At 66.8% G+C, this 115,343-nt stretch carries 105 protein-coding genes, 1 tRNA gene and 2 rRNA genes (2 of these 108 only partly in view); 51 read left to right on the top strand and 57 right to left on the bottom strand.

Annotated elements, in window-relative coordinates:
- Positions 1-722, top strand: the 3' end of a protein-coding gene (locus J0A91_RS08020) for a thiamine pyrophosphate-binding protein (protein ID WP_069204466.1). It extends 937 nt beyond the left edge of the window; 722 of the gene's 1,659 nt are visible here — the last part of the coding sequence; its start codon lies beyond the left edge, outside the window; the stop codon is at positions 720-722.
- Positions 723-779: 57 nt separating this feature from the next.
- Here J0A91_RS08020 and J0A91_RS08015 read toward each other — a convergent pair whose 3' ends face one another.
- On the bottom strand, positions 780-950 hold the full coding sequence (locus tag J0A91_RS08015) for a CsbD family protein (RefSeq protein WP_069204465.1): 171 nt from the start codon (positions 948-950) through the stop codon (positions 780-782).
- A gap of 121 nt (positions 951-1,071) precedes the next feature.
- A complete protein-coding gene (gene thiS / locus J0A91_RS08010) occupies positions 1,072-2,076 on the bottom strand; it encodes a sulfur carrier protein ThiS (RefSeq protein ID WP_083224567.1) in 1,005 nt (334 codons plus the stop codon).
- A 160-nt stretch (positions 2,077-2,236) separates the two neighbouring features.
- Here thiS and aroQ point away from each other — a divergent pair, with 160 nt between their 5' ends.
- The 8 genes from aroQ (at position 2,237) to J0A91_RS07970 (ending at position 9,365) form a co-directional block, all read left to right on the top strand.
- Positions 2,237-2,671: a type II 3-dehydroquinate dehydratase gene (gene aroQ, locus J0A91_RS08005; protein WP_069204464.1), complete on the top strand. Its 435-nt coding sequence runs from the start codon at positions 2,237-2,239 to the stop codon at positions 2,669-2,671.
- A 48-nt stretch (positions 2,672-2,719) separates the two neighbouring features.
- Complete coding sequence (accB, locus tag J0A91_RS08000; protein ID WP_069204463.1) at positions 2,720-3,199, top strand: acetyl-CoA carboxylase biotin carboxyl carrier protein; 480 nt, start codon at positions 2,720-2,722, stop codon at positions 3,197-3,199.
- A 2-nt stretch (positions 3,200-3,201) separates the two neighbouring features.
- Positions 3,202-4,560 (top strand): acetyl-CoA carboxylase biotin carboxylase subunit, encoded by a 1,359-nt coding sequence (gene accC / locus J0A91_RS07995; RefSeq protein ID WP_069204462.1) that lies wholly within the window; start codon positions 3,202-3,204, stop codon positions 4,558-4,560.
- A gap of 113 nt (positions 4,561-4,673) precedes the next feature.
- On the top strand, positions 4,674-5,291 hold the full coding sequence (locus tag J0A91_RS07990) for a glutathione S-transferase family protein (RefSeq protein WP_069204461.1): 618 nt from the start codon (positions 4,674-4,676) through the stop codon (positions 5,289-5,291).
- Between the two features lie 84 nt (positions 5,292-5,375).
- Entirely contained in the window at positions 5,376-6,290 is a 915-nt protein-coding gene (locus tag J0A91_RS07985; protein WP_069204460.1) for a UDP-2,3-diacylglucosamine diphosphatase, read from the top strand.
- A 5-nt stretch (positions 6,291-6,295) separates the two neighbouring features.
- On the top strand, positions 6,296-7,336 hold the full coding sequence (locus tag J0A91_RS07980; RefSeq protein WP_069204459.1) for a glycosyltransferase family 4 protein: 1,041 nt from the start codon (positions 6,296-6,298) through the stop codon (positions 7,334-7,336).
- 112 nt (positions 7,337-7,448) lie between these two features.
- Entirely contained in the window at positions 7,449-8,123 is a 675-nt protein-coding gene (locus J0A91_RS07975) for a DUF1013 domain-containing protein (RefSeq protein WP_069204458.1), read from the top strand.
- Positions 8,124-8,357: 234 nt separating this feature from the next.
- On the top strand, positions 8,358-9,365 hold the full coding sequence (locus J0A91_RS07970) for an LLM class flavin-dependent oxidoreductase (protein ID WP_069204457.1): 1,008 nt from the start codon (positions 8,358-8,360) through the stop codon (positions 9,363-9,365).
- Positions 9,366-9,445: 80 nt separating this feature from the next.
- On the opposite strand, the gene J0A91_RS07965 is transcribed toward J0A91_RS07970, so the two are convergent.
- The 3 genes from J0A91_RS07965 to J0A91_RS07955 are packed head-to-tail and all read right to left on the bottom strand — an operon-like array spanning position 9,446 to position 11,876.
- The gene (locus J0A91_RS07965; RefSeq protein ID WP_069204456.1) at positions 9,446-10,828 is read right to left on the bottom strand and encodes a sensor histidine kinase; all 1,383 of its coding nucleotides are present in this window, start codon (positions 10,826-10,828) and stop codon (positions 9,446-9,448) included.
- A 45-nt stretch (positions 10,829-10,873) separates the two neighbouring features.
- The gene (locus tag J0A91_RS07960; protein WP_069204455.1) at positions 10,874-11,539 is read right to left on the bottom strand and encodes a response regulator transcription factor; all 666 of its coding nucleotides are present in this window, start codon (positions 11,537-11,539) and stop codon (positions 10,874-10,876) included.
- Between the two features lie 31 nt (positions 11,540-11,570).
- Entirely contained in the window at positions 11,571-11,876 is a 306-nt protein-coding gene (locus J0A91_RS07955; RefSeq protein ID WP_069204454.1) for a hypothetical protein, read from the bottom strand.
- A gap of 433 nt (positions 11,877-12,309) precedes the next feature.
- Here J0A91_RS07955 and J0A91_RS07950 point away from each other — a divergent pair, with 433 nt between their 5' ends.
- Both J0A91_RS07950 and J0A91_RS07945 read left to right on the top strand, forming a co-directional pair.
- Positions 12,310-14,091: an ABC-F family ATP-binding cassette domain-containing protein gene (locus J0A91_RS07950; RefSeq protein WP_069204453.1), complete on the top strand. Its 1,782-nt coding sequence runs from the start codon at positions 12,310-12,312 to the stop codon at positions 14,089-14,091.
- A gap of 99 nt (positions 14,092-14,190) precedes the next feature.
- Complete coding sequence (locus J0A91_RS07945) at positions 14,191-15,537, top strand: aminotransferase class V-fold PLP-dependent enzyme (RefSeq protein ID WP_240502237.1); 1,347 nt, start codon at positions 14,191-14,193, stop codon at positions 15,535-15,537.
- A gap of 117 nt (positions 15,538-15,654) precedes the next feature.
- Here the strand turns inward: J0A91_RS07945 and J0A91_RS07940 are convergent, their stop codons facing one another.
- The 4 genes from J0A91_RS07940 to J0A91_RS07925 form a co-directional block, all read right to left on the bottom strand.
- Positions 15,655-18,144, bottom strand: a complete 2,490-nt coding sequence (locus tag J0A91_RS07940) for a glycoside hydrolase family 9 protein (protein WP_069204452.1) — start codon at positions 18,142-18,144, stop codon at positions 15,655-15,657.
- A gap of 163 nt (positions 18,145-18,307) precedes the next feature.
- The gene (locus J0A91_RS07935) at positions 18,308-19,324 is read right to left on the bottom strand and encodes a sensor histidine kinase (RefSeq protein WP_069204451.1); all 1,017 of its coding nucleotides are present in this window, start codon (positions 19,322-19,324) and stop codon (positions 18,308-18,310) included.
- Positions 19,325-19,530: 206 nt separating this feature from the next.
- Positions 19,531-20,127, bottom strand: coding sequence for a hypothetical protein (locus J0A91_RS07930; protein ID WP_069204450.1), 597 nt, complete (start codon positions 20,125-20,127; stop codon positions 19,531-19,533).
- 3 nt (positions 20,128-20,130) lie between these two features.
- The gene (locus J0A91_RS07925; RefSeq protein WP_206365001.1) at positions 20,131-21,135 is read right to left on the bottom strand and encodes an NAD(P)H-quinone oxidoreductase; all 1,005 of its coding nucleotides are present in this window, start codon (positions 21,133-21,135) and stop codon (positions 20,131-20,133) included.
- An 83-nt stretch (positions 21,136-21,218) separates the two neighbouring features.
- On the opposite strand from J0A91_RS07925, the gene J0A91_RS07920 reads away from it, so the two are divergent.
- Positions 21,219-21,416 carry a DUF1192 domain-containing protein gene (locus J0A91_RS07920; RefSeq protein ID WP_069204449.1) on the top strand — a complete coding sequence of 66 codons (198 nt, stop codon included), beginning with the start codon at positions 21,219-21,221 and terminating at the stop codon, positions 21,414-21,416.
- Positions 21,417-21,552: 136 nt separating this feature from the next.
- Positions 21,553-23,871 carry an ATP-dependent Clp protease ATP-binding subunit ClpA gene (gene clpA, locus J0A91_RS07915; protein ID WP_069204448.1) on the top strand — a complete coding sequence of 773 codons (2,319 nt, stop codon included), beginning with the start codon at positions 21,553-21,555 and terminating at the stop codon, positions 23,869-23,871.
- 171 nt (positions 23,872-24,042) lie between these two features.
- Here clpA and J0A91_RS07910 read toward each other — a convergent pair whose 3' ends face one another.
- The 22 genes from J0A91_RS07910 to J0A91_RS07805 all read right to left on the bottom strand — a co-directional run bounded on the left by J0A91_RS07910 (position 24,043) and on the right by J0A91_RS07805 (position 45,489).
- Positions 24,043-25,113 (bottom strand): nucleoside hydrolase, encoded by a 1,071-nt coding sequence (locus J0A91_RS07910; RefSeq protein ID WP_240502236.1) that lies wholly within the window; start codon positions 25,111-25,113, stop codon positions 24,043-24,045.
- A 104-nt stretch (positions 25,114-25,217) separates the two neighbouring features.
- The gene (locus J0A91_RS07905; RefSeq protein ID WP_069204447.1) at positions 25,218-26,231 is read right to left on the bottom strand and encodes an adenosine deaminase; all 1,014 of its coding nucleotides are present in this window, start codon (positions 26,229-26,231) and stop codon (positions 25,218-25,220) included.
- Positions 26,232-26,327: 96 nt separating this feature from the next.
- Positions 26,328-27,614, bottom strand: coding sequence for a guanine deaminase (guaD, locus tag J0A91_RS07900; RefSeq protein ID WP_069204446.1), 1,287 nt, complete (start codon positions 27,612-27,614; stop codon positions 26,328-26,330).
- 1 nt (position 27,615) lies between these two features.
- A complete protein-coding gene (uraH, locus tag J0A91_RS07895; RefSeq protein WP_069207147.1) occupies positions 27,616-27,942 on the bottom strand; it encodes a hydroxyisourate hydrolase in 327 nt (108 codons plus the stop codon).
- On the bottom strand, positions 27,939-29,354 hold the full coding sequence (locus tag J0A91_RS07890) for an FAD/NAD(P)-binding protein (RefSeq protein ID WP_069204445.1): 1,416 nt from the start codon (positions 29,352-29,354) through the stop codon (positions 27,939-27,941). Before J0A91_RS07890 ends, uraH begins: the two co-directional genes overlap by 4 nt.
- Positions 29,351-29,791, bottom strand: a complete 441-nt coding sequence (uraD, locus tag J0A91_RS07885; RefSeq protein ID WP_069204444.1) for a 2-oxo-4-hydroxy-4-carboxy-5-ureidoimidazoline decarboxylase — start codon at positions 29,789-29,791, stop codon at positions 29,351-29,353. The genes J0A91_RS07890 and uraD overlap by 4 nt, the downstream gene beginning before the upstream one ends.
- A complete protein-coding gene (gene hpxZ, locus J0A91_RS07880) occupies positions 29,788-30,168 on the bottom strand; it encodes an oxalurate catabolism protein HpxZ (protein WP_069204443.1) in 381 nt (126 codons plus the stop codon). The genes uraD and hpxZ overlap by 4 nt, the downstream gene beginning before the upstream one ends.
- Positions 30,155-31,045, bottom strand: a complete 891-nt coding sequence (gene puuE, locus J0A91_RS07875) for an allantoinase PuuE (protein WP_069207146.1) — start codon at positions 31,043-31,045, stop codon at positions 30,155-30,157. Before puuE ends, hpxZ begins: the two co-directional genes overlap by 14 nt.
- 103 nt (positions 31,046-31,148) lie before the next feature.
- Positions 31,149-32,330, bottom strand: coding sequence for a pyridoxal-phosphate-dependent aminotransferase family protein (locus J0A91_RS07870; RefSeq protein ID WP_083224923.1), 1,182 nt, complete (start codon positions 32,328-32,330; stop codon positions 31,149-31,151).
- Between the two features lie 50 nt (positions 32,331-32,380).
- Positions 32,381-33,787, bottom strand: a complete 1,407-nt coding sequence (locus J0A91_RS07865; protein WP_083224565.1) for a Zn-dependent hydrolase — start codon at positions 33,785-33,787, stop codon at positions 32,381-32,383.
- On the bottom strand, positions 33,781-35,361 hold the full coding sequence (locus J0A91_RS07860) for a gamma-glutamyltransferase family protein (protein WP_069207145.1): 1,581 nt from the start codon (positions 35,359-35,361) through the stop codon (positions 33,781-33,783). Before J0A91_RS07860 ends, J0A91_RS07865 begins: the two co-directional genes overlap by 7 nt.
- 5 nt (positions 35,362-35,366) lie before the next feature.
- A complete protein-coding gene (locus J0A91_RS07855; RefSeq protein WP_069204441.1) occupies positions 35,367-36,302 on the bottom strand; it encodes a 5'-methylthioadenosine/S-adenosylhomocysteine nucleosidase in 936 nt (311 codons plus the stop codon).
- Positions 36,299-37,636, bottom strand: coding sequence for an NCS2 family permease (locus tag J0A91_RS07850; protein WP_069204440.1), 1,338 nt, complete (start codon positions 37,634-37,636; stop codon positions 36,299-36,301). The genes J0A91_RS07855 and J0A91_RS07850 overlap by 4 nt, the downstream gene beginning before the upstream one ends.
- Positions 37,633-38,964, bottom strand: a complete 1,332-nt coding sequence (locus J0A91_RS07845; protein WP_069204439.1) for an AtzE family amidohydrolase — start codon at positions 38,962-38,964, stop codon at positions 37,633-37,635. Before J0A91_RS07845 ends, J0A91_RS07850 begins: the two co-directional genes overlap by 4 nt.
- Complete coding sequence (locus J0A91_RS07840; RefSeq protein ID WP_069207144.1) at positions 38,961-40,097, bottom strand: bile acid:sodium symporter family protein; 1,137 nt, start codon at positions 40,095-40,097, stop codon at positions 38,961-38,963. The genes J0A91_RS07845 and J0A91_RS07840 overlap by 4 nt, the downstream gene beginning before the upstream one ends.
- Positions 40,098-40,282: 185 nt before the next feature.
- Positions 40,283-40,480 carry a hypothetical protein gene (locus J0A91_RS07835; RefSeq protein WP_069204438.1) on the bottom strand — a complete coding sequence of 66 codons (198 nt, stop codon included), beginning with the start codon at positions 40,478-40,480 and terminating at the stop codon, positions 40,283-40,285.
- A gap of 53 nt (positions 40,481-40,533) precedes the next feature.
- Positions 40,534-42,180, bottom strand: a complete 1,647-nt coding sequence (locus J0A91_RS07830) for a GGDEF domain-containing protein (RefSeq protein ID WP_240502235.1) — start codon at positions 42,178-42,180, stop codon at positions 40,534-40,536.
- Between the two features lie 122 nt (positions 42,181-42,302).
- Positions 42,303-43,190: an alpha/beta fold hydrolase gene (locus J0A91_RS07825; RefSeq protein WP_069204436.1), complete on the bottom strand. Its 888-nt coding sequence runs from the start codon at positions 43,188-43,190 to the stop codon at positions 42,303-42,305.
- On the bottom strand, positions 43,145-44,044 hold the full coding sequence (locus J0A91_RS07820) for a pirin family protein (RefSeq protein WP_069204435.1): 900 nt from the start codon (positions 44,042-44,044) through the stop codon (positions 43,145-43,147). The genes J0A91_RS07825 and J0A91_RS07820 overlap by 46 nt, the downstream gene beginning before the upstream one ends.
- Positions 44,041-44,496: an NUDIX hydrolase gene (locus tag J0A91_RS07815; protein WP_069204434.1), complete on the bottom strand. Its 456-nt coding sequence runs from the start codon at positions 44,494-44,496 to the stop codon at positions 44,041-44,043. Before J0A91_RS07815 ends, J0A91_RS07820 begins: the two co-directional genes overlap by 4 nt.
- Entirely contained in the window at positions 44,493-45,203 is a 711-nt protein-coding gene (locus tag J0A91_RS07810) for a glutathione S-transferase (protein WP_069204433.1), read from the bottom strand. Before J0A91_RS07810 ends, J0A91_RS07815 begins: the two co-directional genes overlap by 4 nt.
- Position 45,204: 1 nt before the next feature.
- Positions 45,205-45,489 carry a BolA family protein gene (locus J0A91_RS07805; RefSeq protein WP_069204432.1) on the bottom strand — a complete coding sequence of 95 codons (285 nt, stop codon included), beginning with the start codon at positions 45,487-45,489 and terminating at the stop codon, positions 45,205-45,207.
- 40 nt (positions 45,490-45,529) lie between these two features.
- On the opposite strand from J0A91_RS07805, the gene J0A91_RS07800 reads away from it, so the two are divergent.
- Positions 45,530-46,144, top strand: coding sequence for a J domain-containing protein (locus J0A91_RS07800; protein WP_069204431.1), 615 nt, complete (start codon positions 45,530-45,532; stop codon positions 46,142-46,144).
- A gap of 37 nt (positions 46,145-46,181) precedes the next feature.
- On the opposite strand, the gene J0A91_RS07795 is transcribed toward J0A91_RS07800, so the two are convergent.
- From J0A91_RS07795 to J0A91_RS07780, 4 genes are all read right to left on the bottom strand, one after another.
- A complete protein-coding gene (locus J0A91_RS07795) occupies positions 46,182-46,628 on the bottom strand; it encodes an SRPBCC family protein (RefSeq protein WP_069204430.1) in 447 nt (148 codons plus the stop codon).
- A complete protein-coding gene (locus tag J0A91_RS07790) occupies positions 46,625-47,113 on the bottom strand; it encodes a VOC family protein (protein WP_069204429.1) in 489 nt (162 codons plus the stop codon). The genes J0A91_RS07795 and J0A91_RS07790 overlap by 4 nt, the downstream gene beginning before the upstream one ends.
- Positions 47,110-47,889 (bottom strand): VOC family protein, encoded by a 780-nt coding sequence (locus J0A91_RS07785; protein WP_069204428.1) that lies wholly within the window; start codon positions 47,887-47,889, stop codon positions 47,110-47,112. Before J0A91_RS07785 ends, J0A91_RS07790 begins: the two co-directional genes overlap by 4 nt.
- A gap of 90 nt (positions 47,890-47,979) precedes the next feature.
- Positions 47,980-48,387 (bottom strand): VOC family protein, encoded by a 408-nt coding sequence (locus tag J0A91_RS07780; protein WP_069207143.1) that lies wholly within the window; start codon positions 48,385-48,387, stop codon positions 47,980-47,982.
- A 65-nt stretch (positions 48,388-48,452) separates the two neighbouring features.
- Between J0A91_RS07780 and J0A91_RS07775 the strand changes: the two genes are divergently transcribed.
- The 9 genes from J0A91_RS07775 (at position 48,453) to J0A91_RS07735 (ending at position 56,668) form a co-directional block, all read left to right on the top strand.
- A complete protein-coding gene (locus J0A91_RS07775) occupies positions 48,453-49,124 on the top strand; it encodes a winged helix-turn-helix transcriptional regulator (RefSeq protein ID WP_069204427.1) in 672 nt (223 codons plus the stop codon).
- A 134-nt stretch (positions 49,125-49,258) separates the two neighbouring features.
- The gene (cobS, locus tag J0A91_RS07770) at positions 49,259-50,263 is read left to right on the top strand and encodes a cobaltochelatase subunit CobS (protein ID WP_069204426.1); all 1,005 of its coding nucleotides are present in this window, start codon (positions 49,259-49,261) and stop codon (positions 50,261-50,263) included.
- A 42-nt stretch (positions 50,264-50,305) separates the two neighbouring features.
- On the top strand, positions 50,306-50,593 hold the full coding sequence (locus J0A91_RS07765; RefSeq protein ID WP_069204425.1) for a type II toxin-antitoxin system Phd/YefM family antitoxin: 288 nt from the start codon (positions 50,306-50,308) through the stop codon (positions 50,591-50,593).
- Positions 50,593-50,979, top strand: a complete 387-nt coding sequence (locus tag J0A91_RS07760) for a type II toxin-antitoxin system VapC family toxin (RefSeq protein WP_069207142.1) — start codon at positions 50,593-50,595, stop codon at positions 50,977-50,979. The genes J0A91_RS07765 and J0A91_RS07760 overlap by 1 nt, the downstream gene beginning before the upstream one ends.
- Complete coding sequence (cobT, locus tag J0A91_RS07755) at positions 50,979-52,811, top strand: cobaltochelatase subunit CobT (RefSeq protein ID WP_069204424.1); 1,833 nt, start codon at positions 50,979-50,981, stop codon at positions 52,809-52,811. The genes J0A91_RS07760 and cobT overlap by 1 nt, the downstream gene beginning before the upstream one ends.
- Before the next feature lie 4 nt (positions 52,812-52,815).
- Complete coding sequence (locus J0A91_RS07750) at positions 52,816-53,070, top strand: ribbon-helix-helix domain-containing protein (RefSeq protein ID WP_069204423.1); 255 nt, start codon at positions 52,816-52,818, stop codon at positions 53,068-53,070.
- A gap of 74 nt (positions 53,071-53,144) precedes the next feature.
- Positions 53,145-55,694 carry a TonB-dependent receptor gene (locus tag J0A91_RS07745; RefSeq protein ID WP_476749572.1) on the top strand — a complete coding sequence of 850 codons (2,550 nt, stop codon included), beginning with the start codon at positions 53,145-53,147 and terminating at the stop codon, positions 55,692-55,694.
- A gap of 7 nt (positions 55,695-55,701) precedes the next feature.
- Positions 55,702-56,457, top strand: a complete 756-nt coding sequence (locus tag J0A91_RS07740) for a tetratricopeptide repeat protein (RefSeq protein ID WP_069204421.1) — start codon at positions 55,702-55,704, stop codon at positions 56,455-56,457.
- Between the two features lie 61 nt (positions 56,458-56,518).
- Complete coding sequence (locus J0A91_RS07735) at positions 56,519-56,668, top strand: hypothetical protein (RefSeq protein WP_169833103.1); 150 nt, start codon at positions 56,519-56,521, stop codon at positions 56,666-56,668.
- Positions 56,669-56,679: 11 nt separating this feature from the next.
- On the opposite strand, the gene J0A91_RS07730 is transcribed toward J0A91_RS07735, so the two are convergent.
- On the bottom strand, positions 56,680-56,964 hold the full coding sequence (locus tag J0A91_RS07730) for a chorismate mutase (protein WP_069204420.1): 285 nt from the start codon (positions 56,962-56,964) through the stop codon (positions 56,680-56,682).
- Positions 56,965-57,071: 107 nt separating this feature from the next.
- Here J0A91_RS07730 and J0A91_RS07725 point away from each other — a divergent pair, with 107 nt between their 5' ends.
- On the top strand, positions 57,072-58,085 hold the full coding sequence (locus J0A91_RS07725; protein WP_069204419.1) for a polyprenyl synthetase family protein: 1,014 nt from the start codon (positions 57,072-57,074) through the stop codon (positions 58,083-58,085).
- Positions 58,086-58,207: 122 nt separating this feature from the next.
- On the opposite strand, the gene J0A91_RS07720 is transcribed toward J0A91_RS07725, so the two are convergent.
- The 6 genes from J0A91_RS07720 to J0A91_RS07695 form a co-directional block, all read right to left on the bottom strand.
- On the bottom strand, positions 58,208-59,650 hold the full coding sequence (locus tag J0A91_RS07720) for an efflux transporter outer membrane subunit (RefSeq protein ID WP_069204418.1): 1,443 nt from the start codon (positions 59,648-59,650) through the stop codon (positions 58,208-58,210).
- A 12-nt stretch (positions 59,651-59,662) separates the two neighbouring features.
- Entirely contained in the window at positions 59,663-62,842 is a 3,180-nt protein-coding gene (locus J0A91_RS07715; RefSeq protein WP_069204417.1) for an efflux RND transporter permease subunit, read from the bottom strand.
- Positions 62,843-62,991: 149 nt separating this feature from the next.
- The gene (locus J0A91_RS07710; protein WP_069204416.1) at positions 62,992-64,254 is read right to left on the bottom strand and encodes an efflux RND transporter periplasmic adaptor subunit; all 1,263 of its coding nucleotides are present in this window, start codon (positions 64,252-64,254) and stop codon (positions 62,992-62,994) included.
- Positions 64,251-64,646 (bottom strand): hypothetical protein, encoded by a 396-nt coding sequence (locus tag J0A91_RS07705; RefSeq protein ID WP_069207141.1) that lies wholly within the window; start codon positions 64,644-64,646, stop codon positions 64,251-64,253. The genes J0A91_RS07710 and J0A91_RS07705 overlap by 4 nt, the downstream gene beginning before the upstream one ends.
- Before the next feature lie 311 nt (positions 64,647-64,957).
- A complete protein-coding gene (locus J0A91_RS07700; RefSeq protein ID WP_240502234.1) occupies positions 64,958-65,557 on the bottom strand; it encodes a TetR/AcrR family transcriptional regulator in 600 nt (199 codons plus the stop codon).
- Between the two features lie 86 nt (positions 65,558-65,643).
- Positions 65,644-66,303: a helix-turn-helix domain-containing protein gene (locus tag J0A91_RS07695; RefSeq protein WP_240502233.1), complete on the bottom strand. Its 660-nt coding sequence runs from the start codon at positions 66,301-66,303 to the stop codon at positions 65,644-65,646.
- Positions 66,304-66,578: 275 nt separating this feature from the next.
- Here J0A91_RS07695 and J0A91_RS07690 point away from each other — a divergent pair, with 275 nt between their 5' ends.
- Positions 66,579-67,046, top strand: a complete 468-nt coding sequence (locus J0A91_RS07690) for a DUF3606 domain-containing protein (protein ID WP_069204413.1) — start codon at positions 66,579-66,581, stop codon at positions 67,044-67,046.
- Between the two features lie 48 nt (positions 67,047-67,094).
- On the opposite strand, the gene J0A91_RS07685 is transcribed toward J0A91_RS07690, so the two are convergent.
- Entirely contained in the window at positions 67,095-67,682 is a 588-nt protein-coding gene (locus J0A91_RS07685; RefSeq protein ID WP_069204412.1) for a DUF4142 domain-containing protein, read from the bottom strand.
- 152 nt (positions 67,683-67,834) lie between these two features.
- On the opposite strand from J0A91_RS07685, the gene J0A91_RS07680 reads away from it, so the two are divergent.
- The gene (locus J0A91_RS07680) at positions 67,835-68,236 is read left to right on the top strand and encodes a DUF3597 domain-containing protein (RefSeq protein ID WP_069204411.1); all 402 of its coding nucleotides are present in this window, start codon (positions 67,835-67,837) and stop codon (positions 68,234-68,236) included.
- A gap of 54 nt (positions 68,237-68,290) precedes the next feature.
- On the opposite strand, the gene J0A91_RS07675 is transcribed toward J0A91_RS07680, so the two are convergent.
- On the bottom strand, positions 68,291-68,563 hold the full coding sequence (locus J0A91_RS07675) for a helix-turn-helix domain-containing protein (RefSeq protein ID WP_069207140.1): 273 nt from the start codon (positions 68,561-68,563) through the stop codon (positions 68,291-68,293).
- Positions 68,564-68,851: 288 nt separating this feature from the next.
- On the opposite strand from J0A91_RS07675, the gene J0A91_RS07670 reads away from it, so the two are divergent.
- Complete coding sequence (locus J0A91_RS07670) at positions 68,852-69,529, top strand: FadR/GntR family transcriptional regulator (protein ID WP_069207139.1); 678 nt, start codon at positions 68,852-68,854, stop codon at positions 69,527-69,529.
- A 1-nt stretch (position 69,530) separates the two neighbouring features.
- Here J0A91_RS07670 and J0A91_RS07665 read toward each other — a convergent pair whose 3' ends face one another.
- Both J0A91_RS07665 and J0A91_RS07660 read right to left on the bottom strand, forming a co-directional pair.
- Positions 69,531-70,418: an alpha/beta hydrolase gene (locus J0A91_RS07665; RefSeq protein WP_069204410.1), complete on the bottom strand. Its 888-nt coding sequence runs from the start codon at positions 70,416-70,418 to the stop codon at positions 69,531-69,533.
- Positions 70,415-70,957, bottom strand: coding sequence for a gluconokinase (locus J0A91_RS07660; RefSeq protein ID WP_069207138.1), 543 nt, complete (start codon positions 70,955-70,957; stop codon positions 70,415-70,417). Before J0A91_RS07660 ends, J0A91_RS07665 begins: the two co-directional genes overlap by 4 nt.
- Positions 70,958-71,162: 205 nt before the next feature.
- Here J0A91_RS07660 and J0A91_RS07655 point away from each other — a divergent pair, with 205 nt between their 5' ends.
- The 5 genes from J0A91_RS07655 (at position 71,163) to J0A91_RS07635 (ending at position 81,311) form a co-directional block, all read left to right on the top strand.
- Complete coding sequence (locus J0A91_RS07655) at positions 71,163-74,207, top strand: glycosyl hydrolase family 28-related protein (RefSeq protein WP_420852819.1); 3,045 nt, start codon at positions 71,163-71,165, stop codon at positions 74,205-74,207.
- Positions 74,208-74,247: 40 nt separating this feature from the next.
- Entirely contained in the window at positions 74,248-77,271 is a 3,024-nt protein-coding gene (locus J0A91_RS07650; RefSeq protein WP_083224919.1) for a TonB-dependent receptor plug domain-containing protein, read from the top strand.
- Between the two features lie 87 nt (positions 77,272-77,358).
- Entirely contained in the window at positions 77,359-80,433 is a 3,075-nt protein-coding gene (locus tag J0A91_RS07645) for a glycosyl hydrolase family 28-related protein (protein ID WP_069204408.1), read from the top strand.
- 113 nt (positions 80,434-80,546) lie between these two features.
- The gene (locus J0A91_RS07640; RefSeq protein ID WP_069204407.1) at positions 80,547-80,924 is read left to right on the top strand and encodes a lysozyme inhibitor LprI family protein; all 378 of its coding nucleotides are present in this window, start codon (positions 80,547-80,549) and stop codon (positions 80,922-80,924) included.
- Positions 80,925-80,975: 51 nt separating this feature from the next.
- On the top strand, positions 80,976-81,311 hold the full coding sequence (locus tag J0A91_RS07635; protein WP_069204406.1) for a hypothetical protein: 336 nt from the start codon (positions 80,976-80,978) through the stop codon (positions 81,309-81,311).
- Between the two features lie 61 nt (positions 81,312-81,372).
- On the opposite strand, the gene J0A91_RS07630 is transcribed toward J0A91_RS07635, so the two are convergent.
- Together J0A91_RS07630 and J0A91_RS07625 are read right to left on the bottom strand one after the other, a co-directional pair.
- Complete coding sequence (locus J0A91_RS07630) at positions 81,373-82,737, bottom strand: hypothetical protein (RefSeq protein ID WP_150126857.1); 1,365 nt, start codon at positions 82,735-82,737, stop codon at positions 81,373-81,375.
- A gap of 127 nt (positions 82,738-82,864) precedes the next feature.
- Positions 82,865-84,934, bottom strand: coding sequence for a catalase (locus J0A91_RS07625; protein WP_069204404.1), 2,070 nt, complete (start codon positions 84,932-84,934; stop codon positions 82,865-82,867).
- A 138-nt stretch (positions 84,935-85,072) separates the two neighbouring features.
- On the opposite strand from J0A91_RS07625, the gene J0A91_RS07620 reads away from it, so the two are divergent.
- From J0A91_RS07620 to J0A91_RS07610, 3 genes are all read left to right on the top strand, one after another.
- Positions 85,073-85,951 (top strand): exonuclease domain-containing protein, encoded by an 879-nt coding sequence (locus J0A91_RS07620; RefSeq protein ID WP_240502232.1) that lies wholly within the window; start codon positions 85,073-85,075, stop codon positions 85,949-85,951.
- Between the two features lie 137 nt (positions 85,952-86,088).
- A complete protein-coding gene (locus tag J0A91_RS07615) occupies positions 86,089-86,859 on the top strand; it encodes a histidine phosphatase family protein (RefSeq protein WP_069204403.1) in 771 nt (256 codons plus the stop codon).
- Complete coding sequence (locus tag J0A91_RS07610) at positions 86,856-87,740, top strand: NAD(P)H-hydrate dehydratase (protein WP_069204402.1); 885 nt, start codon at positions 86,856-86,858, stop codon at positions 87,738-87,740. The genes J0A91_RS07615 and J0A91_RS07610 overlap by 4 nt, the downstream gene beginning before the upstream one ends.
- Positions 87,741-87,752: 12 nt before the next feature.
- Here J0A91_RS07610 and J0A91_RS07605 read toward each other — a convergent pair whose 3' ends face one another.
- A complete protein-coding gene (locus J0A91_RS07605) occupies positions 87,753-89,531 on the bottom strand; it encodes a chloride channel protein (protein ID WP_069207135.1) in 1,779 nt (592 codons plus the stop codon).
- Between the two features lie 70 nt (positions 89,532-89,601).
- Between J0A91_RS07605 and J0A91_RS07600 the strand changes: the two genes are divergently transcribed.
- The 9 genes from J0A91_RS07600 (at position 89,602) to J0A91_RS07560 (ending at position 101,896) form a co-directional block, all read left to right on the top strand.
- Positions 89,602-90,015 carry a MarR family winged helix-turn-helix transcriptional regulator gene (locus J0A91_RS07600; protein ID WP_069204401.1) on the top strand — a complete coding sequence of 138 codons (414 nt, stop codon included), beginning with the start codon at positions 89,602-89,604 and terminating at the stop codon, positions 90,013-90,015.
- A gap of 111 nt (positions 90,016-90,126) precedes the next feature.
- Complete coding sequence (locus J0A91_RS07595) at positions 90,127-90,705, top strand: ANTAR domain-containing response regulator (RefSeq protein ID WP_069204400.1); 579 nt, start codon at positions 90,127-90,129, stop codon at positions 90,703-90,705.
- Positions 90,702-91,910 carry a CmpA/NrtA family ABC transporter substrate-binding protein gene (locus J0A91_RS07590; RefSeq protein WP_069204399.1) on the top strand — a complete coding sequence of 403 codons (1,209 nt, stop codon included), beginning with the start codon at positions 90,702-90,704 and terminating at the stop codon, positions 91,908-91,910. Before J0A91_RS07595 ends, J0A91_RS07590 begins: the two co-directional genes overlap by 4 nt.
- Positions 91,911-92,129: 219 nt before the next feature.
- Positions 92,130-93,410 (top strand): nitrate/nitrite transporter, encoded by a 1,281-nt coding sequence (locus J0A91_RS07585; RefSeq protein ID WP_069204398.1) that lies wholly within the window; start codon positions 92,130-92,132, stop codon positions 93,408-93,410.
- Positions 93,411-93,448: 38 nt separating this feature from the next.
- Positions 93,449-95,932: a nitrite reductase large subunit NirB gene (gene nirB, locus J0A91_RS07580; RefSeq protein WP_240502231.1), complete on the top strand. Its 2,484-nt coding sequence runs from the start codon at positions 93,449-93,451 to the stop codon at positions 95,930-95,932.
- Positions 95,932-96,273, top strand: coding sequence for a nitrite reductase small subunit NirD (gene nirD, locus J0A91_RS07575; RefSeq protein WP_069207134.1), 342 nt, complete (start codon positions 95,932-95,934; stop codon positions 96,271-96,273). The genes nirB and nirD overlap by 1 nt, the downstream gene beginning before the upstream one ends.
- The gene (locus J0A91_RS07570) at positions 96,270-98,879 is read left to right on the top strand and encodes a nitrate reductase (protein WP_240502230.1); all 2,610 of its coding nucleotides are present in this window, start codon (positions 96,270-96,272) and stop codon (positions 98,877-98,879) included. The genes nirD and J0A91_RS07570 overlap by 4 nt, the downstream gene beginning before the upstream one ends.
- A complete protein-coding gene (gene cobA / locus J0A91_RS07565; RefSeq protein WP_150126856.1) occupies positions 98,866-99,654 on the top strand; it encodes a uroporphyrinogen-III C-methyltransferase in 789 nt (262 codons plus the stop codon). Before J0A91_RS07570 ends, cobA begins: the two co-directional genes overlap by 14 nt.
- Positions 99,655-99,763: 109 nt before the next feature.
- Positions 99,764-101,896 (top strand): M3 family metallopeptidase, encoded by a 2,133-nt coding sequence (locus J0A91_RS07560; RefSeq protein WP_069204395.1) that lies wholly within the window; start codon positions 99,764-99,766, stop codon positions 101,894-101,896.
- A gap of 1 nt (position 101,897) precedes the next feature.
- Here the strand turns inward: J0A91_RS07560 and cyoD are convergent, their stop codons facing one another.
- The 4 genes from cyoD to cyoA are packed head-to-tail and all read right to left on the bottom strand — an operon-like array spanning position 101,898 to position 105,867.
- Complete coding sequence (gene cyoD, locus J0A91_RS07555; protein WP_069204394.1) at positions 101,898-102,284, bottom strand: cytochrome o ubiquinol oxidase subunit IV; 387 nt, start codon at positions 102,282-102,284, stop codon at positions 101,898-101,900.
- The gene (gene cyoC / locus J0A91_RS07550; RefSeq protein ID WP_069204393.1) at positions 102,281-102,970 is read right to left on the bottom strand and encodes a cytochrome o ubiquinol oxidase subunit III; all 690 of its coding nucleotides are present in this window, start codon (positions 102,968-102,970) and stop codon (positions 102,281-102,283) included. The genes cyoD and cyoC overlap by 4 nt, the downstream gene beginning before the upstream one ends.
- A complete protein-coding gene (gene cyoB, locus J0A91_RS07545; RefSeq protein WP_069204392.1) occupies positions 102,967-104,973 on the bottom strand; it encodes a cytochrome o ubiquinol oxidase subunit I in 2,007 nt (668 codons plus the stop codon). Before cyoB ends, cyoC begins: the two co-directional genes overlap by 4 nt.
- A 3-nt stretch (positions 104,974-104,976) precedes the next feature.
- Complete coding sequence (gene cyoA / locus J0A91_RS07540; protein WP_240502229.1) at positions 104,977-105,867, bottom strand: ubiquinol oxidase subunit II; 891 nt, start codon at positions 105,865-105,867, stop codon at positions 104,977-104,979.
- Between the two features lie 455 nt (positions 105,868-106,322).
- Between cyoA and J0A91_RS07535 the strand changes: the two genes are divergently transcribed.
- Together J0A91_RS07535 and J0A91_RS07530 are read left to right on the top strand one after the other, a co-directional pair.
- Positions 106,323-106,985 (top strand): sensor histidine kinase, encoded by a 663-nt coding sequence (locus tag J0A91_RS07535; protein WP_169833102.1) that lies wholly within the window; start codon positions 106,323-106,325, stop codon positions 106,983-106,985.
- A 160-nt stretch (positions 106,986-107,145) separates the two neighbouring features.
- Complete coding sequence (locus J0A91_RS07530; RefSeq protein WP_069204389.1) at positions 107,146-107,514, top strand: response regulator transcription factor; 369 nt, start codon at positions 107,146-107,148, stop codon at positions 107,512-107,514.
- A 44-nt stretch (positions 107,515-107,558) separates the two neighbouring features.
- Here the strand turns inward: J0A91_RS07530 and J0A91_RS07525 are convergent, their stop codons facing one another.
- Positions 107,559-108,140 (bottom strand): TetR/AcrR family transcriptional regulator, encoded by a 582-nt coding sequence (locus tag J0A91_RS07525; protein ID WP_169833101.1) that lies wholly within the window; start codon positions 108,138-108,140, stop codon positions 107,559-107,561.
- A gap of 37 nt (positions 108,141-108,177) precedes the next feature.
- Between J0A91_RS07525 and J0A91_RS07520 the strand changes: the two genes are divergently transcribed.
- From J0A91_RS07520 to tnpC, 5 genes are all read left to right on the top strand, one after another.
- Positions 108,178-109,335 (top strand): cytochrome P450, encoded by a 1,158-nt coding sequence (locus tag J0A91_RS07520; RefSeq protein WP_069204387.1) that lies wholly within the window; start codon positions 108,178-108,180, stop codon positions 109,333-109,335.
- A complete protein-coding gene (locus J0A91_RS07515; RefSeq protein WP_069204386.1) occupies positions 109,332-109,757 on the top strand; it encodes a DUF2147 domain-containing protein in 426 nt (141 codons plus the stop codon). The genes J0A91_RS07520 and J0A91_RS07515 overlap by 4 nt, the downstream gene beginning before the upstream one ends.
- Positions 109,758-110,134: 377 nt before the next feature.
- The gene (locus tag J0A91_RS07510; RefSeq protein WP_206365000.1) at positions 110,135-110,425 is read left to right on the top strand and encodes a transposase; all 291 of its coding nucleotides are present in this window, start codon (positions 110,135-110,137) and stop codon (positions 110,423-110,425) included.
- A complete protein-coding gene (tnpB, locus tag J0A91_RS07505; protein ID WP_069204385.1) occupies positions 110,422-110,775 on the top strand; it encodes an IS66 family insertion sequence element accessory protein TnpB in 354 nt (117 codons plus the stop codon). The genes J0A91_RS07510 and tnpB overlap by 4 nt, the downstream gene beginning before the upstream one ends.
- Positions 110,776-110,843: 68 nt before the next feature.
- The gene (tnpC, locus tag J0A91_RS07500; RefSeq protein ID WP_069204384.1) at positions 110,844-112,418 is read left to right on the top strand and encodes an IS66 family transposase; all 1,575 of its coding nucleotides are present in this window, start codon (positions 110,844-110,846) and stop codon (positions 112,416-112,418) included.
- 113 nt (positions 112,419-112,531) lie between these two features.
- Here the strand turns inward: tnpC and J0A91_RS07495 are convergent.
- The 3 genes from J0A91_RS07495 to J0A91_RS07485 all read right to left on the bottom strand — a co-directional run.
- A tRNA-Met gene (locus J0A91_RS07495) sits at positions 112,532-112,608 on the bottom strand.
- Positions 112,609-112,691: 83 nt separating this feature from the next.
- Positions 112,692-112,806: ribosomal RNA gene (rrf, locus tag J0A91_RS07490) — 5S ribosomal RNA — on the bottom strand.
- 180 nt (positions 112,807-112,986) lie between these two features.
- A 23S ribosomal RNA gene (locus tag J0A91_RS07485) occupies positions 112,987-115,343 on the bottom strand (it continues 435 nt past the right edge of the window).

Below are 115,343 nucleotides of genomic sequence, written 5' to 3'. Positions count from 1 at the left end.
ATGAACTCGGCAGCGTCTACCGCGCCGATCTCGCGATCTGCGCGGACATGGCGTCGTTCGCGGATGGCCTGCTGTCGATCGACATACCGCCGCGCACGACCGGCGCCGAAGCCCATGCCGAGTATCTCGCCTGGTCCACCCCCGCCCCACGCCCCGGCCTCGCGCTCGATCTCGGGCCGTGCGTCGCGGCGATGCGCGAGCGGTTGCCGGCGGACACGATCATCTGCAACGGCGCGGGCAATTACTCGGGCTGGTGGCACCGCTACTGGCGCTATGACCTTCACAGCCAGCTTGCCCCGACCTGTGGCGCGATGGGCTATGGCGTCCCCGCCGCCACCGCCGCCGCCTTGCGCCACCCCGACCGCCAGGTCGTCGCGCTCGCTGGCGACGGCTGCTTCCTGATGAACGGGCAGGAACTCGCGACCGCCGTGGCGCAGGACGCGGACATGCTGGTGCTGGTGATCGACAACAGCGGCTACGGCACGATCCGAATGCATCAGGAGCGCGACTATCCGGGGCGGGTGAGCGGCACGCGGCTGCACAACCCCGATTTCGCCGCGCTCGGCCGCGCTTATGGCTGCTGGGCCGAGACGGTCGAGACCACCGAAGCGTTCGCGCCCGCGCTCGACCGTGCGCTCGCGCAAGGCGGCGTCAAGCTGCTCCACCTCAAGACCGAGATGCGCGCGATCAGCGCAGGCGCGATGCTGGCGGGCGAGGCATAACGAAAAGCCGCCCCGGTTTCCCGGAGCGGCTCGTTTTAGGCAAAGGCTGTCGCGACGTCAGATGTCGTCGCCGAGCGCGCCCTTGATCTTGCCCTTGACCTGCTCGCCCTTGCCCTTCAGCTCCTGAGCGGCGCCTTCGTCACGGGTCGCCGGATCGTCGCTGTGCTGCTTGACCTTGCCAATAGCTTCGTTGACGTTGCCTTTGATTTTGTCGCCGAGTTCGCCCATGATTCAATCTCCTACGTGAGTTTGTTCGCGTCTTAGGCCGACGCTACCACTCCCGGATATAGAACCCGCGAAGCCCTGCCCGGTTCCCACGAGCATAATCTGGATCAGGACTACGCCAGCCTCAGATCAGCCCCGACAGCGGGCTCGACGGGTCGGCGTAACGCCGCTTACCCATCCGCCCGGCGAGATAGGCGAGCCGCCCCGCCTCGACGCCCGCCTTCATCGCGGCGGCCATCATGATCGGGTCTTTGGCCTCGGCGATCGCGGTATTCATCAGCACGCCGTCGCACCCGAGTTCCATCGCCGCCGCCGCGTCCGATGCGGTGCCGACGCCGGCGTCGACCAGCACCGGCACGCCGGCGCCTTCGACGATCAGCCGGATCGTCACCTGATTCTGGATACCGAGCCCCGAGCCGATCGGCGCGCCGAGCGGCATGATCGCGACCGCGCCGACATTCTCCAGCCGCTTCGCCGCGATCGGATCATCGACGCAATAGACCATCGGCAGGAAGCCCTCCTTGGCCAGCACCTCGGTGGCGCGCAGCGTCTCGACCATGTCGGGGTACAAAGTCTTCGCCTCGCCCAGCACCTCGAGCTTGACGAGATCCCAGCCGCCCGCCTCGCGCGCCAGCCGAAGCGTGCGGATCGCCGATTCCGCATCGAAGCAGCCGGCGGTGTTGGGGAGATAGGTGACCTTCTTCGGATCGATGAAATCGGTCAGCATCGGCGCATTGCGGTCCGACACGTTGACGCGCCGCACCGCGACGGTGACGATCTCGGCGCCCGACGCCTCGAGCGCGGCGGCGTTCTGCGCGAAATCCTTGTACTTGCCGGTGCCGACGATCAGCCGCGAGCGGAACGTGCGCCCCGCCACCGTCCAAGTGTCCTGCGCGACAGGCCCGGCATGATCGCCACCGCCCACGAAATGCACGATCTCGAGTTCGTCGCCGTCCTCGACCAGCACCTGCGCCAGCGTCGAGCGCGGCACCACCGACAGATTGCGCTCGACCGCGACCTTCTCCGGCGCGAGGCCAAGATCGGCCGCCAGATCGGCGAGGCTCAGCCCGGCGCGCACGCGGCGATGCTCGCCATTGACCTGAATCGAGAGAGTTCCATCTGTATGCATATCGTATCCTGCGTTACGGTGCCGCGCCGCGCCCTGTGCCGTTCGTGTCGAGCGAAGTCGAGACACCTGCGCTGGTGTCTCGACTTCGCTCGACACGAACGGGTAAGGAGGGTCGTCACGATATAGGCGTGCGCGTCGTGCCCGCAATTGAAAGAGTTCGATGCCCGACACCATCTTCGTCCTCAACGGCCCCAACCTCAACCTGCTCGGCACGCGCGAGCCGGAGATCTATGGGCACGACACGCTCGACGATATCGCCGGCATGCTTGAGGATCGCGCCCGCGAACTCGATCTGACGGTCGATGTGCGCCAATCGAACCACGAGGGGCATCTGGTCGACTGGCTTCACGAGGCGCAAGCGATCGGCGCCAAGGCGGTGCTGCTCAACGCCGGCGCGTTCACCCACACTTCGGTGGCGGTGCATGATGCGATCAAGGGCATCAGGACGCCGGTGATCGAGGTCCACCTTTCCAACCCGCATACACGCGAGACATTTCGGCACCACAGCTACGTCGGAATGGCCGCGAAAGGCACCATAGCGGGGTTCGGCGCGTATTCGTATATGCTGGCGCTTGAAGCCGCCGCGCGGTTCTGACAGGACGCGCCACCAAATTCAGGGCAAGAACAGGATAACAGGGGTCGTATGACCGATAACACAGCAACTTCCGGCGCGATGCGGATCGATGTCGATCTGGTCCGCCAGCTCGCCGAGATGCTCGACGCGACCGATCTCACCGAGATCGAGGTCGAGGACGGCGACCGCAAGATCCGCATCGCGCGCAAGGCCGCACAGGTCGCGGCGGCACCGATGCACTATGCCGCGCCTGCGCCGGCCGCGCCGGTCGCGGCGGCGGCTCTGCCGGAGATCGTCGCATCGCCCGCGCCGAGCGCCAATGCAGTCAAATCGCCGATGGTCGGCACGGTCTATCTCTCGGCCGAGCCGGGCGCCAAGGCGTTCGTCGGCGTGGGCGACCGGGTCGCGGCGGGCGAGACGCTGCTGATCGTCGAAGCGATGAAGGTGATGAACCCGATCGTCGCGCCCTCGGCGGGGACGGTGAAGGCGATTCTGGTCGAGAACGGCCAGCCGGTCGAGTTCGATCAGCCGCTGGTGGTCGTCGAATAACCATGCCCGAAATCAAGAAGCTCCTGATCGCCAATCGCGGCGAGATCGCCTTGCGCATCCATCGCGCCTGTCACGAGATGGGCATCCAGACGGTCGCGGTGCATTCGACCGCCGATGCCGACGCGATGCACGTGCGGCTCGCCGATCAGGCGATCTGCATCGGGCCGCCGGCGGCGGGCGAGAGCTATCTCAACATCCCCAACATCATCTCGGCGGCGGAGATTTCGGGCGCGGACGCGATCCACCCGGGCTACGGCTTCCTTTCGGAGAACGCCAAGTTCGCCGAGATCGTCGAGGCGCACGGGCTGATCTTCGTCGGGCCGAAGCCCGAACATATCCGCACGATGGGCGACAAGGTCGAGGCGAAGCGCACCGCCGGCGCGCTCGGGCTGCCGCTGGTGCCGGGCTCGGACGGCGCGATCAGCGACATCGTCGAGGCGCGCGAGATCGCGGCGCGGATCGGCTATCCGGTCATCATCAAGGCGGCCTCGGGCGGCGGCGGGCGTGGCATGAAGGTGTGCGCGTCCGAAGACGAGCTCGAAACGCTGATGCAGCAGGCCGGCAGCGAGGCGAAAGCCGCGTTCGGCGATGCCACCGTCTATCTCGAAAAATATCTCGGCAACCCGCGCCACATCGAGTTCCAGGTGTTCGGCGACGGCAAGGGCGAGGCGATCCACCTCGGCGAGCGCGACTGCTCGCTCCAGCGCCGCCACCAGAAGGTGCTGGAGGAAGCCCCCTCCCCCGTGCTCGGGCCGGAGGATCGCGCGCGCATGGGCGGCATCGTCGCCAAGGCGATGGCCGACATGGCCTATCGCGGCGCGGGCACGATCGAGTTCCTGTGGGAAGACGGCGAGTTCTACTTCATCGAGATGAACACCCGGCTTCAGGTCGAGCATCCCGTCACCGAGGCGATCACCGGCATGGATCTGGTGCGCGAGCAGATCCGCATCGCCGAGGGGCATCCGCTGTCGGTGCGGCAGGAGGAGCTGGAGTTCCGCGGCCACGCGATCGAATGCCGCATCAACGCCGAAGACCCGCGCACCTTCGCGCCCTCGCCGGGGCGGGTGGACTATTATCACGCGCCGGGCGGCATGCACGTGCGCGTCGATAGCGGGCTGTATGCGGGCTATCGCATCCCGCCGTATTACGATTCGATGATCGCCAAGCTGATCGTCTATGGTCGCACCCGCGAGGGCTGCATCCTGCGGCTGCGCCGCGCGCTGGAAGAGTTCGTGATCGACGGGGTCAAGACGACGATCCCGCTGCATCAGGCGCTGCTCGAAGACCCCGAGTTCCAGGCCGGCGACTACACGATCAAATGGCTCGAAGACTGGCTCGCGCGCCCCGAGAACCAGGACTGACCGTTCGGGGCGGATAGGCCGGGTTGATAAGCCCGGCTTATCTGCGGCCCGCCACGCTTTGCTTGGCGCACGCACGAGATGCGGGCACAAGCGGCGCAGCGAAGGGGGCGACCATGACCGATCTGATCCTGCACGAATATGCACCGTCGGGGAATTGCTACAAGATCCGGCTGACCGCCGCGCATCTCGGCGTTCCGCTCGCCCGGCGTGAGTATGATATCCTCACGGGCGAGACGCGCACCGACACGTTCCTGCGCGACGTCAGTGCCAACGGGCGAATCCCCGTCCTCCAGATCGGTGAGAGGTTCCTACCGGAGAGCAATGCGGCGTGCGTCTGGCTGGCGCACGGGTCCGTGCTGATCCCGGAGGACCGCTTCGACCATGCCGACATGCTGCGCTGGATGTTCTGGGAGCAGTATAACCACGAACCCAATGTCGCGACGTTGCGGTTCTGGCGCGCCATGATCGGGGAGGCCAACCTTACCGATGCACAGCGCGGGCAGATCCCCGCGCGGACGGCCGCCGCCGAGGCGGCGCTCGATCTGACGGAAGATCATCTCGCCCGCGCCGACTGGTTCGCCGGGGACCGCTTCACGCTCGCCGACATCGCGCTCTATGCCTATACGCATGTCGCGGACGAAGGCGGGTTCGATCTCGCGCGCTGGCCTGCGGTATCGGCGTGGCTGGCGCGAGTCGCGGCGCAGCCGGGGCATGTCGCCATCACCGCGTAACGCGGCTGTCATCGCGTCCGACTCAAGGTGTAACAAAACCCGGCCATAGCGCAGTCTCAGCCGACACCTGCCGGGGGAAAGCGCATGGACGCCGTCACCAAGATTGCGATGGATCTGCTGCCGGGCGACAGCTCGGTGACGGACCTGTTCGATTTCGCCAATTCGACGCCGACGATCCCCGAGCGCACCCCGCCCGAGCGGCAGCGGTTCCGCACGATCTGGATTTCGGACATCCACCTCGGCACGCGCGGCTGCAACGCCGAGATGCTGATCGACTTCCTCGACCATGTCGACAGCGATACGATGTATCTGGTCGGTGACATCATCGATGGCTGGCGGCTGAAGAAGAAGTTCTACTGGCCCGCCGCGCACAACGACGTCATTTGGCGCCTCCTCAAGCGCGCCAAGCGCGGCACCGACGTGATCTACATCCCCGGCAACCATGACGAGGTGATGCGCCAGTTCAGCGGGCTGAGCTTCGGCGGCGTCTCGATCCGGCGCAAGGCGATCCACACCACCGCTGACGGGCGCCGGCTGCTGGTGCTGCACGGCGACGAATTCGACGCGATCACGCTCGCGCACAGATGGCTGGCGCATGTCGGCGATGTTGCTTATGAATCGCTGATGGCCCTGAACCGGCTGGTGAATGCCTATCGCCGCCGGTTCAACTTGCCATATTGGTCGCTCTCGAAACATGCGAAGGCGAAGGTGAAGAACGCGGTCGAATTCATCTCGAATTACGAACAGGTGATCGCGGAAGCGGCCGGCGCGCGCGGTGTCGATGGCGTGGTGTGCGGGCATATCCACACCGCCGAAATCCGCGACATCGGCGGCGTCCAATATTATAACGATGGCGACTGGGTGGAGGGCTGCACGGCATTGGTCGAGCATTTCGACGGTCGCATGGAGGTGTTGCACTGGGCCGACGAAATTGCCGCCCGAAAGCCGCCGGAGGTGGAAACCGAGGCGCCGGCGGAGATCGAGATGATGGCGGCCTGAGCGCGGTGCGGATCGCGATCGCCACCGATGCGTGGAGCCCGCAGGTCAACGGGGTCGTCCGCACGCTGCAATCGGTTCGCGCCGAGCTGGAGCGGCAGGGGCATGAAGTCCTCGTCGTCTCGCCCGATCTGTTCTATTCGCTGCCCTGCCCGACCTACCCAGAAATCCGCCTCGCGCTCGCCAGCACGAACGGGGTCGGCAAGATGCTCGCCGATTTCAATCCGCACGCCATCCATCTCGCGACCGAGGGGCCGGTGTGCCTCGCCGCGCGGCGCTGGTGCCTGACGCAGAACTTTCCGTTCACCACCGCCTATCACACGCAATTCCCCGATTACGTTTCGGCGCGGACCGGCGTGAACCCCGAATGGATCTGGCGCTACATCCGCTGGTTCCATGCGCCGGCACAGGCGATCCTCGCCTCGACTCGGTCGATCGAGGCCACGCTCAAGGACCACGGCCTGACGCGCGTGCGCGAATGGGGGCGCGGCGTCGATCTGTCGCTATTCTCGCATGAAACCGCACCCGATCCTGAGCTGCGCGCGCTCAAGCAAGAGGGGGCCGGCCCGATCCAGCTCTACGTCGGTCGCGTCGCGGTCGAGAAGAATATCGAGGCGTTCCTGACCACGGCGCAGCCCGGCACCAAGGTCATCGTCGGCGACGGGCCGGCGCGCGCATCACTGGAAGCACGCTTCCCCGAGGCCAAGTTCCTCGGCGCGCGCTTCGGCGCGGAGCTTGCCGCCGCTTATGCCGCCGCCGACGTGTTCGTCTTCCCCAGCCGCACCGACACGTTCGGTCTGGTGATGATCGAGGCGATGGCCTGCGGCACGCCGGTCGCCGCCTATCCGGTGACCGGGCCGCTCGACGTGCTCAAGCCCGGAGTCGGCGTGATGGACGAGGATCTCGACGCCGCGATCGCGCAGGCGCTGACGCTCGACCGCACGACCTGCGCCGCCTACGGCCAGAGCTTCACCTGGGAGGCGAGCGCACGGCAATTCCTCAAGGCGCTCGCGCCCGTAGGGCTGGACGACGCAGCGATCGCGGCCTGATTTCCCGCACCGCGCAGGGCGCTTGCCCCGGCGGGCTATAAGCATTAAGTCGTGTGCATTACTGCGGCCGCTCCGAAAGGGGCGGCCCTTTCCGTTTCTGAAGGAGTATTTCGTGGCCCAGCCGCTCATGCCGCACGCGACCGCGTCCTGGCTCGTCGACAACACCTCGCTTTCGTTCGAGCAGATCGCCGAATTCTGCGGGCTGCACATCCTCGAAATCCAGGCGATCGCCGACGATACCGCCGCGACCAAGCTGACCGGCCGCGACCCGGTGCGCGCGCACGAACTGACTCAGGACGAGATCGACAAGGGCCAGGCCAACCCCGAATATCGCCTGCAGATCCTAAAAGGGCCAGAGCAGGTCCGCCGCACCAAGGGGCCGCGCTACACGCCGGTCTCGAAGCGGTCGGACAAGCCCGACGGCATCGCCTGGATCATCCGCAACCATCCCGAGATTTCGGACGGCGCGATCGGCAACCTGATCGGCACCACCCGCACCACGATCGCCGCGATCCGCGACCGCAGCCACTGGAACATCGCCAACATCACCCCGAAAGACCCGGTCACGCTCGGTCTGACGACTCAGCGCGAGCTCGACGCGGCGGTCGCGAAGGCAGCCAAGGCGGCGGGCATCGAAGCGCCGGTCGACACGCGGCTGGAGGGTGACCGCGAGGCGCTCATCACCGAACTGCGCGCCCAGCGCGACCAGGCCGCGCGTGGCGAGACCGGCGAAGGCGGCAGCACGTCGCCAGCCGAGCCGACCGCCGAGACGCTGTTCCGGCGGTAACGTCACTCCGCCCTACCCATTCTTCACCCGTTCGTGCTGAGCGCAGTCGAAGCACGTGCCCCCAGGCGACGCACCGCTTGGCACGTGCTTCGACAGGCTCAGCACGAACGGTAAAGCGTAATAAATGCAGACCATTTGCTGACCCAACAGCCAAATGTCGGCTGTCGGCAAGCGAGCCGGATTTTTGTACCGTCCGGTCTGGTAAGCCGTCATGCGCCTCCCCACATCCGGCGCATGACAGCTTATTCGCTCCTCGATCTCGTCCCCGTCGTTCAAGGCGGTTCCGTCGCGCAAAGCCTCGCCAATGCCGCCGATCTGGCGCGGACGGCCGAGCGGCTCGGCTTCTCGCGCTATTGGACCGCCGAGCATCACGGCATGCCGGGCATCGCCAGCGCGGCGACCTCGATCGTGATCGGCCATGTCGCCGCGGCGACCTCGACGATCCGCGTCGGCGCGGGCGGGATCATGCTGCCCAACCATGCCCCGCTCGCCATCGCCGAGCAGTTCGGCACGCTCGATGCGCTGTTCCCGGGCCGGATCGACCTCGGTCTCGGCCGCGCCCCCGGCTCGGACCAGCGCGTCGCGCGCGCGATGCGCCGCACGCTGGCGAGCGACGCCAACGCCTTCCCGCGCGACGTGCTCGAATTGCAGAGCTATTTCGCCGACGATGGCCAGACCGGCATTACCGCGACGCCCGGCGCGGGCGCCAATGTGTCGCTGTGGATTCTCGGATCGAGCACGTTCGGCGCACAGCTCGCCGCGATGCTCGGCCTGCCCTACGCGTTCGCGTCGCATTTCGCGCCCGATTCGCTGATGGAGGCGATCGCGATCTACCGGCGTGACTTCAAGCCGTCCGCCGTACTCGCCAAGCCGCATCTGATGGCGGGCTTCAACGTCATCGCCGCCGAGACCGACGCCGAGGCGGAATATCTCGCCTCCTCGCAGCAGCAGGCGTTCATCGCGCTGCGCACCGGCACGCCGGGGCTGCTGCCACCGCCGATCCACGGCTACCGCGCCGGATTGGGTGCGCAGGGCAATGCGATGCTCGACAACGTACTGCAATGCTCGGCGATCGGCGGTCCCGCCAAAGTGGCCGAGGGCATCGCCGCGTTCATCGCCCGCACCGGCATCGACGAGATCATGGTGACGAGCATGATGTTCGATCACGAAGCGCGCAAGCGCAGCCTGGAGATCGCGGCCGGGGCGATGCAGGCGCTCACCAAGGACGCTATCGCGGCCTGATGTCTTCTACGGATAGATACCGTTCGTGCTGAGCTTGTCGAAGCACGAACGGGTTAGTTGGCTGAATAGCGAGAGCGGCGTCAGTTCGCCGCAGGCAGCCTGAGCCGCACCAGCAGCCCGCCCAGATCCTCGCTCTCCTCAAGCGAGACCGTGCCGCCATAGATCTCCGCCACGTCGCGGACGATCGCCATGCCGAGGCCGGTGCCGGGCTTGCCGCTGTCGAGCCGCACGCCGCGATCGAAGATGCGCGCGCGCTGCTCCTCGGGGATGCCCATGCCGTCGTCTTCGATCAGGAACTCGACGAAGCCGGCCTGCGCGCCCACCGTCACGAACACGCTGCCGCCGCCATATTTGGCGGCGTTCTCGACGAGGTTGCCGAGCATCTCGTCCAAGTCCTGCCGCTCGACATGGACCTGCAAATCCTTCGGCCCGTCGGTGTCGATACGGACATGGCGATAGAGCCGCGCGACCGCGCGCTCGACCGATTCGAGGCTCGGCCAGACGTCCGCCCGGCTGTGCGCCGAACCGCGCCGCCCGACCGCACGCGCACGCGCGAGGTGGTGATCGACCTGCCGCCGCATCGTCCGCGCCTCGCGTACCACCGTTTCGCCGAGGTCGTCGGCCTGCGCGGTCGCAGCGTTCATGATGACGGTGAGCGGCGTCTTGAGCGCATGCGCGAGGTTGCCGGCGTGGCGGCGCGCTTCCTCGGCCTGGCGTTCGTTATGCTCGATCAGCGCGTTCAGCTCCTCGACCATCGGCGCGACCTCGATCGGCATCGCCCGCTCGATCTGGCGGGCCTTGCCGGCGCGCATCCGCGCGATCTCCTCGCGGACTTTCCGCAGTGGCCATAGCCCGTAGAAGGTCTGGAGCGCCGCCATCACGATCAGCCCGAAGCCGAGCAACGCGAAGCTCTTGAGCATCGTGCTGCGCAGAACCTTGATCTGCGCGTCGAGACCGGCGCGGCTCTGCGCGATCTGGAAGCGCCAGCGCACCGGCGATCCGGGCAGCTTGATATCGCGCTCGACGATGCGCAGCCGCTCGTCGGGGAACTGGTCGCTGTTGTAGATGTGGACGCCGAGATCGTTGTGCTTGCCGCCATAAGCAAGCCGCCGGTCCCACAGCGAGCGCGACGCGAACGCCTCCTGGCCGGGCGCGCTCACCTGCCAGTACAATCCCGAGCCGGGTTCGAGAAAGCGCTGGTCGGCGGCCTCGCGGGAGAACATCACCTCGCCATCGGGGCCGATCTCGGACGAGACGATCTGCGCCTTGAGGACATATTCGAGCTGATCGTCGAAATTCTTCGTGATCGCGGTGGTCAGCACGCGATCGAGCGCGAACGCGCCGCCGGTCAGCAGGATGAGAATCCACGCCGCCGCGATCACGATCATGCGCCGGCTGAGCGATCCGGTGGTGCGCACGCGCGGGTTGGGCGGCGAAATGTCGAGGGCGGCGGTGTCGGTCATGCGGACCCGATCCTCCCCCGCCAGGGGGAGGATGTGGACCACGCCTCAGACATTGGGTTCTTCGAGGCTGTAGCCGAGCCCGCGAATGGTGGTGATGACATCCTGCCCCAGCTTCTTGCGGATGCGCGTGACGAACACTTCGATCGTATTCGAATCGCGGTCGAAATCCTGATCGTAGATATGCTCGATCAGTTCGGTGCGGCTGACCACCTTGCCCTTGTGGTGGAGCAGGTAGCTGAGCAGCTTATATTCCTGCGCGGTCAGCTTCACCGGCTCGCCCGCCAGCGTCACCTTGCCGCTGCGCGTGTCGAGCCGCACATCGCCGGCGATCAGTTCGGACGACGCGTTTCCGCTCGCGCGGCGGATCAGCGCACGAAGGCGCGCGATCAGTTCCTCGGACTGGAACGGCTTGGCGACATAATCGTCGGCGCCGGCATCGAGCCCTGCCACCTTGTCAGACCAGCTGTCGCGCGCGGTGAGGACGAGGACGGGCATCACCTTGCCCTCCTTGCGCCAGCGATCGAGCACGGTCAGCCCGTCGATCTCGGGCAGACCGAGATCGAGCACGACCGCATCGTAATTCTCGGTCGAGCCGAGGAAATGCCCCTCCTCGCCATCGGTGGCGAGGTCGATCGCATAGCCCGCGCCCTCCAGCGTGTTCTTGAGCTGCTGGCCCAGATTGGGTTCGTCCTCGACGATCAGCACGCGCATTGTGGTCCCCTTCGGAATTCAGCGATTAGGCTCAGTGGCCGGTACGGCCGATGATCTGGCCGGAACGGCCATCGACATCGACCCAGATGACGGTGCCATCGCGCAGGAACTTGAGCGTGTAAATCCCGCTGTCCCCTTCGAAATCGAAGCCGAGATACTGGCTGCCGCGCATCGCCGGCAGCACCTTCGCCTCGATTTCGCGTAAAGGGAGGATACGGCCCTGCTGGCGCTGGCGCCACGCCTGTTGCTGGTCGCGCTGCTGCTCGGGCGCGGGCGCTGCGGGAGCGGCCGGTGCGGCGAGCAACAGGGGTAGTGCAAAGGCGGCAAGCATCTTCATAAGGTGTCGCATAGGCATTGCGCGTTGAACAGCCTGTGAATGATCCGCAGCGCGGCGCTGCGCAGCCATGCTGCGCACCGACTCGCGCAAGGACGGCCGGCAGGCCAGCGGCCTGTCCGACGACGCGGGATTTACTCCCGTGTCGTCCGTCGCGGTTGGGCGCCGAAGCGTAAACATAACCCTCCGCCGTTCGCCCCGAGCGAAGTCGAGGGGCAATCCGCATGCGGAGGTGCCTCGACTTCGCTCGGCACGAACGGGTGGGGAGAAGGCCCGACGCGGCAAAGCCAGTGTCAGGTCGGCCATGCCCCCGGCATGGCCTAAACGATGCGGGGCATCGTTTACCTGACACTCGTCGGACGGCGCCACGGCGCCGCCGGCCAGGCATGCGCAGGCCCTCGCTTTAGCTGCGCTAAAGCGTTAGGGGGCGCACGCTATGGCAGCACCTATCCTCGCATATGAAAATCTCGGCGTCATCCAGGGCTCGGGCTGGCTCTTTCGCGGCCTCGACATCAACGTCGGCCCGCGCGACCGGCTCGCGCTGATCGGGCGCAACGGCGCCGGCAAGACCACCCTGCTCAAGTTGCTCGCCGGCGTGATCGACAGCGACGAGGGGCGGCGCAGCATCGTGCCGGGCACGCGCGTCGTGATGCTCGAGCAGGAGCCGGACCTGCGCAGCTTCCCGACGCTGCGCGACTATGTGCTTGCCGGCGACGACGCGCCCGAGCCCTATGAGGCCGATGCGATCGCCGACCAGCTCGGCATCGATCTGTCGCGCGAATCCGCCTCCGCCTCGGGCGGCGAGCGCCGCCGCGCGGCGATCGTGCGGGCGCTGTCGATGGACCCGGACGTGCTGCTGCTCGACGAGCCGACCAACCACCTCGACATCGCCGCGATCGACTGGCTGGAGGAATGGCTCAACCGGTTCCGGGGCGCGTTCGTCGTCATCAGCCATGACCGCACCTTCCTCACCCGACTGACCAAGCAGACGCTGTGGCTCGATCGCGGCGCGATGCGGCGCGCGGAAATCGGCTTCGGCGGGTTCGAGGCGTGGACCGAACAGGTCTATGCCGAGGAGGAGCGCAACGCGCAGCGTCTCGACGCCAAATTGAAGCTGGAGGAGCATTGGCTGCTGCGCGGCGTCACCGGGCGGCGCAAGCGCAACCAGGGCCGGCTCACCAAGCTGATCGAGATGCGCGCCGAACGCGCGGCGATGGTCGGTCCGCAAGGCTCGGCCAACCTCACGATCGGCACCGATGACGCACGCAGCAAGGTGGTGATCGACGCCAAGCATATCTCCAAGAGCTTCGGCCCGCGCAAGATCATCGACGATCTCACGCTGCGGATCACGCGCAAGGACCGGATCGGCATCGTCGGCGCGAATGGTGCTGGCAAATCGACGCTCATCAAGCTGCTCACCGGCGATCTTGCCCCCGACAGCGGCACCATCCGCTTCGCGCAGACGATCGAGGCGATCGTGATCGATCAGCAACGCATCAAGATGGAGCCGCAGAAGACGGTGCGCGACGTGCTGGCCGACGGCGGCGACTGGGTCGAGGTGCAGGGGGTGCGCAAGCACGTCATCGGCTACCTCAAGGACTTCCTGTTCGAAGGCCATATGATCGACGCCAAGATTGGCACGCTGTCGGGCGGCGAGCGCTCGCGGCTGCTGCTCGCGCGCGAGTTCGCGCGGCCGTCGAACCTGCTGGTGCTCGACGAGCCGACCAACGACCTCGATCTGGAAACGCTCGATCTGTTGCAGGACGTGATCGGCGATTTCGACGGCACCGTGCTGATCGTCAGCCACGACCGCGACTTCCTCGACCGCACCGTGACGGTGACACTCGGGCTCGACGGATCGGGCAGCGTCGATGTCGTCGCGGGCGGTTATGAGGATTGGGAGCGGCAGCGCCGGCTGAAGGTCAGCGGCGGCAAGCGCGAGAACCCGCGCAAGGTCCAGCCGACCGCGCCGCCGGTGGCCGCGCCCAAGGTCAAGCTGACCTACAAGGACCAGCGCGACTACGAATTGCTGCCCAAGCGCATCGAGGAGCTGGAGGCGCTGATCGCGCGCGACGAGGCGCTGCTCGCCGATCCGGCGCTCTACACAAAGGATTTCGCGCGGTTCGAGGCGCTAACCAAGGCGGTCGCGAAGGCGCGCGCCGACAAGGAAGCGGCGGAACTGCGCTGGCTGGAGCTGGCGGAGATGGTCGAGGGCTGATCCGGTCGCCGGGATTGCCATTTCCCGTTCGCCCTGAGCTGGTCGAAGCACGAACGGTAAATGACGTCGAGACCGCCGCTTTCCCTACAGGAATATAGATTGCGCGGCGCAGCAAAGCCGCTACCCTCGCTGGCACCCTTCCAGATCGAGGTGCCGATGCTCAACCGCCGTTCCCTGCTCGCGACCGCAACCGCAGCCGGGCTTGCCGCACCGTTCGGGCGCGAGGCTTTCGCCGCGGCGATGCAGCCGATCGCAATGCCGGCGCCCGGCCTCTACGAGACCAACGAGGACGCCTATTGGGGGGCCTTGCGCAAACAGTTCCTGATGCCGGCCGATCTCGTCAACCTCAACAACGGCACGGTCGGATCGTCGCCGCGCCCGGTGCTCAAGGCGGTGTTCGACAGCTATGAGCTGACCGAGCAGATGATGCAGGAGGCGCCGGAGGATTATCCGATTTGGGGCTACGGCCCCTGGCCCGAGTTCCGTAAACCCTTCGCCGACCTGATGGGCGCGCGGGTCGATCAGATCGCGATGGTGCGCAACTGCACCGAGGCGAACAGCTTCATCGGCAACGGCTTCGAGATGAAGCCGGGGGACGAAGTGCTGATGTCCGACGAGGAGCATGGCAGCGGCATCGCGCCGTGGGAGCTTCGCGCCAAACGCCACGGCATCGTCATCAAGACCTTCGCGATGCCAAAGCCGCCGAAAAGCCCCGATGAAATCCTCAACCGAATCAACGACGCGATCACCCCGCGCACCAGGATCATCTTCGTCAGCCACATCAGCACCAACACCGGCGTGGTGCTGCCAGCCAAGCAGATTTCGGCGCTGGCGCGTTCCAAGGGCATCGTTTCCGCGTTCGACGGGGCGCATGCGGCGGGCATGATGAAGGTCGATCTCAATGATATCGGCTGCGATCTGTACACCGGATCGATGCACAAATGGCTGTTCGCGCCGAAGGGCACCGGCTTCCTGTATCTGCGCGACGACAGCATCATCAACCGGGTGTGGCCGACGACGGTGACGCACTCTTGGGACGACCTGACGCTCAAGGCAGGGCGTTACCAGCAGTTCGGATCGTCCAACATCCCGACGATGATGGGGCTGAACGCGTCGATCGCGCTGGCGCAGGGCATCGGCATCGGCCGGATCGAGAAGCGCCACCGCCAGATGGCCGATTACCTCCACGCAGAAATGATGAAGCGTGGTGCTGTCAGCTGGACCTCGCCCGATCCGGCGATGCGCTGCGGCATCATCACCGTCAACGTACCCCCGGTCTCGCGCATGGAACTGGAGACGTGGCTGTGGAAGAACCACAAGATCCGCATCCGTGGCGGCGAGCCGAGCAAACTGCGGCTCTCCACGCCCTATTATCTGTCCAAGGCCAATCTCGACCGGTTCCTGGAACAGTTCGATGCGTTCCGGAAAATGAAGGGGATCGCCTGATCCTCGGAACGCGGTGACGCTCCAAACTCCGTTCGTCCTGAGCGAAGTCGAAGGACGTGCCCAGAGCGCGGCGCTTGGGGCACGTGCTTCGACAAGCTCAGCACGAACGGAGTGGGCTTACTTCGCCTCCTTCGCCGCCGCCGCCGCCGCGTTGGCGGCGAGGATATAGGCCGAGGTCGTGCTCACGGTATATTCGTTCTCGAACCACAGGAACGGCCAGTCGGTCTTCACCTCGGGGAAGTCGGGCTTGATGACGATCACGCCGGGCGTCATTCCGCCGGGGATGAAGCTATAGTCGGCGCGGTTGTGGCCGTAGCCGATCAGCCGCGATTGCGTGCCGACGGTCGAGACCAGCGACAGGTTGTTGGCGGGGTGCCGGCCAAGCATGTAATCGAGCGCGCGCAACGAATATTCCGGCCCGACGATCTCCGGGAAGGCGGCGTGGAGCATGTACATCGTGCTGCCGAAGGTGGCGACATCGTGCGACCCCGCCCAGGTTCCCATGCTCACCGGCACGCCGAACGGGTTCTTGGCCATGTCGGTGTCGATCTTCGCCTTGGCCGCCTGCACCAGCGGCACCAGCTTCGCCCGGTAATCGGCATCCATATAGGGTATCGCGCGCACCGCCGCGCTGCCGATGAAGGCGAAGCGCTCGCTGATCGTCGGCAACAGCGCCTTCAGCTTGGCGGTGTAGACGGGATCGCCCTTGGTGGTGATGACCAGCTCGACCGTCGCCGAGACGTTGGCGACATCGGGGAAGCGCGAGGCGAAGCTGTTCTCGCGGCCGTCGTCGCTGTCGACCAGCCGTGGCTGCTGCTTGGCCCACAAAGCCTTGGCGGTGGTGAGCGCCTCGGCCGACATCTTGGGATCAAGCGTGGCGAGCGCGCGGCTCGCCCCCGCCAGCGCGCCGACGACATAGAGGTTGGTCGCCGGGATATCGGTGGTGAACGCCCAGCGATCATCGGGCTTGCCCGAGGTCGCGCCGGTATCGCCGAGCGGCCCAAGTTTGGGATCGTAGAGCTTGCCGTCGGTCTGCGAACCGGCATCGCCGAGATGCGCATATTGTCGCAGCGTCGGATCGATGATGCCGACGATGGCGTGGCCGAACACCTTGTACTGCGCGAGCAGTTGCAGCGTGCCGTGGCGGATCTGCTGGAGCGAATCCTCGATCCCGTCGGGCTTGCGGATCTCGACCGCGCGCGCCGCCTCGTCGACGCTGGTTTGATCCCATTTCAGCCCGAACAGTTCGTGCGCCCAGACGAGATCGCGCACCACCCAGGCATTGTCGGGGGTCTGGATGTCGTAATCGCCGGCATCCTGCCACCCGCCGACCGCGAGACCGGGAATATGCTCGCCCGCCTTGAACGGCGAATCGAGGTTCGGCCCCATCCGGTAGCCGTCGAAATGGACGTGGTTGGCGGGCGCCTGCCGCGCGTCGTCGAGGTGCGAGGGCGCCTGCCAGACGCGATACTGCTCGCGCACGCCGACATGGTCCATCTGCTCGGCGAGGAAGGTATCGAGCGAGGTCTGCCAGACATGGTCGTAGACGTCGGGCGAGATGCGGAACGGGTTGGTGGTGTTGCCCGCGTATGCGATCGCGTAGATGCCGGGGTCGCGCACGGTCGAGAAATCGAACGCGGCATAGTCATAGCGCAGGAAGCGGCCGCGCGGCTGAGTCTTCGCGCGCAGCACCACCTGCCGGCTGCCGTCGGGTGCGAGCTTGACCAGTTCGGCCTCTGACGGCGCCTTGAACGCGGGATCGAGCTCGATCAGCGCGACCTTGTCGCGCGCGGGCGTGTAGCCGGCCTGGTTGAACGAAACGACCGGCGGGCGCGTCCAGTCCTTGATGACGTTGGGACGGACATGCCAGACGACGGCATTCTCCTTCGCGCCTTCCGCGATCAGCGAGCGCACCACGAACCAGCCGTTCTGCGCCCGCGCGCGCGCATCGTAGAGCGACAGCGCGCCGGCATCCGACGTGATCGAGACTCGCGTGAGCGGGTCTTCGGGCGCGAGCGTGATCGACTTGCCGCCGGTGGCGAGCGGGAGCGGATCGCCCGATCCGTCGAGCGCCATCTCGCCGGTGGGGTGGCGCGGGAACAGGCCGGGGGCGGCGTCCATCAGATAGGTCTTGCCGAAATAGGTGGTCGGCAGGAAATCCAGGTTGAAGCCGGCCTTGCCCGCGAGCGCGTGCGGCAGCGGCTGATCGAGATCGACGGCGATGCGGAACCCCGTCCCCTCGGCCGTCACCTTCACGCGGTAGGAAAGGTTCTGGTCCTTGTAGGCCGAGCGTACCACGATCTGATTGGGTTCGCTGCCGCGCTCGCGGCTGATGAACGCGGGAACCGGTGCCCATTGCTCGGGCGTGCGGTCGAGCCGGACGGCGCCGTCGGTGGCGATGCGATCGCCGTGGAGGACGAGCTGGATGCCGGCGTTCTTCTCGTCGAAGAAGATCGGGCTGAACTGGTTCTGATCGACGATGACGCTGAGCCCCTGAGTCTCGAGCGTGTCGTTGGGGCCGGTCTTGAGCGACTGGGCCACAGCGGCATGGGTGGTGGCGACCAGACTGACGGTCGCAAGCAATTCGGCAAACCCACGGTAACGCATCGACGCCTCTCCTGTTAGCGTTATCATCATTGCCCCGGCATTTCGCATCTGGAACGATCGCGCGAAATTTCCGAGGAGACGGACGACCCGGCTAAAGCCATGTGACCGCTACCTTTCTTTTGAACGAAAGGCCGGCCGCGGGCAACAGGATTTGTCGCGTCGGTCAGGCTTGCAGGTCGAGCGTGACTCGCGTGCCGGTCGGCCCGCTTTCGGTGTGAAGCCGCCCCTCGGCCTGGCGGGCGAAGGCGTCGATCAGCCGCGTGCCGAGGCTGCCGGGCGGCACGGATGTGCTGCTGGACGGCAGGCCGACGCCGTTGTCGGCGACGCCCAGCGCCCAGCCGCCGCCACGATTGCGGAACGTCACCTCGATCCGCCCGGTCTCGCGCCCGACGAACGCGTGTTTGGCGGCATTGGTGACGAGTTCGTTGACGATCAGCCCGATCGACACGGCGCGGTCGCGCGGCACCTGCGCCTTGTCCGCCTCGCACACCAGAGTCACCTTGCCGCTGAGGAAAAGCGCCTCGGCCAGCGCCCCGCAGAGCTGGTGGAGGTAATCCCCCATTTCGACCACGCCGAGCCGGTCGCCGCCGCGATAGAGGTGGCGGTGCGCCTGGGCGATGCTCTCGACCCGCATCCGCGCCGTCTCCAGCGCGGCGGCGGTGGCGGGGTCTTGGGCACGGCGCTTCTGCATATCGAGCAACCCCGCGACGATCGCGAAATTGTTCTTCATCCGGTGATCGAACTCGGCGAGGAACAGGTCGCGGTCGGCAATCTCGCGGTCACGCTCGGCGACGGCGTGGCGCACCGCGCGGCGGAACCCTTCGGCGATGAAGATCGTGATCGCCGCCGCCGCCGAAATCACCAGCATGCGGTGGATTCCGGTCGGATCGGCGAGCGAGGCGCTGGTCGGGCCTTCTTTGACGAGCACGACGCGCCAGGCGTAGAGAATCGAAATCGCCGCGGTCAGCACGCCCGCCGGCCAGCGCGCGAACAATGTCGCCAGGATCAGCGCCGGGAAGACGAGCGCGAACGGCCCGGTGCCCGGCGAGATCAGATCGAAGAAGAAGCGCACGACCCAGCCGGCGCCAACGCACAGCAGGCCGACGCCGATCTGCGTCACCCACGCGGGAATCCCCGGCGCGAGTCGATCCGGCAGGTCGATTTCTCCCACGCGACGCATGCGAGCATCTCAGGCCCGCCCCGAACCAAGTCAAGGCGGATCGCGCGACTTACGTTGAGTCCGCTCCGTTCGCCCTGAGTAACGGCCGAGTAGCCCGAAGGGCGCAAGCGCCTGCTCGATCCCTACGCAGCACGAACGGGTGGAGGGAATGTCATCACGCTCTATCCTGCATACATATCCTCTGGCGCGCAGCGCACCGCGACCGATCAGATCAGCCCTTCGGCCTCGCGCCAGCGCCGTACCGCGCCGACTTCGAACAGCCCCCACCCCGCCAGCGCGAGCGGGAAGACCCAGCCCCAGACATGCTGCCACCACGGGAACGACTGGCTCGACAGCGGCTTCGGCCCCGGCAATTTCACCTGGCGCATGTAATCGTCGGTGACGGGCGCGTAGACATATTCGCGCAGCGTTTCGTAGTAGACGACATAGCCGTCATCCTTGCTGTACCAATACGGCGCGCCGAGGATGCTCGTCTCGATGATCGAATAGCCGAAATGCAGCCGATCGACCGCGAGCGGCGCGCGTTCGACCGGCGGCGGCGCGATGGCGGGCTTACGCGACAGGTAGAACGGGCTGTGCGCCAGCTTGGGCGAATGCACGCCATATTGGTCGAGCGCATCGACATAGCCCTTGGGCGCGGCCGACACCGGGATGCTGGCGCCGGGCATCACCAACGGACGGCTGCCGATCACCAGCGCGCGATCGGTGAACAGCAGCACCGCCGCCGCATAGAGCACGATGGCGCCGAGGATCGCGCTGCGGATATGCTGGTCTCGCGCGACGATCGGGTCGGCGTGCGCCATGTCTCAGTCGGCCATCGTCAGCACGATCTTGCCGATATGGTCGCCCGCCTCCATCCGCCGGTGCGCGTCGGCGGCTTCGGCGAGCGGGAAGCTGCGGTCCATCACCGGGCGCAGCCGCCCGGCCTCGATATGTGGCCAGACGGTGCGGTGAAGCTCGTCGGCGACGAGCGATTTGAACGCGGTGTCGCGCGAGCGCAGTGTCGATCCGGTCAGCGTCAGCCGGCGCCGCATGATCTCGAAGATGGGGATTTCGGCGGTGGCGCCGCGCTGCACCGCGATCGAAACGTGGCGGCCATCATCGGCGAGGCATTTGAGGTTGCGCGGCAGATAATCGCCGCCGACCATGTCGAGCACCGCCGCCACCCCGACCCCGGCGGTGATCGCGCGGACCTCGGCGACGAAATCCTGCGTGGCGTAATTGATCGCGTGATCCGCGCCGAGGCCGAGCGCCGCAGCGCATTTCGCATCGCTGCCGGCAGTGACGATGATCGTCAGCCCGAACAGCTTGGCAAGGCTGATCGCCATCGTGCCGATGCCGCTGGTACCGCCATGCACCAGCACGGTGTCGCCCTCGATCGCATAGGCGCGCTCGAACAAATTGGTCCAGACGGTGAACAATGTCTCGGGCAACGCCGCCGCCTCGAGCATCGACAGCGTCTCGGGCACGGGCAGGCACTGCCCGGCCGGCACGCTGGCATATTCGGCATAGCCACCACCGGCGAGAAGCGCGCAGACCGGCTGGCCGAGCAGCTCGGAGCCGGCCCCCTCACCCACCGCGACCACCTCACCGGAGATTTCGAGACCGGGAATCGAAGGCGCGCCGGGCGGCGGCGGATAGCCGCCCTTGCGCTGAAGCACGTCGGGGCGGTTGACCCCCGCCGCCGCCACGCGGACCAGCACGTCGCCGGCGGCGACCGTCGGAACCGGCCGTTCGACGATTCGCAACACTTCGGGTCCGCCGGGCGACTCAGGGTCGATCGCCCGCATCATCGTCGGTATCGCATCCATTGCTACGCAACTCCCCCGCGCGGGATTACCGCCCACCCCCTGGCCTTATTGACATCGCCCGCGCATCGGTCAACGATCCGGGCATGGACTTCGACGAGATTCTCGCGAAAAACCCGACCGATCCGCTCTCTCAACTGGTGCGGCAGGATCTCGAACGCCTCTCGCTCGACGAACTTGCCGCGCGCATCGTGGCGCTGGAGGGTGAAATCGCGCGCAGCCGCCAGCAGATAGAGCGTGCCAGCAAGCACCGCACCATCGCCGACGATCTCTTTCGGAGATGACCGCCCCCGCCAGACCGGGCGGCGAACGCGAAACAGGGCGGGCAGGCGCATTTCAAGTGCTTGATGCGAACCCCTCGCCTTCCAACATAGTCGGAAAGGGCCGCGCGTCTGCTTGCGGCCCGCATGGAGTATCATAATGCCCTCTTTCGCCTCCGCGCTGGAAACCACGCTCCACAAGGCGCTTGAAGCCGCGTCGTCGCGGCGCCACGAATATGCCACGCTCGAGCATCTGCTGCTCGCGCTGGTCGATGATGAACACGCCTCGAAGGTAATGGCGTCGTGCGGGGTCGATCTCGGCGAGCTAAAAACCACTGTCGCGCAGTATCTCGATACCGAACTCGAAGCGCTGAAAGTCGATACCGCGACCGATCCGTCGCCGACCAGTGGCTTCCAGCGCGTCGTGCAGCGCGCGATCCTGCACGTCCAGTCGTCGGGGCGCGACGAGGTGACCGGCGCAAACGTGCTCGTCGCCTTGTTCTCCGAACGCGAAAGCTACGCCGTCTATTTCCTCCAGCAGCAGGACATGAGCCGTCTCGATGCCGTCAGCTTCATATCGCATGGCGTCGGCAAGGGCGGCGCCGCTCCCGAGCCTCGTGAAGTGAAGGGCGCGGAAGAAGAAAAGCCCAAGGCCGAGGCCAAGGGCAAGGCGGAGAGCGCGCTCAAGCAGTTCACCGTCGATCTCAACGAGAAGGCGAAGAACGGCAAGGTCGATCCGCTGATCGGGCGTGGCCCCGAGGTCGATCGCACGGTGCAGATCCTGTGCCGCCGTTCGAAGAACAACCCGCTGTATGTGGGCGATCCCGGCGTCGGCAAGACCGCGATCGCCGAAGGTCTCGCGCGCAAGATCGTCGAGGGTGACGTGCCCGAGGTGCTGCTGCCGGCGGTGATCTATTCGCTCGACATGGGCGCGCTGCTCGCCGGAACGCGCTATCGCGGCGATTTCGAGGAGCGGCTGAAGGCGGTCGTCAACGAACTCGAGAAGCTGCCGCACGCGGTGCTGTTCATCGACGAGATCCACACCGTGATCGGTGCCGGCGCCACCAGCGGCGGCGCGATGGACGCCTCCAACCTGCTCAAGCCGGCGCTGTCGGGCGGCACGATCCGCTGCATCGGCTCGACCACGTACAAGGAGTTCCGCAACCACTTCGAGAAGGATCGCGCGCTGCTGCGCCGGTTCCAGAAGATCGACGTCAACGAGCCGACGATCGAGGACACGATCAAGATCCTCGCCGGGCTGCGCTCGGCGTTCGAGGACCATCACAAGGTCAAATACACCCCCGACGCGATCAAGTCGGCGGTTGAGCTCAGCGCGCGCTACATCAATGACCGCAAGCTGCCCGACAAGGCGATCGACGTGATCGACGAAGTCGGCGCGATGCAGATGCTGGTGCCGCTCGCCAAGCGCAAGAAGACCATCACCAGCCGCGAGATCGAGGCCGTGATCGCGACGATGGCGCGCATCCCGCCGAAATCGGTGTCGACCGACGACACCAAGGCGCTCGAATCGCTTGAGACCGATCTCAAGCGGGTGGTGTTCGGCCAGAACGCCGCGATCGAGAAGCTCGCCTCGGCGATCAAACTCAGCCGCGCCGGCCTGCGCGACCCGGAAAAGCCGATCGGCAACTATCTGTTCACCGGCCCGACCGGCGTCGGCAAGACCGAAGTCGCCAAGCAGCTCGCCACGATCATGGGCATTCCGCTCCAGCGCTTCGACATGAGCGAATATATGGAGCGGCATTCGGTCTCACGGCTGATCGGCGCGCCCCCCGGCTATGTCGGGTTCGATCAGGGCGGCCTGCTCACCGATGCGGTCGATCAGCAGCCGCATTGCGTGCTGTTGCTCGACGAGATCGAGAAGGCGCACCCGGACCTGTTCAACATCCTGCTGCAGGTGATGGACAACGGGCGGCTGACCGACCAGCACGGCAAGACGGTCGATTTCCGCAACGTCATCCTGATCATGACTACCAATGCCGGCGCATCCGACATGGCGCGCGAGACATTGGGCTTCGGCAACCTCACCCGCGAGGGCGAGGACGAGCAGGCCGTGCAGAAGATGTTCACGCCGGAGTTCCGCAACCGGCTCGATGCGATCGTGCCGTTCGGATACCTGCCGACCGAAGTGGTCGCGCGGGTGGTGGACAAGTTCATCCTCCAGCTCGAACTGCAACTCGCCGATCGCAACGTCCACATCACGCTCGACGACGAATCGAAGACGTGGCTCACCGCCAAGGGCTATGACAAGCTCTACGGCGCCCGCCCGATGGGCCGCCTGATCCAGGAGAAGATCAAGCAGCCGCTCGCCGAGGAACTGCTGTTCGGCAAGCTGGTGCATGGCGGCGAGGTCAGCGTGAAGATGAAGGACAATGCGCTCTCGTTCGAGATCGTACCCGCCGCGCCGAAGAAGCCGAAGAAGGGCAAGTCCACCGCCAAGGCGGAAACGCCGACGGAGTGATCCAAGCAGGCCCGGTCGCGAGACCGGGCCTTTTTTTACGCGCCACCCCTTTCAACCGTTCGTGCCGAGCCCTTCGGCTGCCTGGCAAGCCAGCCGCTCAGGATGAACTTCGGCCCAAGGGGCCGAAGTCGAGGCACCTGCCCTCGATTTCGCTCGGGGCGAACGGGGGCGTTATTTTCGCCCGATCTCGCGCACCATCAGCGCCTCTAACCGCTTCGGATCGACCGCGCGCACCACCTCCGCCTTCCGCTCGCCCAACCCCGGCTGATAGCCCTCGCGCCACGACAGCATGTCGCCATAGCCTGCCGAGAAGATGGTGTTGTAATCGACGAACAGCGTCTCGCGCTCTGTCACGATTCCCGGATCGAGCCACACCGCCGCCGCCGTTTCATCCCACAGCGGGAGGCCCGGCTCCATCGCGCCTATGAATTTCGCCACGTCTCCCGGCGCGACCTTGGCCAGCCGCGCAAGCAGTGCCGGGCTGAGTTCGGTCGCGGTCGAGGGATCGACCGGCACCGCGACGATTTTGCGCCACGGCGCGCGCGCGACGATGCTTGCCGCCTCGGGATCGAACCGCGCGTTGAACTCGCGGCGCGGAGTGTTGGTGTATTCGCGCGCGAAATCGCTCGCCGAGGTGCCGGTCAGCACCTGATGCGGGTTGAGGCTGCCGCCCATATAGACCAGCTCCTTCGCCAGCCCCGCGAACGCCGGATCGAGCCGCTGCGCCAGCGCGAGATTGGTGAACGGCCCCGCCGCGAGGATCGTCACCTCGCCGGGATAGCGATGCACCATGCGGATCAGGAAAGTGGCGGCGATCTCGTCCGCCGCCTTGTGGGTGGGGTTGCCGCCGGGCAGATCGACCGGATCGTCGGGGCCGAAATAGGCGGGCGTGCTTTGCTGGGTCGGCTCGACCCAATGCTTCATCCACGCGCCCTTCCACGTAAGCTTGCCGTAGAGCGCTTCCCAGCGATCGGTCGCCGCCTCGGTGTTGACGAGCGGGAAGGTCGCGCCCTGCACCACCGGCACGTCGGTGCGGTGCGCGATCTCCAGCCCGCGCAGCGCCATCGCGGTCGCGCGGTTCGCCCAGACATTGCCCGATACGGTGGTGAGGCCGAGCACTTCGACATTCGGGTCTTCGAGCAGCATCAGGTGCATCAGCCCGAAGCCCTCGTCATCGATGATGACCTTGCGCTTGGGTGTGTCGGCGTGCGCCGTTCCAAGCGCGACAAGCAACGCCAACACCACACACACCAGTTCCCCCGCGAAAGCGGGGGTCCAGAGCCAAGCAGCGCCAACGTTCGTGGCCCTGGACCCCCGCTTTCGCGGGGGAACGGAGGGTGTCCGCATCACTGCGCCGCCACGAACGCATCGATCCGCGCGAGGTGCGCCGCGATCGTCTCCGCCGGCAGGAACGATCCGGTGAAGCTGTTGCGCGCAAGCGTCGCCAGCGCGGCGCGGTCCAGCCCCTTGCCACCGGCGATCGCACGGTAATTGTCGCCGACATAGCCGCCGAAATAGGCGGGATCGTCCGAATTGATCGTTGCTTTGAGGCCGAGCGCGAGCATCCGGTCGATCGGATGCGCGGCGATCTCGGGCACGACGCACAATTTGAGGTTGGAGAGCGGGCAGACCGTCAGCGTCATGCCCTCCGCCACCAGCCGCGCGACCAGCGCTTCGTCCTCAAGCGCGCGGTTACCGTGGTCGATACGATCGACATGCAGCACATCGAGCGCTTCCCACACATAAGCGGGCGGGCCTTCCTCACCGGCGTGCGCGACCAGCTTGAGGCCCTTGGCGGCCGCGGCGGCGAAGACGCGCGCGAACTTCTCGGGCGGGTGGCCGACTTCGGACGAATCGAGGCCAACCGCCGCGATCCGGTCGAGCCACGGCCCGGCCTCGGCGAGGGTCGCGAACGCATCGTCTTCGCTCAGGTGGCGCAGGAAGCTCATGATGAGGCTGCTGGTGATGCCGTGTTTCGCCTCCGCCTCGGCCATGCCCGACAGCAGTCCCTCGATCACGGTTTCGAAGGCCACGCCCCGCGCGGTGTGCGTCTGCGGATCGAACATGATCTCGGCATGGAGCACGCCGTCCGCAGCGGCACGGTCGAAATAGGCGGCGGCGAGATCGTGGAAATCTCGGGCGGTGCGCAGCACGTCGGCGCCGGCGTAATAGATGTCGAGGAAATCCTGAAGGTTGCCGAACGCATAGGCCGCGCGGATGTCCTCGATTGAGGCATAAGGGATCGTCACCGCATTGCGCTTGGCCAGCGCGAACATCAGCTCGGGTTCGAGGCTGCCCTCGATGTGGAGGTGAAGCTCGGCCTTGGGCAGCCCGGTGATGAAAGTGTCGAGATCGGTCATGCGGGCAGCTTAGGGGTGCTGCGGTGCGGCATCAAATGCAATGATTGTGCGACTGCGTTGCGCAAAAGCATGTCCCTCTCCCGTTGGGAGAGGGATTCAGGCGGAACGACTCCATGCGCAGTCGCCCATCACATAGGTCCGCGCGATCGCGCGATCGTCGGCGAGGATCTGGAGCGCGAACAGCCGTTCCGCCAACCCGGCGCCCGCCGTGCGGCGCGCGAGCAGCGGGGTCGCGGCGCAGTCGAGCACGACGAAATCGGCCTCCTGCCCAACCTCGAGCGCGCCGACGCGGTCGGCGATGTGGAGCAAGGCCGCGCTCCCCGCCGTCGCCAGATACAGAGCGCGGAACGGATCGAGCGGATAGTCGCGCGCGAGCGCCGCCTGATAGGCAAGGCCCGCCGTGTGAAGCATCGAGAAGGTCGTGCCCGCGCCGACATCGGTGCCAAGGCCGAAGGCGACGCCGTGCGCATCGGCCTGGCGAAAATCGAAGAAGCCCGATCCGAGGAACAGGTTCGAACTCGGGCACACCGCGATGCCCGCGCCCGTTTCCGCCAGCCGCGTGCAGGCGCGGTCGGACAGATGGACGCCGTGCGCGAACACCGAGCGCGGCGTGACCAGCCCGAAGCGATCATACGCGTCGAGATAATGGTACGCATCGGGGAAGCGCGCGGCGACCGCATCGCACTCACGCACGTTCTCGGCGAGGTGCGTGTGCATCAGCACCTCGGGGTGCGCGGCGACCAGATCGCCGGCGACCTGCAATTGCGCATCCGACGAGGTCAGCGCGAAGCGTGGCGTCACCGCATAGCCGAGCCGTCCGCGCCCGCGCCACCGCGCGATCAGCGCCTCGCTGCCGGTGCGTGCGGTGTCGGGCGTGTCGGCGAGGCCCTCCGGCCCGAGGTCCATCAGCACCTTGCCCGACACGATCCGCATCCGCCGCGCCAGCGCCGCTTCGAACAGCGCATCGACGGAGTGTTCGTGGACGGTCGGGAACACCAAAGCGCTGGTCGTGCCGTTGCGCAGCAGCTCGGTGAGAAACGCATCGGCGACGGCATCGGCGTGCGCGCGATGGGCGAAGGCTTTTTCCGCAGGGAAGATGTGCCGCGTCAGCCAGTCGAGCAACTGTTCGCCGTGCGCGGCGATTCTGTCCATCTGCGGGTAATGGACATGCGCGTCGATGAAGCCGGGCACGATCAGGCCGGGCAGCGGCTCGACCGGCACATCGGCGAAGCGCTCGGCGAGATCGGCGTAAGCGCCGCGCGCGACGACGATACCGTCCTCGACGACGAGCAGCCCGTCGGCCTCGTGGCGCACCGCGTCGGCATCGCGCAGCGGATCGCGCGGCACCGACAGCAGTTCGCCGCGAAAAGCGTGGAGCGTCATCTCAACTGCCGCGATAGGTCGAATAGCCGTAGGGCGAGACGAGCAGCGGCACGTGACAATGGCCTTGCGTGATGCCGAAATCGAGCCCGATCACGTCGAGGAACGGCGGATCGGCAAGCGCGACCCCCTGCCCCCGGAAGTAATCGGCCGCCGCGAATTCGAGCCGGTAACGGCCGGTCGTGACCGGCGGCAGGCCGGGGCAGCGGCCATCGGCGTTGGTTTCGCCAACGAACAGCACAGCCCCATCCGCGCCGAGCAGCCGCACCGCCACGCCCGCTGCGGGGCGGCCGTGCGCGGTATCGAGGACGTGAGTCGAGAGGCTGGTCATGCGGTCGGTCTTTCGGGTGGCCATTCGCCGAGAAATTCGGCCTCCTCATAAGCGATCAGATCGGCGACGAGCTGCGCGCGATCGTCGAGGAAGAGCTGGTCGGTGATGCCTTTGAGCACGCGCGGCAGCGCGGTCTGGAGGCCCGACAACGCGGAGGCGGACAGGCCGAGGCTGATCAGCGCGGAGTAATTGAACGCGAACAGCCCGTGCAGCGCGTCGGCATCGGCTTCGTCGCGGGGCAGCAGTTCGAACCCCGGCCCCAGATAGGGATGCGCGTCGATCAGCGCGTTCTCGGTGCCGGGCGCGGGCGCGAAGCGATCCGCCCAGCGTGCGATTCGGTCCGCCACCAGCCGCAGTTCGGGGCGCAGGCCGGGATCGCTGACGAGGCCGGTCGAGAGCACGACGAAATCGAAGTCATGGCTGCCGTGCGGCGTCGTCACGCGCACCGCACCATCCACCTCCGCGATCGACAGCCACGGCGCGCCGAGGTGGAGTTCGAACCCCGGCCACGCGGCGGCGCGCGTGAAGGTGTCGTTGGTCGGCGGCTGGTTATGGCCGAGGAAGCTCGCCATCACGGCATATTTCTCGGCATCCGAAAGCGCCGGATAGCGGCCGGTGAAGCCGACCTGCTCCATGAAGCGGATCGGGTTGATGCGCGGCAGCACGTTGCGCCGCATGAAGACATGCGCCTCGGCCACGCCGAGCATCAGCGCGGCATTGGCATTGTCGAACGCCGACGCGCCGCCGCCGAGGATGCCGATGCGCTTGCCGGCGAGCGCGGCAAAATCGATCGGCTCGCTGGTGTGCGCGTAGCGCGCACGCGGCAGCGCATCACGGATCATCGCCGGCGTATGCCATTCGCCGCCGCCCTGGATGCCGGTCGCCAGCATGACTTTGCGCGCGAGCAGCGGCGCGCCTTCGGCCAGATGCAGCCGGTGCAATCCATCGCCGAGCGGCTCGATCGTCGCGAGCTTCGTCGCGTTGCGCACCGGCAGCGCGAGCACGCGGCGATACCAGCGCAGATACGCCATCCAGTCGCCGCGCGCGATCTTGTCGACCGCCGCCCAGCCCTCCGCGCCGTGCTGCGCCTCCCACCAGGCGCGATAGGTGAGCGCGGGCACGCCGAAGTCGATCGGGTTCAGCCCCTTGGGGGTGCGCAGCGTCAGCATCCGCGCATAGGTTTCCCACGGGCCTTCGAGGCCTGGCGGATTCTCGTCGAGAACGAGGATGTTCGAAACGCGCTCGCGCAGCAGCCCGAACGCGGTGGCAAGTCCGCTCTGTCCGCCGCCGACGATCACCACGTCATAGACATGGCCGTCCGGGTGCGTGCGGGGTCGCGTCCAGTCGGCGCCGCCGTGGCCGATCAGCGAAAGCTGCCGCGCAAGATCGGCTTCGAGATCGGCGAGACTCACGCCTGGTCTTCCAGCCGAAGCAGCACGATCTTTCCGATTTCGGCGATGGCGGTGGCGATCTCGGTGTCGCGATCGTGCGCCAGCCGGCGCTCCATCGCGGCGAGGATGCCGGCCTTGTCGGTCAGCCGCACGCAGATGATGAAGGGGAAGTCGAACCGATCCCGATAGGCGGCATTGAGCGCGTGGAAGCGTTCGAACTCGGCGGGGGTGAGCCGGTCGAGGCCGGCCGAGGCCTGTTCGGCCGCCGAAGCCTCGGTCAGACTGCCGTCGATCGCCGCCCGTCCGGCGAGTTCGGGATGCGCGCGGATCAACGCCAGCTTTTCGTCGCGCGGCGCGTCGTACACCACTTCCATCAGATCATGGTAGCGGTTGCCGCTCGATGGCCGCGCGTCGGCGCGCGCCTCGACCCACGGGCTATGTTCGAAAAGGGCGCTCAATGCGTGCTCCCCTCCAGGCTGACATGCGCCGAGACGACCTTCCAGCCATCGGCGAATTTGACCCACGCCTGAGTCTGGCGGCCACGCCGGTCGCTGTTCTCGCGGAAGAACTCGGCGTCGGCGGTGGCGAAGCTGTCGCCGTAGACGGTGATCGCAACGCGGCCGAGCGTGCGCTGCGGCGAGCCGCCACGGCCTTTGCGGAACGCGCGGATGGCGTCGATGCCGTACAGCACCTCACCGACGCCGTAGCGGTTTGTGGTGGGCGCGTCGTGGAACAGCGCATCCATCGCCGGCACGTCGTCCGCCATCAGCGCGCGCTCATACGCCTGAAACGCTTCGGTCACTTCGGCGAGCAGAATGGGATCATCGATGGTCATACGGGTGAACCTCCAGCCAGTGACGGGCGATGTCGATGCGGCGCGCGACCCAGGCGTCGCCGCTCGCGATGACGTGATCGAGGAAGCGCGCCAGCGCGCGCGCGCGGCCGGGCCGCCCGGCGATCCGCGCGTGCAGGCCGACCGACATCATCCGCCCGCCCTCCTCACGGAGTTGGTCGAACGTGTCGCGCAGATAGCGGAAGAACTGCTCGCCCTCGGTGAAGCCGTTCAAGGCGACGATCTTCATGTCGTTGACGTCGAGCGTGTAGGGCACGATCAGTTGCGGCGCGCCGAAGCGGGTGTCGTAATAGGGCAGATCGTCGGCGTAGCTGTCGGCATCATAGACGAAGCCGCCTTCCTCGACGACGAGCCGCGCGGTGTTGGGCGAGGTGCGGCCCTGATACCACCCGAGCGGGCGGCTGCCGGTGAGCCGCGTGTGCAGCGCGATCGCCTCGGCGATGTGCGCGCGCTCGGTCGCTTCGGGCACGCCCTGATAATCGATCCAGCGCAGACCGTGGCTGGCGATCTCCCAATCGGCGGCGAGCATCGCCTCGACAGCTTGCGGGTTCATCGCCAGCGCCTTGGCGACGCCGAACACGGTGACGGGCAGATCGCGCTGCGTGAACAGCCGGTGCAGCCGCCAGAAGCCGGCGCGGCTGCCATATTCGTAAAGGCTCTCCATCGCCATCGCGCGCGCCGGATGGCTGCCCGCGCCGACCATTTCGGAGAGGAACTTCTCCGATCCGGCGTCACCGTTGAGGACGCTGTTCTCGGCGCCTTCCTCGTAATTGACGACGAACTGCACCGCCACGCGCGCGCCGCCGGGCCAGCGCGGATCGGGCGGGGTGGCGCCGTATCCGGTGAGGTCACGGGTGATCATACGCGCGCTCTCCAGGCAAGGATGTGCTCCCGCGAAGGCGGGAGCCCAGACTGGGCTCCCGCCTTCGCGGGAGCACAAGGGGAGCCGGAGCGGGACCGCATCACGCCTCCCAAGCCTCAAGCGCTGCGCTCACCGCTTCGCCCGGCGGCAGGCTGAACCCCTCCGCGCGCAGGCACGCCTCAAGTGCGCCAAGCGTAATCAGCACCTTATGCTTCATCGCATTGTACCCCATCGCGCCGATCCGCCAGATCCGCCCGGCGAGCGGGCCGAAGGCGGTGCCGATCTCGATCTCGAAATGGTCGCGCATCGCCGCGCGGACCCGCTCGCCGTCGACGCCCTCGGGAATGTAGACGCCGGTCACGTTGGTCATGCGGAAGCGGTCGTCGCCGAACACGGTCAACCCCATCGCGCGCAACCCCGCCGTCACCGCGCGGCCGGCGGCGGCGTGGCGGGCGTAGCGTGCCTCCAGCCCCTCGCCGAGCGCGACACGCGCGCATTCACGCGCCGCATAGAGCATCGAGGTCGCCTCGGTATGGTGGTTGAGGCGCTTTTCGGACCAGTAATCCATGATCATGGCGAGATCGAAATAGTTCGAGCCGATGCGCGGGCCGTTGCCATCGACCGTGCGGCCCGTGCGGATGCCCGCCTCGGTATGGCGGCGCGTGAAGATATGCTCGGCGGCGGCATCGGAAATCGTGATCGGCGCCGAGCCGGACGGGCCGCCAAGGCATTTCTGCAAACCGCCGGTGACGATGTCCGCGCCCCAGCGATCGGCGGCGATCTCCATCCCGCCGAGCGTCGCGGTGGCATCGACATAGAGCAACGCGCCCGCCGCGTGGCAAAGATCGCCGAGACCATCGAGCGGCTGCGCCATCGTCGTCGAAGTGTCGCCGTGGATGGTGGCGACGACTTTCGGCGCAGTGCGCGCGATCGCGGCGGCGATCGCATCGAGCGGCACCGTCTCGCCCCAAGGCGCCTCGATGCTTTCGATGCGCGCACCGATGCGGCCGAGAATCTCGGTGAGCAGCAGCCCGAAGCGGCCGAAATTGACCACCAGCACGGTCTCGCCCGGCGCGACGAGGCTGACCAACGCAGCCTCGATCGCGGCGCGCGCGGTGCCGTCGATCAGCATCGTCCAGCGGTTCGCGGTGCCGAAGATCGGGCGATAGAGCGCCACCACCTGGTTCATATAGCCGGTCATCTCGGGATCGAACTGGCCGAGCAGATCCGCCGACATCGCGCGCAGCACGCGCGGGTGTGCGTTGACCGGCCCCGGCCCCATCAGCAGCCGCTGCGGCGGATCAATCTCGCCGAACAGAAGGGGGTCTAGGCTCACGAGGCATCTCCAAGTCGGTCGATGAAGCCGAGCATGACCTGCAACGCGATCTCGGCGTCGGCGGGGTCGACATGCTCGGCGGGGTTGTGGCTGATACCGCCCTTGCAGCGCACGAACAGCATCGCGGTCGGGCAGAGCGCCGCCATCACCATCGCGTCATGCCCCGCGCCCGAGACGAGCCGGCGGATCGGCTGGCCGGCGGCGGCGGTGGCCGCATCGAGCAGGTCCATCAGCGCGGGATCGCACGGGCTGGCGGGGAGATCGTGGATATGTTCGACATCGAAATCGAGGCCGCGCGCGTCGGCGATGGCGGCGATCGCATCGAGAATGTCCTCCGCCGCGCGGTCCCGCCGCGCCACGTCGCCAGAGCGGATGTCGATGGTGAAGCGCACCTCGCCGGGAATGACGTTGGCGGCGCCGGGCAGCGCCGCGATCTTGCCCACGGTGGCGACCAGATCCGACACGTCGCGGCGGGCGATGGTCTCGATCGCGAGCAGCATCTCGGCCGCGCCGGCGAGCGCGTCGCGGCGCAGCGGCATCGACGCTGTGCCGGCATGGCCGGCGATGCCGATGACGCTCGCCTGGAAGCGCAGTTGCGCGGCGATGCCGGTGACGGTGCCGACCGCGCGGCCTTCGGCTTCGAGGACCGGGCCTTGCTCGATATGCGTTTCGAGATAGGCGAGCGCGGCGAGGATGCGCGCCTTTGCAAAGTCCGTCACCCCAGCGGACGCTGGGGTCTCGCGCGGCTCTGGCGCGCCCTCCCCCGGAAGACCCCCGCTTTCGCTGGGGTGACGAAGGTGGCGGGCGGTACTCTCTTCTCCGTTCGTGCTGAGCGAAGTCGAAGCACGTGCCCCGGACGTGGCGTTTGCGGCACGTCCTTCGACTTCGCTCAGGACGAACGGCGGGAGGGTGGCTAGGGCGTTTTCCAGCGTAACCCCCTCGCCGTCCGCCATCTCCAGCGCAGCCGCGTCCAGTGTTCCCGCCACCGCACGGCTGGTCAGCATCGCGGCGGGGAAGCGCGAGCCTTCCTCGTCGCCGAACGCGATCACCTCGATCGGGAAGCGCATCCGCCGCCCCGCCGCGTTGAGCGCAGCGACCGCCTCGACGCCGAGCATGATGCCGAGCGGCCCATCATAGCGCCCGCCATCGCGCACGCTGTCGAGATGGCTGCCGATCAGCAAAGCGGGCGCCTGCGCGTCTTCGCCCTCATAGCGGCCGATCAGATTGGCGGCGGGGTCGCGGCGCACCGCCATGCCCGCTTCCGCCATCCAGCCGGCAAGCGCGTCCTGTGCGGCGACATAGGCGGGCGTCAGATAGCCGCGATACAGCCCGCCCGCCATGTCGCTGTACGGCGCCACGCCCAGCGCGTCGCAGCGCGCCACCGCGCGGGCGCCGCCTACCATGCCGCCACCCCGCCGTCGCTGCGCGGATCGGTCGCGCCCTCCAGAGCGCCGTCGGCGTGGCGGACGAGTGCGCCGGCGTGCCCCATCATGGCGGTCAGCGGCCCGACGCGCTCGACATGGTGCCCGGCCACCGCAAGCGCCGCGTAGAGCGTGTCGTCGAAACCATCCTCCAGCTTGAGCGTGGTCGATGGCTCGCCCCAGGTGCGCCCGAGCAGCCAGCGCGGCGCGCTGATCGCGTCCTGCAAGTCCACGCCATAGCGCGCATACCGCGTGAACAGCGCCGCCTGAGTCTGCGGCTGGCCCTCGCCGCCCATCGTGCCATAGGCCATCACGCGGCCATCATCGAAGCGGGCGAGCGCCGGGTTGAGCGTGTGGAACGGCTTGCGGCCCGGCTTGAGCGCGTTCCAGCCGGTCTCGGCGAGCCGGAACGAACTGCCGCGATTCTGCCAGGTGATGCCGGTCTGCGGCAGCACCAGCCCCGATCCGAATTCGAAATAGGTGGACTGGATGCAGCTCACCACGCGACCCTCGGCATCCGCCGCGCCGAACCAGCAGGTATCGCCCCATTGCGGCGGTTGCGGCCATGGCAGCGCGCGGCGCGGATCGATCCGCGCCGCCATCGCATCGAGTGCCTCCGCGTCATCGAGCAAAGCCTGTGGCTCGCCGTGCATCCACGCGGGATCGCCGCAATGCCGGTCGCGCCACAGGAACGCCTGCTTGGTCGATTCGATCAGCCCGTGGACATGGTCGAATCCGTCGCATTCGGCCGCCTGCAAGCGGTCGAACAGCGCGAGGATCAGCAGCGAGGCGATGCCCTGCGTCGGCGGCGCGCTGTTGTAGAGCGTCGCGCCGGCGATCCCGACCGACAATGGTGCGGGTGTGGTCGCGCGGTGCGCCGCCAGATCGGCGCGCGAGACGGGGCTGCCGAGCGCGGCGAGATCGTCGGCGATCCGGTCGGCGAGCGCGCCCTGATAAAAGCCGTCGAGGCCGTCCGCCGCCAGCGTGCGCAACGTTTCGGCGAGCAGGGGCTGCGTCAGCACGTCGCCCTCGGCAAGCGGGCGACCCGCTGGTTCGAACACTTTGGCATAAGCGCCGGGCTGGACGCGCAACTCCGCGCCCTTGGCGGCGGCGATCGCGGCCCCGCCCGCCGTCACCGCGACACCGGCCTCGGCATGGTCGATCGCGTCGCGCAGCAGCCGGTCGAGCGGGAGCAGGCCGCCGCTCGCCGCCAGTGCCGCCGCCCAGCCCGAGACGGTGCCCGCGACCGTGTTCGCGGCGAGCGGCCCGCGCGTCGGCACCGCCGCCAGTCCGGCATACAGCGACAGATCGGCCCGCGCCGCCGCCGCGCCGCAGCCATGCACCGAATGGCCCCGGCCATCGGGCTCGGCGATCACCCAAAAACCGTCGCCGCCAAGCCCGGTCATGTGCGGATACACCACCGCCAGACATGCCGCGACCGCGACGCACGCCTCGACCGCGTTGCCGCCGTCGCGCAACACCGCCAGCCCCGCCTGCGATGCGAGGTGGTGCGGCGCGGTGACGATGCCGCGTGTGCCGGTGACGGTGTTCAGCACCGCGCTCAATCCGGCAGCGCCGCGACGAAGGCGCGGACGACATCGGCGGAATTGACGGAGGCGAGCGCCATGAAGGTGTTCATCTGGTTCGCGCCGGCATCGCCGCCGGCAAGATCGGAGAGGCTGCGGAACACGATCACCGGCGTGCGGTTGGCATAGGCGACCTGCGCGACGGCGGCGCTCTCCATGTCGAGCACGCGCGCCTTGTAGGCGGCGGAGAGATAGTCGCGGAACTCGGCATTGTCGGCGAACACGCCCGCGCTGACGCCGGTGCCGCCCACCACCACCTTGGGTTGATGGGCGAGACACGGCGATGCCGCCATCGCCTCGTGCGTGGCGGCAGCGAGCGGCCTGGCGAGGCAGCGGCGCAATGTCGCCGTTCCGGCAACGGTGCGGGCGAGCGCGAGCAGCTTGGGATCGACACCGATCGTATAATGGCGCCGCACCGGCTCGGCCGCGTTGCCGAGCCGCACGCCGCGCGGGAACATCATGCCGAACGGCGCGGGCGCCTCCTTGTCGACCGCCTCGGGCGCCACCCAGCCGTCCGCCGTCTTGCGCGCGAACGACACCTCCAGATATTGCGCCCAATCCTGCGGCACCACGACATCGCCGATGGTGAGGCCGGGATCGACCCCGCCCGCGATTCCCGAAAACACGATGCGTTTGACGGTGAAGCGATCGAGCACCAATTGCGTGTTCATCGCCGCGTTCACCATCGACACGCCGCTCTGCATCAGCAGCACCGGCTTGCCCGCGATCGTACCGGCGACGAAGGTGAGGCCGTTGCGCGTGTATCGCTTCGGCGCCTTCACCGAGGACACCAACGCGGCGAATTCCGGCGGGAACGCGGTCATCACGACGGTGCGCGGGGTGCGGTCGATCGTCTCGGCGGCCGCCGGTGTCGCGGCGAGCAGCAGCAAGGCCAGGATGGCGCGCCTCATGCCCCCGCGCTCATCCACACGAAGCGCACCACGAACAGGGCCGCGAGCACCAGCAGGAACCAGTCGCCCCGCGTGATCGTGCCGCGCAGCAGCTTGAGCGCGGCGTGCGCGGTGATGCCGAAGGCGAGGCCGTTGGCGATCGAGAAGGTCAGCGGGATCATCGCGACCGTGAGGAAGGCGGGGATCGCCGAGAGCGGGTCTTCCCACTCGACCTCGGTCAGCGGCAGCAGCATCAGCCCGCCGACGATGATGAGCGCGGGCGCGGTCGCCGCCAGCGGCACGATCTGCGCATACGGCGCGACGAACATCGTCGCGAAGAACAGCAGCCCGGTGACGACCGCGGTCAGCCCGGTGCGCCCGCCCGCCTGCACGCCCGCTGCGCTTTCGACGTAGGACGTGACCGTGCTGGTGCCCGCCATCGATCCGACGATCGTCGCGGTCGCATCGGCGATGAGGATACGGTTGAGGCCGGGGATTCGCCCGGCGGCGTCCATCAGCCCGGCGCGCTTGGTGACGGCGACGAGCGTGCCGATATTGTCGAACAGATCGACGAACAGGAACACGAAGACGATCTCGAACACGCCGCCCGACAGCTTGAACACGCCGGCCAGATCGAGCTTGAACGCCGTGCCGGTCAGCGCGGCGAGGCTGTACGGTTCGGGCTTGAAGATCACCAGCCCGGCCAGCCAGCCGACGATCGTCGTGCCGACGATGCCGATCAGCATCGCGCCGCGCACGCCCCACACGCTGAGCGCGCCGATCAGCAGCAGCCCGAACAGCGCCACCGCCGCAGCCGGCTCGCGCAGATTGCCGAGCGCGACGAAGGTCGCCGGGTTGGCGACGACGATGCCGGCATCCTTCAGCCCGATGAAGCCGATGAACAGCCCGATGCCGCCCGCGACGGCGGCGAACAGATAGGTCGGGATCACCGCGACGATCAACTGGCGCACGCCGGTCAGCGTCAGGACCAGAAAGCAGATGCCCGAGATGAACACGCAGCCGAGCGCGACCGGCCAGGGCACGTGCATCTGCTGGACGACGGTGAAGCTGAAATAGGCGTTGAGCCCCATGCCCGGTGCGAGGCCGAGCGGGGTGTTCGCGACCAGCCCCATCAGGATCGAGGCGAAGGCGGCGGCGAAGCAGGTCGCCGCCGCGACCGCGGCGACCGGCATGCCGGCGAGGCCGAGGATCGCGGGATTGACCAGCACGATATAGGCCATCGTCAGGAAGGTGGTGGCGCCGGCCAGCACTTCGGTGCGCACGGTCGTGCCGCGCCGGGCGAGGCCGAAATATCGCTCCAGCAGCCCCGGCGGTGCCGCCTGTTCGTCCGTCATGCCATGTCCCCCTGCAACGCCCCCGCCGGCGAAACGCCGACCACCCCTTGTCCTTCCAGCCGCGCGGCGAAGCGGAACAGCGTCCGCTCGGTGCCGGCGTGGCCGATCGCCTGCAACCCCAGCGGCAACCGCCCCGGCCGCGCGAGCGGCATCGCCAGCGACGGAAGGCCGAGGAAGCTGACCGGCTGGCTGTGAATGCCGAGATCGGCGCGCGCCGGGCTGAGCGCGCCGTCGATCGTGATGCGCGGATCGGCGATCAGCGGCGCGACGCACGGCGTGGCGGGCGCGAGCAGCACGTCATAGGGCGCGATCAGATCGGCGATGCGCTGCTTGAAGGCGGCGCGAAACGCCTGTGCTTCGTCATACAGCGCGTGCGGGAGCAGCGCGCCCGCGATCAGCCGGTCGCGGACTTGCGGATCGAACGCCATCGGCTGTTCGGCGAGCGCGGCGCGGTGAAGCTTGCCCCCCTCATATGCGGTGATGACGAATGCCGCCGAGCGGGCGCGGGCGATGTCGGGGAGTTCGATGACCGGGGCGTCGGGCGCGATCTCGGCCATCGCGGCGAGCTGATCGGGATCGACATTCTCGCGGAACCGCCCGCCGAGCAATGCGACGCGCAACGGTTGCTCGGTCGGCTCGGCGGTGGTGCCGCTCAGCACATCCCACACCAGCCGCATATCGGCGACCGAGACGGTGAACGGGCCGATATCGTCGAAGCTCTTTGCGAACGGGAACACGCCCGCCATCGGCACCGCGTCGTGCGTGGCCTTGATGCCGTACACGCCGGTCAGGCTGGCGGGGACGCGGATCGAGCCGTTGGTGTCCGATCCGAGCGCGAACGGCAGCAGCCCGGCCGCGACCACCGCCGCCGATCCACCCGACGAGCCGCCCGCCAGCCGTGCCGGATCGTGCGGGTTGCGCGTGGTGCCATAGGCCGCGTTGATGGTCGCGAAGCCGTAGGCGAATTCGTCCATGTTGAGCGTCGCGACCAGCACCGCGCCGGCGTCTCGCAACCGGCGGATCGCCTCGGCATCGGCGCGCGCCGGCGCGGCATCGGCGTAAAGCGCCGAGCCGGCGGTGGTCGACAGCCCGGCGACGTCGAACAGATCCTTGACGCCATACGGCACGCCAGCGAGCGGCCCCGGATCGCGCCCGGCGGCGATCTGCGCATCCACCGCCGCCGCCTCGGCCCGCGCGCGATCGGCGAGGATGCGGGTGACGGCGACCAAGTCGTCCTGCGCGAGCGCGGCAAGGCACGCCTCGACGATCGCCGACGCGGTGACGCGCCCGGCGCGGACATCGGCGGCGATCTCGGTCGCCCGCCTCATTGCGGCGTGCCCCGCAGCGTCGCCGCATGCCGTTCGAGCAGCGCGAGGTTGGCGGTCACGCCCGGCAGACATGCCTCGGGAACCGGCACGCCGGCCGCCTTCGCCGCGGCGGCGATCTCGGCCTCGGTGCGCGGGATCGCCGCTGCCGCGGCGCGCGCGTCGGCCACGCTGCGGAAGCGACCCGCCAGCGCCGCGCAGACGAACAATTGCAACTGGTGGAAGATCATCAGCGGCAGCACCATCAGCCCGACGTGCGCCGGCGCGAACAGCGCCCCCGCCATCGGCACGCCCGAGGCAAGGCTCTTCTTCGATCCGCAGAACAGCAGCACGATGAAATCCTCGCGCGACAGACCGGCGAGCCGCGCGGTCAGCACGTTCACCCCCATCACCGCCGCCAGCAGCACCGCGCTCAGGCCGAGCAGCCCGGCGAGATCGGCGACGTTCACCTGAGTCCAGATGCCGTTCACCACCGCCGCGCTGAACGCCGAATAGACGACGAGCAGGATCGAGCCACGATCGACCGGCTGGAGGATCTTCTTGTTGCGATCGACGAAGCCGCCGATCACCGGGCGCAGCAGATGCCCGGCGACGAAGGGCAGCAGCAATTGCACCGCGATCGTCCAGATCGAATGCCAGGACGACACCGCGCCGTTGCCATCGGCCCGCATGAACAGCACGACCAGCAGCGGCGTCACGAAGATGCCGAGCAGATTGGACAGCGACGCGCTGCACACCGCCGCCGCGACATCGCCGCGCGCGATCGCCGTAAAGGCGATCGAGGATTGCACCGTCGAGGGCAGCAACGTCAGGAACAGCAGCCCCGACAGCAGCAGCGGATTGCCCCAGCCGTGCAGCAGCGCGACCAGCGCCAGCCCGAGCAAAGGAAACAGCAGATAGGTCGATGCGAGCACCAGCGCGTGCAGCTTGAGGTTGCCGATGCCCTGGACGATCGCCGCGCGCGACAATTTGGCGCCGTGCAGGAAGAACAGCAAGGCTATGGCGAGATCGGCGGCGAGATCGACCCAGCCCGCGGCCACCCCGCGCACCGGCAACAGCGACGCGCCCACCACCACCGCGATCAGCAGCAGCAGGAATCGGTCGATCGAAAGTACCAGCTTGAACGCGCGCCCCATCATCGCGCTATGCCCGCTCCCGCCCTACCGATCCAACACAATGACGAACATGGATCGTTGCAAAAAAGCGTGCAGGGAACGTCCTCGTCACCCCAGCGAACGCTGGGGTCTCTCGCGGCATGCGCGCGCCCTCGCCTCGAAAGGTGCCAGGTTTCGCTGGCATGACGGGCTGGCTCCAGTCCCGCTCAAGCGAAGCGGTGCGACGTCCAGGTGATGAGAACCGAAACCGCCATCACCCCCAGATCGATCGCCGCCTGAACACGGTGCGGCGCGAGGTCCGAGGGATCGTGGAGCAGAACGCGAAGATCGGCCGACGGGTGCCGCGCGGCTGCAACCATCACCAACGCCACGGCAACGAAAAGAGCGATCCGTCGATTGCGCATGGCTTGGTCTCCTGCGAACCGCTTACCGTAAACGCCACAGAGCGACAAGCGGCTCAGGCGGCGAAGCGGCGGAGCGCGGGCGCGCCGCGCACCCGGTCGCGACCGGCCTTCTTCGCCTCGTACAAAGCGGCATCGGCTGATCGGTACAGCGCCTTCCAGTCGGCCTCGCGCATCAGCGGTCCGCGACATTGGCCGATGCTTGCCGTCACCGTGATATCGAACGGCATGCGCGCCTGCCGCAGCCGATCGAGCAGGTCGTCGGCGAGCGTATCCTTGTGGTTTGCGATCACCACCGCGAATTCCTCGCCGCCGAGCCGCGCGACCAACGTGCCAGCAGGGAGCGCCTGACGCAGCGTGCGCGCGAAGATGCGCAGCACCTCGTCGCCGCCGTCGTGACCGATCGTTTCGTTGACGTGTTTGAAATGGTCGAGATCGGCGAGCAGAAGCGTGAAATCGCCTTCATGCCCGACCGCGCCACGCAGGAACGCGCGCCGGTTGAGCAGGCCAGTGAGCGGATCGGTATCGGCGAGCAGCCGCGCGGCGATCTCCTGCTCGCGCGCCTCGTCGCGCTCGCGGGTGAGCAACAGCACGCGGTGTCCGATCGCGAGGCTCGACAGCAGCGCCTCCAACGTCATCGATATGACCGACGAATTGTCGAGCCAGAAATCATACGACCAGCCGAACAGGCTCGACGCCGCGCGCACGACCGCGAAGGCGATCGGCAGCGCCCAGGCGATCGTGAAGAACGGCAGGAACGCGCTATGCCGGCGCCACGCATTGACGAGGATCGGCACAATCGAACCGAGCAGGAACAGGAAACCGAACGCATAGAGCGTGTCGAACAGACGCAACGCGACCGGCGCGATCAGCGCGATTCCCATCGCCGGCACGCCAACCGACACGGCCGCCGCGACGCAGACTCGCTTGAGCCACGGCGTCATCACCCGCCGTTCGAAGAAGTTGCGCAGAAACGCGAGCGCGGACACCGCGACCAGCGCGAGCAGCACATAGTTGATCCGCATCCGCGCGGTATTGGCGAGATCGGGCATCAGCCACGCGAGCGCGCCCGACGAGCTCACGTCATAGGCGAGCAGCGCGATCATCATCAGGCAGTAGTACGGCATGAAGCGGTGGCGCAGCGCATAGGCGAGGCCGAGATTGAACAGCAGCAGCGCCGCGCACGCCCCGCCGACCCCGGCGTACAGCGCGGCGAGACGCGTATCGGATCGCGTCACCTCCGCGTCCGTCGCCAGCGTCGGTGCAAGCAGGATGCCGCGCAGATTGGCGGCGCCCTCGACATGCCAGAGCAGACGCACCAACGGCGCCGACCGCCGCGGCAACCAGCGCTGGAAGATCGCGCCAAGCCTGAGGTGGCGCGAGGCCGCGACATCGTCGCTGCGAATCGAGACGATCGTGCCGTCGGCGTACAGCGCATGAATGGTCATCGCGCGCTGCCACACGCTCGACGATCGCACCGCGAGCGCGTCGCTGGCGACGGGTAAGTCGAGTGGCTGGCTGAGCAGCCAGAAGTCGCCGCCACCCAGGCGAATCTGCGGTGTCGCGCAGTCGAAGCGCTCGGGCGCGTGGAACAGTTTCGCCGCGGCCAGCCCGGGCGCGTCGCGCAGCACGCACGCGCGGATCGGCAGACCGATCGGCCCGACCTGCGCATTCGCCGCACCCACGCACAGCGAAACCAGCATCGCGAGGAGCCAGGCAAGACAGCGAAGGGATGAGCGCCACGGCATTGCGGGAGGCTGTTAGCCGAATATGCCCAACAATCGGTAAATTTTTCGGGACACGGAACCAAAATGGGCCGGTTACGTTACACGCCCTTGATCCTGAGCCAGTCGCATAGCGCGGCGTTGACCGCACCCGCCGCCGCCCAGGGCGTGAAATGCCCGGCGTCGAGTTTGACCAGCGTCAGGTCGGGCACCAGCCCGTCCAGCCCTTCGATCTGCACCGGCAGCAGATAGCGGTCGCGCATGCCCCATATCACCAGAGTCGGCTGGCTGACGATCGGTGCCGGCGTCGCATCATCGGCGGGGGTCATCATCCCGGCGGCGCGATACCAGTTGAGCATCGCGGTCATCGCACCGGGCTGGCTCCATTCGTCGAGATGCGCGGCGCGCTCGCGCCCCACCGCCAGCACGGCGAGTCGCTGGACGATGCGGTTGCCGAACGCGCCAGCGAGCAGCCGCGACCGATCGATCCGGGTATTGCGAATGAAGCCGATATAGCCGCTCGCCCGCCGCTGCGCCGGGTCATCGCGCAGGGTCTGCTGAAAGCGGTACGGGTGCGGCGCGTTGAGGATCACCAGCCGTTCCACCCGCTCCGGCCGGGTCAAGGCCGCGCCCCACGCGATCGCGCCGCCCCAGTCATGGCCGACCAGCGTGAAGGTCGACCGCCCGAGATGATCGGCCAGCGCGAACACGTCGGCGATGATCTTGTCGGGCGCGTAATCGCTCACCGCAGCCGGCTTGGACGAGCGCGCATAACCGCGCTGGTCCGGCGCGATCACGAAATGGTCGCGCGCGAGTTCGGGAATCTGGTGCCGCCAGGTGCGGTGCGATTCCGGGAAGCCGTGGAGCAGGATGATCGCCGGGTGCGCCGGATCCCCCGCTACCGCGACATCGAGCTCGACGCCGGTGGCAAGCGGCACGCGGATCACGGGTAACTGACCGTAAGCGGCACCTCGGGGAGCGGAATCCATTCCGCGTCGTCGCCCGGCACCTTGGGAAACTCCTGCGCTTTCCACGCGCGTTTGGCGTCGTTGATCCGCTCGCGGCGCGAGGAGACGAAGTTCCAGAACACGTGGCGCGGCGTGGCGAAGGCTTCGCCACCCGCCAGCATCACGCGGCCGCCGCTCGCCGAGCGCAAGGTCGGCGTGGTGCCGGGGCGAAGCACGTAGAGCGTCATCGGCTCAAGCGTCATCCCGTCGAGCGTCGCCTCGCCGAGCGCCACGTACAGCGCGCGTTCGTCGGCGGACGAATCGATCGGAACGCTGCCGCCCGCGCCCAGCACGATGTCCGCATAGATCGTCTGCGCATAGGTGGTGGTCGGCGCCCGCACGCCCCACAGCTCACCCATGATGACGCGCGCCTGCACCGTGCCGTCGCCGAACACCGGCAGCGCGGTTTCCGCGACATGCTCGAACGCCGGGTCCATCTCCTCGTCCTTCTCGGGCAAAGCGAGCCAGGTCTGGATGCCCGACAGTTCGGGGCCGCCCGCGCGCTCGTCGGCGGGCGAGCGTTCGGAATGGACGATGCCGTGCCCGGCGGTCATCAGATTGACCGCGCCCGGTTCGATCCGCGCCGCGCTGCCGATCGAATCGCGGTGCTCGATCGCCCCGGCGAACAGATAGGTGACGGTGGCGAGGTTGATGTGCGGGTGCGGCCGCACGTCGATGCCCTGCCCCACGTCCAGATGCGCCGGCCCCATCTGGTCGAAGAAGATGAACGGGCCGACCATCGTGCGCGGCTTGGCCGGAAGCGTGCGGTGGACCTTGAACCCGCCGAGATCGTGAGTCGTCGGCAGCAAGGTCTGGATGATGAGATCGTCGGTCATAGAGCCTCTCGCGTCGCGATCATGTCGAGCAGATCCTCCGGGAAGATCGGCTCATGGAAGGTGGCGATCTCGTCTCGCGAGAACCAGCGCCATTCGCGCATCACGCGCTGTTCGAGCGGGGTGTGGCCGCTGGTATCGACCTCGACCGTGCCGGCGTCGATACGGAAATAGCGTTCGTCGGCGGTGACGGGCAGGCCCTCCAGCGTGACGAAATCGACGACGCGGCGCGCCACCTCCTCGCCCGGCTCGGCGACGATGCCGGTTTCCTCGAACAATTCGCGCCGCGCCGCCGCTTCATAGCTTTCGCCGGGGTCGACCGCACCGCCCGGCGTACACCAGAACGGCGGCCGGTCGGCGGGATCGAAGCGGAACAGCAGGATTCGCGCCTCGCCGTCGAGCAGCAGGATGCGCGCGGCGGGACGCGGCACGCGCTCGGCCCCCTTCGCGCTCATGCCGCGTCCAGTTCGGGATAGTGGCGGAAGATGCCTTGCGTGTTGAACGCGATCCGGCGGTCGCTGGCGAGGTACGCCTTGATGCCGTCGAGGCCCGCGACTCGGTCGTGCAGCGCGATCAGCTTCGGATAGTCGCGCTCGATCGCGCCCATCCGCTCGGGGAACATATAGCGCAGCCCCGCGACGATCTGGAACAGCGAGGTGTCGCCGTAGCTCCACGCATCGCCCATCAGCCAGTCACCCGGATTGGCGCCGAGCGCGGCCTCGAAATAGCCGAGGAACTTGGGGATGCGTTCGCTGCGAAACTGCGCGGCGGCGCGCGCGGCTTCGGGCTTCTGGTCCTCGTAATAGTCCATCATCGCGACCGGATGGTGGACGTTGTGCGCCTCGGCGACGAGATCGGCGATGGTGAGCTGGATGCCGTTCAGCCACTGCCGGTCGGCCAGCCCCGACGGGGCGATGCCGTGCGTCTCGCCGAGATAGGCGAGGATGTTGGCGACCTGCGATACGATACCGTCGCCGGTTTCCAGATACGGCGGCGCGAACGCCCCGCGCCCGGCGGCGTGGCTGGCGAGGTTGGCCATCAGCGCCTCAGCACCCTGCGCCCGCGCGCAATCCTCATAGGCGATGCCGCCGGCCTCCAGCGCGAGCCGGACGAACTCGCCGCGCCCCTGAATTTCAGGCCAGTACCACAGCCGATAGCTCATCTCATTCTCCCGGCGCGCGCGCCTTGATCGCCAGCGCGTGAATGCGGTTCGCGAGCAGCTCCGCCAGCGCCTGGTTGACGAGCCGCTGGCGCTGAACGCGCGAAAGCCCGGTAAAGGCCGCGCTTTCGACGATCACGCTGAAATGCGATTCGCCCGAGCGATCGTCCCCCATATGGCCGGCATGGTGGTGGCTGTCGTTGACCACCTCCAGATACGACGGCGCGAGCGCGGTGGTGAGACGGGCGGCGATCTGATCCGCGACGGGACTGGTGGCGAGCGTGTTCATCGCCCCTATATACGCCGTTTCGCCAATTCAGGGAGCCGGGGTGGCACGCCAGACCGAAAAGAAAGACCGACCCAATATCCGCTTTCACGGTCGCGTGGAGGGGAGCGGACGGGTGTGCGATCAGCCCGGCTGCGATCTGCCCGGCGAATTCCGCGCGCCGGCGGACGGCCCAAGCAACGATTTCGAGGGCCCGCGCCCGTATCGCTGGTTCTGCCTCGACCATGTCCGCGCGTTCAACGCGCGCTACAATTTTTTCTCAGGGATGAGCGCGGACGAGATCCACGACGCGCAGCGCCCGTTCGCGGGTTGGGAGCGCGAGACGCGCGCGTTCACCGGCAATGGTGGCGCCGACCGCCCGCCGCGCTGGGCCGATTTCGCCGACCCGCTCGACGCGATCGGCGCGCGCTTCCGCGGCGCGACGGCGGCGGCGGGTGCCCGCAAGGATGGCCGTCCGCTCTCGGACAGCGACCGCCGCGCGCTGAAGGTGCTCGACCTGCCGACCGACATCGACCGGCGGGGCTTGCGCCAGCGCTATGCCGAACTGGTGCGGCGCTATCACCCCGACCGCAACGGCGGCGACCGCAGCTTCGAGACAAAGCTGCAGGACGTGATCGCGGCGTATACCCAGCTCAAAAGCGCGGCGGCGTTTGCTTGAGCACGTCGCCCCGGCCTGCGCCGGGGCGACGGTAAGGTCAGCCTTCCGCCAGCGCGGCGAGCTGATCCGCCACCGCGCCCCATCCTTGCGCGAAGCCCATCGCCTCGTGCCGCGCGCTGGCCTCGGCGGTCCAGTGGCGGGCGGTGGCGGTGTAGCGGGTCTTGCCGCCCTCGTCCGCGAACGCGAAGACCCCGGTCATGAACGGCGTCTGCGGCTGCCACCCGACGGCATAGGCATCGGTGAAGACGAAGCGCTCGCCCGGCACCACCTCCAGGAATACGCCTTCCTGCGCATGGCGCTCCCCGTTCGGCCCATGCATCACCATCGCCGAGCGCCCGCCGGGGCGCCAGTCCAGCTCGACGATTTCGGTCGTCCACGGCTTCGGGCACCACCATTCGGTGAGTCGTTCGGTGACGATGCTCCACACCCGATCGACCGGCGCGTCGATCAGCCGCGTGATCGACAGGTCGTTGGTCTCGTTCATGCCGCATCCTCCCCGGCGACCGCCGCTTCGATCGCGGCGATGTCGATCTTGCGCATCGTCATCATCGCCTGCATCGCGCGCTTCGCCACCGCCGGATCCGGGCTGGCCATCGCCGTCGTCAGCACGCGCGGCACGATCTGCCAGGCGAGGCCATAGCGGTCGCGGCACCAACTGCACGCGCTCTCGGTGCCGCCGTTCGAGACGATCGCGTTCCAGTATCGATCCGTCTCGGCCTGATCGTCGGTGAAGATCTGGAACGAAACCGCGTTGGTGAAGGGATTCCCGCCGCCGGCGTTCAGCCCGACGAACGACTGGCCGCACACGGTGAACTCCACCGTCAACACGTCGCCCGCCTTGCCCGCCGGATAGTCCGCCGGCGCGCGGTGGATCGCGGTCACAGTCGAATCGGGGAAGACGCTCGCATAGAAATTCGCGGCGTCCTCGGCCTGGCCGTCGAACCAGAGGCAGGTCGTGATCTTGGTCACTGCCGCACTCCCGAAACGAAACCGACCGACGCGCCTGTCGGATCGAGCGCCACGATGATGCGCTCGCCGCCGGGCACGTCCATCGGCCCCATGATGATCGTGCCGCCCCCAGCCCGCACCTGCTCCGCTGCGGCATCGACATCGGCGACGCGGAAGTAGAAGCTCCATTTGACCGGCTGTTCGGGCGCCTGGCGGTTCATCATCGCGCCGATCTGCGTGTCGCCGACATCGAGGAACAGGTAATCGCCCATCGGCCCCATCGACATTTTCTCGGTCGAGACCAGCCCGAGCAGGTCGCCATAGAAAGGCAGCGCGGTAGACGTGTCGAGCGTGGTCAACTCGTTCCACGCGCAGCGCATCGGCAGCGTCGCGGAGAACGCCGTGCTCGCCTGATCACCCATCGCCGGGTCGGGCGTCATCAGATACAGCGGCGCGCCTTGCGGGTCGGCGATCAGCGCGATGCGGCCGACGCCGGGCAGATCGAGCGGCCCCATATGCGTCTTGCCGCCCGCTGCCGTGTTGATGGCAACCTTGGCGTCGACATCCGCGACATGGAAATAGCCGACCCACGCGGGACCGCCGGGCGCATCGGCCATCTCGACCAGCCCGCCGACGCCGACACCGTCCGCGTTCCAGATCGTATAGGGCGTCGCGCTTCCGGCCGGCCCGAATTCGGTGATCGTCCAACCGACGATCCCGCTGTAAAACGCTTTGGCGGCGGCGGCATCGCCGGTGATGAGTTCGTACCAGATCGGTAGTCCGTAAGGCGTCGGCATCGTCTCTCTCCCGGTATGTATCTTCTTAAACAATGAGTGGCGGCCGCGCACGCAGCCGCGACTCGCGCAGCCACAGGCCACCCTGCAAGATCAGGCCGATGGCATCGCCGCGACATCCATCCAGAACGGCCCGAAGCCGTGGCCGTCGGGATCTTCGAACGCGCGGCTGTACATGAAGCCCATGTCCTCCGGGTCGTGCGCCTCGCGTCCACCCGCCGCGATCGCCGCCTCGGTAATGGCATCGACCTCGGCGCGGCTGTCGAACGACAGCGCGATCAGCGCGCCGCTGGTCGTCTTCGCGTCGATGATCTGCTTGGGGGTGAAGGTGCGATAGAAATCATGCCCGAGCAGCATGAACGATATCGTGTCCGAATAGTGCATCGCCGACGCGCGCTCGTTGGAGAAGCGCGCGTCCTTCACGCAGCCGATCGCTTCATAGAAGGCGGTCGATTTCGCCACATCCTCGACGGGCAGGTTCACAAAGATCATCTTGGGCATCGACAACCACTCCTGTGCGACTCGCGCTTTGCATGTGATGCGATCTTCGGTTATCAAAAGCAACCATGAAGTTAGAAAAAGTAATCAAACGCTGGTACGACGATGCCTGCGGCACCGCGCTGGCGATGGAACTGGTCGGCGAGCGCTGGTCCCTCCTGATCGTGCGGGAATTGATGTTCGGGCCGCGCCGTTTCGGCGAGATCAAGAACGGGCTCGGCGGGATCAGCGCCAACGTGCTGACGCAACGGCTTGAAGGTTTGGAGGTGGCCGGCATCCTCACCCGGCGCAAGCTGCCGCCGCCCGCATCGGTGCAGGTCTATGAACTCACCGAATGGGGTTATCAAAGCGAGACCGCGATCCAGGAGCTTGGCCGCTGGGCGGTGCGCTCGCCAGCGCACGATCCCACGCTGCCGCTCTCGCCCGCATCGCTGATGATGTCGTTCCGCACGATGCTGGCGCGCGAGGCGGTCGGCGATCTCGATGCGGTGATCGGCTTCCGGCTCGGCCCCGACGTGTTCCGCACGCGGCTCGCCTCGACCGGCTTCACGGTCGCGCGCGCCGAGCCCGGCGATGCCGCCCTCACCTTCACAGGCGTGCCGCCGGCGATCGCCGCGGTCGTGTATGGCGGACTGCCCCTGGACCACGCCGAGGCCGCCGATATGCTGACGCTCACCGGCGACCGCGCGCTCGCCGAACGCTTCGTCACGCTGTTCCCGTTGCCACCCAAGACGACGTGAGTTTGCGCGCGCAAGGCCCGATGGCGCTTGACGCGCCGCGCGATCGTTCGCACTGAGCATCGCACGAAGTGCCGTTCCTGCGCGTCATGCGTTGTCGGGGCTTCTCGACAGCCCATAACACGGTACGCACATTCATGACCGACATCCCCAACACCCAGCCCGACAGCCGCGAGACGACGATTCTCGACGCGCCCGATCGCATGGTGAAAGTCCGCGATCTGTTCGGGATCGATTCGGACATGGAAGTCCCCGCGTTCAGCGAAGCCGACGAGCGCGTGCCCGATCTCGACCCGGCCTATGTGTTCGACAAGGACACCACGATCGCGATCTGCGCCGGCTTCGCGTACAATCGCCGGGTCATGGTGCAGGGCTATCACGGCACCGGCAAGTCGAGCCATATCGAGCAGGTCGCGGCGCGGCTCAACTGGCCGTGCATCCGCATCAACCTCGACGCGCATATCAGCCGGATCGATCTTGTCGGGCGCGACGCGATCGTGCTCAAGGACGGCCAGCAGGTCACAGAGTTCCGCGAGGGGCTTCTGCCCTGGGCGCTCCAGACGCCGACCGCTTTGGTGTTCGACGAATATGACGCCGGCCGCCCCGACGTGATGTTCGTCATCCAGCGCGTGCTCGAGACCGAGGGCAAGCTGACCCTGCTCGACCAGAACCGCGTGATCCGCCCGTCGCCGTGGTTCCGGCTGTTCGCCACCGCCAACACGATCGGCCTGGGTGACACCAGCGGGCTGTATCATGGCACCCAGCAGATCAACCAGGGCCAGATGGACCGCTGGAACATCGTCGTCACGCTCAACTATCTGCCCGCCGCGATCGAGGCGCGGATCGTGCTCGCCAAGTCGGGCGAATATGACAAGCCCGAGGGCAAGCAGGTGGTCGACCAGATGGTCAAGGTCGCCGACCTGACCCGGCGCGGCTTCATGAACGGCGACATCTCCACCGTGATGAGCCCGCGCACCGTCATCACCTGGGCGCAGAACGCGCTGATCTTCGGCGATGTCGGCTTCGCGTTCCGGCTGTCGTTCCTCAACAAATGCGACGAGGCCGAGCGGCCGCTGGTGGCGGAATATTACCAGCGCGTGTTCGGCAAGGACTTGCCCGAGAGCGTGGCGGCGAAGGGTTGAAGATTTTAGCGGACTAAGCTATTAGTCCGCCGGGAGGCAGCGATGGCTGAGGCCGATCCGCAGACGACGTTCAACGTTCATGAAGCAAAGACGCATTTCTCGAAGCTGATTGATCGCGCGCATTCCGGCGAGGAAATTATCGTGGCGAAAGGCGGCGTACCCTATGCGCGACTTGTACCTCTCGCCCAAACGCTTCGCCCTTCCCGCAAGCCGGGACGGTATGCGCATCTGTTGAGGCATGTGTCACCCGAGGCCGTGCTGGCGCCCTGCTTCACGGACGAGGCGTTGGACGAGATCGAGAATGCCAGCCTGTTTCCACCCGCAGGATGATGCGACTCCTGCTCGATACGCATGCGCTGCTGTGGTGGTGGCAGGACGCGCCCCAGCTTGCCGAAGCCGCGAGAACGGCGATGCTTGACCCTGCCAGTGAGGTGTTCGTCAGCGCCGCGTCCGCTTGGGAGATCGCGACGAAGGTGCGCAAAGGACAATTGCCGGATTTTGGCTGCAGCCTGTCGGCGTTCGTCGATGATGTGGTGCGGGACGGCTTCAACCATCTCGACGTAACAGCGCGGCATGGCGTTCACGGCGGATCGTTATCGGGTGGACACAAGGATCCATTCGATCGGCTCATCGCCGCGCAGGCCTTGCTGGAAGATATGGTCGTCATCACGCGCGACCGCGAGATTGCCGCATTCGGCTGCAAGGTACTCTGGTAATGACCACCGACACCCCGCTCGACCGTTTCAAGACCGTGCTCGGCGGCGCCACGCGGGCGCTGGCGCGTGAGCCGGAGATCGAGCTTGGCTTCACCGCCGATGCGCCGGTCCAGTCGGGCAAGCACGTCAAGGTGCCGATGCCCGCGCGAAACCTGCCGGCCGATCAGGTCGCGGAGGCGCGCGGGTTCGCCGATGGGTTCGCGCTTCGGCTGCGCCACCACGACATCAAGCTCCACGCGCGGCAGGCACCGGCCGAAGCGGTCGCGCGCGCGGTGTTCGATGCGGTCGAGAGCGCGCGGGTCGAGGCGTTGGGCGCGCGCGGCTATGCGGGTATCACCGACAATCTCGCGACGGCGCTCGATGCGAAGCTGCGCTCCGATCCGATCACGCGCGCGCGCAACCGTGACGAGGTGCCGCTGTCGACCGCGCTCGGCCTGGTCGTGCGCGAGCGGCTCACCGGCGCGCCGCCGCCCGCCGCCGCCGCGCCGGCGATGGCGCTGGTGCGCGACTGGATCGAGCAGAAGGCGGGCGCCGATCTCGATTCGCTCGCGCTGGCGATCGACGACCAGCGCGCGTTCGCCACGCTGACGACCCGGTTGCTCGAAGACCTCGATCTCATCGAGGGCGAACTGATCCCCGAGGAAACCGACGAGGGCGGCGAAGAGGACGAAGGCGCCGACGAGCAGGAGCAGACCGACGACGCCGACGAGGGCGACGGCGATACCGAGCAGGGCCAGGGCGAGATCGAGGCGCGCGGTTCCGAGAGCGAAAGCGATCAGCAGGACGGCGAAGGCGACGAGCGCAACGACGACCAGTTCGAAGACGGCGACGGCGAGCCCGGCGACGACGGCGAGGACGGCATGCTGCCGGTCCGCCCCAATCGGCCGATGTCCGATTTCCCGCCGCAGTTCGAATATAAGGCGTGGACGACGCGCTTCGACGAAGTGATCGCCGCGACCGATTTGTGCGACGCCGACGAACTGGTGCGGCTGCGCGCCTATCTCGACCAGCAGCTCGTCCATTTGCAGGGCGCGGTCACCAAGCTCGCCAACCGGCTGCAACGCCGGCTGATGGCACAGCAGAGCCGAAGCTGGGACTTCGATCAGGAGGAAGGCCTGCTCGACGCGGCGCGGCTGGCGCGGATCGTCGTCAATCCGATGCTGTCGCTGAGCTACAAGATCGAGCGCGAGACCGAGTTCCGCGACACGGTCGTCACGCTGTTGATCGACAATTCGGGGTCGATGCGCGGCCGGCCGATCTCGATCGCGGCGATCAGCGCCGACATTCTCGCCCGCACGCTCGAGCGGTGCGGCGTCAAGACCGAGATCCTCGGCTTCACCACGCGCGCGTGGAAGGGCGGGCAGAGCCGCGAGGCGTGGCTCGCCGCCGGGCGCCCCACCCAGCCTGGCCGGCTCAACGACATCCGCGACATCGTCTACAAACAGGCCGACGAGCCGTGGCGCCGCGCCAAGACCAACCTCGGGCTGATGATGCGCGAGGGGCTGCTCAAGGAGAATATCGACGGCGAGGCCTTGCTGTGGGCGCACCAGCGGCTGATCGCGCGACACGAGGAGCGCAAGATCCTTATGGTGATCTCGGACGGCGCGCCGGTCGATGATTCGACGCTCAGCGTCAATTCGGGCAGCTATCTCGAACGGCATCTGCGCCAGGTGATCGGCTGGATCGAGAATCGCTCGCCGGTCGAACTGGTCGCGATCGGCATCGGCCATGACGTGACCCGCTATTATGCGCGCGCCGTCACCATCATGGATGCCGAGCAGCTTGGCGGCGCGATCATCGAGCAGCTCGCGGCGCTGTTCGATACGCCCTGACCGCTTGAGCGGTATCGCGGCCCCGCCGGGCGGCTTCGCCGGCCCGGTCAAGCGCTCGGTGACGATCGCCGGGCATCCCACGTCGATCAGTCTCGAACCGGTGTTCTGGCAGGCGCTGGAACAGGCCGCGCACGCGCACGCGCTCCCGCTCAGCGCGTTGATCGCGGAAATCGACGCGGTCCGCATCGCCGCGCCTGATCCACCCAATCTCGCCAGCGCGATCCGAAGCTGGTTGTTCGAAATCGCGCTCCGGCAGTGAGAGTTACTCTCAATAGCGTTGACAGTGAAAGTGCCTCGCAATAGCTCACCCCGCAACGAATAAGGGGGATTCCATTGCCACGCCACACCAACCGCCGCGTCGTCGCCAAGCCCGCATTTCTCGCGCTCTCCTGCGTCGGCGCCTTCGCCGCGATGCCCGCATGCGCCGATGACGCGACCGCCCCGCACGTCAGCGACGATCAGAGCCGTGATGACGTCATCGTCAACGGCCAGCGCGACACCGGCCCGCGCGACCCCAAGCAGGTCGCTCCGCTCATCAACACGCCCAAGTCGATCGTCATCCTGCCGAGCGAGGTGATCGAACAGACCGGCTCGACCAGCCTGCAGGATGCGCTGCGGACCGTGCCCGGCATCACCTTCGGCGCGGCCGAAGGCGGCAACCCGATCGGCGACCGTCCGTTCATTCGCGGCTTCGACAGCCAGGGCAGCATCTATATCGACGGCGTGCGCGATCTCGCCTCGCAGAGCCGCGAAGTGTTCGCGATCGATTCGGTGCAGATCGTGCGCGGGTCGGATTCGACGTTGGGCGGGCGTGGCAGCGCCGGCGGCACGATCAACATCATGACCAAATTGCCCAAGGCGGAGAATTTCGGATCGCTCAACGCCAGCTACGGCAATGCCGATTTCAAGCGCATCACCGGCGACGTGAACCTCAAGGTCACCGGCACGGTCGCCTTCCGCCTCGAAGGCATGTGGCACGATCAGGATGTCGCCGGCCGTGACGCGATCTGGAATCGGCGCTGGGGCTTCGCGCCATCTGTAACGATCGGCCTCGGCACGCCGACCCGGCTGACCGCGAGCTATTACCATATGGAAAGCCACGAGCTTCCCGACAGCGGCATCCCCTATCTCTATGCCTGCTCGACGACCGTGTGCAACGCGCCCACCGGAAACGTCTTCACGACGCCGACGATCGGCAAGATCACGCTCGCCGACGGCACCTCGGGCACGGTCGATCGCTCGACCTTCTACGGCCTCAAGGATCGCGACTTCCGCGACACCAGGGCGCAGACCGCGATGATCCGCGCCGAGCACGATTTCGGCGACATCACGCTGCGCAACACCGCGCGCTACACTTTCAGCACGCAATCCTACATTTTCCTGCTGCCCGACGATTCGACCGGCAACGTGTTCGGCCTGCTCAACCGCAGCACCGGCGCGATCACCCCGGCGCCCGGCTCGATCAACGCGACCACCGGCGGACGCGAACTGACCGGTGGCGGCTACGTCTGGCGGCGCGGCAATACGCGTTACGGCTACAGCAAGGCGCTGGTCGATCAGATCGATCTGTCGGGCAAGTTCAGCACCGGCACGATCCAGCACAGCTTCGCCGTCGGCGCCGAAATCTCGTGGGAGAAGTCCCGGCGCGGCACCTTCGTCGAGGCGACCGGATCGACGATCACACCGCGCTGTGACAGCACCACGCTGGCGCGCTATTATTGCACCAGCCTGTTCACGCCCAACCCAAGCGATCCGTGGGTCAATTACTCCAGCGACACGTCGACGGTACGCGCGCCGATCGTGAAGGGCGCGTCCAACACCGAAACGCAGAACGACGCACAGACGGTCGCGGTCTACGGCTTCGACTCGATCACCTTGCTGCCGTCGCTGATCCTCAACCTCGGCGCCCGCTTCGATCGCTTCAAGTCGACCGTCACGCTGCCGTTCACCGCCGGCTTGACGGCGCAGCGCCTGACCCGGACGGACGAACTGTTCAACTGGCAGGCCGGCCTGGTGTTCAAGCCCACCAAGGACACCAGCCTCTACGCCAGCTACGCGACCGCCGCGACACCGCCCAATTCGCTGCTCGGCGAAGGCCGCGAAGACAATGCGCTGCCGACCACCTTCGCCACCGCGACCGTGATCGACGCGCTCAAGCCGCAGAAGACCAAATCCTACGAGGTCGGTGCCAAGGCCAATCTGTTCCAGGAACGGCTCGGCATGAGCGTCGCGGTGTTCCAGACCGAAATCGAGAACGCGCGCGTGCTCGACGACAGCAACACCGCCGCCTTCATCGGAAAATCGCGCATCCGTGGCGTCGAACTCTCGGTGTCGGGGCAGATCCTGCCGGGCTGGTCGGTGTTCGGCGGCTATACCTATCTTGATCCAAAGATCATCGACGGCGGCACGAGCGCGCTGACCGCAGCCGCGATCACCCAGACCGTCGGCGGCGTCACCACCACGATCCAGAACGCGAAGACCGTCTCGGTACAGTCGGTCAACACCGGCAAGCAGATGCCGCAGACCGCGAAGAACAGCTTCACCGCGACATCGAGCTACCAGTTCACCCGCCGGCTCTCGATCGGCGGCACCGCGATCTATATGGGCAAGCAATATGGCGGATACGGCGACAACCGTAAGGCGACGCAGACAGCCGCCGGTGTCGTCACCGTGATCCCCGCTACGACGATGCTGTCGCGCGGCATCCCGGATTACTGGCGCTTCGATCTCAACGCCCAGTACAAGCTCAGCCGCAACTTGCAGGTCAGCATCAACGTCCAGAACCTCACCGACAAGACCTATTTCACCCAGACCTATGCATCGCATTATGCGTCGATCGCAGCGGGCCGGACGGTGTTCGGCACGGTAACGGCCAAGTTCTGATGGCGCGATGACGGCGTCGCTCGACGACCTCAACGCGCTTTCGCCGGACGATATCGCCGCGCGCCTCTCCGGCCCCCCGGCGGAGCGCGCGGCGTTCGTGCGTGCGGCGGCCGAGGCCGGGCTGGCCGAAGCGCAGGCGGTGCTCGGCCAGATGTGCCTCGATACGGGGGACGCTCGCGAGGGGTTCGACTGGTTCGTCCGCGCCGCCGCGCAGCATCATGTGATGGCGATCAACATGGTCGGGCGCTGCTATGATCTCGGCTGGGGTACGGCCGTGGACAAGGCGCGCGCGGCGGAATGCTACCGCGTCGCCGCCGGGGCCGGGCTCGACTGGGGGATGTACAATTACGCCACCCTGCTCGCGCTCGGCCACGGAGTCGCTGAGGACAAGGCGGCCGCGCTCGACTGGTTCCGCAAGGCGGCGGCTTTGGGCAACGCCAAGGCGACCAACTTCGTTGGCAGCTTTTACGAAGATGGCTGGGTGGTGCCGCGCGATCTCCCGCGCGCCGCGCAATATTACGCGCGTGCCGCGCAGGGCGGCGACTTTCGCGGCGCGTTCAACCATGCCCGCATGCTCGCGCGCGCGGGCCGCATGGAGGAAGCGCTCGGCTGGCTGACGCGCACGGGCGAGCTCGCCACCCCGGCGTTTGTCGCACAGGCCGCCGATTGGCTCGCCGCCAGCGACATCGCGGTGCTGCGCGGTCGTGGCCGGCAGGCGCTGCGTGCCGGCGTGCAGACCGCCGCCCTAGGGATATGTACGTAAAAGCAGCGCATCGTTTTGGTTCGTCACCGGCCTCTCCTACAAATCCGGTGAGAGGACCGGCATGTTTCATTTACCCATACCCACCGCGCGACACCTCGCCCACACGAAGAATCGCGCCGCCAACAGCCCGGTCGCCGGCATCGCGCTGGCGCTGCCGCTCAGCCTCGCGTTGTGGGCGATCCTTTTCGGTATCCTGCACGCCTGGCTGTAAGCCGGCATCCGCTATCCCGCGTCGCGCACCCGCTCGTGATGGCGAATCACTTCGTCGATGATGAAGCGCAGGAACTTCTCGCTGAAATCGGGGTCGAGATCGGCCTGTTTGGCGAGTCCGCGCAGCCGCGCGATCTGCGCCTCCTCGCGCCCCGGATCGGCCGGCGGCAGCCCGGCGGTCGCCTTGTGGCGGCCGACCGCCTGAGTCACCTTGAACCGCTCGGCAAGCAGGAACACCAGCGCCGCGTCGATATTGTCGATGCTCTGGCGATATCCTGCCAGCGTGCCGTCGGTCATAAGGGCCTCCATGCGCCAATCGCGCGCCTTTTGCGCAGGCTATCATCGGCGCGCAAGTCCATTGCGGGCTTGCCTTTGCGCGCCACTCCCGCCACATCGCCACCGACATGAGCGCAACGATCCACCGCCTCGACCAGCGCCCGGCCCCATCGCTCGACCCGATGGTTGCGCTGATCGCTGCTGACATGAACCTCGTCAACGCGGTCATCCTCGATCGCATGCAATCCGACATTCCGCTGATCCCGACCCTGGCCGGGCATCTGATCGCCGGCGGCGGCAAGCGGATGCGGCCGATGCTGACGCTCGCGAGCGCGAAATTGCTCGGCTACACCGGCACGCGCCATCACCGGCTGGCGGCGGCGGTCGAGTTCATCCACACCGCCACCTTGCTCCACGACGACGTGGTCGACGGCTCCGACCTGCGGCGCGGCAAGCGCACCGCCAACCTGATCTGGGGCAATCCGGCGAGCGTGCTGGTCGGCGATTTCCTGTTCAGCCGCTCGTTCGAGCTGATGGTCGAGGACGGCAGCCTCAAGGTGCTCAAGATCCTGTCGAGCGCGAGCGCGATCATCGCCGAGGGCGAGGTCAACCAGCTCACCGCCGCGCGGCGAATCGATACGCCCGAGGAACGTTACCTCGACATCATCGTCGCCAAGACCGCCGCTCTGTTCGCCGCCGCCTGCAAGATCGCGGCAGTGGTGGCGGAACGCAGCGAGGCCGAGGAAGCCGCGCTCGACGCGTATGGCCGCAACCTCGGCGTCGCGTTCCAGCTCGTCGACGATGCGATCGACTATGTCTCGGACGCCGATACGATGGGCAAGGACGCCGGCGACGATTTCCGCGACGGCAAGGCGACCCTCCCCGTCATCCTCGCTTATGCGCGCGGCAATGCCGAGGACCGCACCTTCTGGAAGGCGGCGATCGAGGGCCACCGCGCCAGCGACGCCGATTTCGCCCACGCGCTCGACCTGGTCCGCGCCACCCGCGCGATCGACGACACGCTCGCCCGCGCGCGCCACTACGGCCAGCGCGCGATCGACGCGCTCGCGATCTTCCCCAACGGCAAGGCCAAGGACGCGATGGTCGAAGCGGTCGACTTCGCGATCGCGCGGGCGTTTTAAAGTCCTCTGTTCTCCCGCGAAAGCGGGAGCCCAGAAGGCCCAAGAGCCGCACATTGGTGTTTTGCTTGGCTCTGGATTCCCGCCTTCGCGGGAAAACACGATAGTGCGCGCTTGGGCGGTTTCTACCGCCCCGCCTTCTCCCCACCCGCCGCCTTCGCAATAACCGGCACACCCCAGCCACCGCCCAGCGCGCGGAACAGATCGACCTGCGCATCGGCGATTCGCACGTCCGCGCTCGCCAGATCGGCATCGGCATCGGCGAAGGTCCGTTCGGTATCGAGCACCGCGAGGAAGTCGATCGTGCCCTCGCGCTGGCGCGCGCGGGCGATCTTGGCGGCGCGCTCAGCACCGTCGCGCGCCGCGACCAGCGCCTGCCGCCGGTCGATCTCGCGCGCATAGGTGGAGAGCGCCGTCTCGGTCTCCTCGAGCGCCTGCAACACCGTGCCATCGAAGCTGGCGAGTGCGCCGCGGCTGTCCGCTTCCGCGCCCGCGATCCGCGCCCGCGCGGCGCCGGTGTTGGGGAACGACCAGTTGATCAGCGAGCCGACCAGCCAGCGGAACGGTCCGCCGCCGAAGATGTCGCTGAAGCTGGTGCCGGTCGAGCCGACCGAACCGCCCAGCGTGATGCGCGGATAGAGGTCCGCCGTCGCCACGCCGATCCGCGCGGTCGCCGCCGCCAGCCGGCGCTCGGCCGCGCGCACGTCGGGGCGGCGCGCGAGCAAGGTCTGTCCGTCTCCGACCGGGATCGGCTGGTCGAGCCGCGGCGGATCGGCGCGCAGGCTCGCGTCGGCAGGCAATTCCTGCGGCGTGTGGCCGGTCAGCGTCGCCAGCCGGAACAGCGCCGCCTGCCGCTCGCCCGCGATTTCAGGCACCAGAGCGGCGCGCTGGTCGCGCAATGTCTGGATGCGGATCACGTCGAGCTTCTCGGCCCGCCCCGCGTCGAAGCGCTTGCCAGTCAACCGCACCGATGTGTCGAGCAGATCGACCACGCGCTTCGCCACCGCCAGCCGCTCGGCGGCGCCGGCGGCATCGACATAGGCGCGGATCGTCTGCGCGACGATCGCGACGCGCACCGCATCGGCATCCGCCGCCGCCGCGCTGACGTCACCACGCGCCGCCTCGATATTGCGGCGCACGCGGCCGGCGAGATCGAGTTCGTAGGACACGTCGAGCCCCAGCGCGATCTGCTCGGTCTCGCGCGCCCCGCCCGTCCCGCTTTGCAGCGCCGGCAGGCGGCCATAGCCCGGCTGCGCGCTCAACGCGGTCTGCGGCAGCCGATCGTTGCGCGCGCCTCTCAGCGACGCCCGCGCCGCGTCGAGCCGCGCCACCGCGACCCGGATATCGGTATTGGCGGCGAGCGCGTCGCCGACCAGCCGGTCGAGCACCGGATCGTTGTAGAGCTTCCACCACTGGTCGTCGGGCGCGGTGGCGGCGACCGCCGGGTTGGCGGCGCCAGCGAAGCCGCCGACCGCCTTGGGCGTGGGCACGGGCGCCACGTAATTGGGGCCGACCGCGCAGGCGGACAGCGCCAGCGCTGAGATCGTGGCTAACAGGGTCTTCTTCATGACAGTCCGCTCCTATTCGGCGGGATGAAGCTGGGGATGGCTCGGCTCGGCAGCGGGCCGGCGGCGGGCGAGGCGAATCGCCAGCGCCCGACACACCACGTAGAAGGTCGGCGTGAAGATCAGGCCGAACGCCGTCACCCCGATCATTCCGAAGAACACCGCAGTCCCGAGCGCCTGGCGAAGCTCCGAGCCGGCGCCGCTCGCCGTCACCAGCGGCACCGCGCCGAGGATGAAGGCGAACGAGGTCATCAGGATCGGCCGTAGCCGAGTCCGCGCCGCCTGCACCGCCGCCTCGATCGGGGTGAGGCCTTGCTGTTCCTCGGCCTGTTTGGCGAATTCGACGACGAGGATCGCATTCTTCGCCGCCAGCGCGATCAGCACGACGAGACCGATCTGGGTGAGGACGTTGTTGTCCATGCCGCGCAGGTTCACCCCGATCATCGCCGCGAGCAGGCACATCGGCACGATCAGCACGATCGCGAGCGGCAGCGTCACACTCTCATATTGCGCTGCCAGCACGAGGAAGACGAACACCACCGCCATGCCGAAGACGATGCCGGCGGTGCTGCCCGCCGCCTGCTGCTGATAGGCGATTCCGGTCCATTCGGTCGAATAGCCCTTGGGGAGCGTATCGTCGGCGAGCTTCTGCATCGTCACCAGCGACTGGCCCGAGGAGAAGCCCGGCGCGGTGTCGCCGTCCACTTCCACGGCGGGCGCGAGGTTGTAGCGCGTCACGCGGTACGGCCCGGTCTTGTCCTCGAAGGTCGAGACCGATCCGACCGGCACCATCTGCCCCGAGTTCGAGCGTGTCTTGAGGTTGGCGATATCGGCAGGGGTGCGGCGGAACGGCGCGTCGGCCTGTGCGGTCACGCGGTAGGTGCGCCCGAGCAGGTTGAAATCATTGACGAACGCCGAGCCGAGATAGACCTGCAACGCCTCGAACACGCGCTCTGGCGGCACGCCGAGCATATTGGCCTTGGCGCGATCGACATCGGCGAAGATGCGCGGCGTCGAGGTTTCGAAGAAGGTGTAGATCTGCTTGAGGCCCTTGGTCTGGTTGGCCTTGCCGATCAGCCCGTACGCCGCGCCGGCAAGCTGCGTGTAACCCCGCGCCTCCTGATCCTTGACCATGATGCGGTAGCCGCCGGCCGAGCCGATACCCTGGATGAGCGGCGGCGGCACGATCAGCAGCCGCGCCTCGTTGATGTCGGCGGTCGCCTTGCCCGCTTCGGCCATGATGCTGCCGAGCGTGACGCCGAGCTTGGCGCGCTCCTCGAAGCTCTTGAGCGGAATGTAAGCGGCGGCGGCGTTGGGGGCGAGCGTCTGCGAGGGGCCGTCGAACCCGGCGAGCATCACCGCGCCCTTGACGCCCGCGAGCGGCAGGATGCGCGCGGCGACCTTGCGCATCACCGCGTCGGTACGATCGACCGAAGACCCCGGCGGCAACTGGATGACGGTGAGGAAATAGCCCTGATCCTGCGCCGGGATGAACCCGGTCGGCGTCGCCCAGAACACGCCCACGGTCAGCGCGATCATGCCGGCATAGGCGAGCATCATCTTGCGCGGCGCCTGCACCAGCCGCAGCGTCAGCTTCGCATAGCCGTTGCTCAGCCGCTCGAAGCCGCGATTGAAGGCATCGCCGGCGCGAGTCACCGCCCGCCCGATGCGGCCTTGCTGGCGGGTTTCGCTCGGCTTGAGCAACAGCGCGGCGAGTGCAGGCGACAACGTCAGCGACAGGATCAGCGAGATGATCGTCGCGGTCGTGATCGTCACCGCGAACTGGCGGTAGAACGCACCCGACAGTCCGGTGAGGAACACCGTCGGCACGAACACCGCGACCAGCACCAGCACGATCGCGACGAGCGCACCCGAGACCTCGTCCATCGACACCCGCGCCGCCTCCAGCGGCGACAGCCCGCGTTCGAGGTTGCGCTCGACATTCTCGACCACGACGATCGCGTCGTCGACGACGATGCCGATCGCCAGCACCAGACCGAACAGCGACAGGTTGTTGAGCGAATAGCCCATCGCCGCCAGCACCGCGAAGGTGCCGATCAAGGACACGGGAATCGCCACCACCGGGATGATCGCCGCGCGCCATTTCTGAAGAAAGACGAGGATGACGATGACGACGAGGATGATCGCCTCGATCAGCGTGTGCTTCACCGCATCGATCGACTGCGAGATGAACTCGGTCGGGTTGTAGATCACCCGGTAGGCGAGGCCCTTGGGGAAGTGCTTCTGCGCGTCGTCCATCGTCGCGGTGACCGCCTGCGCGGCGGCGAGCGCGTTCGAGCCCGGCCGCTGGAACACCGCGAGGATGACGGTCGGCTTGCCGCTCATATAGGTGTTCGAGCCGTAATCCTGCGCGCCGAGCTCGACCCGCGCGACATCGGACACGCGCACCTGACGGCCATCCGCATCGGTGCGGATGACGACATCGGCGAATTGCTTGGGATCGGTCAGCCGACCCTGAGTCTCGACGTTGAGCTGATAGGCATCGCCCTGCGAATAGGGCGGCTGGCCGAGCGTGCCGGCAGCGACCTGAACGTTCTGCGCGCGCAAGGCCGCGACGATCTCGCCAGCGGTCAGATCGAGCGCGGCGGCGCGGCCGGGGTCGATCCACACGCGCATCGAATAGTCGCGGTTGCCGAACAACTGCACGTCGCCGACGCCGTCGATGCGAGTCAGCCGGTCTCGGATCTGCGTCAGCGCGTAGTTCGACACGTAACCGCGATCGAGCGAATTGTCGGGGGAGATGAGGTTGACGACCATCAGGAAGTCGGGCGAGGTCTTGCGCGTCACCACGCCGAGCCGCTGCACGTCTTCGGGCAGGCGCGGCACCGCGATCGCGACGCGGTTCTGCACCAGCACCTGCGCGGCATCGAGATTGGTGCCGATCTTGAAGGTGACGGTGATCGTCAGCTTGCCGTCGCCGGTCGATTGCGACGACTGGTACAGCATGTTGTCGACGCCGTTGATCTCCTGCTCGATCGGCGTGGCGACCGTCTCGGCCACCGTCTCGGCGTTGGCGCCGGGATAGACCGCAGAGACCGTGACGGTCGGCGGCACGATGTCAGGATATTGCGACACCGGCAGGCCGACATAGGCGATCGCCCCGACCAAGGTGATGACGACCGCGATCACCGCGGCGAAGATCGGCCGCGTGATGAAGAAGCGCGAGAGGCGCATGAGTGTTCGTCCTTGAATAAAGGAAACGTATTCGCTCGGGCGGTGCGCGCCACGCGCACCTCTCCGTTCGTGCTGAGCTTGTCGAAGCACGTGTCCGGGACACGCCCTTCGACAAGCTCAGGGCGACCGGCAGAAGGTGGCGGAGCGCGTTACCGCCCGAAGGTCGCCTCACCGGCAAGCGGCGCGGTTACCGGGGCAGCAGCCGCCTGCGCCTCGGGCGCGATCTTGCCGAGATGCGGCGAGACCTTGGTGCCCGGTATCGCCATCTGCACGCCGGCGATGACGACGCGATCGGTCGGCGCGAGGCCGGAGCGCACGACGCGCAGGCCGTTGACGACCGGGCCGAGCACCACCGGCTTGGCGGTGACCTGATCCTGCTTGTCGACCGTCAGCACGATCTTGCGCGCCTGATCGGTCTGCACCGCGGCATCGGGCACGAGCAAAGCGCGGGTGGTGCCGCCATTGGCGAGCCGCATGTTGCCGAACATGCCGGGGGTGAGGAAATACTTCGGGTTGTCGAGCACCGCGCGGCCGCGGATCGTGCCGGAACGCTGGTCGAGCGCGTTATCTGTGAAGTCGAGCTTGCCCTTCCAACGATGCTCGCCCTCGTCCTGCAACTGGATCTCGACCGGCGCAGGCGCGGCGCCCGGCTGGCGGTTGCGCTGGGTCTTGAGATACAAAGCCTCTGACCCGTCGAACTCGAAGTAGATCGGGTCGAGCGCGTTGATCGTGGTCAGCACCGTGCCACCCGTCCCTTCGCCGCCCGCGACCTGATTGCCGGGATCGACACGACGATCCGAGATTCGCCCGGCGATCGGCGCGCGGACCTGGGTGAACTCGACATCGAGCGCGCGTGCGCGCACCCGCGCCTGCGCCGCCGCCAGTGCGGCGCTCGCGGCCTGGACCTTGGCGCGCAGCGAATCGACTTCGCCCGCCGAAACCGCTTCGTCATCGACCAGCCGGGTCGCGCGGCTGAGATCGGACTTGGCGAGCGCGAGCGCGCTCGCCGCGCTGGCGACGTTCGCCTTGGCCTCGGCAAGCTGCGCCGCGAACGGCCGCGCGTCGATCGTGAAGAGGAGTTGCCCCTTGTTAACGATATCACCGTCGCGGAAATGGACGCCCGTGACTTCGCCGTTGATGCGCGGCCGGATTTCGACCGTGCGGCTGGCGGCGAAGCGGCCGATGTAATCGTCCCATTCGTTGACATCGCGCACCAGCGGCGTCGCCACCGTCACTGCGGCCGGCGGCATCGCCGCCACGGTCGGCGCGGGCGTGGCGAGCTTCGCGCCGGCATAGCCCACCACCGCGAGCGGCAGCAGGATCGCCGCGCCGCGCTGCCAGCCCGGCATGCGCGACCATCCGCGCGACACCGGTGTCGAGTCCGCGACCGAAATCGGGGTTTCCATGTTCATGCGGCGATCTTCCACGCGAGCGAACCCATCGTGCCGCCGGTGATGCTCGCCACCAGCAGTTCGGCCTGCGCCATCGTGAAGCCCGCCTGCAGGAAGCCGGTCACTTCGGATGCGGGCAGCGCATAGCCACGCCGCCAGGCATGTACCGCCAAGCGGCGCAGCGTCTCGAGCTTGGGCTCGGCGAGGCGCGAGGCCTTGCCGAAGCCGAACAGCCCGCCGAACGCCCGCGAGATCGCGCCGGGTTCGTCCAGGCTGCTGATCCGGTCGCGCCGCGCGACCGCGATGACGCTCCATTCGAGCGCGGAGAAACTCGGGCCGGCGGCGGCGGTTTTCGCGGTGTCGCGGCTGGCGCCAGGTGCGGCGAACGGATGTTCGAGATCGAGATAAGCCATCATACGTCCCCTTGGACAGCCACGCGCCAACGGCCACGCGCACGCACGCCTGCGACGCGATAGGACCGGCAGTTTGGGCAAGGTTCGAGCGGCGCGGAGAGACAAGACTCCGCCTGCCCGCGTCTACGATTCAGAAAGCGATGTGTAGAGCAGCCGCGCAGCCGCGACTGTTTGGATTCAGCAGGTCGGTCTCATCATTCGGCGGTTCCTTCGCCTCGATGCCAGGCTGACATACCGACCTAGCTTCACTACCAATCGGTATATAATGGAGTGCTGCACCGCGTCAACAGCATTCTATACCGGCAGGTAAATTATTTCGTCGGCCACACCGAAAGGCTCGTCTCGACGAGTTGCGTCAGATCGGCGCAGCAGGTCCCCGCACCGGCTTGCACCGACAGGCCCTGCATGATCGCATACAGGAAGCGCGCCAGCGCACACGGCTCGAGTCCCTCGGGAAACTCGCCCTCATCCTTCGCGCGCTGGAAACGTGCCACCAGCGCCGCCTCCGAAGACGCGCGCCGCGCGATCACGTCGGCACGGATCGATTCGGCCTCGGCACCGCAGGAGATCACGCTCATGATCGCCATGCAGCCCTTGGGATCGCACGAACTCGTCTGCATTTCGAGCGCGCCGCGCAGGAACCGCTCGGCGACGCCGCGCGCGGTCGGCGCGGCCAGCGCCATCTCGGTATAAGCGAGCTTATCACGCTCGTAGAGGTCGAGCGCCTTGTGGAACAACTGCTCCTTGTTGCCGAACGCGGCGTAGAGGCTCGGCTTGGTGATGCCCATCGCCGCGGTCAGTTCCGCCATCGACGCGCTCTCATAGCCGTTCTGCCAGAACACGCGCAGCGCGGCGGCGAGCGCGGTGTCGAGATCGAACTCGCGCGGCCGGCCCTTCGTGGGCGCAATCATCTCAATCTGTTCCATACCGATCGGTATATAGGTGTGGGAACACGCAGAGTCTAGGCGTAGCCGCACTCGACTCCGCTATGCCCGGGTCAGCTATGGTTGCGCGGGTAGATGATGATCGAGAGATAGCGCATCGGCAATTGCACCAGCTCCTCCGGCCCGTGCTGCGCGCCCGAATCGAACATCATCGTGTCGCCGGGCTTGAGGTGGAAGGTCTCGCTGCCGTGGCGGTATTTCAGATCGCCTTCGAGCATGTGGATCAGCTCGACCCCCGAATGGCTGAAGCTGGTGTGCGGCGTCGCGCGCTCATCGAGCGTGATGAGATACGGTTCGACGACGACATCGCCGCGCGAAAGATGGCCGAGCAACTGGTAATTGTGCCCCGCCTTGGTGCCGCGCCGCTCGATATGGACGCCGCGCCCGGCCGGCACGAACGAGCAATCCTGCCGATCCTCGACGCTTTCGAACAGCGACGAGATCGGCACCGACAGCGCATGGGCGAGCGACTGCACCGTCGTCAGCGAAGGCGATATCTGGCCATTCTCGATCTTCGACAGCATGCCGAGCGAGATGCTCGCCGCCGTCGCCAGATCGGATACCGAGAGATCCTGCCGGCGGCGCAGCAAGCGGATCTGTGTGCCGAGGGCACGCTCCAGCGTGCGCGCTTCGGTGGTTGGCGCGCTCGATACGGTGCGCAGCTCCTCGATCTCGGCGGCTGCGGTCTCGATATCGTTCACCAACTTGGGCACGTCCATACTCCTTCACTGTCGGCCCGCACGGGTCGAGCCGGAAGCCGCCCTGTCCAGGAACAATGTAGCGGCTCGTCCTTGCCCCAATCGCGCCATTGCCAGCGATGCGCAACAGCGTTGTCGGCGTCAGCGTCCGTGGATGCGGTCGAGTGCCCGTGTCGAGCGGACGAATTGTCCGACCTGCGGATTGAAGCCGGCCGCGCGACGGCAAAAGCGCCTCGCGCAACCATGACGGCGGGTCGCGTGTTAAACATGCGCCACAGAGGGAGCTTGCCATGACGCATCAGCCACCGATTCCAGAAGCCGCCACCTCGCCCTACCCGCTTCGCCCCGCGCCGATCGCGGTGTCGGAGGCCAAGCCGCGCCAGTCTGCGGCGCGTAAAACCGAAAACGCGGGTCTGGGCGGTCTTTCCAATACGGTGATCGGGATCGGCGCCGCGATCGGGATCAGCGCCGTCGCCGCGATCGGCGGCGTGGTGCTCGCCCGCCGCCGCCGCACCGGCGCCAAGGCGAGTTCCAAAGCGAGCCCCAAATCCCGTCGGGGCAAGGCCGATGACACGCGCAAGCGCGGCGCGGCGGATCGCCGCCGCGTGGCCGCGGGCCAGCCCTATGAGGTCGCGTATTTCGCGCGCAAGCACAAGATCAGCACCGCCGAGGCGCGCGACATCATCCAGGAAGCCGGACCGGATCGCAACGCCGCCAATGCGCTCGCCAGCAAGCGCGCCGCCGCCAGCGTGCATTGATCGCACAATGCGGCCTGCCCGCGTGATCGCGGGCAGGCCGCACAGCCATTACGCCTTGAGGCTCTTGGCCATGTTGAGGTGCGCGGCAACGGTCGGCACCAGCCCGCTCGCGAAGGTCTTGAGCGCCGGCACGTCGCCGCCGGTGGCATAGACCTTCAGCGCGTCGAGCGTCTGCTGGTGGCCGGCGGTCTGCGCGTCGATATAGGCCTTGTCGAAATCCGCGCCGGTCAGCTTGGTCATCGCGTCGAGCTTCTGCTGCTGGTCCGCCGTCAGCGACGGATCGGGCGTGATCGCCGGGCTGAGGCCAGCCGCGACCGTCTTGAGCTTGGCGGTCGATTTGGTGTGCGCGTCGATCATCTCCTGCGCGAATTTCTTGACCGATGCCGATTTCGACGTGGCGAGCGCCGCCTTCGACGTGGCGATCTCGAACGCGTCGCTCGATGCGGCGGTGTTCGCGAAGGTCTGGCCCGCCGCGGGCGCCATCGCCGTGTCGTTCATCGTATCGGTGCCGTTGACGGCATCGGTTTCCGAAATCGTCATCGTGTTGGTGGACACGTTGCTGGTGTCGGTCTTCTGACCACAGCCCGCCAGCGCGAGCGTCGCTGCCGAAAGCAGCGTCAAGCTCTTGATCTTCATACAAGTCTCTCCTGTTGAGCGCGCCCGGCGCGCAATCCCTCAACGGCTCGCCCCGGCGGGTGTTCCGTGTGGCGATCGCCACGGACCTTTGCACCGCGCGTTTCGTTCCACCCCCGGTAGCCGGTCAGCGGCGACATGGAGGAACATCACGCATGAGCATCTTCGGCAGCATCATGGGCAAGATTTTCGGTCACAAGAGCGCAGCCCCGGCAGCGGCGAACGCCGCCCCCGCCCCCGCGCCGGCGGCAGCACCAGCGCCGGCCCCCGCCGCAGCCCCGCAGGGCGCGCCCGCGCAGGCGGTCGATGTCGGCGCGGTGCTGTCGGAAATGGCGTCGATGAAAAGCGGCGGCGGCAACTACCAGTCGTCGATCGTCGATCTGCTCAAGCTGCTCGATCTCGATTCGAGCCTCGACGCGCGCAAGCAACTCGCGGACGAACTCGGCGTCCATGCCGGCGCGAACGGCAGCGCGGAGCAGAACATCGCGCTCCACAAGGCGGTGATGGCCAAGCTCGCCGAAAACGGCGGCGTCGTGCCGGACAGCCTGCGCGGCTGACGATGTGCGGGCGGCGCCGCAGCGGTTCCGCCCGTCTTCAGACCTCTCGCGAGATCAGTGCGTCAGCGCGCTCTCGCTCCAGCCGAGCGCCTGCGCCGTCACCGCCAATTGGGTGCGGTTGCGCACGTCGAGCTTGCGCATCAGCGCGGTCATGTGCGCCTTTACGGTCGCCTCGGCGATACCGAGATCGAACGCGATCTGCTTGTTGAGCTGCCCGCTATAGACCCCGCCCAGCACCTTGCGCTGAGTCGGCGTGAGCCGGGCGAACGGCGCCGGTAGATCGGTCGCCGGGGCGGTGAGCGCCGCCTTTGGTTGCTGCCTCATCATCTTCACACAGCCTCTCCCCATTATGGCGATGCCTGGCAGGCGTTCGACTGCCGGATAGCGCCATGCGCGCGGTGCCCGTGGTGAGTCTCCGCACCGCGATGCTATGCGAATTGGTTGGACAGATTCAAGCCGTCATTGCTGATATTCGCATATTGTGTGATTTTTTATTTCATAGTGCCGGAATGCTGTCGTACAGATATCGGCACCCGGAGCAATTTTGATCCTGACCGACAATCCCCTAATCTGAAGCATGGTCGCCACCCGGAGGCGACGCTGCGGAGAGCGATGATGAGCGAAGGGCGCCTGGCCGACCGGGCCTATGCCGGGATCGTCGAGATCATCAACGGCGATGCGCTGGAAGTCGGTGATCGCCTGCCCTCGGAGGCGCGTCTGGCGGAGATGTTCGGCATGTCGCGCACGATCGTCCGCGAGGCGCTGGTCCGGCTGGCGGCGGACGGCATCACCGAGGCGCGGCGCGGCGCCGGGTCGTTCGTCAAGGGTCGCCCGTCCGACCGGCTGATCGCCTTCATGCCGATGGATCACATGTCGGCGACGTTCGGCACCTATGAAGTCCGCTTCGTGCTTGAGGCCGAAGCCTCACGCCTCGCCGCGACGCGGCGATCGGCGGAGGAGATGGCCGGCATCGACGAAGCGATGCAGGCGCTTCGCACCGCGCTGTTGTCGAGCGCGCCCGCGCATGACGAGGACATGGAATTGCACCGCCGCATCGTGCTGGCCACCGCCAACCCGGCGTTCCTGGTCGCGTTCGAGGCGCTGTTCGCCGATGTCGACCGGATCATGCGCGCCGGTGTCGACATTTCGCGCTCGCGCCCGCCCGAAGTAATCGGCGCGATGCTGCGCGAGCATGAGATGCTGGTCGACGCGATCCGCGCGCAGGATGCCGACGGCGCCGCGCTCGCGATGCGCTGGCATTTGTCGGAAGGGCGCAAGCGGCTGCTGCCTTAGACTACGGCGTCGTGCTGCCCGGTGTCGCGCGTTTGCCGCCGCCGGGCACCAGCCAGCCGCCGTCGCTCAGCCAGTCGGCAAGCCGGTCGGGCCAGTGTTGCAGCGAGACTCGCTCAGAATGCATCGCGACGTTGAAGCCGTGGTCGGTATCGGCGAACAGATGCAGTTCGGCGGAGACATGTGCCGCGCGCAATTGCTGGTACAACGTGATGCTCGGCTCGGCGCAGCACGGGTCGAGCGTGCCGGCGGCGAGGAAGGCGGACGGCGCGGCGGCAACGGCGGGCGCGGGGATGCCGAGCGGGCCGGGGTAGATCAGCACCTGGAAATCGGGACGTCCGTCGGTTCGGTCGACGCCGTCCGCGTTCGCGACCGGCGGCGCGGGCGCATCGGCGACGTGCGAGACGAGTTCGCCGCCCGCCGAAAACCCCATCAGCCCGATGCGGTGCGGATCGACGCCATAATCGGCGGCGTGTGCGCGCACGAAACGCACCGCGCGCCGCGCATCGGCAACCGCGTCGCGCTCGATCTGGAAGGTCGAGCCTGGCTCGCGCGCGAGCCGGTATTTGAGCACGAACACGGTGATGCCGAAGCGGTTGAGCGTGCGGGCGGGCATCACGCCCTCGTTGACCCACACCAGCATACGGTGCCCGCCGCCGGGGATGACGATCATCGCCGCGCCGTTGGCATGCGCCGGATCGGCACGGAACACCGTCAGCGACGGGCGGTGGACGCTGCGGATGTAGCTGTTCTCGACGATCTCGGGCGAGTCGCGCGCGGGATCGGCGCCGGGCGGGCCGTTCGGCCACAGCGGCACCGTGGCCGGTTCAGGAACAGGCGCCTGCGCCATGAGACCGAGCGCGATCACCGCCAGACCCAGGCTCCGCCTCATCGGCCCGTTTCCCCCGTATAGCGCGCGGCATCGGCGTCGCCCTCGCCTTCCAGCCACGCCAGCGCGGCATGGCAGAGCGCGGCGGGCGGCGCGCTCGCATCCAGAGTCGTCGCGGCTTCGTCGCGCATCGGCGGTTCGAGCGTCGCCAACTGGCTATCGAGCAGACTGCTCGGCATATAATGGCCGGCGCGGTGCGCGACGCGTTCGCGCAGATCGTCGGCGTTGCCGTCGAGCAGGATGAACCGGGTCGGCCCGTCGATCGCGCGCGCGAGCCGGTCTCGGTAGCAGCGCCGCAGCGCCGAACAGGCCGCGACCACCAGATCGTTGGCGTGGAGCTCCGCGCCGATCGCCGCGCCGAGCCGGTCGAGCCATGGCCAGCGATCGGCGTCGGTGAGCGGGTGGCCGGCGCGCATCTTGGCGACCGCCGCCGCATCGTGAAACGAATCGCCCTCGACGAACGCCGCGCCGAGCGCCTCGGCGAGCCGCGCGCCGAGCGTCGACTTGCCGCTGCCGCTGACGCCCATGACGATCACCGCCATCGGCGCGATCCCGCTGTGACTGACTGGCCGCTGCAAATCCCGTTCCCGATTTCGGACGGCGCCCACGCCGGGCGGCTTCGAGTCGCTAGGTATCGCCGCACCGCCCACGCTGGAACTACGACCTTGGTCGCGGATGCCGCGCAACCCGAAGCGGCGTATCCAGCGATCGACCAGGCGCACAAGCGCTGGCCGGGAGGACGTCCAAGTGCGGAACACAGCGGCCTTGTTGGCGACCGCAGCGACCGGATTGCTCGCGCCAGCCGCGCTCGCGGCCGCGCCGCCGCCGTCGCGTTTCGCCACACGCCCAGCCGAACCTCACGCTGTTAACGTTACCAACGGCGCCGATGGCCGCAGCGACGCGACGCCAGTGATCCAGCAGGCGATCGACACGGCGCGCGGCACCGGCGGCAACGGCATCGTCTTCCTGCCCTCTGGCCGCTACCGGCTGACGCGCAGCATCCTCGTGCCGCCCGGCGTGCGGATCTTCGGCGTCGGGCCGACGCGGCCCGTGCTGGTGCTCGCCGATGCGACGCCCGGCTTCCAGACCGGCGTCGCGACGATGGTCGTGTTCACCGGCGGCGATCAATATGCCGTCGGCAAGGTGCCGGTGCCCGTGCCGACCGTGGTGCCGCCGCGGGATGACGTGCGCGACGCCAATTCGGCGACCTTTTATTCGGCGATGAGCAACGTCGATGTCGAGATCGGCGCGGGCAACCCCGCCGCCGCCGCCGTGCGCTTCCGCGTCGCGCAGCACGCCTTCCTCAGCCACATGGACTTCCGGCTCGGTTCGGCCTTCGCGGGGGTCTATCAGGCCGGCAACGTCATGCAGGACGTCCACTTCCACGGCGGGCGCTACGGCATCGTCAGCGAGAAGACCTCGCCCGCCTGGCAGTTTACGCTGATCGATTCGAGCTTCGACCATCAGCGCGACGCCGCGATCCGCGAGCACGAGGCCGACCTGACGCTCGTCAACGTGCGCGTCAGCGATACGCCGGTCGGGATCGATATCGACCCCGGCTATAGCGATTCGCTGTGGGGCAAGGACGTGCGGTTCGAACGCGTGTCGCGCGCCGGTGTCGTCATCAGCCGCGAAACCAGCGCGTTCACGCAGATCGGCTTCGACAATGCCGTCGCCACCGATACGCCGGTGTTCGCGCGGTTCCGCGAGAGCGGCAGGACCGTCGCCGGGCAAGGCCGCAGCTACCGCGTCGCATCCTTCTCGCACGGGCTGAGCGTGCCGACGCTCGGCGCGACCGGCACGATCGCCACCGATGCGCAGATCGCGCCGCTGCACGCGCTACCCCCGGCCCCCACGCCGGCGATCCGCGCGCTGCCAGCGGTCGCGCAGTGGAGCAGCGTGCGTGATCTCGGCGCGACCGGCGACGGCAGGACCGACGATACGCAAGCGCTGCAACGCGCGATCGACACGCACCGCGTGCTGTATTTGCCGATCGGCTTCTACCGCGTCTCGGCGACGCTCAGGCTGCGCCCCGACACCGTGATGATCGGGCTGCATCCGGCGCTGACCCAGATCGTGCTGCCAGACAACAACCCCGCCCATGCCGGTGTCGGCAGCGTCGTGCCGATCCTCGCAACCCCCAAGGGCGGCGACACCATCCTGTCGGGGATCGGGCTGTTCACCGGCCGCGCCAATCCGCGTGCGAGCGCCTTGCTGTGGCGTTCGGGCGCGACCTCGCTGGTCGATGACGTCAAGATCATGGGCGGCGGCGGCACGCCCACCGCCGACGGTCTGCCGCTTCAGGCGCTCAACGGCCACAGCGGCGATCCGGTCGCCGACAATCGCTGGGACGCGCAATATCCGAGCATCTGGGTGACCGACGGCGGCGGCGGCACTTTCGTCGATATGTGGACGCCCAACACCTTCGCGCAGGCCGGCTTCTCGGTTTCGGACACCAGCACGCCGGGGCACGTCTACCAACTCTCGGCCGAACATCACGTCCGCAACGAGATCGTGCTCGACGGCGTGCGCAACTGGGAGTTCCTCGCACCGCAGACCGAACAGGAAGTCGGCGAGGGCATGGACGCGACCTCGCTCGACATCCGCAATTCGAGCAACCTGCTGTTCGCCAATTACCACAGCTACCGCGTGACGCGGACGTTCCACCCGGCGGTGTCGGCGGTCACGCTGACCAACGCGTCCGACATCCGCTTCCGCAACGTCCATATCAACGCCGAGAGCGGGTTCGCGACCTGCGACGCCAATGGCTGCGGCACCTATCTGCGCGCCAGCAAGTTCCCGTTCGATAATGCGATCCAGGACCGCACGCGGCATCTCGAAATGCGCGAGCGCGAGTTCGCACGGCTCGACATCCCGGCGACTCCGGCCCCGGCCACCCCGCCCGCGCCAATCCCCGGCGTCGGCGCGGTGACGAAGCTGGAGAGCGGCTTCTTCTCGATCTCGGGCGCGGCGGCCGACGCCAAGGGCGCGCTCTATTTCGTCGAGCATCGCTTCCAGCGCATCTACCGCTGGAGCGCGGCGAAAGGGCTCGAGATCGTCCGCGACGCGCCGCTCGATCCGGTCAATCTCGCGGTCGATCGTTCGGGCAAGCTGCTGGTGTTGTCCTCGCTCGGCGCGGAGGGGAGCGTCTATGCGTTCGATCCCGCCGGGCCGAAGGGCGAGGTCACGGTCATCGCGCCGACCCCGGTCGCGCAACACGCCCGCGCCGACGTTCTGCTGCCGGGCAATTGGTGGAACAACGGCGAGTTCCGCGATCAATATGACGCGAAGACCGACCATTTCACCACGCTCGGCGAGATGTTCGCGCGCGATGCCGCCGCCCCCAAACTCCGCGAATATGTCTCGCCCGACGGCAGCGTCGTGCTGCCCGCGTTCCGCGTGTTCGAACAGGGTCCGGCCGATCATATCGGCTGGCGCTTCTCCGACACGCTCGACGCTTACGGGTTCGCGCGCGCCGCCATCGGCAACCGCGCGTTCGTGAGCAACGAATCCGAAGGCCGCACCTATAGCGGGGTGGTCGGCGCGGGCGGTACGCTCACCGATCTCAAACCCTTCGCGGAGCGTGGCGGCGAAAGCGTCGCGGTCGATGCGCAGGGCCGCGTCTTCGTCGCGAACGGACAGGTGTTCGTCTACGCGCCCGACGGCCGCGAGATCGGGCGGATCGACGCTCCCGAACGCCCGCTGCAACTGGTCTTCGGGGGCGAAGACGGCGGCACATTATTCATCCTGACGCACCACGCGCTGTATGCGGCGCCGGTGCGCGGCGGCTGAACGCATTCAAAAAACGACGATAAAACAGGTGAGGATCATCATGGCCAACGCGATTTCCGAGGACACCCACACCCCCCTGCCCCGCCGCACGCGCACGACGGTGCTGACCGCGAGCCTCGCCGCGCTGATCGCGGTGGCGATCGCGAGTCCCGCCACCGCGCAGACCGCGCCACCGCCCGAGCCGGCGACCCTGCCCGCCGAACCGCCCCAAGCGGCGGAGCAGGACATCGTCGTCACCGGATCGCGCATCACCACCGGCGGCTTCAACGCGCCCACCCCGACTCAGACGATCGGCGCCGCCGATATCGCGCGCAACGCCGAACCCAACGTCTTCACCACGATCGCGCAATTGCCCTCGCTGCAAGGGTCGAGCGGCGTGACCACCGGCACCAACAGCACGTCGAGCGGCCAGCAGGGCCTCAGCTCGTTCTCGCTGCGCGGCCTCGGCACGATCCGCACGCTGACCCTGCTCGACGGCCAGCGCGTGGTCGGCGCGAACGTGACCGGCGTGCCCGACATCAGCCTGTTCCCGCAATTGCTCATCAAGCGTGTCGACGTGGTGACGGGCGGCGCCTCCGCGTCCTACGGTTCGGATGCGGTCGGCGGTGTCGTCAACTTCATCACCGACAAGCGTTTCGAAGGCTTCAAGGCCAATCTCCAGGGCGGCATCACCACCTATGGCGACAACAAGCAGGTGCTGTTCCAGGCGGCGGCTGGCCGCGCCTTCTTCAACGATCGCCTGCATGTCGAAGTCAGCGGCGAATATGATCATGAGGACGGCGTTCCCGCCGGCGGCTTCGGCGAGCAACTCGCGAACGGGCGCGACTGGTATCGCACCACCACCTTCCTCAATCGCGGCGTAACCAATGACGGATCGCCGCAATATCTCGTGCGCGATCATGCTCAGGCGTATCAATATACGAAGTACGGCCTGATCTCGAACGGCCCGCTTCAGGGCACCGCCTTCGACGTCAACGGCAAGCCGTTCCAGTTCCAGTACGGGTCGAACGGCGTGCCGGCGAAGAACGCGGCGGGCAATGTCTCGGGCTGTTATTCGGCGGGCAGCTTCTGCCAGGGCGGCGATCTCTCGGGCAACGTCGGCATCGGCACGACGCTGCAATCGCGGCTCGATCGCTACAACGGCTATGGCCGGATCGGGTTCGACATCGATCCCGACAACGAGCTCTACGCGACCGTCAACATCGCGCAGGTCGACACGATGAACCAGCCCAACCCCGGCGCGACCAAATCGGGGCTGACGCTGCAATGTTCGAACCCGTTCGTGCCAGCCTCGATCCTCGCCGCATGCAACGCGGCCGGCATCACCAGCTTCCAGTTCGGCACCAGCAACGGCCAGTTGCCGAAGAACATCACCGTCTATCCCACGCGCAAGCAATATCGCTTCGTCGGCGGCGCGGCCGGCAAGCTGCAGGTGTTCGGCACGCGCTGGAACTACGACCTGTCCTACGAGCATGGTGAGAACATCACCGACATCCACGTCAAGAACATCATGCTCAACAACCGCTATGCGGCGGCAGTGCAGGCGATCAGCCTCGGCGGGCAGATCGTCTGCGCGGACCCGGTCGCGCGGGCGAATGGCTGCGTGCCGATCAACATCATCGGCGGCGCGACGCCGAGCGCCGCAGCGCTCGAATATATCGAACCGAGCAACGGCCCGTTCCAGCACACCCGCCAGACCGAGGACGCGTTCAACTTCAGCTTCAGCGGCTCGCCGCTGAGCCTGTGGGCGGGGCCGGTGTCGTTCGCCGCCGGTGCCGAATATCGCAACGAATTCTATCATGTCATCGGCGACCCCTACGGCAACGGCGATACGCCCGAGACGCCGTACAACAGCACCTATCCGGCCGATCCGCTGCTCAACACCGCCGGCGGCAACTGGTACGCGGGCAATTACCATGCGGGCCGCGGCAGCTATCACGTCGCCGAAGGCTTCCTCGAAGTGAACCTGCCGTTCCTCAAATCGGACTCGCTCGGCAGCGCCAACCTCAACGTCGCAGGACGCGTGACCAATTACAGCACGTCGGGCACGGTCTATACCTGGAAGATCGGCGGCACGTGGGACACGCCGATCGACGGCGTCCGCCTGCGCGCGGTCACCTCGCGCGACGTGCGCGCGCCCAATCTGTCGGAACTGTTCGCGGCGCCGATCTCCACCACCGTGCCCAATTTTACCAATCCCGATCCCAACCGCCCCGCCGGCGTGCCCTCGACGCTGACCATCCTCCAGAACGCGATCGGCAACACCGCGCTCAAGCCGGAAATCGCGCGCAACACCACGGCGGGCATCGTGCTGTCGCGGCCGCACTGGCTGCCGGGCTTCAGCGCGTCGTTCGATTATTACCGGATCAAGGTGAACGGCGTCATCTCGACGCTCAGCGCGCAACAGGAAGTGAACCTCTGCTATCTCAACAACATCACCTCGCTGTGCGGCGCGTTCAACCTGACGCCTCCGGCCGGCACCACCCCGTTCGTCAACCTTCAGGCGTTCAACCTCGCCTCGATCTTCACCGACGGCTTCGATATCGAGGCGAGCTACCAGTTCGATGCGAGCAAGTTCGGCGTCCCCGGCAATGTCGTACTGCGCGGCCTCGCCACCAACGTGAAGAACTTCATCACCGATCCGGGCGTGCCCGGCACGATCCCGATCCAGAGCGCCGGGGTCAACGCCGGCAACACGCCATCGTGGAAGCTGCTGGTGACCGAGGCGTGGAACACCGACCGGTTCAGCCTCAGCGTCCAGCAGCGCTGGTTCAGCGACGGCGTGTACGCCAAGGAATATGTCGTGTGCAGCGCCGGCAACTGCCCGGTCTCGACCACGCAGCATCCGACGATCGACAACAACACCATGCCCGGCGCTTTCTATCTCGACATCGGCGGGTCGTTCAACGTTACCAAAAAGCTCAACGTCTATTTCAAGGTCGACAATCTGCTCGATCATGACCCGGAACCGTCGCCGCAGACCAATACGGGTATCGACGTCAACCAGGCGCTGTACGACACGCTTGGCCGGCTGTTCCGGGTTGGCGCGCGCTACAATTTCTAGGATTGTCCTCCCCTAGCCCCGGCCGGTGGCCGGGCGCCCCCTCGTCCCGGCCGATTGGCCGGGACATCTTTTTTCCAAGGATGCGCCATGTCCGGCTGGTCGACCCCGTTTCGTGCAACGCTCCTCGCCACCGCGCTGCTGGCGGGCGCGCCGGTGGCGGCATCGCCCTCGGTGTACGTCACCGCCCCCGATGACCGCCACGCCGTCACCGTCGCGGGCACGCGCGATGGTCGCAGCGACGACACCGCCGCGCTGCAATCCGCGATCGATGCGGCGGCGGACAAAAACGGAGGAGGCGGCGGCGGGATCGTGTTCGTGCCGTCGGGGCGCTACCGGATCAGCCGCACGATCTTCATCTGGCCGGGCGTGCGCGTGTTCGGCGTCGGCAAGACCCGGCCCGTGATCATGCTGGGCGATGCGACGCCGGGGTTCCAGCAGGGCGTCGCCAACATGGTGATCTTCGCCGGCGCCCGGCCCGGCGAGGCCGGGATTCGCGGCGGCGAACCGCTCAAGCCCGGTCGCGTGCCCTTTCCGCCGCCGGGCAGCGTGCCGTTCAACCCAGACATCGCCGACGCCAACCCCGGCACCTTCTACCCCGCGCTGGCGAACGTGGATTTCGCGATCGGCGCGGGCAACCCCGCCGCCACCGCGATCCGCTTCCACGCCGCGCAACACGCCTATCTCGCGCATATCGATTTCGACCTCGGCTCGGGGCTGGCCGGACTCTACCAGGTCGCCAATCAGGCCGAGGATCTCCACTTCCACGGCGGGCGCTACGGCATCCTCACCGAAAAGCCGTCGCCGGCATGGCAGTTCACCCTGCTCGATTCGAGCTTCGACGGGCAGCGCGAAGCGGCGATCCGCGAGCATGAGGCGGGCCTGACCTTGGTCAACGTCGCCTTCCGCAACGTGCCGACCGCGATCGATATCGATCGCGGCTATGGCGACTGGCTGTGGGGCAAGGACGTGCGGTTCGAGAACGTATCGAACGCCGCCGTCGTCATCAGCAACGAGACCAACGTCTACACGCAGATCGGCTTCGAGAATGCGCTCGCCACCGCCACGCCCACATTCGCGCGCTTCCGCGACAGCGGCAGGACGGTGGCGGGCGCCGGCGCCCGTTACCGGGTCAGCCGGTTCGGCTATGGCCTGACGCTGCCCGGCCTCGGCACGACCGGACGCTACGAAACGGTGATGCAGGCCGCAGCGATCACGCGCCTGCCAGCGCCGCCGCCCCCGGCGATCCGCGCGCTGCCCGCAACGACGACGTGGGCCAACGTCCGCAACCTCGGCGCGAAGGGCGACGACGCGACCAACGACACCGCCGCGATCCAGCGCGCGATCGACACGCACCGCACCATCTATTTTCCGGCCGGGCGCTATGTCGTCACCGATACGTTGCGGCTGAGGCCAGACACGGTGCTGGTCGCGCTCCACCCGAGCCTCACCCAGATCATCCTGCCCGATCATACCCCCGCGTTTCAGGGCGTCGGCAATGCCAAGCCGCTGATCGAGAGCGCGCGCGGCGGCGATGCGATCGTCTCGGGGCTTGGCCTGTTCACCGGCGGGATCAACCCGCGCGCCACCGCGCTGCTGTGGCAGGCCGGCGCGCAGTCGCTGGTCGAGGACGTCAAGTTCCAGGGCGGCCACGGCACCGACCTCGCCGACGGCAGCCGCTTCAACCCCTATAACGCCAACCACACCGGCGATGCCGATCCCGCCAAGCGCTGGGACGCGCAATATCCGAGCCTGTGGGTGCGCGGCGGCGGCGGCACCTTCGCCAATCTGTGGAGCCCCAACACCTATGCGCAGGCGGGCATGCTCGTCTCCGACACCGACACGCCGGGGCATGTCTACCAGATGTCGATCGAGCATCACGCCCGCGCCGAATTCGTGCTCGATCATGTCGCCAATTGGGAATTCCTCGCCCCCCAGACCGAGGAGGAAGCGGGCGAAAGCCAGGACGCGGTCTCGTTCGAGATCCGCCACAGCCATGACCTGCTGATCGCCAATCTCCATGCGTACCGTGTCACGCGCTCGCTCAAGCCCGCGCCGGCGGCGGTGCGGCTGACCGACTCCCAGCGCATCCGTTTCCGCAACATGCACGTCAACGCCGAGAGCGGGCTTGGCACCTGTGACGAGAATGGCTGCGCGACCTATTTGCGCGCGAGCAAATTCGCCTACGACAATGCCATTCAGGACGTGACTCACGGGCTGGAGGTGCGCGAGCGCGAGTTCGCCGCGCTCGACGTACCCGCCGATCCTGTCGCGCCCGCACCGGACGGCGCGTTCGCGAACGTCAAGGTCGAACGGCTCGCCGACGGCTTCTTCTCCGCCGCCGGCGGCGCGGTCGATTCGCAGGGCAAGCTCTACTTCGTCGATCACTGGAAGCAGCGCATCTACGCCTGGTCGCGCGGCGAGGGCCTGACGGTGGTGCGCGACACGCCGCTCGATCCGGTCAACCTCGCGGTCGATCGCTCGGGCAAGCTGCTCGTGCTGTCGTCGAACGGGCGCGAGGGCACCGTCTACAGCCTCGATCCCGCCGCCCGCGACGGCGCGATCACGGTGATCCCGCCGACCCCGGCGGTCGATCATCCCGGCGCGGCGACGGCGCTGCCGGTCGGCTATTGGGTCAATGGCGAGTTCAAGGATCAACTCGACACCAAAACCTTCACCTACCCGACGCTCGCCGACATGTTCGTGCGCGACATCGGCCTCGCCAAGCCCCGCGACTATGTCTCGCCCGACGGCAGTCTCGTGCTGCCCGCGTACCGGACGTTCCAGCAGGGGCCGTCCAATTTCCTCGGCTGGCGCTTCTCGGATTCGCTCGACAGCTATGGCTTCACCACGGGCCGCGTGGGCGAAAGCGTGTTCGTCACCAACGCGTCGGAGAACAAGACCTATCGCGGGCGTGTCGCCCCCGGCGGCGCGGTGCGCGACCTCACTGCCTTCGCGGATCGTGGCGGCGAAAGCGTGACGACCGACGCGCAGGGCCGCGTCTACGTCGCCAACGGGCAGGTGTTCGTCTACGCGCCCGATGGCAAGGCGATCGGCCGGATCGACGTGCCCGAGCGGCCGCTGCACCTGCTGGTCGGTGGCGCGCAGGGCAAGACGCTGTTCGTGCTCACACACCATGCGCTCTACGGCGTGGCGCTGAACTGAGGCCGGCGCGACGGCGCCGCGAGCGGTGCCGTCCTATGTTCGAAAGACATGCAGCCCATTGCCGCTTGGTGCGTTCCGTAACGGTAGCGTATCGGAAACAACAGGAGACACGCATGAAATCGACCTTCGTCCTGGCCTTGGCCATCGCCGCCGGCACCGCCACGCCGGCGGTCGCGCAGGAGTCTCCGCACCTTTCCGCCGCCTTCAGCGCCTGTATGGGCCGCGCCGGCAACAACACCGTTCAGCGCAATGTCTGTGCGCAGCGCGAATCCGGTGCGCAGGACGATCGCCTCAACAAGGCCTACCAGCGCGTGATGCGCCAACTGGCCAGCGATCCAGCCGAGAAGCTGGCGCTGCGCGATCAGGAACGCCGCTGGATCGCCGAGCGCGATTATAGCTGCAAGGTCAACAGCGACACCGTCGATAGCCGCTGCGTCGTGATGAAGACGGCGGCGCGCGCCGACGAGCTCGAAAGCCGTGTTCGGTTCTGATGCCACGTCCTGCCGGCCGACAAGCCGGCGGGACCGTCGAGAGGAACGCACATGAAAAAGAACCTGATCGTCTTGATCATACTGGGGCTGGTGCTGCTCGTCGCGGGCGCGGTGCTTCAGGTGACGGGCGGCCCGCCGAAGGCCGGCGCCGCGCAGGCCCAGCAATGCCGCGACAAGATGAAGGACAATGGCGCGGACATGATCGCCCGCTGCGACGAAGCCGCCTTCGCCGCGCAGATGACCGCGACCGACGCGGACTCGGCAGCCCGCGCGATCAGCGCCGCCAATTCAAACGAGATCGGCGGCAACGCGCTGGCGATGCTGCTGATCGGACTGGGCGCCGCGCTGCTGTTCGGCGGTATCATGGCGTCGCGCCGGCGGCGGTGATATCTGGCGACCGCAAGCGGGTGCGAGGCGACGCATTACGGCCTATGCAATCCGCTTACTCTTAGTCCGGCAGCGCCATTTGCCGCGGATCGGAGCATGTCGGGTGTTCCACTGCCCAGTGAAAACAGGCGATCAGGCACAACCGAGCGAGCGTCTCAGCTAGTCCTCTTTGGTCCTCCCAATCGTGGCCGAGACGGTCGCTGTTGCCGTGAAGCAGTCGGCTTCGCCCTTGCGAGTAGAGATCATCTATCGCTTTCTTGAAGCTCGGACCGTCCTCACGAATGGGCGCGTCAGGTTCAACTCCAATTTGACGTGACACCAGCGCTGTTATGCCCGATGCCATGCGTCCACAGGCGAGTGCATCAAGACATGACATGAATTTGGTAATGGCGATTATCGGCATTGGCTCGCGGCAAGCTTCATGAAACCAGATCAATGCGTGCGCGAAGCTGTTCATCAATTTCGGCCGCGAGGTCCGGTCGGGGTGCCCGAGCAAAAATCGGATCGTTTCAGAAAGAATCGTCCACCAGTCGCTGTGCTTCGCAATGAGCGGCTCCCACGCCTCCTTGAACAGTGATATGCCATACAACGAGTTAACCCATCGGCTGCCACCGAGCATGTCGGAGCGCTCTTGGTAAAAATTATATACTTGCCGGTAGGGAGGACCATCATAAACGAGATTGATATCTTCAAGCGCCTTTCGCGGACTCGCCCACATCAGCGCAACGCCCAGCAGCGTTAGCCGTGCGGCGAGCAGCGCCTTTTCTTTTGCGACTTCGCCGAACAAGCCATCCGTTTCTACGGAACATATAAATGGTGCTTCGCCGACCGCCTCGATGATGTCTTCCTCAGCAAAACGTTCAGGAGACCTTTTCCGCGGCCGAAGCTTCTTCCCAGACCAACGCGCTTTCAGGCGCCGGTGCGTCACTGGCGTGATGCGCCCCTGTTCCAAAAAGTGGTCAAGCCACGTCTCGCGGCGGCGGATGGTAACAGGACCAACCGTGAACGGAGGGATTTCATGGCGCTGAATGAACGAGCACCCAAATAAAAAAGTCCGTTTATGGAAATTCCAGTCCGTATCATCGAGTTCTTTGTTAAGCTCTGCAAGCGCTTTGTTAGCCGCCATTTGGATCGGGTTTTCGAGATCAATAGCGGCGAGTATCGGACCGACAACCCGCGTCACGAGGGACAACCAGTCTTTCGCGGATATCGAATTACTCAGCATAGGCTTTTTGGCATAGAGGCCATTCGCGAGATCCGCGATCAACTTACCGATCTCTCGATTTACGATCAGAGACTTGCCATCTCCAGCACTGATCCAACTCGGAAATTCGGTTAAAACGCCACCGGGAGAGCCAATAGGAAAATCTTGAATGCCTTTAAGTCGGCCTAATATCAGCGCAAGGATTTCGGATTCTTTTGACAAGGCTATCCCCGAAATCTTGCGCAGAACAAAGAAGCAAGCTCCTATTACAAAAAATACCGATCGATCTACCCATGCGGATGATCTGCAGGAGAAAACCCGGCCAGCCATCGCCGGCCGGGTCCGTAGATCAGGCCAGCATCCGCACGTTCGGCTCGCGATCGTAGAAGCGGTGCTTGGCCGCCGCGATGAACGCCTTGCCGAGATCGGTGACGCCTGCGTCGGGTTCGGCGCCAGCCTTGTCGAGCAGCGGCTTGGCGGCGGCGCTGGCGCCGATCGCCTTCAGGTGGCCGAACGCGTCCATCGCGAACTGGACCGCCGCAGCCTCCTTGAGCAGCATCTTGCAGCCCGCGTCGGACAGGATGATCGCGACCGCGTCGAAGATCTGGCTCGGCGAGCCGGCGAGCTGCCCGTCGGCCTTGCGCATCGTGCCGTCGGAGAGCTTGGCGCCGCCGACCTTGGGCGCGACGATAATCGCGCGCGCCTTCTCCGCCTCGACCGCCTTGATGACCGCATCCAGTTCGGCGGCATCGGTGCCGTCGGCGATGAGGATGCCGACCGAGCGGCCTTCCAGCGTCGACTTCATGTTCTTGTGGATCGACAGCGCATCGGACGGCGCCATGTCGACCGGCTCCCTGGCGGCCTTCGCTTTCTCGGGCAGGTCGATGCCGAGACCGTCGGCGACGCGCTTGGCGAGATCCTCGTCGACGTTGCGCAGGTTCGCCACCATCCGCGGCGGCACCTGTTCGAGCACGCCGACCTTGGACAGTTCGAACACGAACGACGATGCGATATGCGCCTGTTCGTGCGCGTCCTGCGAACGGTAGAACAGCCGCGCCTGGCTGAAGTGATCGGCGAAGGTCTCGGCGCGGATGCGCAGCTTGTCGCCCTGTTCGTTGGGGCCAGTGGCGGCGTTGACGGTGGCGAAACCGGCTTGGCTCTCGCGCGGGCCGCCTTCCTCGCCATGCGCGGCGAGGCTGTTCGGCTCGTAATTGGCGCGGCCCTTGGGCACCTGAGTCTGCATCATGCCGTCACGCTGGAAATTGTGCATCGGGCAGCGTGGGGCGTTGACCGGGATCTGGTGGAAGTTGGTGGTGCCGAGCCGCGACTTCTGCGTGTCGAGATAGCTGAACAGCCGCCCCTGCAGCAGCGGATCGTTCGAGAAATCCACGCCGGGCACGATGTTGGTCGGCAGGAACGCGACCTGCTCGGTCTCGGCGAAGAAATTGTCGACGTTGCGGTTGAGCGTCATCGTGCCGATGATGCGGACGGGGACGACCTCCTCCGGGATCAGCTTGGTCGCGTCGAGCACGTCATAGGGCTGTGCGTCGGCGAACGCCTGATCGAACACCTGGATGCCGAGATCCCACTGCGGGAACGCGCCGGTGTCGATCGACTCCCACAGGTCGCGGCGGTGATAGTCGTTGTCGGCGGCCTGGAGCTTGAGCGCCTCGTCCCAGATCGTCGACTGGATGCCGAGCCGCGGCTTCCAGTGGAACTTGACGAAGCTCGCCTTGCCCTCGGCGTTGACCAGCTTGAAGGTGTGGACGCCGAAGCCTTCCATCATTCGCAGCGAGCGCGGCAGCGTGCGGTCCGACATCGCCCACATCAGCATGTGAGTCGATTCGGGCATCAGCGACGCCCAGTCCCAGAAGGTGTCGTGCGCGCTGCCGGCCTGCGGATAGGCGCGATCGGCCTCCATCTTCACGGCATGGACGAGATCGGGGAATTTGATCGCGTCCTGGATGAAGAACACCGGAATGTTGTTGCCGACCAGATCCCAATTGCCCTCGCGCGTGTAGAATTTCACCGCAAAGCCGCGCACGTCGCGCGGCGTATCGACCGATCCGGCCCCGCCCGCGACGGTCGAGAAGCGGACGAACACCTCGGTCTTCTCGCCCTTGGTGAACACCGCCGCCTTGGAGAGATCGGAAATGTCGTCGGTCGCCTCGAACACGCCATGCGCGCCGGAGCCACGCGCGTGGACGATCCGCTCGGGAATCCGCTCATGATCGAAGTGGAAGATCTTCTCGCGCAGCACGAAATCCTCGAGCAGCGTCGGCCCGCGCTCGCCCGAGCGAAGGCTGTTCTGGTTGTCGCTGACGGGAACGCCGTGGTTGGTGGTGAGGACCGCCGCATCGCCTGACGCCTGCTGATGAGTCTCGCCGCCATTGCCGGTCGATGTCTTGAAATCGGTCATATCGCTGTCACTCCAAAGCGGATGTCGCTCACATAGATCAGGAACGCACCGGATCAGATCCCGGTCCCGCCGCGCACCATGATCGACAAATATCATCACTCTCGCGAGCGCCGCGCACGCGTGATAGGGGTTCGCGTCATGCTCATGCCCTCCGAAACCGCGCCCTCGGTCGTTCCGACGGCGGACGATCCGCCGCCCGACTTCGTCGTCGTCGATGTCGAGACGGCGTGCCCGAGGGTCAGCAGCATCTGTCAGATCGGCATCGTCGGGTTCCGCGGCGGCGCGGAAGTGTTCAGCTACGAAATGCTGGTCGATCCGCACGACGCGTTCTCGCCGTTCAACATCCGCATCCACGGCATCAGCGCCGATCATGTCGCGGGCAAGCCGAGCTTCGCGCATATCCATCCGACGGTGGACGCGCATCTCTCGGGGCGGATCACGGTCGCGCATTCCAATTTCGACAAGGGTGCGCTCGCCGCCGCATGCCGCGTCCATGATCGCACGCCGATCCGAACGACATGGCTCGACAGCGTGCGTGTCGCCCAGCGGGCATGGCCCGATCTGCCCAGCCACCGGCTCAACGTGCTCACCAAATATCTCGGCATCCGCCACAAGCATCACGACGCGCTCAGCGATGCGCGCGCGGCCGGGTTGGTGGTGGTGCGCGCGATCGAGCATACCGGCATCGATCTCGCCGGCTGGCTCGCGCCGTTCGCCGCGCGCGGCGGCACCGCGCCGAAGGCGGCGAAAGACGGACCGCTCAAGGGCGAACGCATCGCGATCCTCGGCGGGCCGCGCGACGGCCCCCTCGCCCGTCAACTCGCCGGCGCGGGCGCGCGGGTGCTGTCCTCGGTCGGACTCACCACGACGATGCTCGTGGTGAGCAACGAGCAGCCTTATGGCCGGTTCTATCATGCCGCCCCGGCCTATCGCCGCGCCGAGGAACTCCGGCGCGCGGGATCGTCACTGGCGATCCTGACCGAAGCGGAAATCGCGCATCGCCTCGAAACGCGGTGACGCGGCGCGGGTGCCGCCGACCGGCATCGCGCAGGATCATGCGGGTACAGGCCCCTGCCCGCCGGAACAGCATCGCCATCCGTGCGCTGTAGCGAGGCAAGCGGGAGAGTGCGTTTGATCTGCCAGGGACATGCGTCGTGAGCGCGAGCCGGTTGCCGAGCCGGCTGTGGATCGTCCGCCACGGCGAGAGCGCCGGCAATGTCGCGCGCGACGCGGCACATGCCAGCGGTGCTGACCGGATCACGCTGTCGGCGCGCGACGTGGACATTCCGCTCTCGGCGCGGGGCGAGACTCAGGCGCGCACGCTGGGCGCATGGTTCGCCGGAGCCGATGCGGAGGAGCGGCCCGACGTGCTGCTCGCATCGCCCTATGTCCGCGCGCAGGAGACCGCGCGCCTCTTCCGCGCGGCCGGTGGCACCGATGCCGATGAGCCGATCTGCATCGACGAACGGCTGCGCGAGAAGGAGTTCGGCATCCTCGACGGGCTGACGACGCAGGGCGTGACGTCGGTCTACCCCGATCAGGCCGAGTTCCGGCGCTTGCTCGGCAAATTCTACCACCGCCCGCCCGGCGGCGAGAGCTGGTGCGACGTGGTCGCGCGACTGCGCTCGGTGATGGACACGGTCGCGCTCCATCACGCCGGGCGGCGCGTGATGATCGTCGCGCATCAGGTGGTGGTGCTGTGCCTGCGCTATGTGATCGAAAACCTCACCGAAGAGGAGATCCTGGCGATCGACCGCGAGGGCGACGTGCTCAACTGTTCGGTCACCGAATATCGTTTCGATCCTGGTATCGGTCGCGACGGCGGGCTGGCGCTGCTTCGCTACAATGTCGCCGATCATCTCGACGACAGCCCGGCGGCGGAAGTCACCGCCGAGCCCGAGCGGACGGCGGGAGTACGCGGATGACCGGCGAGGCGACGGCGCTCGACAGCACCTGGATCGCGGCCAATCCCCTGCCGGTGCATGGCGCGGGCACGACCAAGAACAGCCGTGGCCGCGTGACCGTGGTCGGCGGCTCGCGGCTGGTGCCGGGAGCATTGCGGCTGACCGGAGAGGCGGCGCTGCGGGTCGGCGGTGGCAAGGTGCAGATGGCGACGGTGGCATCGGCGGCACTCGGCCTCGGGCTGATGGTCCCCGAGGCGGCGTCCGTCGCGCTGCCCGAGGACGCCGATGGCGAGATCGGCGCGGGCGCGGTGGAATGCCTCGAACGCTCGCTCAAGACGTGCGACGCGCTCGTGATCGGCCCCGGCATCGGCAGCGCGGACGCCGCCGCGCAACTGCTGCGGGCGGTGCTGGAGCAAGCGTGCGAAGACACGATCCTGGTGCTCGACGCTATGGCGATCGGCTGCGCCCGCGATCTGAAAGGCGCGCTGGCGCGGTTTCGCGACCGGCTGATCTTCACGCCGCATCACGGCGAGATGGCGCTGCTGACCGGGCGCGACGAAACCGCCATCGCCGAGAACTCCGCCGCCATCGCCTGCGAGACCGCGGCGGACTATGGCGCCGTGATGGTGCTGAAGGGGAGCGACACCCACATCGCCGCGCCCGACGGCGCGCTGCTCCATTATGGGGGCGGCGGCAGCGGGCTGGCGACCGGCGGATCGGGCGATGTGCTGGCGGGCGCGATCGCCGGATTGCTGTCGCGGGGGGCGGCGCCGCTGGTCGCCGCCGGCTGGGGCGTGTGGCTGCATGGCCAGAGCGGCCGCCGCGTCGCGACGACACGCGGACCGATCGGCTTCCTTGCCCGCGAATTGCCTGCCGAGTTTCCCCGCCTGCTCCCGCAGTGATCGAGACCTTCGTCAGACGCTCGTATCGGGTGCGCTGCCGCGCTTCCGGTCGCGTTCGGCGCGGCGGCCGACGCTACGCACCTTGAGGAGATCGTGCCGCGAGAGAATGCCGACCACCCGCTGCGTGCGCGGATCGACGATCGGAATCCGGCCGATACCCGAATCGACCATAAGATCGGCGACCTCCCCGATCGGCGTCGCCGGATAGGCGAAGGGTTGCGACGCATCGGAGAGCGCTTCGGCCAGCGGCGTTTCGGGGAGTTCGCCCGAGACTTGCCAGCGCAGCGCATCGGATCGTGACACCAGCGCGAGCAGACGGCCCTCGTCATCGACCACCGGATAGCTGCGATGATCGGCGCTGTCGGTGAAATACTCGACAGCCGCACGGATCGGCATGTCGCCGGCCAGCGTCACGGGATTGGCGGTCATCACGTTTTCCGCCTGCAGGAACTCAAGCGGATCGACGCTATATTCCTGAAGGATATGGCGTCCGCGCCGGGCGATCTTCTCGGTGAGGATCGAACGCGGCATGATGAGCACGCTGGCCGCGTAAGCGCCGGCCGCCGCCGCGATGGTGCAGGGCAGCGCGTTGAAATGGCCCGTCAGTTCCACGACGAAGATCGCGCCGGTCAACGGTGCGCGCATTGCGCCGCTCAGGATTCCGGCCATGCCGATCAGCGCCCAGAAACCGGCCGGGCCCGGGAGCAAGTGCCCGGCCAGCGCTCCGAGCGCTCCGCCCAGGATCAGCAAGGGCGCGAGCACGCCGCCCGACGTGCCGGACCCGAGCGCCACCAGCCACACGATCGCTTTCACCACCAGCAAGGCGAGCACGACCCGCATGGTCAGCGCACCGTCGAGCAGCGCCTGGATGTTCGCATAGCCCGCGCCGAGCACATGCGAGTCGATCAGGCCGCCAATGCCGACGACCACCCCGCCGATCGCCGGCCACCACATCCAATGCACGGGCAAGCGGTGAAAAAGGTCTTCGACCCGGTACAGCAGCGACGACAGCACCGCCGCCTCGACGCCGAGCAAGATCCCCAGCGCCAGCGACAGGCTGGCGGCCTGCCACACGGCGGCGACCGGGGCGGCGGCGAAGGGAAATAGCGGCCCGGCACCGAGCAGGAACGGCCGCGCTCCGATCGAGACCAGCACGGCGATCACCACCGGCACCAGGCTGCGCGGCTTCCATTCGAACAACAGCACTTCGACCGCGAGCAGGATGGCGGCGAGCGGAGTACCGAAGATGCCGGTCATGCCGGCGGCGGCGCCCGCGACCAGCAGGGTCTTGCGCTCCGCCGCGCTCATGCTGAAGCATTGCGCGAACAGCGAGCCGATCGCGCCGCCGGTCATGATGATCGGGCCTTCGGCCCCGAACGGCCCGCCGCTGCCGATCGAGATCGCCGAGGAGAGCGGTTTCAGGATCGCGACCTTCAGCGACAGGCGGCTTTCGCCGTACAGGATCGCCTCGATCGCTTCGGGAATGCCGTGCCCGCGGATCTTGTCGGAACCGAACCGCGCCATCAACCCGACGATCCCGCTGCCGAAAATGGGGATGACGACCACCGCGATGCCGACGTGTGCGGCGGCGGGATCGGCGTTCGCCGTCGACAAACGTCCGAACCAGAACAGGTTGGTGGCGAGCGCGATCAGCTTCAGCAGCAGCCACGCGCCGCCCGCCGCCGCGAGACCGATCACCGATGCGGCGCCAGCCAGCACGATCATGCGGTGATCGGCGGTGTGGTCGCGCAATTGGCGGGAGCCGGAAACGGGATTAGGGGAAAGGATCATGAGCACTCGCCGACGGATTTGGCGGCGCATTATATCGCGACACGATATAAAACAAGGACAGGACCGCACGATGCCCGCCCCCGAGACGTTGAGCGATGCGGATTATGGTGCGCTGGCCGATTTTCGCCACGCGTTGCGCGCGTTTCAGGCGTTCAGCGAGAGCCGCGTCGCCGAACACGGGCTGACCCCGCAACAGCATCAGGCGCTGCTGGCGATCCGTGGCGCGGCGCCGTCGGTGGTGGTGAGCGTCGGCTTCATCGCGGACCGCCTCATTCTCAAACCGCACAGCGCTTCTGGCCTGGTCATGCGGCTGGAAGCGCTGGGGCTGGTAATTAGGACGCCGTCGGCGACCGACCGCCGGCAAGCGGTGATCGGGCTGACCGCGAAGGCCCGCGCGTTGCTTGAGCATCTGTCGGAGATTCACCGCGAGGAGATCGTCCGGCTGCGTCCGCTGCTCAAGACGCTGCTCGACACGTTCGTGTAAGCGCCAAAGCGCACCACCTATGTCGCAATATGATACATCTGCCGCGTCCGGCCACAATCCGTTGTACGATCCCCCTCCCCCGTCTATGCGGCCCGGGTGGGAGGCTGACCGTTGCGGATTGCGATAGTCGATGAAAGCGCGGCGCGCGCGGCGGTGATCGAGGAGGGTCTGCACGATGCGGGCCTCCGCGACGTCACGATCTTCGTCGAACGGCGTGGCATCGCCGCGCGGCTGGAGGCGTTGTCGCCCGATGTCGTGCTCATCAACCTCGCCAACCCGCACCGCGATGAGTTGGAGGAGCTGTTCGCGCTGTCGCGCGCGATGGCGCGCCCGGTCGCGATGTTCGTCGACCAGAGCGATACGGCGGGGATCGAGGCGGCGGTCGATGCAGGCGTCTCGGCCTATGTCGTCGACGGACTCAAGAAGGAGCGCATCCGCCCGATCCTCGAACTCGCGATCCGCCGGTTCCGCGCCTATTCGCGGCTGCGCACCGAACTCGACGAGGCGCGCAGCGCGCTCGCCGAGCGCAAGGCGATCGATCAGGCCAAGGCGCTGCTGATGAAGAAGCGCGGTATCGACGAACCCGCCGCCTATGCCGCGCTGCGCAAGGCGGCGATGGATAGCGGACGGCGGATCGGCGATGTCGCCGACGCGATCGTCACCGCCGACCGGCTGATGGGGGATCTATGACGCGCACGCCGTTCCGCATCGGTTTCCTGCCGCTGGTCGATGCCGCGCTGCCGATCCTTGCGCGCGAGTTCGGCTTCGCCGAGGACGAAGGCATCGATCTGTCGCTGATCCGCGACCTGAGTTGGGCGACGGTCAACGATCGGCTGCTGTACGGTCATAGCGACGCGGCGCACCTGCTCGCGCCGCTGGCGATCGCGACCACGCTCGGGCTGGGGCGGCCCGCGACGCCGCTGTCGGTCCCGTTCGTGCTCGGGCTCAACGGCAATGCGATCACGTTGCACCCCGATCTCGCCGCGCAGGTGACTCGCGTCGGCGCGCCCGGCGATGTCGCCGCGATCGGCGCGCGGCTGGCGACGGCGGCGCGGGGTGCGGGTCGGCGGCTGCGCTTCGGCGTGGTGCATCGCTATTCGAGCCACAATTACATGCTGCGCTATTGGCTGATCGGTTGCGGCATCGATCCCGACCGCGATGTCGAGATCGTCACCGTCGCGCCGCCGTTCGCCGCCGATGCGCTGGCGGCGGGCGAGATCGACGGCATTTGCGTGGGCGAGCCTTGGAACAGCGTCGCGGTCGACCGCGGCGTCGGCGTGATCGTCGCCGTCACCTCGCAGATCTGGCTGCGCGGCGTCGAGAAGGTGCTGGCGATGCGGACAGCGCGGATGGAGGAAGACCCCGATCTCACTCACCGGCTGCTCCGCGCATTGTACCGTGCGGGGCTTGCGTTCGTCGATCGCGAACGCCGCGAGGAGATCGCGGAAATCCTCGCGCGGCCCGACTATCTTGACGGATCGGCGACTCTGATCGGCCATGCCATTTCGGATCGGATCGTGTTCGCGCAAGGGCACGCGCCGGTCGATGTGCCCGACTTCATGTTCCAGCACCGCGAGGCGGCGAATTTCCCATGGGTCAGCCAGGCGGCGTGGCTCTATGCGCAGATGTGCGTTGCCGGGCATGTGCGGGAGAACGCGGACGAATATCTCACCGCACAGCGCGTGTTCCGTCCCGATGTGTACCGCGCGGCGCTGCGCCCGCTTGGCGTCCCGCTGCCCGGGGCGAGTTCCAAGCTGGAGGGCGGAATCGCCGAGGCGCTCGGTGTCGGCACCACCCAGGGGCGGCTGATCCTCGGCGCAGATCGGTTCTTCGACGCACGCAGCTTCGATCCGTCCGAACTCGACGCGTATCTCGCCGGAACGCGCGCGCTGTAACCAACGCCGAAGCAGCTTTGTTTCGTGGCGATCACGCTGCGGTGCAAAAAGCGCTTGCGTGATCGACCGATCGCGGGCAGTTTCGCGCCATCGCCAATCGGCTGCAACGACGCAGACGATTCGGCATCACCAACATTCTGGCAAAGCTGCCGTCGCGTCCCGTGAGCATCACGGGCGCCGCGGCGGCTTTTTTGCGTTTGCTCGACGGGGACCGAGACGATGACGCAAGCACAGGTGCAGTTCGACACCCAATATTTCGAAAGTAGCGCCACCCCGGCGACAGCCGCGCCGGCGGCGGACGGGTTCTGGAAGAGCGGCCACCGCCCCTCGCTGATCGCGGCCTTCCTCTATTTCGATCTGGCTTTCATGGTCTGGGTGCTGCTCGGCCCGCTCGCGCCGATCATCGCCGGCGATCTCGCGCTCAGCCCCGCGCAAAAGGGCCTGATGGTCGCAGTGCCCACGCTGGCGGGTGCGGTGCTGCGGCTCGTCAACGGCGTGCTGGTCGATCGCATCGGCCCAAAGACCACCGGCGCGATCGGTCAGGTCATCGTCATCTCCGGGCTGGCAACCGCCTGGGTGCTCGGCGTCCACAGCTTCGGCGCGACGCTCGCGCTGGGCGTGGTGCTCGGCTTCGCCGGGGCGAGCTTCGCGGTCGCGCTGCCGCTCGCCTCGCGCTGGTATCCGCCCGAGCATCAGGGCAAGGCGATGGGCATCGCCGGCATGGGCAATTCGGGCACGGTGTTCGCTTCGCTGTTCGCGCCTTTGCTCGCCAAGGCGTTCGGCTGGAACGCGGTGCTGGGGCTGGCGGTGATCCCGCTGGCGATCGTTTTCGTCGTGTACATGGCCCTCGCCAAGGACGCCCCCAACCCGCCCGCGGCCAAGCGCCTGCCCGCCTATCTGGCGGTGCTCAAGCAGACGGATGCGTGGTGGTTCATGCTGTTCTACGGGGTGACGTTCGGCGGCTTCGTCGGCCTCGCGGCCAGCCTGCCGATCTATTTCACCGATCGGTTCGCGCTCAGCCCGGTAAGCGCTGGCTATTGCACCGCCGCCTGCGTGTTCATCGGTTCGCTGGTGCGTCCGCTCGGCGGCGGCGTGGCGGACCGGATCGGCGGCATCGCGACGCTGACATTGGTATACGGGGTCGCCGCGATCCTGCTGGTGGCGATCAGCGCCAGTCCAGCGTCGCTCGGCGTCGCGATGGCGCTGTTCCTGCTGGTGATGGCCACGCTCGGCTTCGGCAACGGCGCGGTGTTCCAGCTCGTGCCGCAACGCTTCCGCGCCGAGATCGGCGTGATGACCGGGCTGGTCGGCTTCGGCGGCGGGGTCGGCGGCTTCTATCTCGCCTCCTCGCTCGGCTTCGCCAGGCAACTGACCGGCAGCACGGCGTCTGGCTTCCTGATCTTCGCCGGGCTCGCGGCGGTCGCGCTGGTCGGCCTGCTCTCGGTCAAGGCACGTTGGCGCGCGACCTGGGGCGCCGATCTCGCCGGAGTGCGAATCTGATGACCGCGATCACACCCGCAATCACAGGGGATACCGACATGACCAAGCCCCATCTCATCGTCGTCGGCAACGGCATGGCCGGATGCCGCGCGGTCGAGGAAATCCTCGCGCGAGACCCGGCACGCTACCGAATCACGATCTTCGGCGCCGAGCCGCATGTGAACTACAATCGCATCATGCTGTCGCCATTGCTGGCTGGCGACAAGGCGTTCGACGATATCGTCATCAACGATCTCGCCTGGTACGCCGACAACAACATCGACCTCGTCACGAGCGACCCGGTCGTCGCGATCGACCGCAAGATCCAAACCGTCACCGCGCGTTCGGGCCGGGTCGAAAGCTACGACAAGCTCATCCTCGCCACCGGATCGGACCCGTTCATCATCCCGGTGCCGGGGCACGATCTGCAAGGCGTCGTCAGCTTCCGCGACATGGACGATGTCGGCGCGATGTTGCGCGCGGCGGACGCGGGCGGCCCCGATGGAGAACCAGGACGGGCTGTGGTGATCGGCGGCGGGCTGCTCGGGCTGGAGGCCGCGCACGGGCTGTCGCTGCGCGGGATGAAGGTGACGGTGCTTCACATCATGCCGACGCTGATGGAGCGTCAGCTCGACGAAGCCGCCGGCTGGCTGCTCAAGGCGGCGCTCGAAGCGCGCGGGCAGACGATCCTGACTGGCGCGGACACCGCCGAAATTTACGGCCAAGGCAAGGTCGAGGGCGTCCGCCTCAAGGACGGGCGCGAGATTCCCGCCGCGCTGGTGGTGATGGCGGTCGGCATCCGCCCCAACGTCAAGCTCGCGCGTGCCGCCGGCCTCGCGATCGGGCGCGGCGTGCATGTCGACGATCATCTCGTCACCTCGGACGCGAACATCCTCGCGGTCGGCGAATGCGTCGAGCATAACGGACTGGTCTATGGTCTCGTCGCGCCGTTGTGGGACATGTGCCGCAGCCTCGCCGACGCGCTGGTCGCCACGCCGTCGGGCTATAGCGGCTCGGTCACGTCGACCAAGCTCAAGGTCTCGGGCATCGACGTGTTCTCGGCGGGCGATTTCTCGGGCGGCGAAGGCTGCGAGGACATCGTGCTGCGTGACGCCTCGCGCGGGGTCTACAAGCGCGTGGTGGTGAAGGGCGACCGCGTGGTCGGCGCGGTGCTCTACGGCGATACGCAGGACGGCAATTGGTATTTCGACCTGCTCAAGCGTCAGGCCGATGTCGCCGAAATCCGCGACGCGCTGATTTTCGGGCAGGCGTTCGCGAGCGGAGGAGCGGCATCGGCAAACCCTAATGCGGCAGTCGCGGCGCTGGCGGATGACGCCGAGATCTGCGGCTGCAACGGCGTCAGCAAGGGCAAGGTGGTCGGCGCGATCACCGGCGGCGCGGTGACGCTCGACGCGGTGCGGAGCTGCACCAAGGCGTCGGCGTCGTGCGGATCGTGTACCAATCTGGTCGAGAGCCTGCTCGCGATCACGCTGGGCGATGCGTTCGATGGCGAGCGCTCAGCCCCGACCGTGTGCAAATGCACCAGCTTCACGCACGAGGATGTCCGCCGGCTGATCCTCGAAAAGCAGTTGAAGGCGATTCCGCAGGTCATGCAGGAACTGCACTGGACCACGCCCGACGGCTGCTCGTCGTGCCGACCGGCGCTCAATTACTACCTGCTGTGTGCGTGGCCGGGCGAGTTTGTCGACGATAACCAGTCACGCTTCGTCAACGAGCGCATGCACGCCAACATCCAGAAGGACGGCACCTATTCGGTCGTGCCGCGGATGTGGGGCGGCGTGACCAACCCGAAGGAACTCCGCGCGATCGCCGATGTCGCTGAAAAGTACGAGGCGCGGATGGTGAAGGTGACGGGCGGGCAACGGCTCGACATCTTCGGGATCAAGAAAGAGGATCTGCCCGCCGTCTGGGCCGATCTCAACGCCGCCGGGATGGTCAGCGGCCATGCCTATGCCAAGGCGCTGCGCACGGTGAAGACCTGCGTCGGCTCCGAATGGTGCCGCTTCGGCACGCAGGATTCGACGGGGCTGGGCATCAAGACCGAGCAGATGACCTGGGGCAGCTTCATGCCGCACAAGTTCAAGATCGCGGTGTCGGGCTGTCCGCGCAACTGCGCCGAGGCGACGATCAAGGATTTCGGCGTGATCTGCGTCGACAGCGGGTACGAGCTTTCGATCGGCGGCAACGGCGGGATCAAGCTGCGCGGCACCGATTTCCTCTGCAAGGTCACGACCGAACAGGAGGCGCTCGATTATTGCGCCGCCTTCATCCAGCTCTACCGCGAGGAAGCGCGCTATCTCGATCGCACCGCGCCGTGGGTCGAGCGCGTCGGGCTGGAGTATATCAAGCAGCGTATCGTCGAGGATGCGGCGGGCCGCGCGGCGCTGACCGCGCGCTTCCATCAGTCGCAGGTGTTCCTTCAGGACGATCCCTGGGCGAAACGCGCCGCCGGCGAGGATTACAAGCTCCACCAGCACCTCGCCGAAATCCGCCCCGCCCCGCGCACGCTGGAGATGGCATGATGCTCCCCGAATGGCTCGATATCGGCCCGGTCGATCAGCTTCCCGCGCTCGGCGCACGCACCCTGCCGGTGCGTGGCGGTCGCGAGATCGCGATCTTCCACACCGCCAATGGCGAGGTCTATGCGCTCGCCAACCAATGCCCGCACAAGGCCGGCCCGCTCAGCCAGGGCATCGTCCACGATACCACCGTCACCTGCCCGCTGCACAATTGGCGAATCTCGCTGGTGACGGGGGAGGCGCTGGGTGAGGACAAGGGCTGCGTGCCGGTGATCCCGGTCAAGATCGATGGCGGACGCATCCTGATCGGCCGCGCCGCCGCACTGGCCGGGGTGGCGGCGTGACATCTCCCCTCCCGTTTGCGGGAGGAGGGGGGATTCGGACCACCTGCGCCTATTGCGGCGTGGGTTGCGGCGTGGTGGCGACTCGCGCGGGCGAGCGCACCGCCATGATCGCCGGCGACCCTGGCCATCCCGCGAATTTCGGCAAGCTGTGCTCGAAGGGCACCCATCTCGGCGAGACGATCGGCCTCGAAGGGCGGCTGCTCCACCCGATGATCGGGTCGCGGCGGGCGGCGTGGGACGAGGCGCTTGATGTCGTCGCCAGCCGTTTCGCCGCGACGATCGCCGAGCACGGCCCGGACAGCGTCGCCTTCTACGCATCGGGCCAGATGCTGACCGAGGATTATTACGTCGCCAACAAGCTGATGAAGGGCTTCATCGGCACCGCCAATATCGACACCAATTCGCGGCTGTGCATGGCGAGCGCGGTGGCGGCGCACGTCCGCGCGTTCGGCGAGGATATCGTGCCGTGCAGCTATGACGATCTCGACGCCGCCGACCTGATCGTGCTGGTCGGATCGAACACCGCCTGGTGTCATCCGGTGATCTGGCAGCGGATCGAAGCGGCACGCGCAGCACGCGGAACCAAACTGGTGGTGATCGACCCGCGCCGCACCGAGACCGCCGAGCGCGCCGACCTCCACCTCGCGATCGCACCCGACAGCGATGTCGCACTGTTCGCCGGGCTGCTCGCGCACATGCGCGCGACATGGCGGCTCGACGGCCGCGCGCTGGCCGAGCGCGTGGCCGTGCCCGACGGGTTCTGGAAGAGCCTCCCCACCGACAGCGTCGCGCGCATCTGCGACGTGACACCCGCCGACCTGCACGCCTTCTACGATCTCTTCGCCGAGCATCCGCGCACGATCACGCTGTTCAGCCAGGGGGTGAACCAGTCGACCAGCGGCACCGACAAGGCCAATGCGATCATCAATCTCCACCTTGCCACTGGCCGGATCGGCAAGCCCGGCGCGGGGCCGTTCAGCATCACCGGCCAGCCCAATGCGATGGGCGGCCGCGAAGTCGGCGGGCTCGCCTCGACGTTGGCCGCGCACATGGGGTTTTCCGACGCCGAGCGGGATCGTGCGCAGCGCTTCTGGCGCTCGCCGACGATCTGCTCCGGCCCCGGCCTCAAGGCGGTCGACATGTTCGACGCGATGGCGAAGGGCAAAATCAAGGCAGTGTGGATCATGGCCACCAACCCGGCAGTGTCGATGCCCGATGCCCGCATGGCGCGCGTCGCGCTCGCCAATTGCCCGTTCGTGGTGGTGTCGGACTGTATCGCCGAGACCGACACCGCGCGCTACGCGCAGGTGAAGCTGCCCGCGCTCGGCTGGGGCGAGAAGGACGGCACCGTCACCAATTCGGAACGCCGCGTGTCACGCCAGCGTGCGTTCCTCGATGCGCCCGGCGAAGCGCGTGCCGACTGGTCGGCGGTGGCCGAGGTGGCGCGGCGGATGGGTTTCGCCGGGTTCGATTTTGCGAACGCGGCGAGCGTCTTCCGCGAATTCGCCGCGCAGACCGGGTTCGAGAACCACGGCACGCGGGTTCTCGACATCTCCGATCACGCGACGATCACCGACGCAGCTTATGCCGAGATGGCGCCGTTCCAATGGGGTGGCGCGTCGCCCTTTGTCGGGCGGGCTTTCTCTACACCCGACGGCAAGGCCCGGCTCGTGCCGGTCGTGCATGTGCCGCGTGACGACGCCATGCGCGGCTATCCGTTGCGCCTCAACACCGGCCGCTACCGCGACCAATGGCACACGATGACTCGCACCGGGCTGTCGCCCAAATTGTCGCAGCACCGCCGCGAGCCTTTGGTCGAGGTCCACCCCGATACCGCGCGCCGGCTCGGCCTCGCCGATGGCGGGCTGGCGCGGGTCGAGACGCCGCACGGCGCGAGCACCTTCCGCGTCGCCGCCACCGCCGATCAACGCCGGCAGGAGCTGTTCGTGCCGATCCATTGGAGCGACCAGACCAGCGCCGGCGGCCGCGCCGGGCTGCTGCCCGGACAGGACCGCGATCCGCATTCCGGCCAGCCCGGCTTCAAGAACACGCCGGCGACAGCGCGCGCCTACAAGCCCGGCTGGACCGGCTTCCTCGTCTCGGCGGAGCGCACCGCGCCGCCCGAGTGCGCCTATTGGACCCGGGTTCGCACCGCGCACGGCTGGCTGACCGAACTGGCGGGCGACGGCGATCCCGCCGCGCTCACCGCGCTGCTGCCGCCCGGCGAGCGCGCGGAGATGATCGACACCCGGCGCGGCGTGATCCGCGCGGCGGTGGTGGCCGACGGGCGGTTGCAGGCGGCTTTGTTCGTCTCGCGCGGCACCGGCCTGCCCCCGCGCGACTGGCTGCTTGCGCAACTCGGCGCAGCCGATGCCGCCGCGTTCGAAATCCTCGCCGGCCGCCCGGCGATGCCCGCGCCTGATCGCGGCGCGATCGTCTGCGTGTGTTTCGATATCGGCCTCAACACGTTGCTCGCCGCGATCACCGATCGGCGGCTGGTCAGCGTCGAGGCGGTCGGCGCGGCGATCAACGCCGGCACCAATTGCGGATCGTGCCGCCCCGCCATCGCCAAATTGCTGCCCAAGCAGGAGGTTGCTTATGTCTGAGCTGATCACACCCGGCGAGGTATGGCTGGTCGGCGCCGGCCCTGGCGACCCCGACCTGCTGACCCGCAAGGCCGAACGCCTGATCGCCGCCGCCGATATCGTCTTCTACGATGCGCTGGTCGGGCCGGGCGTGCTCGACCTGATTCCGCCGTATATCGAGCGCGTTTCGGTCGGCAAGCGCTCGGGCCGCCACTCCAAAACGCAAGGCGCGATCGATGCGCTGCTTGTCGAGGCGGCGCAGGCCGGCAAGCGCGTGGTGCGCCTCAAAGGTGGCGATCCGTCGATCTTCGGTCGCTCGACCGAAGAGGTCACCGCGCTGACCGGCAACGGCATCCGCGTCCGCATCTGCCCCGGCATCACCGCCGCCAGCGCGGCGGCGGCGAGCGCGGGCCTGTCGCTGACGCTGCGCGGATCGGCACGCCAGCTGCGCTTCGTCACCGCGCACGCCCGCGCCGGCGAGGCGCTCGACCTCGACTGGGCCGCGCTCGCCGATCCCACCGCGACGCTGGTCTTCTACATGGGACGCGCCGCCGCCCCGGACATCTGCCAGCACCTGATCGCAAACGGCCTCCACCCCGCCACACCGGTGCTGATCGCCAGCGACGTCAGCCTCGCGTCGGAATGCCTCGTCCACACCCGCCTCGACCTGCTCGCGCTGGCGATCGACCGGACGCCGGGGGCGGGACCGGCGCTGATCCTGATCGGCGAAGCGATGCGCGCGCCACCATCGACGGCGGTGGCGGGGGCTTTGGCCGCGGTCGCACAGCACGGATGACCACCGCCGTCGCGTTCGCGGCGACTCCACGAAACATAACGCATGCAACGGCTTGCCCCTCTCCGCCGGCCGGTCCATCACCGGCCCATCAGCCAGTCGAGGGATACCTATGCGTCCGATATTTGCCGCCACGGCGGTCGTCCTGATGTCCACCACCGCCGCTTCGGCCCAGCAGCTTCCCGCCAGCAATCCCTTCGCCGCGCCAAGCACATTGCCCTACGAAGCGCCGCCGTTCGACCGGATCAAGGACGCCGATTACCAGCCTGCGCTGGAGGCCGGCATGGCGCAGCAGCGCGCCGAGGTCAGCCGCATCGCCAACACCCCCGCCGCGCCGACCTTCGACAACACGATCGTGCCGCTGGAACGATCCGGCCGGCTGCTCGAACGCGCCTCCAACGCGTTTTACGGGATTACCGGCGCGAACACTAACGACACCTTGCAGAAGGTCGAGACCGATCTCGCCCCCAAATTCGCCGCGCACCGCGATGCGATCAACCTCGATCCCAAGCTCTTCGCGCGCGTCAAGACGCTGTACGACGCACGCCAGTCGCTCAAGCTCACGCCCGAGCAACTCCAGGTTCTGACGATCACCTATGAGGGCATGGTGAAAGCCGGCGCGCAACTGGCCCCAGCGGACAAGATCACGCTGAGCCAGTACAACAGCCAGCTTTCGAGCCTGGAGACCGCCTTCCAGCAGAAACTGCTCGCCGCCGCCAAGGCGGGCGCATTGGTCGTCGACGACAAGGCGAAGCTCGCCGGCCTGTCCGATGCCGAGATCGCCGCCGCAGCGGATGCCGCAGCGGCACGCGGCCTCAAGGGGAAGTGGGTGCTGTCGCTCCAGAACACGACCCAGCAGCCGAGCCTCGCCTCGCTGACCGACCGCGCGACGCGCGAGGCGCTGTTCAACGCAAGCTGGACTCGCGCCGAACGCGGTGGCGCGAACGATACGCGCGAAACCCTCGCGACGATCGCGCAACTGCGCGCGAAGAAGGCGAAGCTGCTCGGCTTCGCGACCTGGGCTGACTACGTCCTGACCGACCAGATGGCGAAAACGCCGAAGACCGCGCTCACCTTCATGCAGCAATTGGGCGCGCCGATCGCGGCGGAACAGAAGCGCGAAGCCGCCGAATTGCAGGCGCAGATCAAGGCCGATGGCGGGAATTTCGCACTCAAGCCGTGGGACTGGGATTTCTATTCGGAGCGGCTGCGCAAGGCCAAGTACGATCTCAATCAGGACGAGCTGAAGCCCTATTTCGAGATCAACAAGGTGCTGGAGGACGGCGTGTTCTACGCCGCCACGCAGCTATACGGCATCACCTTCAAGCGCCGCACCGACCTGCCGGTCTACAACCCCGACGTCATGACCTATGAGGTGTTCGAGCAGGATGGCCGGCCGCTCGGCCTGATGTATTTCGATTACTGGAAGCGCGACAACAAGAATGGCGGCGCGTGGATGTCGAACTACGTCAACCAGTCGAAGCTGCTCGGCACCAGGCCGGTAATCTATAACGTCGGCAACTTCCAGAAGCCGGCGGCCGGACAGCCGGCGCTCATCACGTTCGACGACGTGACGACGATGTTTCACGAATTCGGCCACGCGCTCCACGGCCTGTTCGCCAACCAGACCTATCCGTCGGTCTCGGGCACCAATGTCGCGCGCGACTTCGTCGAATTCCCGTCGCAGTTCAACGAACACTGGGCGCTCGATCCCAAGGTGCTCCCGCATTATGCGGTGAACTACAAGACCGGCGCGGTGATCCCGCAGCCGCTGATCGACAAGATCAAGCGAGCCTCGACGTTCAACACCGGCTATTCGTTCGGCGAGGCGCTGGCGGCGGCGGAGATGGACATGACGTGGCATTCGATCGGCGCCGACCTGCCACGCCAGGATGTCGACGCGTTCGAGGCCAAGGCACTGACCGCGACCGGGCTGGATACCGCCGACGTGCCGCCGCGCTATCGCTCCAGCTATTTCCTCCACATCTGGGGCAACGGCTATTCGGCCGGCTATTACGCCTACAGCTGGACCAAGATGCTCGACAACAACGCCTATGACTGGTTCGGGCGCAACGGCGGCATGACGCGCGCGAACGGCCAGCGTTTCCGCGACATGATCCTCTCGAAAGGCCACACCGAGGAGTATGCGCCGATGTTCCGCGCCTTCTACGGAAAAGACCCCGAGGTCGGCCCGCTCCTCAAGGATCTCGGGCTGAACGCGGACGGTACGAGGACCAACCCCTAGGTCAGGGCTGCGTTTGCGGGGACATCATCGCCGGCATGGGCATCATGTTGGCGTTGAGGTTCGCCATGATCCACAGCGACCCGGCGACGACAAGGAAAACGATCAGCACGCCGAACGCGAGCGCCAGCACGTTGTTGGTGTTGTCGGGTCCGCTGGTGATGTGCAGGAAGAACACCAGATGGATGCCCATCTGCGCGATCGCGAGCACGCACAGTCCGATCGGCACGCCCGGCCCCCAGAGCATGTGAGTCCGGATCGCCCAGAACGAGATCGCGGTCAGCCCGAGCGCGAGCACCAGACCCAAGAAATAGGTGCCCGCCTCCGCCAGAGCCGAGCCGCGATGTTCGCCGGGGGTGCGGTCCTCGTGTCGATGTTCGTTGCTGCTCATCCCCGGACTCCCATGAGATAGACGATCGTAAACACGGCGACCCAGATGATGTCGAGCGCGTGCCAGAACAGGCTGAAGCACATCAGCCGGCGCGCGATGTTGGGCTGAAAGCCGCGCGTCCAGACCTGCGCCATCATCGTGCCGAGCCACAGCAAGCCGGCGGTGACGTGGAGACCGTGACAGCCGACCAACGTGAAGAAGCTCGACAGGAAGGCGGAGCGCTGCGGCCCCGCACCGCGCCCGATCAGATCGACGAACTCGCGCAGTTCGAGCGCGAGGAAGGCGGCGCCGAGCACGCCGGTGGCGAGCAGGAAGAGCTGAGTCCACAGCGCGCTCCGCCGCTCCGCCGCGATCATCGTGAGGCCACAGGTGAAGCTCGAGAACAGCAGGCACAATGTCTCGACCCAGGCATTGTCGATGTCGAACAACTGGCGCGCGGTCGGTCCGCCATCGGTCGCCCCCTCCAGCACCGCATAAGCTGCGAAGAGCACCGAGAACATGACGATATCGGACAGCAGGAAGATCCAGAAGCCGAAGCCGACCACGGTGCGCTTGTCGGCCGGGCCGCCGTCGCCGTGGCCGGCAACACGACCACCGTCGCCCCCCTCACCTGCGTCGCGGTGGCCGATCCGATGGGGGTCGGTGTCGGGCGCACGCGCGTCGCGCGCTGCGGTGGGCGCGGTCATGCGGGCCTCCGAAGGGCGAGAAGGCGCTGTTCGCGATCGTGGCGGCGTTCGCGATCGAGCGCGGCGACCTCGTCGGCCGGGATCACCTGTTCGTCATCCTGTCGCCAGGCGAATACGACGAACACCGCATAGGCGCCGATCAGACCGACGATCACCAGCCACCAGATATGCCAGATCAGCGCGAAGCCGGTGATCGTCGCGAACACCGCGGTGATGAACCCGGTCGGGGCGTTGCGCGGCATTTCGATCGCTTCGTATTCGGGTTCGTCGGCGAGCCGCTGGTCCTCGATCGCGCTTTGCTTGACGCCCCAATAAGCTTCCTCGCCGCGCACGTCGGGCAGCACCGCGAAGTTGTACACGGGCGGCGGCGAGGACGTCGACCATTCGAGGCTACGGCCGTCCCACGGGTCGCCGGACAGGTCGCGGTTCTGGTCGCGGTCGCGGATCGAGACGATGAGCTGGAGGATCTGAAAGCCGATGCCCGCGAGGATGATGAGCGCGCCGATGAACGCGGTGACCATCAGCGGTTGCCAGCTCGTATCGTCATAATGCTGCATCCGGCGGGTCGCCCCCATCAGCCCGAGCGCGTAGAGCGGCATGAACGCGACGTAGAACCCTGTCAGCCAGCACCAGAACGCCGCCCGGCCAAGGCCGTCATGCAACCTGAAGCCGAACACCTTGGGAAACCAATAGGTGTAGCCGGCGAAGGCGCCGAACAGCATGCCGCCGATGATGACGTTGTGGAAATGCGCGACCAGGAACAGCGAATTGTGCAGCATGAAGTCCGCCGGCGGCACCGCCAGCAGCACCCCGGTCATGCCGCCGATCACGAACGTCACCATGAAGCCGATCGACCAGAGCATCGGCACTTCGAAGCGCACCCGGCCACCATACATGGTGAACAGCCAGTTGAAGATCTTCACCCCGGTCGGGACGGCGATGATCATCGTCATCACCCCGAAGAAACCGTTGACGTCCGCCCCCGCCCCCATCGTGAAGAAATGGTGCAGCCAGACGAGGAACGACAGCACGCAGATGCACATCGTTGCCAGCACCATCGAGCGGTAGCCGAACAACGCCTTGCTCGAGAAAGTCGAGATCACTTCGGAGAAGATGCCGAAGGCGGGCAGGATGAGGATGTAGACTTCGGGGTGCCCCCACGCCCAGATCAGGTTGATGTACATCATGGCGTTGCCGCCGCCGTCATTGGTGAAGAAGTGGAAGCCGAGATAGCGGTCGAGCGTGAGCATCGCGAGCGTCGCGGTCAGGATCGGGAACGCCGCGACGATCAGCAGGTTCGAGGCGAGCGCGGTCCAGCAGAACATCGGCATCCGCGTGTAGGTCATGCCCGGCGCGCGCATCTTGAGGATCGTCGTCACCAGATTGATGCCGGACAGCAACGTGCCGACGCCAGAGATCTGAAGCGACCACAGATAATAATCGACCCCGACCCCGGGCGAGAATTGCAGCTCGGACAGCGGCGGATACGCCAGCCAGCCCGTGCGCGCGAATTCACCGATCACAAGGCTGAGGTTGATGAGGAGCGCGCCGCTCGCGGTCAGCCAGAAACTGACCGCGTTGAGCGTCGGAAAGGCGACATCGCGCACGCCGAGCTGCAGCGGCACCACGAAGTTCATCATCCCGACGACGAAGGGCATCGCCGTGAAGAAGATCATGATCGTACCGTGTGCGGAGAAGACCTGGTTGTAATGGTCGGGAGGAAGATACCCTTGCGACGCGCCGGCCGACAAGGCGAGCTGCGAGCGCATCATGAGCGCATCCGAAAAGCCGCGCAGCAGCATGACGAATCCGAGCAGACAGTACATCACGCCGATCCGTTTGTGATCGACCGAGGTGATCCACTCCTTCCAGAGATAGGGCCACCAGCCCTTCACGGTGACGAGCGCCAGCACGCCGGCAACGACGAGCACGACGCCCCCGCCCGCTGCCAGCGGGATCGGCTCACCGAACGGTATCGCGCTCCAATTTAGCTTGCCGAGCATCGATCAGACCTTCTTGCCGGGGGTGACGGCGGATGCCTTGGTGGTCGCGGGGACCGGCTTTTGGCCCGAAATCGCGTCGAACAGGCCGGGCACGACCGATCCGTAGGTGAACGGCGCGACACGCTGGCTGGGTTTGCTCAGCGTCGCATAGGATGCAGCGTCAAGAACCAGCGCCCCGGCCTTCGCCTGCGCCGCCCAGCTTGCGAACTGCGCGGGCGGCACGGCGTTCACGGTAAACCGCATGCCGGAAAAGCCATCGCCGCTGAATTGCGAGGACAGCCCCTGATAGCTGCCCGGGCGATCGGCCTGCAGATGCAGCCGCGTCGTCATCCCCGCCATCGTGTAGATCTGCCCGCCGAGCTGCGGCACGAAGAAGCTGTTCATCACCGTCGCCGAGGTCAAGTGGAAGCTGACCGGCGTGCCCGCCGGCACGACGAGCCGGTTGACGCTGGCGATGCCGAGATCGGGGTAGATGAACAGCCACTTCCAATCGAGCGAGACCACTTGAACGGTGACCGGCCTGACTTTGGACACGAGCGGCTTGGGCGGATCGAGATCGTGGCTGCCGACCCAGCCGATGCCCCCGAGCAGAAGCACGACCATCGCCGGCACCGACCATGTCACCAGCTCGATCCGCCCCGAATAGGACCAGCTCGGGCGGTAGCGCGCGCGCGTGTTGGAGGCGCGGAACCACCACGCCACCACCAGCGTCGCGAGCATCGTCGGGATCACGATCGCGAGCATGATGGCGAGCGCGTTGAGCAGGATCAGCTTCTCGGCGGCGCCGACCGGCCCCTGCGGATCGAGCACGCCGCGGGCGCAGCCCGACGTCAGGCCCGGGACGCAGAGCAAAGCCGCACTCGCGGCCAGCGCCCGGTTGGGTCGTCCTCGCACCGTGATCAGCTCCCCGGCACAAGGGTGGATCGGGCGCCGCGCCCCGCCCCGGCTGCCGGCGCTGGAGCCCTGTCCGACATGCTCCATGCATCGCGGTGCCGGATTCCGGTCAAGCGATCATCGCCCGGTCAGCCGAACATGTACGGTCAAGGCGCGTCGAACGACATGCCCCGGCGAAATGACGCACCACTCGATCGCTCCTTCCGAACCATGATCCTTCCGCACGACGGGCCCGGCGGAGATGTTCGCCACGTCATTGGCCGGACCTTGAGGGCCATTTCGCAGCAGAACGCAGCATACGGTGGTTTGTTACAGCCATTCCAACACACGGGCGGCGATCGCCGGAGCGACGCTGCTGATCCTCGTGCGACACCGACCAGAAACCTCCGTATAATATCCAGCGGACACACGATCGGCGATGCACTGGCCGACACAGGCTCGAAGGGAGACGGATGATGCTCGGCATGGCGTATAGCGCATCTCCACAGATGGATCTTTCCTCGGCAGCCGCGCTCGCGCCGATCGATCATCATTCCGAGACCAACCACCGCCTCGCCAACAGCCTGCAATTGCTGGCGGCGATGGTGTCGATGAGCGCGCGGGAGGTGACCGACCGCGCCGCGCAAGCCGCGCTCGTCGAAACGCACCGGCGTATCGAGGCGATCGGGCGGCTACACCGACACCTCCATGCGCGCCGCGCCGATCACCTGCTGGATCTTGGCGCATATCTGGACGAACTCGGGCGCGATCTCGAGGACGGCTATTGCGATGTCGCATCGGGGCGGCGGGTGATCGTCGATGCGGCACAGGTTTCCGTCAGCCAGGAAGACGCGCTCGCGCTGGGCATCCTGATTTCCGAGCTGGTCGGAAACGCCTGCAAATACGCCTACGAGCCGCGCATGCCGGGCGACATCAGGATCGTCGTGCGTCCCGGCCCGGCGAATGGCTATCTGCTCATGGTCGAGGATCGCGGGGTCGGCAGACGCGACACGGTGCCGGTCGCCGGCAGCGGTCTCGGTTCGCGTCTGATCGACGTCATGACCGCGCGACTGAGAGGCCGGGCGCATTGGGAGGACGCGCGGCCGGGCACGCGATTCCTCATGTCCGTCAACGAATGATGCCGCGCGCACGGCGCTATCCGGGATCACGGGAAGTCCCACGGACATGTCATGCGCAAGATGGCGGAGCGACGTGGCGTGAGAGACCAGAGCATTCGCCGTTTCACCTCACCCGCCCAAGCTTGGACCGTCCGCACACCGCGCCGAAAGAAGAACCATCATGCAGCCTTCATCCATCATCGGCGTGGTCGACGACGATCCGGGAATCCGCGGGAGCATCGACAGCTTCATCCGTTCCAACGGCATGGCGACGATGGGGTTCGAGAGCGCCGAAGACCTGCTCGCGTCCGGCGCGCAGGACGCGCTCGCGTGCATCGTCACCGACATCCACATGCCCGGCCTGTCCGGTCTGGACCTTCAGCGCGAGATGGCGCGGCTCGGCTGGCCGCACCCGATCATCCTGATGACCGCCTTTCCGACGCCGGAGACACGCGATCAGGCGATGCGCGCCGGCGCGATCGCGTTCCTCACCAAGCCGATCGACCCGGATGACCTGCTCGACGCGATCGAAAGCGTGACCCGCCGCTAAGCGGAGACCCGCCGGCAAGGTCGCTCGCGGCGATCGACAGCATTTCACGCTCGCTCGCCGGCCATGGGACCGAACACCAGCCGGTCGAGGAGGTCCGCGACCGCACCCTCATCCTCCGGCCGATCCTGTTCGAGCCACCATCGGAGGATCGTGAGCGTCGCGGCGACGCCGTGGACGATACCCAGATCGCGCGGAAGCCATTCGGGTGCGGGCGTCTCCGCAGTGCCGGCCGCCGCGATCGCGCGCGCGGTGACGTCGCGGCGCATCGCCTCCCCTGCGCCGACAAGCAGGGCGCGGCAGAGCGGACGGCGCGCATCCACGAAGCCGGTCAGCGCCAGCGCGGCCGCGCCGGTATCCTGCGCCAGAAGAAGCGGAGCGATACGGACGAGAAGCTGACCGATGAGGTCGTCGGCGATCTCCGCCAGCAGCGCCTCGCGCGTCGGATAGTGGCGGAAGAACGTCGCGTAACCGATGCCTGCGCGCGTGGTGATCGCTGCCACGCTCACCGCTTCGAACGGCATCTCCGCGACGAGGTCGAGCAGGGCCGTGCGGAGCGCATCGCGCGATTTGGTGATCCGCGCATCCCGACGTGGCGGTTCCCTTGATTTGTCGACCTGCGTAGCCACTTTATGATCCATCATATATCATAAGTAGGCGTTCCCGATGTCCGATCAAGCCATATCCACTCTCTGTCCGGCCGCCGGTCGGGACGACCGCAAGTCGGCGGCGGTTGCGCCGTCGGGCAGTGTACAGGCGCGCGTCGTGCGTGACTTCGCGGAGGCGCGCAGGCTGCTGCGCCATCCCGATGCGCGACAGGCGGGGTTCCTGGCCGATCTGGTCAACAAGGTCTCGCTGGTCCGTGCTCCGATCCTCTACCAGCACGGGGCGGAGCATCGCCGCCAACGCGGGGCGACCGCGCGCTTCTTCGCTCCCCGCGTGGTCACCACGGCGTATCGCGCGCTGATGGAGCGGACCAGCGATGACCTGATCGGCCGCCTCCGGGGGGCAGGACGTGCCGACCTTGACCAACTGGGCCTGGAAATGGCGGTGACGATCGCTGCGGAGATCGTCGGCCTGACCGACAGCGACCGCAGCGGCATGGCCCGGCGGTTCGGCGCGCTGGTCAGCGGCATGCCGCAGGGCGGATCGCGTGTGGCGATGGTCCTCGGTCTGGCGCGAGGCCAGGCACGATCGCTGAACGTCTTTTTGCGCGACGTGAAGCCGGCGATCGCCAGCCGGCGCCGGCAGCGGCGCGACGACGTGATCTCGCACCTGCTGGACGAGGGCTATTCCGAGCGCGAAATTCTTACCGAATGCCTCACCTATGGCGCTGCCGGCATGATCACCACACGCGAGTTCATCACCATGGCGGGCTGGCACCTGTTGGAGGACGCCGCGCTGTGCGATCGTTTTCGCGATGGCGATGAAGCCGCGCGGATCGGGATTCTTGAGGAGATCCTCCGCCTCGAACCCGTCGTCGGCATGCTGTTCCGCAGGATCGACACCGAAACGGCAGGGGTCGCGCTCGACGTGCGCGGCGCGAATGCCGACGAAGCTGCGGTCGGCGGATGCCCACATCGGCTCGACCCCGATCGCAGGACCGCGGACAAGGTCGGCGGGGCGGGGCTCGCCTTCGGCGACGGGGAGCATCGGTGCCCAGGCGCGCAGGTCGCGCTTCAGGAGGCGGCGATTTTCCTCGATCGGCTGCTGCGCGTGCCCGGCATACGGCTTGCGCGCAAACCCGACATCGGCTGGAACCCCTTGATCGCGGGCTACGAACTGCGCGGCGCGACGCTCGCCCTCGATGGGATGGCGTCGTGATCGCGCGCGTCCTCGGGTCCGTGGCCGTGGCGGTGTCGGTGACCTTCGCACTTCCGGCGACGGCCACACCGACGAGTGCCGCCGGCCGCTGGCTGACCGAAAGCAATCAGGCGATCGTCGAGATTGCTCCGTGTGGAGCAGCGCTGTGCGGCGCGATCCAGAAGGTCCTGAAGGTCGATCCGAAAGCACCCAAGACCGATATCAACAACCCCGATCCGCGCCTGCGCCAGCGCCCGACCGCAAGCCTTCGAATCCTCACCGGCTTCATACCCGACGGGTCGCGCTGGAAGGGGAAGGTGTACGATCCGCGCAGCGGACGAACATACCAGTCCTTCCTCGAGGTTCGGTCGGACGGCACGCTCGCCCTCACGGGTTGCGTCTGGAAGCTATGCCAGACCCAAAGGTGGCGGAGCGCGCATTGAGCGCGTGAACGCGGGGCAACTGGCGCCCGGAGGAGATCGGCCGCACACAGCCCATTCGAGCCGCGACGCCCGCTGAAGAGTGTCTGGTATACAGGACGGGCTGCGTGGAGCGCTCGGTAGGCCGTGTCCCCGGAAACACCCCCAAATGCAAATCGCCATAGTGGCATTCCGGGAGACCCGGTGTAAGCGCGAAATCACCCCCACATTCCAGAACTGATGGGTATCGGCGATAGCATGTCCGCAGGGTAGCTTGGCGGGTAAGACACATGCTTCATGACGAAATTAGTTTCGAAACCGGCGGCGGTGAGCCTCCGGTGCGGCGCCTGGATGTTGTGAGCGGCCCTGGCGGTCGCAGGCGCTGGACGCGCGAGGCGAAGATGCGGATCATTGAAGAAACGTTGCGCCCTGGCGCGAACGTCGCGGATGTCGCCCGACGGCACGGCTTGGTGCCGCAACAACTCTACGGTTGGCGTAGTGCGGTGCGCGCTCGGGAGAGCGAGCCGGGCTTGAGCTTTGTGCCGCTGGCTTTGGAAGGCGCTCCAGCGTCGATCGCGTCGGGCAGTGCTGCGATCGTCGTGCAGACCGGCGATCTGACGATCCGCATTCCGGCGAGCGTGAGTGCCGATCATATCGAGCGCGTGTTCCTGGCGGCGCGAATGCTGTCGTGATCATCCCGCCTGGCCCGCTGAAGGTGATGGTCGCGACGAAGCCCGTCGACTTCCGCAAGGGTGCGATCGGTCTTGCCGCGCTGGTCGAGCATGAACTTGCCGGCAAACCCTTCTCGGGCGTCGCATGGGTGTTCCGCTCGAAGCGGGCGAACCGGATCAAACTGCTGGTCTGGGACGGCAGCGGCCTGGTGCTGGTGAGCAAGGTTCTGCAGACCGGTGCCTTCCATTGGCCACGCGCCGCTGACGGCGTGATGCGACTGTCGGCAGCGCAGATGTCGGCGTTGTTCGAGGGGCTCCAGTGGAGCCGGATGCATGTGCCGTCGACCCCGAAGCCGATCGCCGTGCAGTAGGTCGCACGCCTGAATCGGTTAGTCGAAACGGTCGATACGGACGCTGCGAAATATGCCAGAAATGGCAGATGGACGTGGGGTCAGACCAGCTTCCGGACGATGTTGTGACGCTGAAGGCGATGGTGATCGCCGGACGCGAGCGCGAAGCCCGCATGCAGCATCTGATCGACCAGATGCGGCGCGCCCAGTTCGGTCAGCGCTCGGAAAAACTGTCGCCGGACCAGTTGGCGCTGGCGCTTGATGACCTCGACGTTGCCCGTGCCGAGTTGCTCGCGCTCGGCGAGCAGGCCGACGATGCCGCTGCCCGAACGGGTAGCAAGCGGACGCGCAAGACACCCAATGGAGAGCGAGGATCCCTGCCGGCGCATCTGCCGCGTATCGAGATCGTGATCCCGCCCGCCGAGACTGAATGTCCGTGTTGTGGCGGCGCGCTGCATGTGATCGACGAGGACCGCACCAATCGCCTGGACACGATCCCGGTACCGTACCGCGTGGTCGTGACGGTGCGCCCGAAAATGGCATGCCGGACGTGCAGCGACGGCGTGTTCCAGGCACCGGCCGCCAAGCATGTCGTCCCTGGAGGTCTTCCGACCGAGGACCTCATCGCCGACGTCGTGGTCAGGAAATATGCCGACCATACTCCGTTCTACCGTCAGGCGCAGGCACTGCGCCGCTACGGGATCGAGATCGATCGCGGCACCATGTGCAACTGGGCGGGGCGTAGCGCCGCTCAACTTCGGCGCATCTCCGATCGGATGAAGAACGACCTGTTATCCGGTCCCAAGGTGTTCGTCGACGGGACGACGGCCAAGGTTCTCGCGCCGGGGACGGGCAAGACAAAGCAGGGCTATCTCTGGGCGATCGCAAGCGACAACCGACCGCATGGTGGGACCGATCCTCCCGCAGTCGTCTACACCTACATGCCAGGTCGCGGGAAAGTCTGGGCAAACAAGTTGCTGGGCGGGTTCAACGGCATCGTCCAGTGCGACGGCTACATCTCGTACAAGCATCTCGAAGCGCCCAACCGCGAGGGCGGCCCCGGCACGCTTGCGTTCTGTTGGGCACACATCCGTCGTGCGTTCTTCGACGAGGCCAAAAAGGGTAACGCACCGATCGCAGACGAAGCGTTGCTGCGCATCGCCAAACTCTATGCGATCGAGGCTCGTATCCGGGGATCGCGCCCGGAACGGCGCCGCGCCGCTCGTCAGGCGGAGGCGACGCCGCTGCTCGAGAGCATGAAAGCCTGGCTCGAAGCCATGCAGCCCAGACTGCCGAAAGGGTCAGGAACGCGAGAGGCGATCGGCTACGCGCTCAATCACTGGCGTGGACTGATCCGCTTCCTCGACGATGGCCGGATCGAGCTGGATAACAACACGGTCGAGCGCGCGATCAGACCAATTACCCTACAGCGGAAAAATGCCCTCTTTGCCGGCCACGACCTCGGTGCCGAGAACTGGGCATGCTTCGCTTCGCTGATCGAAACCTGCAAACTCAACGGCATCAATCCGCAAGCCTACCTCGCCGATGTCCTCGCCATCATCGTGCTCCGCAACGATGAAGATCCGATCGATGACCTGCTGCCCTATAACTGGGTCGACAGCCGCATCGCCGCCGCAGATCCCGAGATCGCCAAAGCCGCATGAGGCCCCCCCGGTGGGGGTGTTTTAGCGCTTACGCACCTCGGCGCCAAACGCAAGAAAAAGGCACAAAAAAAACCGCCTCGGGCTGACCTGAGACGGTTTGGTATGTGTGGATTTGGTTGCGGGGACAGGATTTGAACCTGTGACCTTCAGGTTATGAGCCTGACGAGCTACCGGGCTGCTCCACCCCGCGCCAAGGTGTCCCCGCTGTTGGGCGGGGTATGAGACATGTGAATGGGTTCTGATCCGATTTCGAGCTTGCGCACAGGCTTCAATGCCTGGCGACGACCTACTCTTCCATCGCTTAAGCGATAGTACCATTGGCGCAGTCTGGTTTCACGGCCGAGTTCGGGATGGGATCGGGTGGGGCACAGACGCTATAGCCACCAGGCAATGGAGCCGGTGCGCAAGCTGTGATCGGGTTTAAAATCGTGCACGTGCTGTGAAGGTATGTTTGTATCAGGCGTTGCAAATGATCATCCGCGCGTCTTTGACACATGCTGGTCACCGGGCACCCATCAAAGTGATACTTTGATGGGACCCGCCCAGGATTGTCATTGATGGCGGGACTCTCAAGCGCGAATAGAGCAATTAGTATCGGTTAGCTCCATGCGTTACCGCACTTCTACATCCGATCTATCAACGTGATGGTCTTTCACGGCTCTATGAAATCTTATCTCGAGGGAGGCTTCCCGCTTAGATGCTTTCAGCGGTTATCCCGTCCATACATAGCTACCCTGCTGCGCTCCTGGCGGAACGACAGGTACACCAGAGGTATGTTCAACCCGGTCCTCTCGTACTAGGGTCAACTCCTCTCAAATTTCGACGCCCACGGCAGATAGGGACCAAACTGTCTCGCGACGTTCTGAACCCAGCTCACGTACCACTTTAATTGGCGAACAGCCAAACCCTTGGGACCTGCTCCAGCCCCAGGATGTGATGAGCCGACATCGAGGTGCCAAACAACCCCGTCGATATGAGCTCTTGGGGGTTATCAGCCTGTTATCCCCGGCGTACCTTTTATCCGTTGAGCGATGGCCCTTCCACGAGGGACCACCGGATCACTATGACCGACTTTCGTCTCTGCTCGACTTGTCAGTCTCGCAGTCAGGCGGGCTTATGCCATTGCACTCTAACAGACGGTTTCCAACCGTCCTGAGCCCACCATCGCGCGCCTCCGTTACTCTTTAGGAGGCGACCGCCCCAGTCAAACTACCCGCCACAGAGGGTCCCTGATCCAGTTTCATGGATCGAGGTTAGACATCAGAAAACAACAGGGTGGTATTTCACCTATGGCTCCACATCAGCTGGCGCCGATGCTTCAAAGCCTCCCACCTATGCTACACAGTTCTTTCCTAATGCCACTCTGAAGCTGCAGTAAAGGTGCACGGGGTCTTTCCGTCTAACCGCGGGAACCCCGCATCTTCACGGGGAATTCAATTTCGCTGAGCATGTCCTGGAGACAGTGGGGAAGTCGTTACGCCATTCGTGCAGGTCGGAACTTACCCGACAAGGAATTTCGCTACCTTAGGACCGTTATAGTTACGGCCGCCGTTTACCTGGGCTTCATTTCAGAGCTTGCACTCCTCCACTTAACCTTCAGGCACCGGGCAGGCGTCAGGCCCTATACGTCGTCTTGAAGCCGACTTAGCAGAGCCCTGTGTTTTTGCTAAACAGTCGCTACCCCCTGGCCTGTGCCCCCTCATAATGCTTGCGCAATGTGAGGGCCTCCTTCTTCCGAAGGTACGGAGGCAATTTGCCGAGTTCCTTCAGGACACTTCTCTCAAGCGCCTTGGTATACTCTACCTGACCACCTGTGTCGGTTTCGGGTACGGTCTATACGGTGGGGCTATTTCCTGGAACCTCTTCGAAGCCCTCCCAATCCAATAAGGGAGAACAACACACGAGATCCGTCACACACCACCAGGCCCACGAATATTAACGTGGTTCCCATCGACTACCCCCTTCGGGCTCGTCTTAGGGGCCGGCTCACCCTGCGCGGATTAGCCTTGCGCAGGAACCCTTGGTCTTTCGGCGAGAGGGCATCTCACCCTCTTTATCGCTACTCATGTCTGCATTCGCACTTCCGATACCTCCACGGCCCATTACCAGACCGCTTCACAGGCGTACGGAACGCTCCGCTACCGCGTGGATAAATCCACACCCTAAGCTTCGGTGCATCACTTTAGCCCCGTTACATCTTCGCCGCAGAACCTCTTGTTTAGACCAGTGAGCTGTTACGCTTTCTTTAAAGGATGGCTGCTTCTAAGCCAACCTCCTGGTTGTTTTGGAAGTTCCACATGCTTTCCCACTTAGTGATGACTTGGGGACCTTAGCTGTAGGTCAGGGCTGTTTCCCTTTTGACGACGGACCTTAGCACCCGCCGTCTGTCTCCCGGATATCACTCCTAGGTATTCGGAGTTTGGTTAGAGTTGGTAGGTCTCGCGACCCCCGCATCCATCCAGTGCTCTACCCCCTAGGGTGTCCATCCGAGGCACTACCTCAATAGTTTTCGCGGAGAACCAGCTATTTCCCGGCTTGATTGGCCTTTCACCCCTAAACACAACTCATCCGGTAACTTTTCAACGTTAATCGGTTCGGACCTCCAGTGCGTGTTACCGCACCTTCATCCTGGTCATGCCTAGATCGCCGGGTTTCGGGTCTAATACACCAAACTCTGTCGCCCTATTCAGACTCGCTTTCGCTGCGCCTACACCTAACGGCTTAAGCTTGCTTGGTACATTAAGTCACAGACCCATTATGCAAGAGGTACGCTGTCAGGGCTCAAGACCCCTCCAACTGCTTGTAGGCAATCCGTTTCAGGTACTGTTTCACTCCCCTCATCGGGGTGCTTTTCACCTTTCCCTCACGGTACTAGTTCACTATCGGTCGCATACGAGTATTTAGGCTTAGAGGGTGGTCCCCCTA

This window comes from Sphingomonas panacis (genome assembly GCF_001717955.1).
Lineage (GTDB): Bacteria > Pseudomonadota > Alphaproteobacteria > Sphingomonadales > Sphingomonadaceae > Sphingomonas > Sphingomonas panacis.
Note: the sequence above shows the minus strand (reverse complement) of the source record. Positions and strands in the feature narration are given on the sequence as shown.

Excerpts from the sequence above, each read along its gene's own strand:
- J0A91_RS08015 (WP_069204465.1), bottom strand. The coding sequence starts at position 950 with ATGGGCGAACTCGGCGACAAAATCAAAGGCAACGTCAACGAAGCTATT.
- thiS (WP_083224567.1), bottom strand. The coding sequence starts at position 2,076 with ATGCATACAGATGGAACTCTCTCGATTCAGGTCAATGGCGAGCATCGC.
- aroQ (WP_069204464.1), top strand. The coding sequence starts at position 2,237 with ATGCCCGACACCATCTTCGTCCTCAACGGCCCCAACCTCAACCTGCTC.
- accB (WP_069204463.1), top strand. The coding sequence starts at position 2,720 with ATGACCGATAACACAGCAACTTCCGGCGCGATGCGGATCGATGTCGAT.
- accC (WP_069204462.1), top strand. The coding sequence starts at position 3,202 with ATGCCCGAAATCAAGAAGCTCCTGATCGCCAATCGCGGCGAGATCGCC.
- J0A91_RS07990 (WP_069204461.1), top strand. The coding sequence starts at position 4,674 with ATGACCGATCTGATCCTGCACGAATATGCACCGTCGGGGAATTGCTAC.
- J0A91_RS07985 (WP_069204460.1), top strand. The coding sequence starts at position 5,376 with ATGGACGCCGTCACCAAGATTGCGATGGATCTGCTGCCGGGCGACAGC.
- J0A91_RS07970 (WP_069204457.1), top strand. The coding sequence starts at position 8,358 with ATGACAGCTTATTCGCTCCTCGATCTCGTCCCCGTCGTTCAAGGCGGT.
- J0A91_RS07965 (WP_069204456.1), bottom strand. The coding sequence starts at position 10,828 with ATGACCGACACCGCCGCCCTCGACATTTCGCCGCCCAACCCGCGCGTG.
- J0A91_RS07960 (WP_069204455.1), bottom strand. The coding sequence starts at position 11,539 with ATGCGCGTGCTGATCGTCGAGGACGAACCCAATCTGGGCCAGCAGCTC.
- J0A91_RS07955 (WP_069204454.1), bottom strand. The coding sequence starts at position 11,876 with ATGAAGATGCTTGCCGCCTTTGCACTACCCCTGTTGCTCGCCGCACCG.
- J0A91_RS07950 (WP_069204453.1), top strand. The coding sequence starts at position 12,310 with ATGGCAGCACCTATCCTCGCATATGAAAATCTCGGCGTCATCCAGGGC.
- J0A91_RS07940 (WP_069204452.1), bottom strand. The coding sequence starts at position 18,144 with ATGCGTTACCGTGGGTTTGCCGAATTGCTTGCGACCGTCAGTCTGGTC.
- J0A91_RS07935 (WP_069204451.1), bottom strand. The coding sequence starts at position 19,324 with ATGCGTCGCGTGGGAGAAATCGACCTGCCGGATCGACTCGCGCCGGGG.
- J0A91_RS07930 (WP_069204450.1), bottom strand. The coding sequence starts at position 20,127 with ATGGCGCACGCCGACCCGATCGTCGCGCGAGACCAGCATATCCGCAGC.
- J0A91_RS07925 (WP_206365001.1), bottom strand. The coding sequence starts at position 21,135 with ATGGATGCGATACCGACGATGATGCGGGCGATCGACCCTGAGTCGCCC.
- J0A91_RS07920 (WP_069204449.1), top strand. The coding sequence starts at position 21,219 with ATGGACTTCGACGAGATTCTCGCGAAAAACCCGACCGATCCGCTCTCT.
- clpA (WP_069204448.1), top strand. The coding sequence starts at position 21,553 with ATGCCCTCTTTCGCCTCCGCGCTGGAAACCACGCTCCACAAGGCGCTT.
- J0A91_RS07905 (WP_069204447.1), bottom strand. The coding sequence starts at position 26,231 with ATGACCGATCTCGACACTTTCATCACCGGGCTGCCCAAGGCCGAGCTT.
- guaD (WP_069204446.1), bottom strand. The coding sequence starts at position 27,614 with ATGACGCTCCACGCTTTTCGCGGCGAACTGCTGTCGGTGCCGCGCGAT.
- uraH (WP_069207147.1), bottom strand. The coding sequence starts at position 27,942 with ATGACCAGCCTCTCGACTCACGTCCTCGATACCGCGCACGGCCGCCCC.
- hpxZ (WP_069204443.1), bottom strand. The coding sequence starts at position 30,168 with ATGACCATCGATGATCCCATTCTGCTCGCCGAAGTGACCGAAGCGTTT.
- J0A91_RS07870 (WP_083224923.1), bottom strand. The coding sequence starts at position 32,330 with ATGGGGCCGGGGCCGGTCAACGCACACCCGCGCGTGCTGCGCGCGATG.
- J0A91_RS07865 (WP_083224565.1), bottom strand. The coding sequence starts at position 33,787 with ATGGTAGGCGGCGCCCGCGCGGTGGCGCGCTGCGACGCGCTGGGCGTG.
- J0A91_RS07855 (WP_069204441.1), bottom strand. The coding sequence starts at position 36,302 with ATGAGGCGCGCCATCCTGGCCTTGCTGCTGCTCGCCGCGACACCGGCG.
- J0A91_RS07850 (WP_069204440.1), bottom strand. The coding sequence starts at position 37,636 with ATGACGGACGAACAGGCGGCACCGCCGGGGCTGCTGGAGCGATATTTC.
- J0A91_RS07845 (WP_069204439.1), bottom strand. The coding sequence starts at position 38,964 with ATGAGGCGGGCGACCGAGATCGCCGCCGATGTCCGCGCCGGGCGCGTC.
- J0A91_RS07840 (WP_069207144.1), bottom strand. The coding sequence starts at position 40,097 with ATGGGGCGCGCGTTCAAGCTGGTACTTTCGATCGACCGATTCCTGCTG.
- J0A91_RS07835 (WP_069204438.1), bottom strand. The coding sequence starts at position 40,480 with ATGCGCAATCGACGGATCGCTCTTTTCGTTGCCGTGGCGTTGGTGATG.
- J0A91_RS07830 (WP_240502235.1), bottom strand. The coding sequence starts at position 42,180 with ATGCTGGTTTCGCTGTGCGTGGGTGCGGCGAATGCGCAGGTCGGGCCG.
- J0A91_RS07825 (WP_069204436.1), bottom strand. The coding sequence starts at position 43,190 with ATGGATTCCGCTCCCCGAGGTGCCGCTTACGGTCAGTTACCCGTGATC.
- J0A91_RS07820 (WP_069204435.1), bottom strand. The coding sequence starts at position 44,044 with ATGACCGACGATCTCATCATCCAGACCTTGCTGCCGACGACTCACGAT.
- J0A91_RS07815 (WP_069204434.1), bottom strand. The coding sequence starts at position 44,496 with ATGAGCGCGAAGGGGGCCGAGCGCGTGCCGCGTCCCGCCGCGCGCATC.
- J0A91_RS07810 (WP_069204433.1), bottom strand. The coding sequence starts at position 45,203 with ATGAGCTATCGGCTGTGGTACTGGCCTGAAATTCAGGGGCGCGGCGAG.
- J0A91_RS07805 (WP_069204432.1), bottom strand. The coding sequence starts at position 45,489 with ATGAACACGCTCGCCACCAGTCCCGTCGCGGATCAGATCGCCGCCCGT.
- J0A91_RS07795 (WP_069204430.1), bottom strand. The coding sequence starts at position 46,628 with ATGAACGAGACCAACGACCTGTCGATCACGCGGCTGATCGACGCGCCG.
- J0A91_RS07785 (WP_069204428.1), bottom strand. The coding sequence starts at position 47,889 with ATGCCGACGCCTTACGGACTACCGATCTGGTACGAACTCATCACCGGC.
- J0A91_RS07780 (WP_069207143.1), bottom strand. The coding sequence starts at position 48,387 with ATGCCCAAGATGATCTTTGTGAACCTGCCCGTCGAGGATGTGGCGAAA.
- J0A91_RS07775 (WP_069204427.1), top strand. The coding sequence starts at position 48,453 with ATGAAGTTAGAAAAAGTAATCAAACGCTGGTACGACGATGCCTGCGGC.
- cobS (WP_069204426.1), top strand. The coding sequence starts at position 49,259 with ATGACCGACATCCCCAACACCCAGCCCGACAGCCGCGAGACGACGATT.
- J0A91_RS07765 (WP_069204425.1), top strand. The coding sequence starts at position 50,306 with ATGGCTGAGGCCGATCCGCAGACGACGTTCAACGTTCATGAAGCAAAG.
- J0A91_RS07760 (WP_069207142.1), top strand. The coding sequence starts at position 50,593 with ATGCGACTCCTGCTCGATACGCATGCGCTGCTGTGGTGGTGGCAGGAC.
- cobT (WP_069204424.1), top strand. The coding sequence starts at position 50,979 with ATGACCACCGACACCCCGCTCGACCGTTTCAAGACCGTGCTCGGCGGC.
- J0A91_RS07740 (WP_069204421.1), top strand. The coding sequence starts at position 55,702 with ATGACGGCGTCGCTCGACGACCTCAACGCGCTTTCGCCGGACGATATC.
- J0A91_RS07735 (WP_169833103.1), top strand. The coding sequence starts at position 56,519 with ATGTTTCATTTACCCATACCCACCGCGCGACACCTCGCCCACACGAAG.
- J0A91_RS07730 (WP_069204420.1), bottom strand. The coding sequence starts at position 56,964 with ATGACCGACGGCACGCTGGCAGGATATCGCCAGAGCATCGACAATATC.
- J0A91_RS07725 (WP_069204419.1), top strand. The coding sequence starts at position 57,072 with ATGAGCGCAACGATCCACCGCCTCGACCAGCGCCCGGCCCCATCGCTC.
- J0A91_RS07720 (WP_069204418.1), bottom strand. The coding sequence starts at position 59,650 with ATGAAGAAGACCCTGTTAGCCACGATCTCAGCGCTGGCGCTGTCCGCC.
- J0A91_RS07715 (WP_069204417.1), bottom strand. The coding sequence starts at position 62,842 with ATGCGCCTCTCGCGCTTCTTCATCACGCGGCCGATCTTCGCCGCGGTG.
- J0A91_RS07710 (WP_069204416.1), bottom strand. The coding sequence starts at position 64,254 with ATGAACATGGAAACCCCGATTTCGGTCGCGGACTCGACACCGGTGTCG.
- J0A91_RS07705 (WP_069207141.1), bottom strand. The coding sequence starts at position 64,646 with ATGGCTTATCTCGATCTCGAACATCCGTTCGCCGCACCTGGCGCCAGC.
- J0A91_RS07700 (WP_240502234.1), bottom strand. The coding sequence starts at position 65,557 with ATGATTGCGCCCACGAAGGGCCGGCCGCGCGAGTTCGATCTCGACACC.
- J0A91_RS07690 (WP_069204413.1), top strand. The coding sequence starts at position 66,579 with ATGACGCATCAGCCACCGATTCCAGAAGCCGCCACCTCGCCCTACCCG.
- J0A91_RS07685 (WP_069204412.1), bottom strand. The coding sequence starts at position 67,682 with ATGAAGATCAAGAGCTTGACGCTGCTTTCGGCAGCGACGCTCGCGCTG.
- J0A91_RS07680 (WP_069204411.1), top strand. The coding sequence starts at position 67,835 with ATGAGCATCTTCGGCAGCATCATGGGCAAGATTTTCGGTCACAAGAGC.
- J0A91_RS07675 (WP_069207140.1), bottom strand. The coding sequence starts at position 68,563 with ATGATGAGGCAGCAACCAAAGGCGGCGCTCACCGCCCCGGCGACCGAT.
- J0A91_RS07670 (WP_069207139.1), top strand. The coding sequence starts at position 68,852 with ATGAGCGAAGGGCGCCTGGCCGACCGGGCCTATGCCGGGATCGTCGAG.
- J0A91_RS07665 (WP_069204410.1), bottom strand. The coding sequence starts at position 70,418 with ATGAGGCGGAGCCTGGGTCTGGCGGTGATCGCGCTCGGTCTCATGGCG.
- J0A91_RS07660 (WP_069207138.1), bottom strand. The coding sequence starts at position 70,957 with ATGGCGGTGATCGTCATGGGCGTCAGCGGCAGCGGCAAGTCGACGCTC.
- J0A91_RS07650 (WP_083224919.1), top strand. The coding sequence starts at position 74,248 with ATGGCCAACGCGATTTCCGAGGACACCCACACCCCCCTGCCCCGCCGC.
- J0A91_RS07645 (WP_069204408.1), top strand. The coding sequence starts at position 77,359 with ATGTCCGGCTGGTCGACCCCGTTTCGTGCAACGCTCCTCGCCACCGCG.
- J0A91_RS07640 (WP_069204407.1), top strand. The coding sequence starts at position 80,547 with ATGAAATCGACCTTCGTCCTGGCCTTGGCCATCGCCGCCGGCACCGCC.
- J0A91_RS07635 (WP_069204406.1), top strand. The coding sequence starts at position 80,976 with ATGAAAAAGAACCTGATCGTCTTGATCATACTGGGGCTGGTGCTGCTC.
- J0A91_RS07625 (WP_069204404.1), bottom strand. The coding sequence starts at position 84,934 with ATGACCGATTTCAAGACATCGACCGGCAATGGCGGCGAGACTCATCAG.
- J0A91_RS07620 (WP_240502232.1), top strand. The coding sequence starts at position 85,073 with ATGCTCATGCCCTCCGAAACCGCGCCCTCGGTCGTTCCGACGGCGGAC.
- J0A91_RS07610 (WP_069204402.1), top strand. The coding sequence starts at position 86,856 with ATGACCGGCGAGGCGACGGCGCTCGACAGCACCTGGATCGCGGCCAAT.
- J0A91_RS07605 (WP_069207135.1), bottom strand. The coding sequence starts at position 89,531 with ATGATCCTTTCCCCTAATCCCGTTTCCGGCTCCCGCCAATTGCGCGAC.
- J0A91_RS07600 (WP_069204401.1), top strand. The coding sequence starts at position 89,602 with ATGCCCGCCCCCGAGACGTTGAGCGATGCGGATTATGGTGCGCTGGCC.
- J0A91_RS07590 (WP_069204399.1), top strand. The coding sequence starts at position 90,702 with ATGACGCGCACGCCGTTCCGCATCGGTTTCCTGCCGCTGGTCGATGCC.
- J0A91_RS07585 (WP_069204398.1), top strand. The coding sequence starts at position 92,130 with ATGACGCAAGCACAGGTGCAGTTCGACACCCAATATTTCGAAAGTAGC.
- nirB (WP_240502231.1), top strand. The coding sequence starts at position 93,449 with ATGACCAAGCCCCATCTCATCGTCGTCGGCAACGGCATGGCCGGATGC.
- nirD (WP_069207134.1), top strand. The coding sequence starts at position 95,932 with ATGCTCCCCGAATGGCTCGATATCGGCCCGGTCGATCAGCTTCCCGCG.
- J0A91_RS07560 (WP_069204395.1), top strand. The coding sequence starts at position 99,764 with ATGCGTCCGATATTTGCCGCCACGGCGGTCGTCCTGATGTCCACCACC.
- cyoD (WP_069204394.1), bottom strand. The coding sequence starts at position 102,284 with ATGAGCAGCAACGAACATCGACACGAGGACCGCACCCCCGGCGAACAT.
- cyoC (WP_069204393.1), bottom strand. The coding sequence starts at position 102,970 with ATGACCGCGCCCACCGCAGCGCGCGACGCGCGTGCGCCCGACACCGAC.
- cyoB (WP_069204392.1), bottom strand. The coding sequence starts at position 104,973 with ATGCTCGGCAAGCTAAATTGGAGCGCGATACCGTTCGGTGAGCCGATC.
- J0A91_RS07535 (WP_169833102.1), top strand. The coding sequence starts at position 106,323 with ATGCTCGGCATGGCGTATAGCGCATCTCCACAGATGGATCTTTCCTCG.
- J0A91_RS07530 (WP_069204389.1), top strand. The coding sequence starts at position 107,146 with ATGCAGCCTTCATCCATCATCGGCGTGGTCGACGACGATCCGGGAATC.
- J0A91_RS07520 (WP_069204387.1), top strand. The coding sequence starts at position 108,178 with ATGTCCGATCAAGCCATATCCACTCTCTGTCCGGCCGCCGGTCGGGAC.
- J0A91_RS07510 (WP_206365000.1), top strand. The coding sequence starts at position 110,135 with ATGCGGATCATTGAAGAAACGTTGCGCCCTGGCGCGAACGTCGCGGAT.
- tnpC (WP_069204384.1), top strand. The coding sequence starts at position 110,844 with ATGGACGTGGGGTCAGACCAGCTTCCGGACGATGTTGTGACGCTGAAG.